Origin of the sequence: Trinickia fusca (assembly GCF_003628145.1) — a bacterium.
In the GTDB taxonomy this organism is placed as follows: Bacteria; Pseudomonadota; Gammaproteobacteria; order Burkholderiales; family Burkholderiaceae; genus Trinickia; species Trinickia fusca.
The window spans coordinates 1,230-111,132 of sequence record NZ_RBZV01000016.1 but is presented as its reverse complement, the minus strand read 5'-3'; the positions used below and the strand labels follow the sequence as shown (position 1 = coordinate 111,132).

Here is a 109,903-nt window from a genome sequence, read left to right as displayed (position 1 = left end):
CGGCCAAGCAGCAACAAGCCATTCTCGACGTCTCGCTGGACCAGGCCAAGCTCGAAGCCATGCCGGTGCACGAGTACGTCGATCTGTATGTGATTTAAGCGTACCGCTGCACGGTTGCGCGGCCGGTCAGGCGCCGCAGCCATAGCAACTGCCATCAGGAGGCCGTCGCACCCGAACCGGGGTCGACGGCCTCCGGCGCTTCCACCCTCGTCAACGGCAGCGTAATCAACAGGGCGAAGCCCTGCCCCGGCTCCGTCTCGACTTCGATCCTGCCGCCGAGCCGCGCCGCGCGCTCACGCATGCCAAGCAAACCGAACGAATTACGCCCAGGTCGCACGCCGTGCGGCACGCCGCGCCCATTGTCGGTAATCCTGATCACGCAATGCGGTGCCGAGCGCCGAATCTCGACGCTCGCTTCGGTGGCGCCCGAATGGCGGGCGATGTTGGTCAGCGCTTCCTGCACCATGCGGAAGACTTCGGTGCCGCTGTCACGGTTGAAGTCGACCTCGTTGATGTCGAGCTGCGCGCGCACCTGCACACGATGGCGCGTCGAGAATTGCTGCACGAGCCAGTCGATCGCGGGAATCGGGCCGAGGTCGTCGAGCATGACGGGCCGCAAATCGGCCGCGATGCGTCGCACCGAGGCGACGAGCTGATCGATCAGTCCGTACACGCGCGACAGCGTCGTCCCGTCGCCGTGGCGAGGCGCGCCGTCCAACGTGTCCTCGAATTGCCCCATCTCGATCTTCAACGCCGTCAGCAGCTGCCCCAAGTCGTCGTGCAGCTCGCGGGAGATGCGTATCTTCTCCTCTTCGCGGATGTGCTGAATGTTGGCCGACAGCCGTTGCAGCTCTTCGCGCGACGCGCGCAGCGCCTCCTCGTCACGCTTGCGGTCGGTGACGTCCATGATCCAGCCGACCATCCGATAAGGGATCCCCGCCTCATCCCACTGCGCCTGCCCACGCGACTGGATCCAGCGGAATTCGCCCGATTTGGCGCGCACGCGATATTCGACGTCATACGGCCTCTTGTGCTCGAGGTGAGCGTTGAGCCGCGCGGCCACCCTCTCGAAGTCGTCGGGATGAATGACGCCTTGCAGCGCCTGCTCCTCGTTCGGCAGCTCGGCGTCGTGGTATCCCATGATCTCCTTGAAGTGCGGCGACAGATACATTCGCCCTGTACGCGGATTCCAGTCCCATAGCCCCGCCGTCGCGCCGCTCACAGCCAATTGAAAGCGCTCTTCGCTGGCGGCGAGCGCTCCGGCGACACGGTGACGCTCGATGGCATAGCGTGTCGCGCGACTCAGAAGCCAGGGATGGATATCGCGCTTGAGCAGATAGTCCTGCGCGCCCTCCTGGATCGCGACCAGCCCGACCGAGATGTCGTCGAGCCCCGTCAGCACGAGCACCGGCAAGTCGGGCAAGCGCCGCCGAAAAGTACGAAATGTATCGATACCCTGCGCATCGGGCAGCCCGAGATCGAGCAGCACCACGTCGAAGCGCCTCTTCTGCGCGTGCCCGATGGCTTGCTCGAGCGTATCAGTGCACACGAGGCTGTGCTCGAACTCCGAGACGTCGGCCAGCGCTTCGCTGAGCAGCAGGGCGTCGGTCGGACTATCCTCGACGAGCAGGATGTGGATGACGGAAGGAGTGCTCAACGCGGGGCGACCGGTGGTAGCGTGACTACGCCGAACCAGAACTCGTTGATGCTGTGCACGACGTCGATGAACTTGTTGAAGTCCACCGGCTTCGTGACATAGCAATTGGCGTGGAGTCCGTACGATCTCGCGACGTCCTCCTCCGATTTCGACGTGGTCAGGATCACGACAGGAATGTTCATGAACTCGGGATCGCTCTTCAGGTCGCGCAGCACCTCTCGTCCGCTCTTGCGCGGCAGGTTCAGATCGAGAATGATGAGGCCCGGTCGGGACGCATCCGCGTACTTGCCTTCGCGCTTGAGGTATGTCATCGCCTCGACCCCGTCCTCGACGATGTCGAGCGGGTTCGCCACCTTGTACTGCTCCATCGCCTCAAGCGTCAGCATGACGTCGGTCGGGCTGTCTTCGACGAGAAGAATGTGGATCAGACTGCCGGATGCGTCGCGTAGCATGCGCGTCTCCTTGAGCGAAATCATGAGCCACCTTCATGTCGCGCTGTCACGCAGCGTGAAGAAGAACGTGGTGCCCTCGTTGGGGGTCGATTCGACCCAGATGCGGCCGCCATGGTGCTCGACGATGCGCTTGCAAAGCGCGAGCCCGAGCCCCGTGCCCGGATATTCGCGGCGCGTGTGCAGGCGCTGGAAGATCAGGAAGATTCGGTCGAAGTACTGGGCGTCGATGCCGATGCCGCTGTCCTTGATCGAGAATTGCCACTCGTCGGCGAGCGCCGTCACGCCGACATGAACCCGTAGCGGTCGGTCTTGGCTGCGAAACTTGATCGCATTGCCGAGCAGGTTCTGAAACAGCAGCGTCAGCTGCGTCGGTATCGCCCGGACGATCGGCATGGCGTCGTGCGTGATGTGGGCGTGCGATTCGTCGATCACGGCGGTCAGGTTCCTGAGCGCGAGCGTCAGCACCTCGCCGCTGTCGATGTTCTGCTGCGGATCTTCGAGCCGGCCCACCCGCGAATAGCTGAGCAGATCGTCGATGAGTGCCTGCATGCGCGTCGCCCCATCCACGGCGTGCCCGATGAATTCGTCGGCACGCGCATCGAGCTGGCCCTGATAGCGACGCTGCAGCAATTGCAGCGGGCCAGCCACGGCGCGTAGCGGCTCCTGCAAATCGTGCGAGGCGACGTAGGCGAATTGCTCGAGATCCTGATTGGAGCGTGCAAGCTCCTCGCTGCGTTGGCGCAGTTCGAGCTCGGCGCGCTTGCGCTCGGTGACGTCGGCAATCGCGCTGAGCACGAATACGCCCTCGGCGGTCTCGATCGGATTGAGCCCGATCTCGATCGGAAATTCGGTGCCGTCGCGCCGAATGCCGAACAGGTCGCGCCCCACGCCCATCGGCCGCGCGGCCGGCGCGTGCAGGAATGCGTCGCGATGGGCGACGTGCTTGGCACGAAAGCGAAGCGGAACCAGCATTTCAACGGGTTGACCGAGCAGCTCATCGCGCTTGTAGCCGAACAATCGTTCGGTCTGCGAATTGATGAGCTCGATCGTTCCGCGCGCATCCACCATCACCATCGCGTTCGGTGAGGCCTCGACTGCAAGCCTGAAACGCTCTTCGGCGCGCTCTCGCTCCAACACGTCGTGCAGCACGATGACCGCGCCTAGCAACGTACCCGCTACATCGAACGTCGGCGCACTGCTCGCATCGATGTGCGCCTCGCCGTCATCGCGCGCGATCAGAAGCGGCTCGCCAGGCGGCCCCGCAACGCGGCGCCGCTCGCGCATCGCCACGAGCGCGGGGTTCTCGACGACTTCCTTGTCGGGCCCGCGCCGGAACGTCAGCACGCTCTCGATGTGCTGCCCGATCACGGCGGCTTGGCGCCACCCCGTGAGCGCTTCGGCCACCCGGTTGAAGAACGTCACACGGCCGTCGACATCGACGGCAATCACGCCGTCGCCGATCCCCGAGAGCGTCACGTCGAGCATCTCCTTCTGCTCGGCCAGCTCGGCAACGGCCACGCCTTCGAGGCGCAGCAAACGGCTCGCCAGATAGACAAAGGACAGGCACACGAGCAACGTCAAGGCGCCCGACGCGAACCCCATCGTGATGGCCGTATCGCGGGTGTTGCTCGCGTGCGCCTGACGCAGGGTCGTCTGCTCGCGCACGGTCGCCTCCATGTCCTCGACGATCGCGCGCGCCCGGTCCATGAACTGCCTACCGGTGTCGTTCTGCACGATGGCCTGCGCGGCCTCGAAGCCCTGCGTCTGCCGTACGGCGATGACCGAAGCCAGTTCGACCTGCTTGCGATCTAGCAACCCATGCAGTTGCGTGAGACGCTGCTTCTGCACCGGGTCTTGCAGCAACGTGGCAAGGCTGTCGAATTGCTGACGAAGCTGCGGCAGCGCCTTGAGGTACGGCTCGAGATACTCGACGCGCCCGGTGATGACGTAACCGCGCTGGCCCGTCTCGGCATCGCGTGCTAGTTCCAAGAGCCGCTCGAGACCCAGATGGACCTCGTTCGCACGCTCGACCTCAGCTTCGCTCTCGTAAAGGCGGATCGTGCCCAATGCGCCGATAGCGACGGTCGCGAGTATCAATACGCCGCCGGCCAACAGGCCGACCATGATCCAGCGCGACGTTGTAGCCCCGAACCGCTTGACGGCACTCGCCATGAGCTCCCCTTTACGTCGTTTGTCGGGCCGCATGCGGTGACGCGGCCCCCGCCTTCGGCCTCGTCACTAGGGTCATATTCGATGCTAGGCGGACAATCCGGCAGGCAGTACTGACATATTTGACAGGGTATGAATCGCATTGCAAAGGCAATTATCGAGCATCGCCGAAAAACATCGAATTACGCATGCATTTAACTAGCTCATCCACCCTGTCATTTCAGCCAGGCGGTCATTTTAACGATTTTGGCTCACTCGGATAAAAAAATTCGAAATGCAGCACCAGACAAAATCAGACTGGTCTGTCCATATCATCGAGCAATTGACTTTGCAGAAATTAGATATAAATTCTTACTGCATCCAGCACCCTGACTTATGCAAAAGAAATTTCACGTTTTCGGATGCCCAGTTACAAGAGAGGAAGTCGATAAGGAGCGCATGCTTCGGCGGAGCCTGTTGCATTGAATATTTGCGATCGTGCAGCTCGTTGCCGGGTGTGACGCAGTCATGCAATTCCATTCAAGGAGAAAGTCATGGCGGAAGAAGTCCTCGTACCTAGCCACATCGGCCACTTCCATATCACCGGCGGCCAGATCAATTGGCCTCCCGCAGCCGGAATCGGCCCTGTGATGCCGAGTCGGACGCTCAACGTCACGCTTCACGTGCAACCCGGAAGCAGCAACGTAACCGGCAACGGCACCTTGAGCGTGACATACCCCGGTAAGCCCGTGCAATACATCCGCACGCATTTCCACGGGACGGTGCACGTGCTCGGCTACGGCGTCGGCAAGGCATTTCAAATCTTCTCATTGCAGGGCGCGCCCGTTCACCCGATGCCTGGGGCGCCGTTCGTGTCGCATCTCGTCATCGATCTCAAGAATATTTGGGGCAGAGAAGGCACGGCCACCTACACCTACGAGATCGGCGGTGTAGAGCCGATCAGCGGCGTCATCATCAAGGACGCTGATGTCTCGGCTCGCTGGTTGGTGAAGGAAGGGATCCCGGTCCTGGAAGACTGAGTACCGATGTCGAGTGATCGTGCCCCGGGGATCAGCCCCGGGGAGGGTTGCGTGTTGCCGTGACGCTATTTTGACCCGCCTGACATTCAGGCACGTATTGATCGACAACATCGGCTTCGGGGAAGCCGAATTACAACAACGACGAGACGATTCCACCTATCAGCGTGAATGGTTCAGATCGACCTTTATCTGACGCATGCTCTCGATACGCAAAATCAGGTGCCACACTTTTTTTGGGGGCAACCCCAGCAAAAGGAGGAGACGTCGACAACAAAATAATTCCATATCAAATACTTCAATCGCCGATGCATTACCTATGCTGACGACGCCGCCAAGCTAATTGACGCGCGCCGAAGCCACATGCCGTTTTCAACCCTTATTTCCAGAACGAGATCGAGGTGACAGCCATGGCAACTCCCAAGAATTTCCTTGACTTGCAGAACGGCTTTTATAACGCCCTCGCACAAGGGCTCGGCTACTCGAATCAAGATCCCTTCCAAGTGATTCAACCGTCGCCCCCGCTCGCCAGCGGGGCGGATGCGGACGCCCTGCTCTGGGCCTATCTGAACAATATTCCGGTTGCATCGCTGACGCAGAACACGGTGTTCTCGGGAGGCAATCAATTCCTCGCCAACTATCAAGGGGTCATGTCGGCATTGCAAGCCGCGCCAAACCAGTTCAAGTCGACGATCGGACAGAATTGCTACAACGATTACGTGGCCGCCCGAAAGGCCAAAGAAGTCGGGCCCACGCCAGCTGAATTCCGGGATTGGGCGATGCTCTGCGACCCGTGTTCGGCCGTTGCGACGTCGGGGGCTTCGGCGCTCGCACGCGCTATGCTTGATCCGGTCTTCGCGGCGCAAAACAACGTCTTGCCCTACAAGCCGGCCGGCACCGAGCCTGTCGACTTCATGCCCGGCTATCAGAAGATGCTCACCTTGCTGAAGGCTGCCCCGAGCCGCTCCTTCAGCGTCAGCGCAAACAGTTGGCAATCCGATGTCTCGCGGACCTGGACTCAAGGCTCGAACTCCGGCTTCTTCGGGCTCTGGGGGGGCAGCAGCTCCGAGTCTACGCTGAGCCAGAAATTCGCTTCCAGCGGCGTGGGGTTGCAAGCCTCGTTCGAGAACGTACTGCCGTTCAACGCGACACCTGGCAACTGGTACAGCTCGGCCGCGTTTGGCATGGCGTTCAACAATCCGAACAAGAAGCCGTGGGATCCCGAGGCCGCCATCAATTGGGAAACGACGTTCGGCAAGTCGGGCAACTTGCAACGGTTTGCGACGAGTCTTTTGATCGCGAACAAGATGGCGATCACCGTGCAGTCGGCGGCCACCTATAACGAGCAGGAGCAACAGGAGATCAGAAACAATTCGGGCGCCGGTATGTGGCCGTTCTATTCCACCAGCAGCTCGAGCGGTTCGAGCACCAGCGTGGCATTCAATACCTCTGGGAATATGGTCGTCCAGATCACGAGCAAGCCCGATGTGCCCGTCGTCATCGGGTGCATCGTCCTGTCGGCTGCTCAGTACCTCGGCCACGAAGCCGAGGTGTCGAAGTACTTCTTGACGCAGTTCTATGGTTAAGGCCAGCTGACTGACGCATTGCCTTCCGGCGCCGGATCGAACTCGATCCGGCGCTTTTTTTCAGCGCGATGAGGTGAACCATCATGACTTCGTTTGTCGAATTGCAGCAGCGCTTCATCACCACGGAATTCGGGGCACTGGGGATCGTCGCGAGCCACGCACAGGTGCTTCAGCCCGCCTCTGCCCTACCGACGGACGATGCGACGCTATGGTCGCTGTTCAATACCATTCCGTCCGACTCCACCCTCTTTTCGCCTGACGGCGACGAGACGTTTTTCGCCGCGTACTCCGCGCTGATCGACTCCCTGATCCCGGGAAGCGGTTTGCTCGATCCAATCGCCGTCGCCAAACGGAAACTCGAGGAGTGGGGACATGCGGACCCCGCCTGGAGTGTCGGCTACGCAGGCCTCATATCTCAATTGAACCTGGCACCGTCGAACGAGTTTCCGTTCAGCAATCCAGGTGGCCCAGCTTCGCCGTTCTGGGGCCTATGGGGTGGCAGCGCGCCCGCATCGGGGCAGAGCGTGGCGTTCGCCGCCGGCGACGTATCCGGGCAGTTCGCGTTCGCCAACGTGCTGCCATTCGCGCCGACGCCTTCGGACTGGTATGTGTCGTCCGCGCTTTCACTTGCGTATGCGAAGCACAGCGGTAAGCCGTGGAATCCGGATTCGCCAATCACGTGGGACAGCACATTTGGTCCCAGCGGCAACATGCAGCGGTTCGTGACAAGCCTGTATGTGGTTGCGGGCCTGAGCGCACAGTACGTCTCGAGCACGAAGTTCAGCAAGGCGGATCAGCAAGCGATTCAAGAGAACGCGGCCGACGGCATGTGGCCGTATTATCTGGGCCCGGGCGCCGCGGGGGCCACCACGAAGATTCAATTCGACGCGCAAGGAAAAATGAAGGTCGGCCTCACCACCGGCTCGGGACAGCCTGTCGTGATCGCAGCGTTGGTGCTGCCTGCCGCGCAGTATCTCGGCGGATAAGGCCGCTTTACGCTCCGATGAGTGGCACCGGCCGCGCCGCGAGGCCTACGGCCGGTAATCAGTCGGCCGCGCGCCCGTCCACTTTCTGAAAGCGCGGTGAAAGGCGCTCGGCTCGGCGAAGCCCACGGCCACGGCAATGTCGGCGATCGTGCGCTCGCCGGCCTGTAGTGCCGCGATGGCCATGTCACGCCGCAAGGCATCCTTGATCGACTGATACGTATAACCTTCGCGCTTGAGCCGCCTGCGCATCGTCGCCTCGGCGATGCGCAGCTCGGCCGCGAGGGCGTGGGCGCCGGGCCACTCGGCGATCGGGCGCGCGCGCAGCGCCCGCCGCACGCGAGCCGCCAGCGAGTCGGGATTCCGGTACTTGACGATGAAGCTGGCCGGCGCCTCGCGCAGGAATGCTTTCAGCGATTTGGCCGTCTGGATCACGGGCAGATCGAGAAACGCGGGGGCGAGATCGACGTACGACTCGCGTTCGCCGAAGCTCAGATCGTCGCAGAACATCAAGCGGTATTCATGGCCCGCGGCCGGTTCGGCGCACCGAAAGCGCGCCGACAGAATCGGAATGCGCCGTCCGACGAGCCAGCTGACGACGCCATACACGAGGATGAAATGCGTCGCATACGCGAACATGGCCTTTTCGCGCACACCCTCGCGCAAACCATAAGTCAGCCGCACGCGCTCGCCGGTCACGCTCGTGTCGACGATCATGTCGTCGAGCACGAGCCGCATGAAGCCCGTCGTGCGCGCGAGCGCCTGCGCCCCGTTGCGCGCCGTCAGCGCGGCTTGGCACATCGCGATGAAACTGCCGCTGCGCATCGGGTGCGAGTCCTGGCCGAAGAATTCGTCGTCCAGCCCGCGGCCAATCGCGTTCCATAGCGCGCCGTACTGCGCCGACGAGACGCGTGCGCTAGGCGAGGCGAGCAATTGCGGCGCAATGCCCGCTTGCTCGAGCATGGGCAGCGGATCAGCGCCACAGCGCTTCACGCAACGCACGGCCTCCTCGACGAGGCTGACGGCGATGGTCCCTTTTTCGCTATTCATCGATCACGGCATCGTTCGAACGCCAGCGCGCTTGCCTGCTCGCGCGGCGTACGGTGGTAAATACGCTCATGCAGATTGAGCGGCTTGAGCATCGAAAGCCGCCCTCGCCCTTCATACACTTCGACGCGTAAGGCGGCTGACGGCTTGCTGCCGCCCTGTGCCGCAGTGCAGCAAAGCTGCTGCCGTAGCAGAAGGCAGACGCACGCGCGCCGGGCAAAACGCGACAGTTTAAGGCGCGTGCCTGGCCGCCGCCAAGCGGGGACGTTTGCGCCGACGTCCCGCGCACCGCCCTCCTTCGAATGAGCCTGAAACGGAAAGGTCCCAAAGGTCCGCTGCAATGAACGAGTTCTACACCGACGAACAACGGATGATCCGCGATTGCGCCCGCGAGTTCGCCACCGAATGTCTCGCGCCGCATGCCGGCGAATGGGATCGCGAAGGCGCGCTGCCGCAGCACATCGTCGCGCAGATGGGCGAGCTCGGCCTGCTCGGCATGATCGTGCCGGCCGAGTTCGGCGGCACCTACACCGATTACATCGCCTACGCGTTGGCACTCGAAGAGATCGCTGCCGGTTGTGCCGCGTGCGCGACGATGATGAGCGTGCACAACTCGGTCGGCTGCGGGCCGATCCTCAACTACGGCACGCCCGAGCAACAGGCCCGTTGGCTGCACGATCTCGCGCTCGGCAAGACGATCGGTGCATTCTGTTTGACGGAACCGCAAGCGGGCTCGGAAGCGAACAATCTGAAGACACGCGCCGTGCTCGAAGATGGCCGCTGGATTCTGAACGGCAGCAAGCAATTCGTCACGAACGGCCGGCGTGCGGGCATGGCCATCGTCTTCGCGGTCACGGACCCCGAGCTCGGCAAGCGCGGCATCTCGGCCTTCATCGTGCCGACCGACACGCCGGGCTTCAACGTGGGCCGCCCCGAGAGCAAGCTCGGCATTCGCGCTTCCGATACGTGCCCGATCTCGCTCGAAAACTGCGCGATTCCTGAAGCGAACCTGCTCGGCGCGCGCGGCGAAGGACTCAAGATCGCACTGTCCAACCTCGAAGGCGGCCGCATCGGCATTGCCGCCCAGGCCGTGGGCATCGCGCGCGCCGCATTCGACGCCGCGCGCCGCTATGCCAGCGAACGCGTACAGTTCGGCAAGCCGATCAAGGAACACCAGGCCGTCTCGCACATGTTGGCCGACATGGCCACGCGCCTGAACGCCGCACGGCTGCTCGTGCACCACGCCGCACGCCTGCGCAGCGACGGCAAGCCTTGCCTGTCGGAAGCATCGCAGGCCAAGCTCTACGCGTCGGAGCTCGCCGAGGAAGTCTGCTCGAAGGCCATCCAGATTCACGGCGGCTACGGCTATCTCGAGGACTATCCGGTCGAGCGCCACTACCGCGACGCGCGCATTACGCAGATCTATGAAGGCACGAGCGAGGTTCAGCGGATGGTGATTGCGCGGCACCTCTAAGGCCGGCTATAAACGAGAAGCGCGCACCGAGCGCGCCGACCAGGAGACATTGATGACGGCATCACAACGCTTCGTCGATGCGCGCGACTTGCTGCTGCGCCACCGCACCGACTACGAACGTGCCTGTAGTGAGTTCGCCTGGCCCGAGCTCGACGCGTTCAACTGGGCGCTCGACTACTTCGACGTCATGGCGCGCGGCAACGACCAGCCCGCACTGTGGATCGTCGACGGGGCGAACGGCGGGCAGCTCAAGCTTTCGTTCGCGCAGATGTCCGAGCGTTCCTCGCGCATCGCCAACTTCCTGCGCAGCGTCGGCGTGTCGCGCGGCGACCGCGTGCTGCTGATGCTGCCCAATCGCGTCGAGCTGTGGGACACGATGCTGGCCGCGATCAAGCTCGGCGCCGTGCTGATGCCGGCCACGACGCAGCTGTCGGCGAACGATGTGCGCGAGCGCGTGCTGACGGCCCAGCCGAAGTTCGTCATCGTCGATGCGGCCGAGTGCGCCAAGTTCGACACGCTCGAGATGCCGCTCCAGAAAATCGCCGTCGGCCTCGAACCGGCCGCCCGCGACGATGCGCTCGCGCACGGCTGGCGCGACTTCGGGCAAGGCTATGCGGCGCCTGCGGACTTCGAACCGCTGGGCCAAACACTCGCGCACGATCCCTTGCTGCTGTATTTCACGTCGGGCACGACCTCGAAGCCGAAGCTCGTCGAGCACACGCACGTGAGCTACCCCGTCGGCAGCCTCTCGACGATGTACTGGGTCGGCCTGCAACCGGGCGACATCCACTGGAACATCAGCTCGCCGGGCTGGGCCAAGCACGCGTGGAGCTGCTTCTTCGCGCCGTGGAACGCGCAAGCCTGCATCTTCGTGCTCAACTACGCGCGCTTCGACGCGCGTCAGACGCTGGATACGCTGGTCCAATACGGCGTGACGACGCTATGCGCGCCGCCCACCGTCTGGCGCATGCTCGTCCAGGAGCCGCTCACCTCGTATGCCGTGAAGCTGCGGGAGATCGTCGGGGCGGGCGAGCCGCTCAATCCCGAGATCATCGAGCGCGTGAAAGCGGCTTGGGGCATTACGATCCGCGATGGCTACGGCCAGACCGAGACCACCTGCGTGATCGGCAATTCGCCGGGGCAGCCCGTCGTCGCCGGCTCGATGGGCCGGCCGATGCCCGGCTACCGCGTCACGCTCGTCGATCCCGACGGGCAGCCGGCCGAGGAAGGCGAGATCGCCCTGCCGCTCGATCCGGCGAGCCCTCGTCCGCTCGGCCTCATGACCGGCTACGCCAACAACGCCGACGCCACCGCGCAGGTGATGCGCGAGCGCCGCTATCACACCTCCGACATCGCGCTGCGCCGCGCCGACGGCTACTACGTCTACGTGGGCCGCGCCGACGACGTGTTCAAGTCTTCCGACTACCGCTTGAGCCCGTTCGAACTCGAAAGCGTGCTGATCGAACACGAAGCGATCGCCGAGGCGGCCGTCGTGCCCAGCCCCGATCCGCTTCGCCTGGCGGTGCCCAAGGCGTACGTGATGTTGCGCCACGGCTATACGTTCGGCCCCGAGCTCGCCGAAAGCGTGTTCCGCTTCTCGCGCGAGCGTCTTTCGCCGTACAAGCGCATTCGCCGACTCGAACTGTGCGACTTGCCCAAGACGATCTCGGGCAAGATTCGCCGCGTCGAGCTGCGCCGGCGCGAACTCGAGCGCGGCGACGCCAGCGAGCGCCTGCCCGGCGAGTTCTGGGAAGAAGATTTTCCCGCCCTTCGCTGAATACCGTTCCGTTCCCTTCCCTACGCATCCTTCAAGACACACCCCAGGAGACCTTGATGAGCGCATCTTCCTCTTCAGCCGCCGGCGTTCCGACCGTCAAGCTGCTGATCAACGGCGAATTCGTCGAATCCGCTACGCACGAATGGCGCGACATCGTCAATCCGGCGACGCAGGAAGTGCTGGCGCGCGTGCCGTTCTCCACGCCTGACGAAGTCAACGCAGCCGTGCGCGCCGCGCAGGACGCGTTCGCGCAATGGAAGTCGACGCCGATCGGCACGCGTGCGCGCATCATGTTGAAGTACCAGGCGCTGATTCGCGAGCACATGCCGAACATCGCGAAGATCCTGACGGCCGAGCAAGGCAAGACGCTGCCCGACGCCGAGGGCGACATCTTCCGCGGCCTCGAAGTGGTCGAGCATGCGGCCTCGATCGGCACACTGCAGCTTGGCGAATTCGCCGAGAACGTCGCGGGTGGCGTCGATACCTACACGCTGCGCCAGCCGATCGGCGTGTGCGCCGGCATCACGCCGTTCAACTTCCCCGCGATGATCCCGCTGTGGATGTTCCCGATGGCGCTCGTGTGCGGCAACACGTTCGTGCTGAAGCCCTCCGAGCAAGACCCGTTGTCGACGATGGCGCTCGTCCAGCTCGCGCTCGAAGCAGGCGTGCCGCGCGGTGTGCTCAACGTCGTACACGGCGGCAAGGACGTCGTCGATGCGCTGTGCACGCACGAGCTGATCAAAGCCGTGTCGTTCGTCGGCTCGACGGCCGTCGGCACGCACGTGTACAAGCTCGCAAGCGAGCACGGCAAGCGTGTGCAGTCGATGATGGGGGCCAAGAACCACGCGGTCGTGTTGCCCGATGCGAACCGCGAGCAGACGCTCAATGCGCTCGTCGGCGCCGGCTTCGGCGCGGCCGGCCAGCGCTGCATGGCGACCTCGGTCGTCGTGCTCGTCGGCAAATCGGCTGAGTGGCTGCCCGAACTCGTCGAGCGCGCCAAGCTGCTGAAGGTCAACGCCGGCACCGAGCCGAAGACGGACGTCGGCCCGGTCGTCTCGAAGGCTGCCAAGGAGCGCATCCTGTCGCTGATCGCCAAGGGCGTCGAAGAAGGCGCCAAGCTCGAGCTCGACGGGCGCGGTGTCCAGGTGCCCGGCTACGAGCAAGGCAACTTCATCGGCCCGACGATCTTCTCGGGTGTCACGACCGACATGACGGTCTATGGCACCGAGATCTTTGGGCCGGTGCTCGTCGTGGTCAACGTCGCCACGCTCGACGACGCGATCGCGCTCGTCAACCGCAATCCGTTCGGCAACGGCGTGGGCTTGTTCACGCAAAGCGGCGCACAAGCGCGCAAATTCCAGAGCGAGATCGACGTCGGCCAGGTCGGCATCAACATTCCGATCCCGGTACCCGTGCCGTTCTTCAGCTTCACGGGCTCGCGCGGCTCGAAGCTCGGCGATCTGGGCCCGTACGGCAAGCAGGTCGTGCAGTTCTATACGCAGACCAAGACGGTCACGGCGCGCTGGTTCGACGATGACGCGGCGAGCCACGGTGTGAACACCACGATCAGCCTGCGCTGACCGCCCCCCAGCCACGGAGATATTGCCTATGAAGATCGGATTCATCGGACTCGGCAACATGGGCGCGCCGATGGCGCGCAACCTGCTCAAGCATGGCCACACCGTGCAGGTGTTCGACCTCAATGAGGTCGCCGTCCGCGCACTCGTCGACGCGGGCGCCAGCGCATGCGCATCGCCGAAGCTGGCGGCCACCGACGTCGAGCTCGTCGTCACGATGCTGCCTGCCAGCGCGCACGTGCGCACCGTGCTGACCGACGAGAACGGCGTGTTGGCGGGCATCGCGCCGGGCGTGACGATCGTCGATTCGAGCACGATCGACCCGGCCAGCGCGCAGGCCTTCGCCAAGCTCGCGCAGGCGCACGGCAACCCGTTCGTCGACGCACCCGTCTCGGGCGGCACCGGTGGCGCCGCGGCCGGCACGCTGACGTTCATGGTGGGCGCGAGCGAGGCCGTCTACGCGCAGGTCAAGCCCGTGCTCGAAGCGATGGGCAAGAACATCGTCCATTGCGGCGAGACAGGCATGGGCCAGGTCGCCAAGATCTGCAACAACCTGCTGCTGGGCATCACGATGGCCGGCGTGGCCGAAGCGATGTCGCTCGGCACGGCACTCGGCATCGACTCGAAAGTGCTCGCCGGTATCATCAACACGTCGACTGGGCGCTGCTGGAGTTCGGACACCTACAATCCGTACCCCGGCATCGTCGAGACGGCGCCGTCCGCGCGGGGCTACACCGGTGGCTTCGGCACCGACCTGATGCTGAAGGATCTGGGCCTGGCCGCCGATGCGGCACGCAGCGCGAAGCAGCCGATCTTCCTCGGCGCACTCGCCCAGCAGCTGTATCAGGCCATGAGCAGCAGCGGCCGTGGCGGTCTCGATTTTTCGGCCATCATCAAGCTTTACGAACGGGGCGAGCACGCGTCGTAACCCGCTTGCCGAACAGGCCCGGCGCGCGTGCGCCGGCGCCTCCTTTGAACCGCGCGCCTCAGCGTTATGCCGAGGCGCATTCGTTTTATCTGGAACTGTTGGAGCCTTCTCATGAATGCACGTGTAGACACCCCACCGCCGACGCGCGAGGCCGGATCCGGCGCCATCGAGGTCAAGGAGGGGCGCGTGCTGTTTCACGTCGTCAACGGCGTGGCGATCCTTACGCTCGATCGACCGCACGCCCTGAATGCGCTGTCGCACAGCATGGTGCTCGAGCTCGCCAAACACGTCGAGCGCTGCCGTGACGACACCTCGATCGTCGCGCTCGTGCTGCGCGGCGCCGGCGAAAAGGGCTTTTGCGCAGGCGGCGACGTCCGTGCGCTGTATCACGCGGCGCAAGCCGGCAACGTCACGGGCGCAGGAGGCTGGCAGCAGTTCTTCATCGACGAATATCGCCTCGATTTTGCGCTGCATGCTTTCCCCAAGCCGATCGTCGCGCTCGCCGACGGCATCGCCATGGGCGGCGGCATGGGCCTCGCCCAGGCGGCCTCGCTGCGCGTGGCCACCGAGCGCAGCAAGATCGCGATGCCCGAGACGCGCATCGGTTTCGTACCCGACGTCGGCGCCACGCGCTTCTTGAGCATGATGCCGGTGGAGCTGTCGATGTACGTGGGGCTGACGGGCGCCATGCTGAGCGGCCCCGACGCCGTGCTCTGCGGACTGGCCGACGTCTGTGTGCCCAGCGAGTGGCTGCGTACGTTCGAGGAGCGGCTGACGCGCTTGCCGGCCGGCGAAGTGCAGGCCCGGCTCGCCGAGGTGTTCGTGCCGCCCGCCAATCTCATGCCGCACCCCACGCTCGAAGCGTTCCTGCCGGCCATCGACAAGCATTTCGATGCGCGGTTGAGCGTCGACGAAATGGCGGCCTCGCTGGGGGCGGCCTTGATCTCGAACCCGTCGCGCGAATTGCGCGCATGGCTGCAGGCGACGCTCGACGCGCTGCACGGCTACTCGCCGACCATGCTGCACGTGACGCGCGAAGCGCTGCTGCGTGGACGCACCCTGACGCTGGCTGAAGCGTTCCGGATGGAGCTCGGCATTGCCACGCGAGCGATCGACGAAGGCGATTTCCGCGAAGGCGTGCGCGCCCACCTCGTCGACAAGGACCGCACGCCGCGCTGGCAGCCGTCCGCCCTTGCCGACGTGCGGCCCGAACGCGTGCGCCACTTCCTGAGCTCGCCGTGGGGCAAGGAGCCCAATCCGCTGGCCGATCTGGGCGAGCTGCCGGCCAAGCGCTCGTCGAAACTACCCTCTTGACGACGTTCGCCTGAGCGCTGAGCCGCGCGGCGGGCTGATCGTCCGCTGCGACGGCACGGCAGCACCTCGCATCGCCGTCACAGCGATGCGACGAGCCCCATCGCGATCGCCTTGACGACGGCTTGCACCTTGTTCGTCGCGTTCAGCTTCGCCAAGACATTGTTGACGTGAAAGTTGACCGTGCGCTCGGAGATGTTGAGGATCTGGCCGATTTCGCAGGCCGTTTTGCCTTCGCCAGTCCAGCACAGCACCTCGCACTCGCGCGGCGTGAGCTCGACGCTTGCCTCAGGCGCCAGCTTCGGCACGAGAAACTCGCTCATCAGCGCATGCGACACATGGGCAAGCCAGCTCGTCTGCAAAGTCAGCGTGTCGAGCTCAGCCTTCGTGAGGGCATCGGCATGGCGTGCGAGCGTCAGCAGACCGAACACGCCGTGCGCGGCCCAGCTCGAATGCGCCACGCCGAAGCGCAGGCCGAAGTCGCTCGCCTCTTTCCACAGCCCCGGCAATTCGGTCGGCGTCTCGGGCCACACGATGAGGCCGGCGCTGTTCAGGCCCTGCCGCACTGCAGGATCGATATCGATGAAATGGCTTTCCTGGTAGCGCTTCATCCATCCCGTGGGGGAGTTATCGAAGATCGCCACGACCGGATGCGATATCGGCAGCGGCACACGAATGCCATAGCAGCAGTACTCGAAACCGAGCTGCTTGGCGAGGCCGGCGATTTTGTCGAACAGCTGGCGCTCATCGGTAGCGGCGCACAGCTCGAGATAACTCTCCTGCCAGCGCAACGACTCCATGTGTTCCCCGCGAGAGTCCATAGATCCAGACGGACAAGGCTGTCATAGTTAGCAGGTCCCACGGCGGCGGCGGACTGCTACAGTCCGACCATCGGACATCCATTCCCCGATGGAGCCCAGGACCGTCTCAGCGCCGTTCCGTCCCCGTCGGACGGGCACGGCATTCGTCTGGTGATTGGTCGACAGTGTTCATTTGTAGGCAAATTAGCGCCCGGTTTCAATGTCAATATTTCGCGGGTCAGATGCAGCGTGAGGGTGTGCCGATCCCCTCGTGCGGAACGCGTTCGCCCGCTCCCCCTGTAAAAGTTGACAGTTCACCGTCCTCCGGGCGCGCGCTGTAATGCGCTTATCAAAAGAAGCATATTGCGAGGGACTTATGCGCTCAGCGCGCACGAGTGCGCGACATCACGGGGCGGCAGGCGGCACCAGGCTCACGGACCATACGGCATCGAGCGGATCGGCAGCCGCAAGCGACGTTGCTCGGGCGCTTGATGCGCTGGCCACCGTCTGGCACGTCGACCTGCCGGTGCGCGCAGGCTTGACGGCCGCGCGACTGCTGGCACCAGCGCAGCACGACGCGCAGCAGCCGTTCGCGGTTTGGCTCGACCAGGTGTGCTCGCCGCAGACGCTCGCCATGCTGACGATGATCGCGCGCGACAACATCCGTGCGCAGTTTGCTGCGATGCGCGAGCGCGGCCGGATGCGTGTCGACTTGATCCAGGAAATCGTAACGCCGCTTTGGCCCGACACGCTGGCGTCGTGGGCCGGTCTGCCCGATCAGCAGCGTCGCCGTTTGCGCCATCTGGCTCGCATGCTCGATCTCCTGTCGGACCCTGCCCGGCTGTCTTCGCGGCGGCTCGTCGCGCTCATCGAATCGCTCGACGAACTGCGTCGCCTGTTTCGCGCCGCCTATCGGGCCCCACGCCACCTGCATGGCAAGCCCAATCCGAACTTGTTCTCCGCACTCGAACTTGCCTGGACACCGGCCATCGGCACGATCGAAGACGAAGCAGCGTTCGCCGCCACGCAGCTCCTGTTCACCGGGAGCGAAGCCGCGTGGCGGAGAACCGGCCCATTCATCGCCAAGCTGCTCGCGAAACCCGATGCGATGACACAGCTGAGTACGAGGCGTGATGACGGGAGGCTTGCCGCCGATCGGTGGGAGCGTGCCCAGCCTGCGCGGCGTACCGGGCACCGGCAGCCGGCACACGCGAAAGGCTCGGCATGGGCGCCGCTGGCGAGCGCATTGGCGCATACACAGACGCGCGCGGTGCTCGATGTCCTCGGCGACCCGCAAAGCCCAGTCGAACGTGGCGATGGCGCGCATTGGCGAGTGTGCAGCGATGGCACGCGGCGGCTCGAGCACTTGAGCGTCGTGCTGACGACATCGTCGGCACCGCGCGCCACGAAAACCGAATTCAAATAGAAGGCGTCGTCGAACGCCGTTACGAAGGAGAGTCACTGTGCACCACGCCCACGCCATCCACGCGGACGAATCGGGAGCCGGCTTCATGCCGTACACCCACTTGGCGCTCGAATACCCGGCAGCGGCGCAACGCATGTCGCTCGTGCGCATCGACCGTCGCGGGCTGACCGTGCGCGTGAGCGACGACGCGGGCCTGCCTCCACTCGGCTTGCCGAGACAAGCGCGTCTCTTGAGCATCGACGATGTGCTGTGCGAGCTACGCATGGTCGCTCGCGTGATCGCGCGCCCGCAGCAGGGCGCGCTGCAGGTGACGATGCAGCCGTCGCGCGCCGACGATCACGCGTCGCTATGGCTCGCGCTACGCGCGCATCAAATGCGTGGCGGCACGCTGTTCGAAGGCGCGGGGCTCGCCTTGCTTTCGACGATTGACCGCGCGCTTGCGGCCGAGGCTGAGCGGTTCGATGCAGGCGCCCACTGCGACGTGGCCTTCACATTGCCTGGCCTCGCCGATGCCCGTTTCTTCGCCGTATGGCTCGAATACCACTTCGCGGAGATCGTGGCGCGCGCCCACACAGCCTCGTCGCCAGCCGAGTTGTGCGAGATGCGCTTGCGGTCGATCGACTCGAACGTTCTCGAGGTGCGCTTCAGCTACGCATGGGCCAACTGTTCGGCTCCAGCCTGCTCGGAAGAGATCAGCGCATGGATCGCCGCGGAAGCTGACCGGCTATTCGGGCTCATGGTCGAACCTTCGTTACCGTATAAGGCACAGCCGGCGGCGCTTACTCGTCTTCCTCGAAATAATGTGTTCACCCACTCCGACGACGCGCCAGTATGAACCCTAGGCTTCGCGGCTATTCCCGGGGGCGCCGTCTAGTATTGTAGTTACCCGGCTGGACAAGTCTTTCGCCGATCCTCCTCGCCGGCCAGTCGCAGCACCGGTCGGTGCCGATGTAGATACCGCAGTTGGAGGTTCGCCATGTCCTCGAATCGATGCTTGAAACTGCTGCCGGTCTTGGGAATTCTCGCGGTCCTCGCCGCTTGCGTACAAACCGAAAGGCCCGCGGCACAAACGGGACAGACGGGACAGACGATGGTTGCTAAACCTGCTGGCTCTTGTCAGGGTGACGACGGCCCGATCGCCGATGGCACCATCGTAGCCAAGTGCGCCCTGCCGGGTCAGGGCATTGTCGACTGTCCGCAGTACCTCTGCCGGAAATGCAATGGCGGTAACTGGACCGGCGAATATGCCTGCCGGTTGCAATAACGATGCAGCCGGTCTGACGGATACCGCAGCTTAGCTTAATCGGCTCGGATGGGAGGTCTTCTACTTCGGCGTTTCCGGCGTTTCGTCTCTTAAGGCAGGCGCGTTCAAACTCTATCGACAAGGGAGGGAAGACATGTACCCGTGGATATGGTTTTGGGCTCCCAATATCTATCTTCCGTGGAGCGGTAGCGTTACGCAGACGATTGAACCAGACTTGTTCGACTCTATTGGTCCGCAGGCAGGTAACGCAACGATCGAGCGGAAAGCATGCGAGGTTGCCTCGTACGGGCGTCAACTTGGGCTGATCATCGAGGTACTGCTAGACACCGCCAGGAATCAAGAAACGATGTCGGCGGAGGCGAGAAAGGCAATGGAACGCCTCGAAGTCATACAGGCGGAGATTGAGCAACTCAAAGTGGAGGAGCTGCCTCGGTTGTCATGGGGATAGAGGCAGGGCTTTTGCAGCAGGAAACGGAAAATCGGAGGGAGTTTTCAGCGCAGTGTCGAGCGTGGCTGCGGTTCGGCATTCGGCTTGCAACGGCCATAAAAAAGCCAGCCTGAATGAAGGCTGGCAGATCTCGGTTGCCCGATTTCTTCGATATCACTCCGGCAGGAACGCCGGATTCAGAATCTGCTCGATGGACCACGGACAGCTCTCAGGGAACCCTTCAAGACCCGTTTCGTTGGCTGCGCTCAGTACCGCTTTGCTCCACACCAGATCGAGCCATGCCGCATCGTTGAACTTACCTCGAAGGCTCGGAGCTTCGTTCAGCACGTAGGCCACGTCCTTGCGCTGAACCGCAATCGTGCGGGTCCAACTCTTACCTTGCAAGGCAGGCTGATACTGCCATTTGAGCAGGTGGGCCAGCAGCACGGTCATACGGCTCGCCAATTCGCGTTGTTCGCTCTTACCCACGTCCTCGATTTCCTCCGCGATGTGTTCCACGTCGATGGCCGATAACTTACCCGCGCGCAACAACGCAACCTGTTCGTTGGCCCATGCCACCACGTCCTGTTCGTAGCGCGTTCCCATTCCCTGGCCCTCCAAGCTCAGTCATGCCCGCTATTTTAACCGTAAGGGTCCGACGAAGGCCCTCGCTAGGTGATCTATCGGATCGCGAGGCCGGCATCAACGGCGCTACGTTCCACGGCAGCAACTCATCGATACGGTTGCTCGGATGATCGGCGATCTGCTCGACCGATTACGACCCACACCAGTCTGTCAAAGGAACGATCGAAGAAGAAGCAATCGAAGCACGGGGCCGAAGCCAGATATCGCGCGTAAAGCGCTCACTCGTCTTTCTGAATGTGCGTGGCGAGGTGATCGATCAGCAATCGCACGGCCGGCAGCAGGCCTCTGCGTGAGGGAAAGACGGCATGAACCAGTCCACCCTTGGGCGTCCAGCCTGGCACCACATCAACCAGATTGCCTTTTTCGAGCTCGTTTTCGACGACCATGTACGGCATCTGCACGACGCCCACGCCTTTCAGGGCAGCCTGCCGAAGCGCGGTCATATCGTCGGTGATATAGCGCGGCGCGTGAGGCACGCGCGCCTCGGCTCCGTCAGGGCCTACCAAAGCCCAGGCGTGATCGCGCTGCGGTCCCCAATCGAGGCTGGGCATGCCGGCGAGATCCGCCGGATGCACAATCCTGGTGTGCTGTTTCAGGATCGCCGGTGCGGCAACGAGGCGCTGCGGACTTCCGGAGAGCACACGCATGACGAGCCCGCTGTCTTCGAGCGGGGGGAAACGCACGCGCAGCGCAAGATCGAACCCTTCGCCGAGGACATCGACCCGGCGATTGGTTGCGTCGAGAAGGATCCGCACCTTCGGGTATTGCACCATGAAGTCAGCCACGAGACCTCCGATGCGGTATTCGAGCAGCGTCGTAGGGCAACTCATGCGCACGACGCCTTGAGGCTCGGAGAGCCTACGCTCCATCACCTCGCGGGCGGCATCGGCCTCCACGAGCACCGCGACACAGCGCTCGTAGAACTCTCGTCCCGTCTCCGTCATCGAGAAATGCCGCGTGGACCGGTTGAGCAGGCGAACGCCATATCTCGCTTCGAGTTCGGCGATGCGCCGGCTCAGCTTGGACTTGGGCATGTTGAGCGCCCGCCCGGCCTGCGTGAAGCCGCGGTTGTCGACCACTTTCACGAAATAGTAGATGTCGTTCAGGTCGTCCATTACTGTTCCTTCGACAGAACAATCAGGACATCTTAAGGCAGCATCGCCAGCGATCGTCGTTGTTCCTCCCATAGAACACAGTCGGCATTTTTCGGGACTGGAAGCCGGTTCGTCGCATGCATAGGATTGACGTTGCACGCAGATCCGATGCATCACGCATTGATCCTCGGGATCCCTCTTTCACTTCCTGCACCGTTTCTGGAGGCAACCATGGCAAGCGAAACCATTCGCGACCCCGCGAACGATCACCTCCTCACCCCGCAGAATGCGGCATTCATCGTTATCGATTACCAGCCGGTCCAGGTGAATTCCATCGCGTCGATGGATCGACAGCTGCTGGTCAACAACATTGTGGGAGCCGCCAAGGCCGCAGTCGCCTATAAGCTGCCGATCGTCCATTCGACGGTCAACGTGAAGACTGGTCTGAACAAGCCGCCCATCCCGCAACTGCGCGCCGCGCTTGGCGACTATCCGACCTACGATCGCACGAGCATCAACTCGTGGGAAGACGTCGAGTTCCGCAAGGCCGTCGAAGCAACCGGTCGCAAGAAGCTGATCATGACTGCGCTCTGGACGGAAGCCTGCTTGACGTTCCCGGCGCTCGATGCGTTGAAGGCCGGCTACGAGGTCTATGTCGTCGTCGATGCGGTCGGCGGCACGTCCGTCGCAGCGCACGAAGCCGCGTTGCGCCGGATCGAACAGGCAGGCGGCAAGATGATCAGTGTCGCCCAACTGTTCTGCGAGCTGCAACGCGACTGGGCACGCAGCGAAACCGTCCCAGCATTCATTAACCTGTTCATTGAAACCGGCGGCACGGCCGGCATCCAGTTCTCGTACGACAAGAACTGACGTGTCACGCGCGCGGCGGGTTGCGGTACCCGTCCGCGCGCATGCGCGATGTACGACGAAGGTCGAGCAATCGTCGACGACGAGGTCAGTTCGTCACGCATCAACACGACCGGCAACTGGACCAAGCCCGCCCCCGCCCGTTGAGATCCTGCATTGAACGTCGCCCATTGTTTCATCAATGAGACACAGAGGACCGCTCCCACCGTCTACCGCCGTCATCATCGCGCGACTACCCTGTAGCCATACAACCACGGCCGCTGGCCGTTCAACAGGAACATACGACGATGAAAAAGATTCTCGGCGCATACAGCAACCCTGACGCGCATTGGGTCGGTGACGGTTTTCCCGTGCGCACGTTATTCTCGCATCACACCATGGGCGGCCATCTGAGCCCGTTCCTGATGCTCGACTACGCTGGACCGAAAAGCTTTGCGCCGACAGGCCGCCGACTGGGCGTTGGGCAGCATCCGCATCGTGGTTTCGAAACCGTGACCATCGTGTACGAGGGCGAACTGGAGCACCTCGACTCAACGGGTGGTGGTGGCCAGATCGGCCCCGGCGACGTGCAGTGGATGACGGCGGGCGCTGGCATTCTGCATGAGGAGTTCCACTCGCGCGCGTTTGCGAAAACAGGCGGGACGCTCGAGATGGTCCAGCTCTGGGTGAATCTTCCTGCGCAGCACAAGATGACGGCCCCCGGCTATCAGAGCATCGTGGCCAGCCAGATTCCGTCGGTCGACTTGCCGGCAGGCGCAGGACACGTGCGGGTGATCGCAGGCAGCTTCGCAGGCAAGGCGGGGCCAGCGCACACCTTCACGCCGATAGACGTCTGGGATGTGCGGCTCAACGCAGGACGCGGCGCAAGGTTGACGCTGCAGGCGGCCCGGACGCTCGCGCTCGTTGTGCTGCACGGTCAGGTTCGCGTCAACGGCGAGGAGCGAGTCATCAGTGATGCGCAACTGGTTCTGCTTGCGCAAGAGGGCACCGACGTTCAGCTTGACGCCATCAGCGATGCGATCGTCCTGGTGTTGAGTGGCGAGCCCATCGACGAACCCGTTGCGGCGTATGGCCCGTTTGTCATGAACACGTCCGAAGAAATTCGCGAGGCGGTAGAGGATTTCAACAGTGGGCGTTTTGGACAGATGGCAGCGACGGACCAGCGCGCTATGGCGCAGTAAGCGTCGTCAAAGCATCAGAAGTGCTCCCATTCCCGACGCCGAACGGCGCGTGAAGAAATTGGGCGGGCAGCGCAGTGTCGCACGTGAGCCTTCCTGTTTTGAAAAACACGCTTTTGCACGCGCCGAAACGTCAATTGTACTGATATCGCCCAGTTGGCCCCGCCAGATCGGCATTGACGGCCTTTTCGTACCTCGCGACAGGACATTCGAAAGACCGTTTATGGCTGGACACCACCCAATGCCGAACCGGCGAGCTGAGCCGTCATCCATTCGCTAATTGCACGCAATGCTCACAGTTGTCCTGCCCTGCCGTTAAGCTGCTGCGAGGGCAGATTGACAACTCCTCAAGGTCTATCGTCTCAACTATGCGACCGGGATGTGCGAGCTAAACACGGTAGCCGATTCAAGCTCGAGTTTCGTGGGGGCTTCGAATTCTGCTTCCCTAAAATCAAACATGGCAGGCGTAACCTCGAACGAAAACGTTTCGCCCTTTTCGGCGTTCCTCGTCATCACGCGACCGCGACGTATGTCATGCGGTGCGGTGACATAGTGAAGGCTGCTCGGAATACCAGCGTCTCTGGCTTGTTCGGCAAACGCCGACCGACTTCTCGCCTTCATGAAACCGAGATCCAGAATGACACTTCCGCCGTTTCTTGCGATCTGCTCAGCGGTGTGCCAGATTTGACGCTCGCAGCGCTGTACTCGCTCAACGATCCAGCTCAAATTAATCGGATCGGGAAGGTCCGGGCCGTACAACTGGGCCATCCATTCGTCGATCGAGAAACGCGTGCCACCGATTTCTGTCGCGAGTGCGCGCGCGTAAGAAGACTTGCCGGCTCCTTGCGGACCAAAAACTATGTGTATCGCTGCCGTCAACTTGACTTTCTCCATGTTGTTCGCCGATATAGCGTACAGGATCTTACGCCCCGAGTTACGGCACTAGGGGCATCTTATTGTCGATTTTTTCAATTTGGATGAATCGGTCGAATTTCACTTGTCCGCTAATTTCCGCCTTCCGGAATCGACCGTAACCGACCCGTTGCTGACTTTGCGGTCCCTCGACCGAACGTCGGCTCACCGCTCACCGTCGGACATCCAATTCGTACCTTGCCCTGTAATAGAATGCGACTCCTGACGTCGTACCGTGTCTCGCCCTACTCCATGTCTGATACGCCTACACTGCCCGAGTTGACTACAGCGCTAAGCGAACGCGGAATCGACCTTTCCCGAGCTAATGTTCGAATTGGTAGCTATGGCGACTCAGAACATTCCTCTGCCATGCTCATTTCGTTGATAAAGGCCAAGGTAAAGCGCGCCACGTGCAGCCTACTGTGGTCGTGGGAATTTGACGGCGAACGCCTACCGCAGGAAGGGGACATCGAAATCGTTCTGGACTTTTGCAATCGCCCCGTTCTCCTGCTACAGACAACGAAAGTAGAAATGGTCCCTTTCGCAAAAGTCTCTAGCGAGTTCGCAGCGGCCGAAGGAGAAGGTGACCTCTCGATCGAATACTGGCGCGCGGAGCACTGGAAGTTCTTTGGCAGGGAGTGTCAGCGCATAGGACGACAGCCCGTGGCCTCAATGGTGCTCGTTTGCGAGACGTTCGATCTGATGGCCGATTTGGATTAGCCACTCGAACGACCTTGACTTGGGCGGACAGCCTTCGACTGCTACCAGTCTACAAGCAGACGTTCCTTGAGGGACTTCCAGGATGCCTTGGTCCGGCGCATCGTGAGTGCCTTAGGCAGTGTCGTCAAGGCCAATTAACGCGATCCACCGATGAACCAGCCGGGCATATTGCCGTGTCGACAAGTGCGGCGAGTCGTGAATTCTGCTCGGGAACAGAAAGTCGGATGGCAAACCATGCTAATAGCATAAATCAAGAGGCGTTGAAATTTACCAGAAGCTTCCTAGTCAGTCATCAACCTGCGGGCCAATAGCGCGCTGCGCTATAGTTCGTGCTTTCCCCCTGTCCCAAAGCAATGCAGACCTTTTCAGCCGCGATCTTTGACATGGACGGCTTGCTGATCGATTCAGAACGCACAATCATGAATGCGTGGCTTACTGTCGGACGCGACCTTGGGGTTGACATCCTGCCTGCTGAATATTTGCGCATCGTTGGAAAGGCCGCACAGGAGTGTCATGCAATTCTGACGGACTTGCTCGGCGGAGAAGCCATCTTTCGAGAAGCACTGACGCGTGTACGACAAGATTTGGCGGCTCCAAGCGAACGCCCTTTGTTCCCCCTGAAATCGGGAGTGAGATCTCTTCTGAGCATGCTGACGCGCGCGGGAATCCCATGTGCTGTGGCTTCGTCATCAGCAAAGCACGAAATACAATCGCGCCTTGCACAGGTTGGCGTGCTGCATTTCTTCAACGCGATAGCGGGCGGTGACGAAGTCCCACGCGGCAAACCGGACCCAGCAGTTTACGATCTTGCTGCCAAACGCCTGAACAAATCTCCGGCCGAATGTCTTGCATTCGAGGACAGCGAGAACGGCGTACGAGCCGCAAATGCAGCTGGCATTGCAGTCGTAACGGTGCCGGACCTCAAAGCACCGACTGACGAAGTTGTTGAGCGTAGCTTCACGGTTCTCAGAAAGCTCGACGAAGCCATTGGGCAAGCTACCGACTGGTTCGGAATTCACGTGCTGTCGACTAGTTAGTAGCCGATCATCTGCGTCGCAGGTGCTTGGTTTTCGCGAACCGGTTTCCTAAGATGTTTTGGACAACAGCCCAAACGGCAACGAGACCAATCATTCCGGGGGAACACCATGTCCACATTCAAGATTCTGTCGCTTGACGGCGGGGGCACGTGGGCGCTGATCCAAGTGCGGGCGCTGCAAAAGATATACGGCGATGACGCGACGGGCCATGAAGTCTTGAGTCACTTCAATCTGGTCTCCGCCAATTCGGGCGGCTCACTGGTGCTCGGCGGATTGATCGAAAACTTGCCGCTAAGCGAAATCGGGGCGCTGTTTAGCGATGCAAACCAGCGCAGCAAAATCTTCGTGCCGCTCGGAATCATCCACCTGATTGACAAGGTGCTCGAGGCGACACTGCACCTCGGGCCAAAATATTCGACCTCCCGCAAGCTGCTCGGTATCCAGGCAGCGTTGCCGAAATACGGCGCCACCCCGCTCAACGAACTACCCGCCTCGCTAGCAAATGGGAGAGCGAGGCCCAGAATCCTGATCCCCACCTTCGATTACGACCTGCGCCGCGAGACGTTCTTTCGCTCCGATACGAATAGCCTCGCCAACGGCATGATCGACAAAACGGCCCCGACGGTCGCCGAAGCGATTCACGCGTCGACGAACGCGCCGATCAATTACTTCGATCAGCCGGCGCAGTTCCCGTCGAGCCCTACCGTGTTTGGGAGTCACCGTTACTGGGATGGCGCGGTAGCCGGCTACAACAATCCCGTGCTTGCGGCGGTGACGGAAACGCTCGCAAACCAGTCGAGGTACGACGTCGATCCGTCGCAACTACGTGTGCTGAGCATCGGGACCGGCAATACAAGTTTGCCGTTGGTCGAGCGGGGCTCGCCCGTCCCTTCGGCGACGGAACTGGTGGTTCACCCGCAGACACCCTGGCTCGCCGCCGACATCGCGGAAATGGCTACCAGCATCATGTCGGACCCGCCTGACGCGGCGACCTACATCGCGCACGTGATGCTCGGCGGCGCGGTCAGCTGCGACCCGCAGCAATGCAAATCCGGGCTCGTGGTGCGGATGAACCCGCTGATCCGTCCCATCTGCAAAGACAACGCATGGGTGTTGCCGAGCGGACTGTCGGATACGGATTTCGCGCGCCTCGTCAAACTCGATATGGATGCGACTAACCCTGAAGACGTTAAGCTCATCGACCACTTTTGCGCGCAGTGGATCCAAGACGCCGTACCGAATCAAGCGGTCCGCGCGAACGAGCGCTTCGAAACGCTGATTGGACAAGATCTGTTCAGCAGCGCACTCAAGGCATGGCGGGACTTCGGTGCGTAGGCCGATCGAGTTCATCCCAGCGGGCACTCGACCAAAATCTTCGCAAGCTGACATTTGCGATCGGCAATTGCACGCGATAAGAAACTACACGATCTGCTGTTGCGTCGCGCAATGTATCGTGCCGCCCCCGTTGGCAATCCCGTCAGTCGTGATTTGAATCAGATAGCGGTCTGGGTAGAGCGTTTGCAGGATCTGAAAGGCCAGTAGATCGGTCGTGCTATCGCCGAACTGCGCCATGACGATGCACCGGTTGGCCTCGTAATACCCGAGGTACCCGGCCGCAAAAGTGTTTTCAAAGTCGTTCCGGTAGGTCACGACCGCGTTGTTGATCCCCGTGGAGCGCGCATTGACGGTCGCTTTGACTTTGCCGAGATCCGGCGTCGGGAGAAGCACGACGTTGATCTGGTTCGGTGTTTGCAGCGCGGCGGCCAGATTGCCGATCGCGATCTGGTTGATGGTGATCGGCCCCAACGTCATCGTGGCCGCTGTGGCGGTGGCCGGCAGCGGTTGCCAGACTTTCACGGTTGGGTTGGCTACGCCGAAATAGCCGACGTTCTCGTCCGACGACGTGATCGGCGAACTCCCACCGGGCAGGGCCGCCAGCAAAGCGGCCAGGTTGAGTCCGTCTGTCGAGGTCGGTTGCGAATCGGCGGCGTTCAACGTGCCGCCGTCCCAGGTCGTGACGATCGTCGTGGTCGTGGAGCTGCCCTCCATGCTCGGAAAGCGCATGTAGAAATCGACATGCCCGTCCGTGATTTCGGCCGCCTTGATACCGGGAATCCAGTAGATCTTCTTGATTCCCAGCACTCGGTCCAGCTCGCGCGCCACGTCGTCTGTCGTCTTCCCGGGATTGCGGTTGGCGTTGATAACCGCGCTTTGCGCCATGACTGCCAGACCCTTGCCGTTGAACTCGACGCCGCCTCCTTCCATGGTCAGCCAGGTCGAGACTGGCCCTGCCCCTGTGAGCAAATTCACGGCGCCAGCGATGTTCATGTCCCCGTCGATCGGCTGGAACGTCACGCCACCGAGTCCCGTGGACGCGTTGTAGGGTCCCATCTTGACGGTGTCGTAACGATAGCCTGCGGCCAGCCCCGTGACGGAGCGCAGCCCGTTGGCATTGTTGGAAGAAGGCCCCAATCCGTCGTTGTTGCGGCCGAAGCCTTGCCCCCAGCCATTGAAGTTGAAGTTCACGCCGTACACGCTGCCATCCGATCCCTTGGCAAAGATCGGGGCGGTGTCGCGGGTCCACAAATCGTTGATCGGCAGCCGAGGAAAACTGACGCCTGCGGCGTTGACCGGGGGTAGCGGTTCGCCAGCATGGGGTCCCACGGATGGCAGCCCGACGAGGATGCGGCCGAGTGGCAGACCGTTCGCGTCCACCTCGTACGGCGGGACGATGGTCTTCGATGTCACCGCAGTCGGCACGGATTGATAGGTATTCTTGTTGCCGGTCGCGTTCGCCATCTTCGTCAGAAATGCGTTCGCGTCGGCCAGATCCTGATCGCCGAGATTCAGGTTCGTTGCTCTCGAGGTGTCCACGAGCATCGCCACGGATTCAAACCGCGACAGTTGCGCGGCGACACGAAGCAGGTCTTCACGGGCAATGTTTCTGGAAAGCGGCAGGTCCGTCGAACCGTCGGGCTTGGCGGCCGTCATGCCTGCGTCGTTGCCCCACGCCGACACCGTAGCGCCAAATGCCATCCAGGTCGCCGCGTGCGGTGCCCCCTCGCTCGGAGCAAGGTAGCTGAGCGCGGTAGGCGCTGCGTCGGCCCCGTGGCTGGGCGAGGAACCGCTGCCGCTCGTTCCCGCGCGGCCTGCGGTGGAGGCTGCGCCGGCACTGCCGCCCGAACATCCGAGCAAGGGCAAGGTCAGCAGATAGGTGCCGGCCGAGGTGGAGACTTGGAGGAAGCGCCGTCTTGTGTATGTCACATTCATGCCCTGGTTTCTGTTCTCATCAGGCTCGACTCGCTGAGCCGCCGAAACCCGAGCATGCCAACCCAACCTGATATTTAGCTGATGTCGGAAGACAAGGGCGTCAGCGCCAAGGTGACGCGAGCGCCAGAAGGACGACGGTTTTCCAGGCGGAGTCCCCCGCCATGCAGCAAGGCGATGCCTTGAACGATGGCGAGCCCGAGGCCCGTGCCGGAGCTGTCGTTGGCCTTTTGAAATGGCTCCGTCGCACGATCCAACAAGTCTCGGGAGAAGCCCGGGCCGTCGTCCTCGACAATCACCATCGCATTGCGCACGGTCACCCGCACCGGGTTTCCGGCTTTCTGTTTGGTACGAGAGCTGCCATGGCGCAAGGCATTCTCGAGGAGGTTTCGCACCGCGATTCGAACGAGCCGACTGTCTGCCTCGACCACCGATTCAACAGCCTCCAACGATACCGAACCGTCCTCGGGCAGCATGGCCTCAACGAGAAGGTCGAGACGCAAAGGCTTCATCTCCACCGTTTCGACGGTGGCGTCGAGACGCGCCATCAGCAGAAGCTTATCGACGAGCTCGGCGCTGTGCGCGGCGATCCGCTCCGCCTTCGCCAGACCTTCTTCCGGCGATACATCGCCGAGACGGGCTGATTCGCTCACCGCCATCAGGTTTGCAACCGGCGCGCGCAATTCATGGGCAGCCGCCGCGAGCAGGCGCTCCTGTGTCTGAAACGAGCGCTGGACCGGGCGCAGCAAATACCGCGAGAGCACGTTGCCTCCAGCCAAGCCGAGCACAGCGAGGATCGTCATCGCCAAGGCGAGACCGCGGGCGAAGCGGGTGCGGGACGCATCGCGCACGCTAGGATCGGCGATCACGAAAATCACGGCGACCGGTTTGTCGGCGTTGTCGTAAGTGACCTTCACTCGCAGGGCGTAGCGTCGCCCGCGACTGTCCGTCGCCTCGATGGCCGTGTCCTGCTCGTCCGCCAGCACGCGCGCGGCCAGCTCGGGCAGCGACGCGATGTCGAACACCGGGTGTGCCGGCCGCAACACCACCGGCTTGGAGCGTTGCGGCGCGATGACCCAAATGTCGACGCCGGGCACGAAGACGTCGGGCTCTTTGCGCAACAGCTCGTCATGAAACGCTCCCTTCGGATCGAACCATGTCAAACCGTAGACTGTGGCGGCGAGCAATCGCTGTTTGCTCGCGAACGCCTCATCGGCGAAGCGGGAATGCAGGATAAGCGCCACGGTGCCGATGGTGGCCACCCCCACGAACCATGCTGCGGCCCAGACCAGCGTCAGCTTCCAATGGAGACGGCGAAGCAGGCGATCACGGCCTCGCTGCTGCATCGACGGCCTCGAGCAGATAACCGGCGCCGCGTACCGTGTGCAGCATCGTGGGCTGTCCCAGCTTGCGGCGCAAGGCGCCGATGATGACCTCCTCGGCGTTCGACGTCGGTTCGTCGCCTTCTCCCCAGCACCGAGCGATGATCGTGCGGTGCGAAACGACAGTGCCCCCGCACTCGGCCAACAGCTGCAACACGGCAAACTCCTTGGGCCGCAAGGTCAGGAGAATCCCGGCCCGCCGCACCTCTCGACGCCCCGCGTCGATTTCCAGATCACCTACACGCAGGATGCTCGGCACGGTCGCGGGTCCTCGCCGGCCTATTGCCGCGACGCGAGCCATGAGTTCTTCCATCGCAAAAGGCTTGACGAGGTAATCGTCGGCTCCGGAGGCAAGGCCGTTCACACGGTCAGGGACTTGATCGCATGCCGTGAGGAACAATGTGGGCGTGGCGATGCCGCGCCGGCGCCACTGTTGCAGCATGGGCAGCGCGTCGCCATCTGGCAGCAGGCGATCGAGAATCACGACGTCGTAGCGATAGGAGGCAATGAACGCCTCGGCGCTACCGCAATCGGGCGCTTCGTCGGCCGCGTAGCCGAGCGCGCGCAAGCGCCTCACAATGGAATCGCGAAGCGGAGATTGATCTTCAACGACTAGGACACGCATACAGAAAAATTGGCACAACTCAACAAAAGGGTTGAAGTGTTGCTTGGAACCGGCACGGCGCCTGTGTGTCGGGAAGCTGCTGCCATTGCCCAAGCACACCCGCGGTGCTCTTCCATCGTCGGTCAGCCGTGGGGTCGGACATCGACATTCAACGACTGCAAGTAACCATGCAACGCCTGCAATCCGGGCCGGGACAAAGCCTGCGCGGCATAGCACAGCCCCACTCGCCGCATCAGTGACGGGCCTGTCGTTTCGTGCACCCGTACGCCGGCATCGCCTTGCGCCAGTGAAACCGGCAGCCACGCCCGTCCCAACCCGGCCGCCACCATATGCCGAGCCAGCATCAAAGATCCCGCCCGCGCAGCGCATTCCACGCGGCCGCCATACAAGGGCAACAGACGCTGATGGGAGGGGTGGTCCGGGCAAATCACCCAATCATCCGTTGGCGCGCCGGCAGGCGACACCAGTACAAACGGCTCCTCCCACAGCGGCAGAAACAGTTCGTCCTCGCAACGTGAATCCTCCGCCGCCAGGCGCGCATCGCCCGCACAGCCCTGCACCACGCTCAGCAACAGTAACGGCGAAGCCTGCTGCGCCCATTTCAACAATTGCTCGATGTGCTTCGGCCCCAGGTCGGCCTCGATGCCTAGCGTCAGCAACAGACAGCGTCCGTCCTGCCGAAACAGTCGCTTCAGCGAGTCGGCCTGTTCCACCAGTTGCCGCGCCTGCGGATACAACAAGCGCGCAGCCTCGCTCACCCGTACCCCGCGCGCCTCGCGGTTGAACAGGGCCACACCCATTTCTTCTTCCAGCTGGCGGATGGTAACCGACAGGGTGGGCTGAGCCAGAAACAAGCGTTGTGCCGCCGCCGTGATGCTGCGCTCTTCGAACACGGCAATGAAGGCTTTGAGCTGGCGGATATCCATAGAAAATTTCGATAGATGAAAGAGAAATTTCTCATTTTTCAACGATATATCCAGCCAAATATACTGCACGTCGCCAAAATTATTCAAATTTTCTATAGGACACCCGTATGACCAAGCCGCTCATCGTTATCACCGGAGCCAGTTCCGGCATCGGTGCCGCCACCGCCCGCCTGCTTTCGGCCAAGGGTCACCCGCTGCTGCTGCTGGCGCGTCGCATTGACCGTATGGAAGCCCTTGAGCTGCCCAATACCCTGTGCCGCGCCGTCGACGTCACCCGGCGCGAGGCCATGATGGCCGCTATTGCCGAAGCCGAATCCCGCTTTGGCCCAGTGGACGCCATCGTCAACAACGCCGGTGTGATGCTGCTGGGCGAGATGGCCCGCCAGTCTCCAGACGAATGGGAGCGCATGCTGGACGTCAACGTCAAAGGGCTGCTCAACGGCATTCATGCGGTACTGGAAGGCATGGTCGCGCGAAAGCACGGCACCATCATCAACATCAGCTCGATTGCCGGCCGGAAAACCTTTCCCAGTCACGTGGCGTACTGCGGCACCAAATTCGCCGTGCATGCGATCTCTGAAAATCTTCGTGAAGAGGTGTCCGGCCAGAACGTGCGCGTCATCACCATTGCCCCCGGCGCAGTGGAAACCGAACTGCTCGGCCATACCACCGATCAGGCGATCAAGGACGGGTATGAAAGCTGGAAACAGGACATGGGCGGTGTTCTGAAAGCGCAAGACATTGCCAGCGCCATCGACTATGCCTACGCCCAGCCGCAAAACGTGTGCATCCGCGAAATCGTGCTGGCCGCCACGCGGCAGCCGGCTTAGGTGCGCGGATAAGCGAGCAGCTTGTTGCCAGATGAGACGCTAACATCGGCGATGGCAATTGCGTGCGGTGACACGCTGCACGATCTGCCTTAGCGTCGCGCGCGAGAGCACGCCTTGCGCGGCTCAAGCGAGCACGGGATACTGCATCGCCGCGGCGTCCCGCGAGAACTGCTCGATCAGTGCATAGTCATCGTGACCCAACCTCGCGAACCCGCGTAACCGCAACGCACGCGCGCGCTCGACATCGGCTGTGCGCGCAACCTCGAGCGAGTCATACAGCGAAGCGGCCAATGCCTCGCCGAGCGAACGCGACGCGATCAGAGGCAGGCCCGGCGCACTGGCGGTCATGCCGATCACCCGCACTTCGCGCAGCAATTCGGGCAACGCATCGCGCACATAGGCGAGCGTTACGCAATCGATCGCCGCGCAATCGGCAGTGCCCTCGCCCAGCGCACGCAACACATTCAGATGGGAGCCGTATCGCTTCGACGCCGAGAAAAACCGTCCGTCGCGCGCATACGGCGCCACCGCACGTCGGAACGCGTTCATTCCGCTGTGAGAATCCTCGTCGTTGTACGCGGCACGCAGGCCGCGACATGCAGCGAGCGTCGTCGCGCCGTTTGCGAATGCGCGGGCCGACACGACGAGCACGCTACGGTAGGCCGCGCCATCGCAGCCGTCAGCGTCGAAGACGGGCGTCGCGATCAGTTGCACGTTGCCGGCAAGCCCAAGCATTCGATACGGATAACCGCAAGTCTGCGACAGCAACAAATCCTCGCGGCACCACAACGCCAGTAAGTCGCCGACGGGCTCGTCCAACAGCGCGACATCGGCCGGACCGCCTGCACGCGCGAACGCTTCGAGCGTGTCGCGCAGCAACGCCCGCCACCATGCGGCGTGGCATGGGGTCACGTTGTACATCGGCAGCGTGGCGATCCATTGACTCATGCAGGCATTCTACGGAAGCGGGCAAAGGAATAACGATCTGTCGAGAAGCGCGATAAGTAAATGCGAATCCATTGATTGGCCGCCTCGAATCCGGTGTCTAGAGTTGGGCATCCCCCTGCACGCATCGCGTGCCCGTCGCGGCGCCCCTCCCTCTGAAACATGGCTGAATACTTCGATCTCGACCACGCGCGCGCGATCGCCGCGCTTGGCGCACGATTTGTTGCGCGTACCGAATGGCCGACCTGGCTGTTGATCGTCGTCATCTACGGCGGCTGGGTAGGCATCTTGCTGCTCGTGCGCGCAGCACATCTATCGCTCGCTGCCGCGACACCGCCGTTGATCGTGTTGTGCGCTTGGCACATGTCGCTCCAGCACGAATTGCTCCATGGTCATCCGACGCGCTCGACACGCCTGAACAAGCTGCTCGGCTATCCACCGCTCGCGGTCTGGTATCCATACACGCTGTACCGCGACACCCACCTCGAGCATCACCGCGACGAAGACCTGACGGTGCCGGGCATCGATCCAGAGACCAACTATGTACCGGGCAAGCGCTGGATGGCGATGCCGGCGTGGCGACGCGCGCTGTGGATCGCGCGCAAGTGCTTCGTGGGAAGGCTCATCGTCGGGCCGCCGACGAACGTCGTCGCGACGTTCGTCGACGCATGCAGAGCATTTCGACAAGGTGACCTGCGTTACTTGCCGATGTGGGTCATGCACGGCGTGTGCGTCACCGCCCTGCTCGCGTGGTTGCAGTTGTCGATCGGCGTGCCGTGGTGGTATTACGTGCTCGCCATCACGTGGCCCGCACAGTCGCTCGCGATGATCCGCTCGCTATATGAGCATCGCGCCGCCCGGCATCCGAAGGCGCGCGTCACGATCAACGAGGCAGGGCTCGTCATGCGGCTCCTGTATCTGAACAACAACTATCACCTGGTCCACCACGACTTGCCGAAACTGCCGTGGTACGACTTGCCGCACGCATACCGATTGCGACGCGATGCCTACGCGGAAAAGTGCGGCGGCTTCGTCATCCGCGGCGGCTATTGGGAATTGCTGAAACGCTATGCGTGGCGGCCGACCGACGCGCCCACGCATCCGTTCATGGATGAAGCCTGAGCGCAGGCCGAGCGCCGCGGTCCCGCGCCTGCCGACAATGAGACGCAGGCCAGGGAACCCATCAAATGTCACCCACTGGCCGCTGGCAAGCTTGCTAGCGGCTCTCGCGGTGAGCGCATTTCGTACTACTCATTCTCTTCGAAGTAATGCCCGAACTTGACCTGCTTGGTACGAATATACCGTTCGTTCTCATCACGCACGGGAATCGCCAGCGCCACGCGTTCGCAAACAGGAATGCCATGCTGCGACAGCGTGTCGAACTTCTTCGGATTGTTGCTCATCAGCCGCACCGACGTAACCTTCAGCTCACGCAGGATCGCGGCCGCTGAATCGTACTCGCGCGCATCGTCAGGCAACCCAAGTTCGAGATTGGCCTCGACGGTATCAAGCCCCTGCTCTTGCAATGCGTATGCACGGATCTTGTTCGACAAGCCAATACCGCGCCCCTCGTGTCCACGCAGATAAAGCAACACCCCACGCCCTTCCGCGGCGATATAGCGCAACGCCAGATCGAGCTGCTCGCCGCAATCACAGCGATACGAGCCCAGCACGTCGCCGGTCAGACACTCCGAATGCAAGCGCGTCAGCACCGACGATTGATTGCTCACGTCGCCCATCACCAGCGCCAGATGCTCGGAATCGCCATCCGCGACACGGAAGGCGTACGACGTGAACGTGCCGTATCGAGTGGGAAGCGTCGCGGTGGCGGCGAGCGTGACGCATTGTTCTGCGCGGTCGCCGCTCGGCTGCGACGATGAGGAAGGCGTGGGCATGACTCTTTTGTTCTAAATAAGAATAGATTCGCCACGCACCGACTGCCGGTGCGTAAAACGGCAGTGTACCGCTAATCGCCAAGCCAGGCCGGCCAAGGCCATCACCGGCGAGCGTCACCGCCTATACTGCAATGAGCCGCCCCGCACCGCGGGCCCCGCCCGTAGTCGGAGACTGGCCCCCGCCATCGAAAACAATGAGACGGAGACAGCTCATGCCGAACGTCGCGCAAATACTCAAATCGAAGTCGGATACCAAACTCGACCAGGGACAGCCCGTCGTGACGATCGACGCGCAGCAGTCGGTCTTCGAAGCCGTCAAGATGATGGCGCAGTTTCAGATCGGCGCGCTAGTCGTCACCGAAGGCGACGGCGATGGCAAAAAGCTCGTCGGAATCGTCACCGAGCGCGACTACGCTAGAAAGATCGTCCTGATGGACCGCTCGTCGAAGACGACACCCGTGTGCGACATCATGACTCGCCAGGTGCGCTACGTGCGCCCGAGCGATTCAACTGAAGAATGCATGGCGCTGATGACGGCGCATCGCATGCGGCACTTGCCCGTCATCGACGATGAACGTCTCGTCGGCATGGTGTCGATCGGCGATCTGGTGAAGGCGATCATCTCCGACCAGCAATTCACGATCCAGCAGCTCGAGCACTACATTACGGGCGCACATACCTGACTGGCTACGTACGCCCCGGTGGACCGGCGCGCGTGTCGTCGCGCGCCGGTGTTCATCACGCACCGAAGTAGATCGACGCGGGCCCACGCAGGTCACGCGCGCCCGATTGGCTCGCGCCACCGGCTTGCGAACCGTAGCCGGTCGTATTGCCCTGCGCGTTTTGCGCCTGTACACGCTGTTGCGCGGCCTGGATATCGGCCGGGTAGACCGTATCGTTGCCGCTCGGGCGATAACCGGCGTCTTCGAGCTGCTTGAGCTCCGTGCCTACCTGGGCACGCGTCACGGGTTGATTGGCTTCGGCGAACGAGACGGCCGGCGCGGCAAGTGCGCAGCTGAGGAGGACAGCGGACAAAATCGTTTTCATGATGGCTTCTCTCAATAATTTGCGGTTAGGGTCGTCGGCTGTTTCAGTCCCGAGCGATTGAAGCGAAGTCTACGCCCCGCCCTCGGACTGAAAAATCCGCGTTTCGAAGAATCACTGTTGCACCACGTGCAAATATCAACCCACCCACCTTTCCACCAGTCCGACTTTAATATCGGCAAAAAATCTTGCGATTCAATTCAAGGCAAGGTGGGATCGGTTTTTTCGGACACAGGAAAATCATCTATACGAATCAATAATTTCGAAAATTGAAAACCACTGATACGGGCGTGGAATCGATCTCAAGCGCCACCACCTCGAACACCCACTCAAAAACCCCAGCTTTGCCATGCCTTTAGCCATTGGCATGATGAAAAACCACGCGATGAACATGCACTGGTCTGATATGATTTTAAGAATACACCCTACCGGAAATAGAAATTGATAGAAATTATCGAATTATTTGATTCCGGCAAGTAACATTTTCGACTCGCGAGGATATATGCCCCGGCAATTCATCGAACCGATGTCGCCGCTTTGGCGTGCGGCTGACGAGAAATCCTGGTTTCAAGCGCTTGCGGTTCTTGGAAGAAAATATGGTTTCGAGCACACGTTATTTGCTGTCGTACCGCGGCCCGGAATGCGCTTCACCGACGCGTATCTACACAGCAACTATGCGTCGTCATGGCGTCAAACATATGACGAACGCGCGCTGTTTCGTATCGACCCGACCGTAGCGCATTGCCTCACGCAAACGTCGCCGTTCGTCTGGTCCGCGTCCTCGTTCGCCGACCATTCACAACAGGAAATGTACGAGGAAGCGCGCCACCATGGCCTCTGTACGGGTATTGCGCTGCCGATCCACGGGCCCAAGCAGGAAGTCGGCATGCTGAGCTTCGTGTGCGGAGACCAGAGCTCGCGCTCGCTGACGAGTCAGGTCCAGAGTTATTTACCGATGCTCTCGCTGCTGCGCGACGTGGCATTCGATACGGCGCAGCGATTCGTCGAGGGCCATACCGAATCGCTGATGCCGAAACTGACGCCGCGCGAGTACGAGTGCCTCAAATGGACTGCGCAAGGCAAATCGACCTGGGAAATCGCGAAGATTTTCGGTTGCTCGGAAGCAACCGTGAATTTCCACATGACGAATATCCGTACCAAGTTCGGCGTCAGTTCCCGAAGTGCCGCAGCGGTCAAGGCGACCCGAATGGGCTTGATAGATCCTGATTGAGCGCGGCCGACCGATGCGCCGGCGTGCGTTTCTGCGTCACGCTGGAAATATCGTCATCGGTAATGCGCTCCTCGAAATACAGCCTCAGAAGAATCATGACCGGCTTAGGGATATTCGCACCGAGCTCGAAACGGCTGCCCCGGGACTGCGTCACTCCGAATCGGGACCAGAAAGTCTTTTGACTTTCTTTCACTTGCTTTCGATAAGCTTGAATAAAAGCATTGTCGATTTCAGCCCGCAGCGGACGGGCGGTGTCATGAGATTGGATTTGATAAAGATCAGATATGGACATAGGTCTCACCTTGTTGGCGTACACGGTAAGCGAATCATCCCAAGTGTCGGCGTCCATTTGTACCTATCTTGCTTGACAGTTACCGGTAGCACGCAATATGCATATGGTTTATGCGGTTTGGATAGGCGGTACCACCCACGGGAGGACGAGATGAACGCGAGGATCACGATCGGCACGCAGAAAAACATCGATCTCGACGAACTGGCCGACATGTACCGCTTTCGCGCGAAGGTGTTCGGCGAGCGCATGGGATGGGAAGTCGCCGTGTTGTCCGGCATGGAAATCGACGACTACGATGCGCTCGCGCCGCACTACATGTTGATTCACGACGACGCAAACCGGCTCTGCGGCTGCTGGCGCCTGCTGCCGACGCAAGGCCCTTACATGCTGCGCAATACGTTTTCTCAACTGCTGCACGGCGAGCCCGCGCCCGTTGCGCCCGATGTGTGGGAGCTCAGCCGCTTCGCGATCGTGTCGCACGACCGGCCCGGCTACGGTTTCGCGGACCTCGCCCTCGACGCGATGCGGGAAAGCATCCGCTTCGCGAGCCGCATGGGCATCAGACGCTACGTCACCGTCACGACGACGGCCGTCGAGCGCCTGATGAAAAGGACCGGCATCGAAATGCGCCGCTTCGGCCCGCCGTTGCGCGTGGGCATCGAAACTGCCGTCGCGTTGACGATCGACCTCGGCGAGCGCACCCAGCAAGCGCTGTTCGCCCCCCTCGCCGAAGCTGCCTGAACCTCGATGCGTGGCCTACTCACGCTATCGGGCCCGCGCGATCGGCTCGAGCAAACGTTTAGGTCCGCTGACGAACGGGCTGCCCGAAGCGTAAAAACGCAGCGGCACATGCATTTCGCGCGTCAGACCAATGCGCTTGGTTGCCGCGACACGTACCGCCGGCTGTTCGCCATCGTCGTCCGTGCGACCGATCCATAACGCGCCTGCCCCGCACAAGTCCGCGCCGTCCCACTGCGGGCCGATGCCGAACGCCGTGCACAGGCGCCCTGGCCCGCGCGCGAGGTCGACGAGCTTCGCGCCGGGTCGGAGCAACTGCATCAACGCGATGCCATCGCATGGCTCGACGGCGCGAAGCAGCACGGCGGCCCCGATGCCTTCTCGTTCGCTCGACACATGGATCATGTAGGACGCGCCATAGACGAGCCTCACGTACGCATGCCCCGGCGCGAGAAACATCGCGCCGTTGTACGGCCGCAGACCGCGGTAAGCATGGCTGGTCGAATCGCCGACCGGATAAGCCTCCGTCTCGACGAGCCGGCCGCTCACGCGCCCTTGCGGCAGGTCGTGCACGAGATACTTGCCGACCATGAAGCGCGCGAGCTCGACCGTGTCGACGGGAAGTTCGTGACGGGCGAGCGGCACGACGCGAATACGTTCGTCGTTCACGTTCCGGAATCTCAAGAAAATTTGGACGCCGATGCAATGGCAAACCGGCTGCCGAAATAAGGAAATGTGAGGAAATGGCGCAAAAAGGAAGAGAATCGCATCTTACTTCAGGTATAAACACACGATTGCCGGCGCCGGCTGATGCATGCGTCGTCCCACGCCCCATCTAAAGAGGAACGACGAACATGCCCCGACTGCCCGACGCCCTACCCGCCTGGACGCTCTGGGTGCCGCCCGCCGCCTGGCTCGTGCTCGCCGCATCGCGCTATGCAGGCGAGCATGCGCTGATGACTTCGCTGATCGCGCTGGCACTCGCCGGTGCGGTATTCGCGGCGGTGCACCACGCCGAAGTCGTTGCACACCGTGTCGGCGAACCGCTCGGCACGCTCGTGCTCGCCGTGGCGGTGACGATCATCGAAGTCGCGCTGATCGTGTCGGTCATGCTCACGGGTGGCCCGGAGAAGGCAGGCCTCGCGCGCGACACTGTGTTCGCCGCCGTCATGATCGTCTGCAACGGCATCGTCGGGCTGTGTCTGCTGTTGGGCGGGCTGCGCCACGGCGAACAGGACTTCAGCGTGCGCGGCGCGAACGCTGCGTTGTCGGTGCTGGCTGCGTTGTCGGTGCTGACGCTCGTGATGCCGAACTATCTGACCGCCGTGCCCGGGCCAGCGTTTTCGACGTCGCAGCTCGCCTTTGCAGGCATCTCCTCGCTCGTGCTGTACGGCGTATTCGTCTTCATTCAGACGGTGCGCCATCGCGACTATTTCCTCGCCGACGGTGCCGGTGGCGACGAGTCGGCGCATGCGACGCCGCCTTCAGCGCCCACGACGCTCGTCAGCGGCTTTGCGCTGCTCGTGTGCCTGATCGCCGTCGTGTTGCTCGCCAAGCACCTGTCGCCAGCCGTCGAGCGGGCCGTGCATGCCGCCGGCGCGCCCGAGGCGGCCGTCGGCATCGTGATCGCGGCGCTCGTGCTGTTGCCCGAAGGGATGGCCGCCGCGCGCGCGGCAAGCGCAAACCGGCTGCAAACGAGCCTCAATCTCGCGCTCGGCTCGGCGCTCGCGAGTATCGGACTCACGATTCCGACCGTGGCGGCCGTCTTCATCTGGGTCGCCAAGCCCTTGACGCTCGGTATCGGCGCGATGGAAACGGTGCTGCTCGTGCTCACGCTGCTCGTCGGCACGCTCACGCTCGCCACGGGCCGCACGACCATCCTGCAAGGCACCGTCCACCTCGCGATCTTCGCCGCTTATCTGTTTCTGTCAGTCACGCACTGAGCGCCGCGCGCGCGACGCGGCACGCCGCGAGATCCCATGCCGCGCAGCCGACGCTCTTGACGACCACAGGCATCGCCGGCGGCCACGCCACGGCATGCTCGGCGCGACGGCCAGCTTCACGCGCTTCGATTGCCCCAGCCAGCGGCGTCACCCTGGCCCAGTCGACTCCGGCCTGAATGAAGTCGCCCGCCTCGTGACGCGCGCCCTCGAAGTCGTCGACGTATAGCCAGCTGCCTGCGATCGTGCGCGCGCCGATTTCCACCATCTCGGGCGTGAACGCCCCGACGCCGACCACGAGCCGGTCCCGCCGCGCCGGTTCGTCGTACACGGCGGCACGGCTCGTCGTCAGCGTGACGACCACGTCGATCGAGGCCGTCGCCATCTCGCCGACGAAGGGCTCGACATGCGCGATCGACGCTTGCGCCGCGCAAAATTCGGCCGCGCGCCGAGGCGAGCTGCCCTGCACGAGGATGCGCGCATCGGGATACACGGCGGCCAGCGCCTCGACATGATGCGCAGCCTGCGTGCCGGTGCCCACGAGCAGCACATGACGCGGCGCGGCCGGCGCAAACGTCCGGATCGCAAGCAGCGTCACGGCTGCCGTGCGACGCCCCGTCACCGTCGGACCGTCGAGCGCGAACAGCAGTTGCCCCGTGTCCGGATCGCTGACGTTGACCAGGCCATGAATCGTCGGCAGCGCGCGCTCGCGGTTCTTGGGACACACCGTCACCAGCTTGTGGATCGCCAGATCGTGTGCGGCCGCCGGCATCGATAGCATGACGGCGCCGTCGTTGAGCGGCACGACGAGGCGCGCCGGACTCGCAATCGCCCCTTGCACCGATTCGATGCACGCACGCTCCAATGCGTCCACCAGCGGCGGATAAGGTGTCAAGCGCGCAGTAGCTTGGGCGTCGAAGAGCTGTACCGTCGTCATTAGATAGGTCTCCTCTATTAGGACGCTTCGGAGGCTGTGCGAGGCTGGCGCGTAATCGTCATGCCACGCTCGCCGAAAAAGCGTGCGAACGTCTCGAACGGCAGATAGACATCGGCCTGGTGCGGCTCGACGCCCGATGGATTGTGAAACCAGGTGCCCTCGGCGTCGCGGCCGACGAGCAGCACGAGATGGCCGCCACGCGTCGTCACCGGCTCGTGCGCGCGGCGAATGTGCGGATTGACCGAGGCGATCGCGAGTGTGTCGTGATCGAGCCGTCCGGCCAGCGCTTCGATCGGGATGCTCGGCAACACCTCGACCTGCAAGCCGAATTGCGCGCCGACCCACTCGGCAAACGGCCGGTAGATGAGCCCGTCGACGCCGCCGTCCTCGCGCAGCCGGTACGCGCCGTGTTGCAGCGCCTGATCGAGCAACACGGCGCGCGACGGCCGCGCAACGCCCCAGAAATCGAGAATCGACTCTAAACACGTGAGCCCGCACAGACGCTTGGCCCAGAAGCGGTAATGCTCGGGATCGGTGAAGCCGCTGCGTTGCCAGTGCGGGTCCGCGCACGGGTCGGCGTCGTCGTAGACGATCGAACGGACCCACTCGGGGCTGCCCCACTGGGTGTAATACGGCACGCCGTGATGGCGGATCGTGTGTCGGGTCATCGGTAATGGATGGGATCGAATGTCCAAATGGCGATTCGTGACGTTCCGGTAACGGTTCGAGCTAGTCGTGCTCAAGCGCAAAGTGCCGGGCGCTCGCTCACACGCAAAGTAAGGCAATTGCCGATTGCGGATCGGGCAGCTTTCGGGCCAAGGTGACGCGCGTAACCAGTGGAAACATATTCGCAGGAAAATGGGGCCCATTGCCCGGTTAGAATACAGCCCGCTTCTTCGAATCTTCCGTCGCCGCGGCGCTGCTTCGCGCCCGGCGCTTGTCTCGTTACCGCCATTGACCGACGAAGCGCCTTTAGCAGCATGACCAACGAAGCAACATCAATGGATTCGCTCGCCGTCGCCGAACGCGTACGCTCGCTGATGAGCCGCCACGGTATCGGCAAGCGCCAGCAAACGACCGAGCTTTGCCGCATTCTCGATCTCAGTTTCTCGCAGGGACACCGCAAATTGCGCGGCAGCAGCCCATGGACGCTCGCGCAAATTAGGAAGGTGGCCGAAGCATTTGGCGAGCCGCCGATGCAATTGATCGGCGCTGAGCTAGACGATGCGGGCGTCGCTGGTGCGCAAGCGCATGAAGCGCAATTGTGCGTCGGTGCCTTCGAATGGCCGTGCATCGCCTGGATCGGCGCGCCGCTCGATGCGCGCAGTTCCGCCGAGTTCGCGGCCTATGCGCACGGCGACCACTGGCGTATCGTACGCTGCGACGGGATGCCCGAGGCGAATGCGCGCGAAGTCGTAAAGATCGAGATTCATCCTAAGCGATGCGAGCCGCGGCGGATGGCAGTGGCCGTCGTCGACAGTGACGGCACGGCAGCCGACGCATTGCGCACTTACCTCGAGCAACACGGATTCGCCACCACGGTGCTCGACAGCCTGCCCGCGTTCGTCGATGCCCTGCGCACGCAAACGTTTGACGCTATCGTCACCGACTGGTCGTTCGGCGAAGAGACGGCCGCCGCGGCCATCGAAGCGGTCCGACGTTCGGGCAAGGCCGATGCGCCGGTCTTTCTTCTGACGGGGGATCTGCTGACAGGCAAGGCCAGCGAAGCGGAGATCAGCGAGGTGATCCGGCGCTTCGATGTTGCCTGTTACGAGAAGCCGGCGCGGCTCGCGATCCTCGTGGCCGATCTGTCGAAACGGCTTGGGCGCGGTTGATGCTCGACACTTGACGCTCGAGAAAGCGCTGCGTCACCCGATGGGTGGGTTATCTACGCAGCCGCTTCGGCGTCGCTGTTCTGGCGGGCACGGGACCGAGCCGAACGAGCAGAACACGCAGCAATCGCCGGGCTCAGGACGTAGCACTGCCCCGCAGCCGCCGCACTCGTAAAAGAACTGACAGGCATCCGCCGGCATGGTCTCCCGCCGGGCAAACCCGCAGTGCGGGCAAGTCAGCACGGATTCGAACACGACTTCGTTCATCGCTAGTGCCTCATCAGAAAGGGGATCAGACCAGTTACGCGCAGCTGCTGCGCGTCGACTTCGCCCGCTCGACAAGCTCGAAGACGACCATGCCCGCCACCATCGCCGCCGTAAAGCCGACGGCCTTCGAATAGCCTGCGCCGAGCGCGACCAGCGCGGGACCCGGGCAGAAACCGGCCAGCCCCCACCCGATACCAAACGCGGCGCTGCCTAGAACCAACCTCGGCGTGATGGTCTTGCTGGCCGGCAGTTGCGTGGGTAATCCGAGGTATGAACGGTTGCGGCGCCTGGCCACGAAAAACGCAGCCGAGCCGACGGCAATGGCGCCGGCCATCACAAAAGCCAGTGATGGATCCCACCGACCCGTGAGGTCAAGGAAACCCAGCACTTTGGCCGGGTTGGCCATGCCTGAAATAATCAGACCAATGCCGAAAAGCAGTCCGGCGAGCAGTGCGGTAACGGGTGCTATGAGGGCTGCCACGTCAGCCTCCAATCAGATGTCGTTTAACCAAGACCGTCAGGAATCCCGCCGCCATGAAGGTCGCCGTGGCGACGAGCGAGCGGATGGACCCGCGCGAGAGGCCGCACACGCCATGGCCGCTGGTACAGCCCGCCGCGTAGCGAGTGCCGAGGCCCACGAGGAAACCGGCGATCAGAATCTCGCCCCACCCCGCCTGGATCTCCGAATGTGCCGGCTTGCCCAGCAGGTTGGCCACGACAGGCGCACCAATGAGTCCGGCGAGAAAGGCGAGACGCCAGCCGAGGTCGTTGCGTGGCCAACTCAGCAAGCCGCCGAAGATGCCACTGATGCCGGCGATGCGGCCATTGAACAGCACCAGCACTGCGGCTGCGAGACCGATGAGGAGCCCTCCCGTCAGCGACAGGCCGGGCGTGAAATGGTTGAGGTCAATCAGCATGATTCGCCCCTTGCTCGGGTCGCGCACAATTTACACAATTACATTATATTGAAAAATATAATGTTGTGCCGGCAGTGCGGCATAGATCCCCGGTGCACTGCAGCGTTAAAACGGGGCGCAATCACTGAAACTGGTCCCCAATAGACCACATGGGCATTCCCCTTGGAAAGCTCCTTGCTACTGCACCACCCATGAAATACATTGGTTTTCTCTAAAACCAATTATGCGAGGCCAACCATGCGTCACCTCATCACCGCTCTGGCCGCCGCGTCGGCTTTTGGCGTTGTCGCAGCGCACGCGCAGGAAGTCGTCGTTATCGGCCACTCCGCACCGCTTACCGGGCCGCAGGCGGCCAACGGCAAGGACAATGAGAATGGCGCGCGCATGGCCATCGAAGAGTTGAACAAGCAGCACATCACCATCGCCGGGAAAGCGGTGACGTTCAAACTGGATTCGCAAGATGACCAGGCGGACCCCAAGGTCGGGGTGCAGGTTGCCCAGAACCTGGTCGACCAGGGCGTAATCGCTGTGGTGGGTCCGTATAACTCCGGCGTAGCGATTCCCTCGTCCCGTGTTTACAGCAACGCAAACATCCCGATGTTGCCGGTTGCTTCGAACCCGGCGCTGACGCAACAGGGCTTCAAGAACATTTTCCGCATCGGGGCGAGTGACGAGCAACTCGGCGGAACGATGGCCGAGTTCGCGGCAAAGACGCTCAAGGCGAAGACCGCGGCCATCATCGATGACCGGACGGCTTACGGTCAGGGCGTTGCCCAGCAGTTCGAGCAAGTCGCGAAGGCCAACGGCCTGAAGATCATCGACCATCAATTCACGAACTCCCAGGCCACCGACTTCCTCGGCATCCTCACGGCAATCAAGGGCGAGGACCCGGACGTGATCTTTTTCGGGGGCTACGCGTCTCAGGGCGCACCGATGGCGAAGCAGATGCGTCAGCGCGGCGTGCGTGCCAAGCTGCTCGGCGGCGATGGCATCTGTTCCGCAGATATGGGCAAGGTCGCCGGCGACGCGGCTTCTATCGTCTACTGCGCGCAAGGCGGCATTGCATTGGACAAGACACCTGAAGGACGCGACTTCCTGAAGAAGTATCACGATACGTATCACACCGACCCGCAGGTCTACGGCGTGAACTACTACGATGGCGTAAAGCTGCTTGCCGACGCGATGACCAAGGCCGGCACGACCACGGATAGAGCGAAGCTCATCGCGCAACTTTCGAAGGAGCAGTACAAGGGGATCGCCGGCACTTATTCGTTTGACGCCAAAGGTGACCTGAAGGGCGCGCCGACCTCGGTGTACGTCATTCGAAACGGGTTGCCCGTACCGTACGTCCAGTAACGTCTTTCGCGCACGGAGCGACCCCCTACCCATGAAACCGACTCGAACCATTTCGACCGTCGAGGTACATACCGGCGGCGAGGCCTTCCGCATCGTCACGAGCGGTTTGCCGCGCCTGCCGGGTGACACGATCGTGCAACGGCGTGCCTGGCTCAAGGAAAATGCCGACGATATCCGTCGCGCGCTGATGTTCGAGCCGCGCGGCCACGCAGACATGTACGGCGGCTACCTGACCGATCCGGTTTCGCCTGATGCCGACTTCGGCGTGATCTTTCTGCACAACGAAGGCTACAGCGACCACTGCGGCCACGGCGTGATTGCGCTATCGACGGCGGCCGTTGAACTCGGATGGGTTCAACGAACGGTTCCCGAGACGCGAGTCGGCATCGACGCGCCGTGCGGTTTCATCGAAGCCTTTGTCAAATGGGACGGGCAGCACGCAGGCACGGTGCGCTTCGTGAATGTGCCGTCGTTCCTCTGGAAGCGCGATGTGACGGTAGAAACGCCGACGTTCGGCAAAGTCACGGGCGACATCGCATACGGCGGGGCCTTCTACTTCTATGTCGATGGGGAGCCGTTCGACTTACCGGTGCGCGAGTGGGCCGTCGAAAAACTCATCCGCTTCGGCGCGGAGGTGAAGGAAGCGGCAAACAAGGCATTTCCGGTACAGCACCCTGAGATACCGGAGATCAATCACATTTACGGCACGATCATCGCCAACAAACCGCGGCATCCGGGTTCCACGCAGGCTAACTGTTGCGTGTTCGCGGATCGCGAAGTCGACCGCTCTCCGACGGGTTCGGGAACTGGCGGTCGCGTCGCGCAGCTGTACCAGCGCGGCGAACTCAAGGCCGACGAAACGCTCGTCAATGAGTCGATCGTCGGCACGATTTTCAAGGGTAGAGTTCTGCGGGAGACCTCGGTAAAGGGCATTCCCGCTGTGATTCCGGAGGTCACAGGCGAGGCGTACATCTGCGGCTTCGCACAGTGGATCATCGACGAGCGTGACCCGCTCGCCTACGGCTTCCTCGTGCGTTAAAGGTACGCGCCTCCCATACCATGGGCTGGGAGCCCGGCGCGCGGCCGGTTGTTTGGGGTGCGTGCTATTTTTGCGCGAGGCCTGAATTGCCAGTCGCGATTTTCAAATACCGCCCTTGAACGTTCACTGAAGATCTCGTCGACATTGCGGAAGGCGACGATGTTGCGCAAGTTGTCCGAAAAACTCTGACTGTGCCTGCGGGGCCAGCCCCACTGGGCCGGCCGCAGGCACACACGCGGCACTTAGGCCGCGTGCGCCCTTCCTTAAACGTCGAACCGCACGCCCTGAGCCAGCGGCAGCTCACGGCTGTAGTTGATCGTGTTCGTCGCGCGGCGCATGTAGCTCTTCCACGAATCGGAACCCGACTCGCGGCCACCGCCCGTTTCCTTCTCGCCGCCGAACGCGCCGCCGATCTCGGCACCGCTCGTGCCGATGTTCACGTTGACGATGCCGCAATCGCTGCCGGCCGCCGACATGAACCATTCGGCCTCACGCACATCGTTCGTGAAGATCGACGAGGACAGCCCCTGCGGCACGCCGTTGTGCAGCGCGAGCGCTTCGTCGAGCGTGTCATAGACGAGCACGTAGAGGATCGGCGCGAACGTCTCGCGCTCGACGACGGCCGTCTGCGCCGGCATGCGCACGATCGCGGGGCGCACGTAGTAAGCCTCGTCATGGCCGACATCGACGCGCTCCCCGCCGACGACCTTGCCGCCATCCGTACGCGCATCGGCAAGCGCCTTCTGCATGCCGTCGTAGGAAGCGCGGTCGATCAGCGGACCAACCAGCGTCTCGGCTTCGAGCGGATCACCGACCTTGACCGACGCGAACGCCTTTTCCAGACGCGGCAGCAGCGTATCGACCACGCTGCGGTGAACGATCAGGCGACGCAGCGTCGTGCAGCGCTGACCAGCCGTGCCGACGGCGGAGAACGTGACCGCGCGCACGACGAGGTCCAGATCGGCGCTCGGCGCGACGATCATGCCGTTGTTGCCACCCAGCTCGAGGATGCTGCGTGCGAGGCGCTTGCTGAGCGTCTGCGCCACTTCGATGCCCATGCGCACGCTGCCCGTCGCACTCACGAGCGGCACTTTGTGCGAACGCGCGAGCGCTTCACCGACGTCCCGCCCGCCGATCGACACTTGCATCAGCCCTGCGGGCACGATGCCGGGGTGCGTCTTCTCGAACTCGGCAACGGCCCGCTCGAACAGCACCTGGCATGCGATCGCGGTCAGAGGCGTTTTCTCCGACGGCTTCCAGACGACCGGATCACCGCACACGAACGCGAGCGCCGCGTTCCAGGCCCACACGGCCACGGGGAAGTTGAACGCCGAGATGACGCCGCACACGCCGAGCGGATGCCACGTTTCCATCATGCGATGGCCGGGACGCTCCGACGCGATCGTCAGACCGTACAGCTGCCGCGAGAGGCCGACCGCGAAATCGCAGATGTCGATCATTTCCTGCACTTCGCCGAGCCCTTCCGAGCGGATCTTGCCGGCTTCGAGCGTGACGAGCCGGCCCAGTGCGTCCTTGTGCTCGCGCAGCACATTGCCGAACACGCGCACGAGTTCGCCGCGCACGGGCGCCGGCACGGTGCGCCACTTCAGGAACGCGGCGTGCGCGCTATCGATCTTGCACTCGACATCGGCCACCGTATCGACGGCAAGCGTCGCGAGCGTCGCGCCGTCGCGCGGCGAGCGGGCCGTCAGGGCGTTGCCCTTCCAAGCGGAAAGATCGACGTTGAGCGCTGCAAGAATGTCGTTGACTACCATCACGTCCTCTATGGGTGGGTGAGTGCGTGTCCATAGGCCGCCGCTAACCGCCGGGTCGGCGGGCGCGGCGCCGTCGGCACACGCGATTGCACGGCAGCGGACTGCCATGCGCGATTGGTTCATTGTTCCACTGCTTTCGTCTACCTGGCGATTGAAACGCGTTCGCACGTCATGTGCAACCCGCGCCTCGCTCGCGGCAACGTCCTGAATCCTGAATCCTGAATGCCGTTCAGCCGCTGGCGAGCGCCTGTGCCAGCCGCCGCGCGCCTTCGAACGCTTCCGCCTCGCTCGGCGCCGCGAACGACAGCCGCAGGCTGCTTGCATCGGCATCGCGCACGTAAAACGCCTGACCCGGCACATACATGACATTCTGCTCGAGTGCCCGCTTGAGCGTCTCGCTCGCATCGCGTCCGCCGGTAAAGCGCGCCCACACGAACATGCCGCCCGATGGCGCCGCCAACTCGATTTGCCCTGGCGCGAAATGCGCGAGCGCGCTGACCAGCGCGTCGCAACGTTTGCGATAAGCGTCCACGATTGTCTGCAGATGCGTATCGAGCCGGCCGCTGTCCAAATAGTGCCGCACAAGCTCCTGCGACAACGGCGCCGTGCACAGATCACCCGTCTGCTTCGCGACGATCATGCGCCGAGCGATCGGTGCCGGCGCGATGGCCCAGCCTACGCGCAAACCCGGCGCCACGATCTTCGACAAGCTGCCCAGGTAGACGATCCAGTCCTTCGCGCCGTCGACGTTTCCGGCCAACGCGATGATGGGCGGCACGGGCTCGCCCGAGAAACGCAGCTCTCCATACGGATCGTCCTCGACGAGTACGAAGCGATGCGCCACCGCCAGCCGCACGAGCGCTTCGCGGCGCGCGCGCGGCAACGTGGCGCCGGTCGGATTCGCGAACGTCGGCACCGTGTAGAGCAGCTTCGGGCGCGGACCATCGCGCATCGCCTCGAGCTGCGCTGCGAGCGCGTCGACGTCGATGCCGTCGTGATCGGTCCGCACCGTCACGATCTGTGCGCCCGCGAGCCGCAGTGCCTGGATCGCGGCCGGATAGGCAGGCTCCTCGATCAGCACCGTATCGCCCGGCGCCACGAGCGTGCGGATCAACAAATCGAAGCCTTGCTGCGATCCGGTGGTGACCACCAGGTCATCAAGCGTGCAGGTCACGCCGCGCGTCGCCATGAGCCGCGTCAGCGAGCGACGCAGCGCCGGCGCGCCGGCCGTGTCACCGTATTGCAGACACGCGATCGGATCGCTGCGATAGGCGACATCGAGCGCAGCCGCAATGCCTTCGCGATCGAACAGATCCTTCGACGGGTAACCGCCCGCAAACGAAATCATCCCCGGGCGGCCGACGTACTTGAACAGCTCACGAATCGGCGAACCTTGCGGTGCACGAAACGGCTCGGTAAAGCCGTATGCGTCGTCGCTCGCGTTCGCCGGGGTCGGGGTATTCAGCGTCAATCGGGTTGCCTCCATGTAGTGGCGCGGCGCCATGGGTGCGCCGCGCGTTGGCTGCATCAGGCCGCGGCCGTCATCTTGAAGATGCCCGTCGCGTTGCCGGCATCGAAGCCCAGATCGAGCATCTCGCGGCCCGTCTCTTCATCGACGTAGGTATCGCGCGTGATGAACTCGTAGAACGAGCCCGGCACCTCGCGTTCGACCGAATCGCCCGCTTCGTCGATGAACCTGCGCACCACGGGGTCGGCCTGATAGGCCGTCTGCTTCACACGGCCCGATTTCGAGACTTCGACGCGCTCCTTGATGCGCCGGCCCAACGCGCGCTGCAGATCGGCGACGGCGAATACGTCGTCCACGCGATCCGTCACGTGATTGAATGCGTTGCCTTCGGTCGCGATCCATGCCATCTCGGCCGACTCCGCCAGCAGCGTCTGGTAGTCGGCGAGGCGCGGAATCGTATGCTGACGGTCGAAGCAGCGCACGAGCACCGGCAGCAGCGCGCAGGCATCGGCCAGCGGCAACGCGGCGTCGCGTTCGAGCTCGGCGAGCCATGTGACGGCCTGCGGCGTCAGCGGATCGGCCGACGAGCCGAGTACGTCGGTCACGGCCTGCTGGAATGCCGGCGAAAAGCGCTCGGGGTGCAGTTCGCTGACGAAGAACTGGGCGATTTGCTCAGGTGCATCGAGGTGCGCATACGAGCGCCCCGTCATCTTGATGCGATCGAGCGGATAGGTGCCATTCAGCCGATAGCCGAGCGGCTTCAGAATTCGCGTAAAAGCGGCTTCGCCGGGCGGCAATGCGCCACAATGCGGCCAGCGCACGGTGCGCAGCGCCCCGTGATCGAACTGCACGCGCCCGCCCTCGCGAATCACGTCATCGGTATAGGCACGGCCCGTCGGCACGCGCGCCAGGAGCCCGGAGAACAGAGCCATGTTCAGCGCCTGGGCGAGTTCGACGCGCGTCACAACGCCCTCCTCCCACCGCTCCACGCAAGGCGGAAGGTTCATCAATTGCACCAACTGCGCGCAGGCGCCGGGGCCGCATGTGGCGTCGAGCAAGGCGTCGAGATTGCGATTCATCGAATAATTCTCCGTGTGGCATGGGGTGGCGCTTGTTTTCTACGCGATATCGGCGGCATGCGACGACGTCCGGCGCCTCGGTGCATGCGATTCTCGTCTCGTGGAGACGGAGCGGCAATTGATTTAAACTCACCACTTCATTCCAAAAACGCACTAAGTCGATAGAAAACGACTACCCACCGAATCGCCACACACGATGAGAAAGGGCATTCCGAACCTCGCCGCGCTCCAGGTCTTCGAAGCCGCCGCACGGCACGAGAGCTTCACGCGCGCAGCCGACGAGCTCGCGCTGACGCAGAGCGCCGTGTGCCGCCAGGTGGCGTCGCTCGAGAACCGGCTCGGCGTCGCGTTGTTCCTGCGCATCAAGAAGCGCGTCGTGCTGACGCCGCATGGGCGGCACTACGCGGCGCAGATCCGCAAGAGCCTCGAGCGCATCGAACGCGACACGCTCGAGCTCATGGCCCAGCGCGGCATCGGCCGCGTGCTCGAGCTGGCCGTCGTGCCGACCTTCGCGAGCCAATGGCTGATTCCGCGGCTGCCGCAATTCCGTGCGCTACGGCCCGACATCACGATCAATCTGTCGATCCGTACCGAACCTTTCTTGTTCAGTGATTCGCCGTTCGATGCGGCTATCTACTTCGGCCACGCGGTGTGGCCGGGCACGCAGGGCAAGCTGCTGTTTCGCGAGGGTTCTGCCGTGCCCGTGTGCAGCCCCGCGCTCGTCTCGCGCGCGGCACCGCTGACGCCAGCCACGCTGGCCGACATGCCGCTGCTGCATCTGTCGACGCGCCCCGACGCCTGGCGCGACTGGTTCCGTGCGCACGGACTCGGCGACGACGCCCGCGCGGTGCGCGGGCCACGCTACGAGCTGTTCACGATGCTGTCGAGCGCGGCGCTCTCGGGTATGGGGGTCGCGCTGATGCCGGAAATCCTCATTGCCGATGAGCTGGCGTCTCAACGCCTGGCCGTGGCGCTCGATCTGCCGCTCGCGAGCGATGCCGGCTACTACCTCGTGGCCCCCGATGCCGGCGCGCAGGATGAGCCGTTCGTTGCGCTGTCGGAATGGCTGACCTCGTGTGTGCCGGGCTTGCCCGAAGCAAGCGTGGTGTCGGGCTAGTGTTTCGGCCCGGTCGGCATTCACCAAGGTATCAGACGGACTGACGGCGAGTTTCAAACCGCCGGCGCGCGGGGCCGCCATCGACGGCCCCGCGCTTGACATTCACCGCTTCGGCACCTTTACAGCCTGTGCTGATGCGAAGCGTAGTGCCCCTGGGCCAATACTGCTGTGTCGGCCGTCGTCGGACTCGTCGGCGAACTCCAATCCGCGCTCGAGTGCCTTGCCGAAAACGCCGCCATTGCGTGGATCAACTGGCTGACCTGCACATCGGTCGAGTGCTTGCCCGGCGTTCCAACCGGAGGCGGCGTCACACTTGGCGTACCTGCCGCATGCGCCATCGACAGCATCTGCGCACGCGTCCACACCGTGCCGTCGGCAAACTTCAGTTGCGTCGCACCCTGATTGCCTACCGCCAGCATTCCGTCGAATGCGATCCTTTGATTACCCGTCGCGCTATCGGTCAACAGCAAGTCCTTTCCGCTAGCGGAAGCGCTCACCTTCAACGACGCTGCGGTGATCGTGGGATCGGACAGGACGATCGTCTCGCCGGCCCCTTGGACCGTGAGATTCGTCGTGTCGGCACCGAGCGTCAGCACATCGCTATCGCCGGCGATCGTGTTGTCCGGGCCGTTGAGCGTGACACTGACGCCGTTCGCCGTCAGCGTGCTGCCGTACGTCGTCACGCTGTCGCCGCTACCGTTCAGCGTGAGGCTGCCGCGACCGGAGGTGATGGATTCGTTATTGCCGAAGACAACGTTATTGCTCCCATAGACGGACAAGCTCAGTTTGTCGGCCGCGTGAAGCACGTCGTTGCTGCCAGTGACGCCCGTACCGCTCCCAACCAAGGTAATGGTGTCGCCGTCGGCCGCGATGTGGTATGCGCCTTGCGCGGTGATGCTGTCGCCCGTTCCGTAAATATCGGCCTGCGCGCCTTGGTTCACCACGATACCGGTCGTGTCGTTGCTCGCGTAGACGATGGTGCGCGAAGGCCGGAAACCGTCCGTCGATGCATTGATCGTCACCGCATTGCCCGCACCGGCATACACCGCATCCTGGGCACCGTTCACCGTGACGCTGGCGCCGGCACCGAGCTTGACGGTGGTCATCGACGCGGCTATCACGTCGCCCGTGCCTTCCAGCGTCAGCGTTCCGCCATCGCCAAGAATCGTATCGTTGTTGCCGGACAGCGTATCGTTATTGCCGTTGAAGACGTACAAGCTCGTGCCCGATGCCGCGATCGTGTTGTTATCGCCCTAAATCGAGCTGCCGGCGCCGGTCAATGTGATTTTGTTCCCGCTCCCGGTGATGCCGTCGTTGCCCGCAGCGGTAATGGCGTTTCCGCTACCGTTAATGGTCAAGTTGATGTTTTGACCGAGCACGACACTGTCGGAGCCGGAGGCACGAAGCAGGTAGTTGGTCAGCGGAATCCTAGCAGGCGCGGAAGCAATCGTGATCGAATCACCTCCGCTGGAGACGATTGTATTGTCGCCACCGCTCATCGTCAGACTGGATCCTGCGTTTGCGAGCGTGACCGTGTTGCTGGAGGCGGTGACGATGTCGCCGGTGCCCTGTAGCGTCAAGGAACCTTGGCCGAGCGAAGTGATTGTTTCGCCGTTGCCGGCGATAGTTTCGTCGAATGGAGTATTTGCGCCGGACAAGGTAACGGCAGCGTTGTCGATTGCGGTGATGTGATTTCCTGTGCCCGTTACGGTTACGCCCGTGCCGTTCAGGGTGATGTCGTCGTGGCTCGCCGTTATTTGGTTGTTTCCGACAGCCATCACCGCGTTGCCGCCACCAACGATGGTCGCATTGTCGTTGCTGCCCAGCACAATGCCCGTTGCTCGGCCGTCGGCTGTCTTACTGCCAGCCGCATCGCCGTTTGCATTGACAGTCACGTTGCTCGCGGCACCCCCGACAATGATCGCCTCGCCAGCGCCGGCATTGATCGTGGCATTGCCGTTGACAGTCACACTTGCATTGCCGGTGAGGGTTAGCGTGCACGCGCCGGAACTCGTCGTGACAGTATCGCCGGTCCCTTTCAACGTCAGGCTGCCGCTGGTGAGGCTGATCGCTTCGTTGTTACCGGAGATCGTGTCGTTCGTTTCCCCGTTGATATTCACGCTGGTGCCGTCGGCGGCGGCAATTCGATTGCCGCTGCCTGATTCCACATATACTCCGTTGCCGTTCAATATGATGTCGTCGCCGGTTGCCTTCATGATGAATGCTCCCGCAGCCGCCCTTATCGTGTTGCCGCTCCCGGCGAAAATACCTTCGGCACCTTGCGTCAACGTAATGCCTGCGGCTTGGCCATCCGCTGCGACACGGTTCGCGGAGTCACCGCTCACGTTGACCGTATCGCCCGAGCTCGTCAACGTAATGGCTTCGCCGACGCCGCCGTTGATCGTATTGCCTCCCATGTCGACGATATTTACACTGTCGCCTGCCATTAAATTGAAAACAGAGTCGTAGGCGCGGTAGGGCTCGTTGGGCCGCATTGCCACCACCGTATCGCCGGTGCCGACCAGCGTCAGGTTCGCGCCGGGCGCATTGGCTAGATTGATCGGGACATTGTTCGCAGTGATCGAGCCTGTTCCCGACGCATTGATGCTGCTTAATTTGCCGTTCTCGTCGTATAGATAATCAACCTGCCCGACTAGAGCGCCACCGGAGTAACTACTGACCTCGACTAGCTTTCCAGACTGATAAGAATATTGACGAGTCAGAGCCCCTGATGGGTCGTATTCGGACTGGGTCGACAGCACGCCGTTGACGTATGTGCTGGTCTGTTTGTAGAGCAATTTTCCCGAACCGTCGGTGACGGTCGTGTCATAGGTGTTCGGGCTGCTGTCGGCAACGGTAGTGGCGATTTGGGTGACTTTGCCGTTGGCATCTGTGCGGGTAACGGTGGTGAGATGCGAGTCGGCGAGGCTCTTGTAGGCGGTTGTGACGCTGGAGTTATCCGCGTTTGTCACAGTGGTCGACAGTAATGTGCCGTTGGCGTTGTAGATACTTTCGGTGACCGTCGCGATCGTTCCCGCTCCGTCATGAGTGTATGTATAACTGTCCGTCTGAACTACGTTACCGGCCTTGTCGTAGGAAACGATCTTGCTCACTGTGTCGTCGTCGTTGAAGACCGCCGCGACGGTTGCACCTCCGCTGTTCTTGCCGTTATGGTCCGCAATGAAGCTTTGAAGCGTCGCTCCATCAGGAGAATTGGCGGGGACAGATCCATTTTTGACGATATCGCCGTAGACCGATTTAAATGCATCCCCCATTGATTGACGATCGAGATAAAGACCGCCAACATTCAACAAATCACCTATAACAAGAGCCGTCAGGCCAACAATTTGCCCGCCAGGTACATAGAAGGCGACGACCGCCCCAGCGGTTGCAAAAATATTGCCAACCACCGAAAGAACGTCCCCCATCTGCACCGGCTTTCCGGCTTGAATATCGACGGTTATTTTCAATACCGTGACCACAGCGGCGGCCGGATTGGTTGCAATCGTTCCGGCCGGGGTCGCTGAACCGATCGTTGCCACGACCTGGCCACTTGCAGAAACAAACGCAGCCCCTTCCTTCAGCCCAGAATTCGTAGCGGAAATGGTATTATCACCAACAACAAGTATGTTAATTGTAGACGAAACGGGATCCATATTAGAGCGCCACCTTCATAACGAAAGATATAAATTCCATAATGCAAATAAAAGTCACCGCACCGACAGCAGTTACAAGCAAGCGGCGATTCGGCTCACCATCAGCCATCCAACGGCAAAATTTATAGAAGCAAGTGTTCGACCGGTCTTTTCTCAGCATCCTAAAAAGCAACCACAAACCACCAGTCGCCACCGGCAATATCATAAATAATTGAACGAACGAAATCTGCCTATCATACCTCCACATCGGAAAAGCCATGCGGTAACAAATAGACAGAAAAAAACAAACAACGACCAATATCACTGCAGCATCTAAAACAAACAAAAATCGCTTCTTCATATCGCTCTCGCACGCAATCCACGTATCATCAAAGCCAAAACGCGCGACTTTGTCGCAGCCTCACCGATAACACCCCTTCCATACCAAACGCAGTCGACACAAACCATACAATTTCGTCTACTTTCGCCAAAATTTACGCCCCACAAGCTTATGTCACGACCGGAAATAAAATTAACCACCCAAAAAATCGACATAATGCCGGAATTTTTAAAGACCCGTGTAGGAGCAATATCCTAATGTCGCGTTCCAGCAAGATAAAGATGTTGTGTTTTTCGGCTGATGGCCAGCCGCTGCCCTATCGCGAGTACGACAAGCTTGCCAAAGTGGATGCCGGTGCGATCGTCGAGCACAAGCGTCGGAGTCACGCCTTGCAGGTGGCACAGGCCCCGCAAGCGCAGCGCGATGATCGGCGCAGGGGCTTTCCTGCGCGCACGAATAAGCGAACGCTGCATCAAGGCGCAGATCGGCAGAGAAATCTAGCAGTCACTTGACGTATCCGCGGCGCGCCGAGTTAAACGCCAGCCGTCTCCGCACCGATCCAGTTCATGAACGACTGCATGGCCGGCGTCACGTGCTTGGACTTGAGCCACGTGAGCCAGTAGCTACCCGTATCGACTTCGACGTCGAACGCACGCACGAGCCGGCCCGAACGCAGTTCGCGCTCGAACATGCGCACGGGCGCGAGCGCGACGCCCGCCCCTTGCACGGCCGCTTCGACCATCAACTGCGACGAATCGAACACGGGCCCGCGGATGGCTGGCGGCACCACGCCGGCCGCCTCGAACCATAGCGCCCACTCGTCGGCACGATACGAGCGCAGCAACGTCTCGTTCGCCAACTCGCGCGGATGCTTCAGCCTGCGCGCGAGCTCCGGCGTGCACATTGCGCCCAGCGGTGCATTGAGCAGCGGCGTGGCTTGCGTGCCCGGCCAGTTGCCGTCGCCGAAGCGAATGGCAAAGTCGAAGCCCTCCGCCGCCACGTCGACGAGGTTGTTGTGCGTCAGCAATCGCAGCTCGATGAACGGATGAGCCACGCGAAACCGCTGCAAGCGCGGCATCAGCCAACCCACCGCGAACGTACCCACCACGCCCACCGTCAGCACCTCATGAAAGTGGCCGCCCTCGAAACGGCGCAGCACTGCATCGATGCGATCGAATGCATCGGTCAGCACGGGCAACAGCGCGAGTCCTTCGTCGGTCAAGCCGAGCCCGCGCGGCAAGCGTTTGAACAGTGCGACACCAAGCCGCTCCTCGAGCGCGCGCACCTGCTGACTCACGGCAGCCTGCGTCACGCTCAATTCGCGCGCGGCGCGTGTGAAGCTCGCATGCCGCGCCGACGCCTCGAAAGCGCGCAGCGCGTTCAACGGAAGATGTCGGGCCATGCGCGTCGATCCATAAGAAATAGTTTTGTCAGCGGAAAGTATTCGTCGATTGTCGACTTCCCGAATTACCGCGATATTCTCCGCTTTCTCAAGGAGCCGCAACGATGGAGCGCAGACATTTTCTCGGTACGCTGATGGGCGGTGTCATAGCAGGGCTTTCGGATCCCATCTTGGCCCGCGCATCGAAGCACAGTGCGTCAGCCAGTGATGCACGCAGGATGAAGGCCCTGCCGGACCAGATTGAAGCGCGGCTCGCGCAGATCGAGCGCGAGGTCGACGGCCGGCTCGGCGTCGCAATCTACGATTCGGCCTCGGGCTTGACGGCAGGCCATCGCATGCACGAGCTGTTTCCCATGTGCAGCACGTTCAAGTTCCTCGCGGCCGCTGCGGTCCTGGCGCGTGTCGACCGTCGCGAAGAGGATCTCGCGCGCCGCATCATGTACGCGCGTAGCGATGTCGTCATCGCCTCGCCTGCGACAGAAAAGCATACGGACACCGGCATGACGATGGGCGAGCTGTGCGAAGCGGCCATCACGCTCAGCGACGACACGGCTGGCAATCTCTTGCTCGCCAGCTTCGGCGGCCCCGCGCAGCTCACTGCATTCGTCCGGCAATTGGGGGATACTGTCACGCGGCTCGACCGCAACGAGCCCACGGTGAACGAAGCCATTCCCGGCGATCCGCGCGACACGACCACACCCATCGCCATGCTCGCCGATATGCGCAACGTGTTGCTCGGCGACGTGCTGACCGCGCAATCGCGCGCGCAGATGATCGCGTGGCTCGTGGGATGCCAGACCGGCGGCGCGAAGCTGCGCGCGAAGCTGCCGAAGGATTGGCGCGTTGGCGACAAAACGGGCGGGGGCGAGCACGGTACGCACAACGATATCGCGATCATGTGGCCGCCCGAGCGCGCGCCGATCTTCGTGGCGGCCTATCTGACGCAAACGGATGCCCCCTTCGCTCGGTGCGATGCCGCGCTTGCCGATGTCGGCGAAGCGGTAGCGTCGAGCCTCGGCTAGCCCGGGTTCCGCCAAACCGCGGTTCCCGTGCCGGTCAACCGGTGGTGCGCAGTCAATGCGCGCCGCCTCAAACGAATCGAGAACGGAGAAAACGCGATGGAATATCGGAATCTGGGTCAGTCCGGCCTCAAAGTGCCCGTCTTGAGCTTTGGCGCTGGCACGTTCGGCGGGACGGGTCCGCTCTTCAGCAACTGGGGGACGACGAACGCCGACGAAGCGCGCCGCATCGTCGACATCTGCCTCGACGCGGGCCTCACGCTGTTCGACACGGCCGATGTCTATTCGGACGGCGCTTCCGAGCAAGTGCTCGGCGAAGCGATCAAGGGCCGGCGCAACAGCGTGCTGATTTCGACGAAAGCGTCGCTGCCGACCGGCGACGGTCCCAACGATGCGGGCTCGTCACGCTCGCGCCTGATCCGCGCAGTCGACGCCGCGCTCCAGCGCATGAGCATCGATCACATCGACATCTTTCAGCTGCACGCCTTCGATGCGAGTACGCCCGTGGAAGAAGTGGTCGCCACACTTGACGAGCTCGTGCGCGCCGGCAAGATCCGCTACATCGGCGTGTCGAATTTCTCGGGCTGGCAGCTCATGAAGTCGCTCGCCGTGGCAGAAAAGTACGGCTATCAGCGTTATGTCGCGCACCAGGCGTACTACTCGCTGGTCGGCCGCGACTACGAATGGGATCTGATGCCGCTCGGTATCGATCAGGGCGTCGGCGCGCTCGTGTGGAGCCCGCTCGGCTGGGGCCGGCTGACCGGCAAAGTGCGACGCGGGCAACCCCTGCCGCAACAAAGCCGTCTGCATGAGACGACCATCTGGGCGCCGCCTGTGGCCGACGAGCTGCTCTACAGCGTGGTTGATGTGCTCGATGCGATCGCCGAGGAAACCGGCAAGAGCGTGCCGCAAATCGCACTGAACTGGCTGTTGCAGCGGCCTACGGTGTCGTCGGTCATCATCGGCGCGCGCAACGAAGAGCAGTTGCGTCAGAACCTCGGTGCCGTCGGCTGGCAACTCGAGAAGGAGCAGATCGCACGGCTCGACGCAGTCAGCGCGGTCACACCGGCCTATCCTCATACGCCCTACTACCGGCAGGCGGGCTTCACGCGGCTCAATCCGCCGGTGGTCTAAGCCAAGCCCGCCAGCCTCCCCGACGACGGCATGCCCCCGCCCACGCCGCTCCCCGCCAGCTATTACGAAGCGAGCGTCGAGCGCCCGGCATGGCCGGCACTCGCCACGCCGCACGACGAGACCGAAGTCTGTATCGTCGGCGGCGGCCTCGCCGGGCTTTGTACGGCGCTCGGGCTCGTCGAACGCGGCGTATCCAATATCGCCGTGCTCGAGGCCGAGCGCGTCGGCTTCGGCGCGTCGGGACGCAACGGCGGGTTCGTGTTCGGCGGGTACAGCCTCGACTGCGCCGAGTTGTTACGCGTGCTGGGCTCGCATGACGCGCGAGCGCTCTATGCGCTGACGCTCGATGCCGTCGAGCTGATTCGCTCGCGCATCGCGCGCTACGCCATCGCGTGCGACGCGGTGCATGCGGGCGCGATCCTCGCCGACTGGTTCGGCAGGCCCACCGCGCTCGAAGCGCAGCGCAAGCTCATGCTCGAAGCGTTCGGCGTCGAGTGGCAACCGCTTTCCGTCGACAACATGCGCAGCCGCTTGAAAACCGAGCGCTATCACGCGGGCCTGTTCGAGCCCAACGGGTTTCATCTTCATCCGCTCAAGTACGTGCTCGGTCTTGCCACCACGCTCACCAAAGCTGGCGTGCGCGTGTATGAACACAGCCCGGTCGTGAAGCTCGATCGGACGCGCGAAGGTTATCTGGTACAGACATCTGGCGGATCGATCGCTGCCCGGCATGTCGTCATGGCTGGCGGTGGCTATGCGCGCAACGTCTATCGCCGTGTCGAGCGCGCCGTGTTGCCGATCGCCACGTACATCGTCACGACCGAGCCGCTCGGCGCGCGACTCAAGGAGGCGATCGATTGCGCCTCGGCCGTCTATGATTCGCGCTTTGCCTTCGACTATTACCGGCCGCTAAGCGACACGCGCATCCTATGGGGCGGGCGCATTTCCATCTTCGAGCGTGAACCACAACGGATCGAGCGGTTGCTCACGCGCGATCTGTTGCATGTGTATCCGCAATTGCGCGGCGTCAAGATCGAATACGCGTGGGGCGGCCTCATGAGCTATGCGCGCCACCAGATGCCGCAGATCGGCCGCTCGGTCGACGGCGTCTGGCATGCCGTCGGCTTCGGCGGGCACGGCCTCGCACCGACGACGGTTGCCGGCGAGCTGATCGCCTCCGCGATCGCCGAAGGCCGCTCTATCCCGCCTGCGTTCGCGCGATTCGGGCTCACACGCACATTCGGGCCATTGGGGCTCGTGGCCGCTGAGCTCACGTATCTGCGCAAGATCGCCGCCGATGCACTAGCCAGCCGCGGCCATTGACCTTCCCCGCCTAGCGTAGGCCTCACTTCAAGCGAACGCTTATTATTTAGTTTTACTGATTTTATTTACTGAACTTCAGGGAAGCCCGGCAGATCGGGATCAGGCCCAGGGCCTGCCGGCCGAGTGGCTTCGCCCGAGTCGACGATCGAGCGCTCGATGAGCGCCTTCGCTTCGGCGTTGCTCGAATCGATCGACAACGCGTTGCCCGCGTTGTGCCATGCGCATTTCCAGCGCTCCTGCGCCATACAGCCGCGCGCCGCGTTCAATGCAGCGTCGCGAGCGCGTTCACGTGAGGCCAAATCCTGCCGCAGCATGAACGCCTCGCTGTTGTCGGGCTCGGTAGCCTGAACGCTCGCCAACGCTGCACGTGCCGCGCTGAGGTCGTTTTTCTCGAGGCTCGCTTGCGCACTTGCCACGGCGCGCGAGACCGAGGTGGGCGCGGGCATTTCACGGCGATCACTGCGCATAGCGTAGTCTTGTCGCGGCGCAGTCCAGGACGGTACACGTGCGCCAGGCGGGCGCGGCACTGGCTTGGCGCTTGCCGCGTGCGACGGTGTCTGCGAGGGAACGAACACTTGCGCCACTGCCGTGCGCGAACGATGCGGATGGCGAGCGTCGGTAGCGACGGCGTTCGGCGTCTGCATCGGTGTTTGTGCCTGCGTCGGTGCGGGCTTCGGCGCCGGCTCAGGCAGCATGGCCGGCACATTCGCGGGGGGCGCCTGTGCGATGGCTCGAGACGCCGAAGGTGCAGCCGACACGATGGGCGGGAGCGGCATGATCGAGGCGGGTGCGGGTGCCGCTGCGATCGCATCGGGCTTCGCTTGAGCCGATGGGTTCGATGTCGCTGACGGCTGTGACGGCGTGTGCGCGACGCTGCCCACGGTCACACTACCCTCGGCAGTACTCGAGGACGACTCCTGCTCGCTCGAAACATCCCGGTTGTGGCTATGCAGCAGCACCACGCCGCCATACAGCACGACGAAGGCGCACAACACGAGGCCGGTTCCGCTTTTCAATCCCCAATGACGTGACGGCGCCTTGGACGAACCGCGCGCATCACCATACGGATCTGGGTCGCCTGTTGCGAACAACGGCTTAGGCCGCAATTCCGGCCACAACGCATCGCCGAGCGCGGAAGCCGTACGCTCGGTACGCGCCGTACGCTCGCTCGTCGACGCTACGCCTGCACCTGCACTTGCCCGCTTGACTGATTCCGTCGGCGTAGCACGAGAAGCGGGCTGCGACGCATCACGGCGAAACGCTAGTCTCGCGTGGGCGCCGCAATGCGGACAGAACGATACGGGCTCGGACACGCGGGCACCGCAGCGTCCGCATGTCGCCGGAAAAGTGATATCGCTCGCACGGGGGTCTGACGTCGTAGGCATGTCGTAGGAATCGAATCGGACCACCAGGCCACTATCGAACAGCCCTTGCCGAGCGTCAAGGCGAATGGCGAATTAGCATCAGTGCCATTCCGCCATTACCTAGGCATTCTGCGAAAAACAGTTTGCGATCCTAATCGACTCAGACCACCATCCAAATCTTGTGGCGCGCAATTTGCACGTCACGTCAGCGCGAATGCCCCCCGAGCAGCATCCGGTACTCCGTGGGCGTCACGCCGACCGTCGCCTTGAATTGCCGTGTGAACGCGCTGTGATCGGTGTAACCGCACAATGCCGCCACGTCGGTCACCTTTTCTTGCGTCACGAGCAGGGCCGTGGCCGCATCGAGCCGTGTCTTCAGCAGCACTTGTCGTGGCGTCAGATGAAATACCTTATGGAAATAGCGCTCGAGCTGCGCGACCGACATGCCGGCCATCTCTGCCAGCTGCGTGAGATTCAGCGGCTGGACGTAATTGTCCTGGATGTATTGGACGACTTCGGCAAGACGCATATAGGCCGGATGCGTCTTGGCATTGGCCTTCAAGTCGCGTGAAATGCCGGCTACGCCGACGATGCTTCCCGCGGCATTGCGCAACGGCACCTTCGAGGTCAGGCACCAGCCCTGCTCGCGGCCTGGATAGAGGTGCAGCTCGAGCTCATCGATCATCGATGTGCCCGATTCGATGATCGCCCGATCCTGCTCCAGATACGCACGGCCGAAGCGGCTCGGGAACACTTGCTCGGCGGTCTTGCCGAGCAGCATGCGCTTGTCCTTGCAGCCGCAACGCGAGGCCAGCGTGCGATTGATCATCGCGTAACGAGCCTCGCCGTCCTTCACGAAGAAGACCACGTCGGGCAGCGTGTCGAGCACCGGCTCGAGTTGCGCGAAGTACGGCAGCATCTGCGCGAGCGTTTCCGCGGCAGGCATCTCTGGCAAAGGAATCGTCGGCGTCATCGTACGAGAAGTAGCTGAACGTCGGCGCATGGTGGCGCGCGTCTCTAGACGGTCGATTATAGGGGGCAGTCGAGATGCTGTTCGTGCGCGCAGGCAGCGAGCAGCGTCTCGATGCGCGTGGGGGCGAGCGGCGGACGCGGCGCGGCCATGTCCCACCCCAACAGCGTTTGGGCAGCAGTCCCGCAGATGCGCCCTTGACACGCGCCCATGCCGCAGCGTGTGTGCAGCTTCGCGTCGCGCCAGCTGCCGTGCGCGGCGACTTCGCCGAACGGCACGTCTTCGCAGCGGCACAGCAACGTATCCGGAGTGGGCCATGCGCGTGCGGCCTCACCGAGCGCGAAACCGCGCTCGACGCGCGCCGCGAAGCGCCGCCAACGCGTGCGTTCATGCACGAGCTGTGCCGGAACGCTCACCTTGCCCGCGATGCAACCAGCAATCGCCCCCTCCGCTGTGGCAAGCTCGACTCCGCCGATGCCTGTGCATTCACCCGCCGCCAGCACATCGTCGACCGACGTGCGTTGCAAGTCGTCGACGACGATCCCCTCCGCCTCGACCGCGCAACCGAGCGCTTGAGCGAGCGTCAGGTTCGGCACGAGGCCGTAGCCGAGCGCCACGCGATCGCACGCTAGCGTCATCTCGCGCGTCCCGCGAGCGATCGTCACGGCTTCGACGCGACCGTTGCCGCGCACCTCGCGCACGACGCTATCGGTCCAATAGGGCACGCCCCCAAAGCCCCTTGTGAGCCGAGCCGCCTGCCACAGCTTCGACGGCGTAGCAGCCAGCGACAACCCGAAACGCGCCACGGCCGCGCGCGGCGCGTGCTCGACGACGGCGAGCACGCGCGCACCGGCTTCACGCGCGGTGGCCAGCGCCGCGATCAGCAGCGGACCGCTGCCACCGATCACGATGCGCTGACCGCCGACGGGCACACCGCCTTTGATCAGCGCTTGTAAGCCGCCCGCGCCGGTCACGCCGGGCAGCGTCCAGCCACGGCACGGCAACAGCCGTTCACGCGCCCCGGTACAGACGATCAGGCGCTCGTACGACAGATGCACACCGCCCTGATCGGACGATTCGAGCAGCAACGTCTTGGCGGGCGCGGCGGCAATGACGCGTGTCGAAGAAAAGATTGTGAGGCCAGCTTGGGCATCGAGCGCCGTCAGCATGTCCTGCAATGGCTTGGCCGCGCCGCGTCCGGGACCTTGCCGCCAGACTTGACCACCTGCGCGCGGGTTGTCGTCGACCAGTGCAATGCGAGCACCGCTCGAGGCCGCTGCCTGCACCGCGGCCAAGCCGGCCGGCCCCGCGCCGATCACGACGACATCGAAGTGCTGCATCGTCATCGGGCACGCTCCGTGTCAGTGTCGATCGTCATGCCGTCGCGGCAAATCGTCTGGCAAGCAAGCACATGCATGCGGCCGTCGATGCACACTCTGCACTCCTGACAAATTCCCATGCCGCACAGTGCCGTACGCGGCTCACCCGACACCGACGTCCGTGTTCCGCACAAACCGTTCGCCACGACGAGTGCCGCGGTCACCGTCGTATACGCAGGTAGATCGAGTGTCTTGCCGTCGACCGTCACGCTCACGCGCTCGGTTCGGTCGGGCTCATGTTCAAGCGCCATCGTTCAGTCCTGTGGAAAGCGGGCGGGCAAATAAGGTTCGCAGGCAATCGGCGGTGTTTCGCCGACGATCTGCGCAGCCAGCAATTGCGCGGTCGCCAGCGAAGTCGTCACGCCGAGACCTTCGTGCCCCGTTGCCGCCCATATTCTGTTCGCGGTATCGCCGATGGGTCCGATCAGCGGCAAGCCGTCGGGCGTCGCAGCGCGAAAGCCGGTCCATGAGCGCAATCCATTCATCTGAGCGAGCGCCGGCAAATACTGGACGGCGCGCTCGAGCATCCTCGCCAGCACGGGCAGCTCGACGTCCGCGTCAAGCGCATCGAACTGGCGCGAGGAGCCGATCAGCAGTTGTCCCGTCGGCCGCGGCTGCGCATTGAAAGCCACCGACGTCCCGGTCGCATGGTGAGCGCTCTTGATGTAGCCGAGTTCGAGCAATTGATGCGAGATGAAGCCAGGATAGCGGTCTGTAATGAGCAGATGCCCCTTCTTTGCCTGCATCGGCAAGGTCGGCAACAAACGCGTTGCAGCCAGTCCGTTTGCGACGACGATGTGTTGACCCGACACCCGCTCGCCGCTCGCGAGTGTCACCGCGCCACGCTCGACGGCCACCACCTCGACGGCCGTGCGCACACGAATACGACGCGCACCGAGCGATTCGGCAAGCAGCCATTGAGCAGCTCGCGGCGCATAAACGATGCTGTCGTCCTCGACCAGTAAGCCCCCCGCCATCGACGGCGCAAGCGCCGGCTCGCACTCGCGCAATGTCCTGGCATCGAGCAGTTGCGAAGCGACACACCGCGCCGCAAACGACTGATGCATCGCACGCGCGGCCGCACACTCCTCATCGTCGGCGGCCACCCACAACGAGCCGCAGCGTACGAACGCATCGGCGGCGCGCAATTGCGGCGCGAACGCAAGCCACAGTTCGCGCGAATAGCGAGTCAATGCGAATTCGGCCGGGGAGTCGTTCATGACCACGAGATGGCCCATTCCTGCCGCGGTTGCACCACCGCCAATCCCGCCGGCTTCCAGCACCTGAACGGTCATGCCGCGCTCGGCGAGCGCTTGCGCGCAGGCCGCGCCGACGATGCCGGCACCGACGACGACGACGTCGGCATTCATACGCTGTGTGCAGTCGGGATGCCGGTCGCGAACGGGTCGTCGGCTTCGAAGCGCAAGCGGCCTTCGGCCATCACGTAGGCGCGGCCCGTAATCGTCGGCACGATGACGGGGCCGTCGGCGATGTCGACCTGCTGCGCTCCGCTGGCCGCGTCGAATGGCACGTAACTGCCTTCGAACATGCTGCCAATGATGCTCTGCTGCCGCCAAACCTCACCGGGCGCAAGCTTGCCATCGGCTGCCAGGCAAGCGAGCTTCGCGCTCGTGCCGGTGCCACACGGCGAACGATCGTAGGCACCGCCGGGGCACAGCACGAAGTTGCGGCTATCGACATCACTGCTCGCACCGGGTGCGAACAGTTCGATGTGATCGATGAGCGCCCCATTCGCGCCGGTAATGCCCTGCGCGATCAACGCTTCACGCACGGCGTGCGTGAACGCCGCGAGCTCGCCGATGTGCTCGGGCTCGAGCGTGCGACCATGATCGGCGACGAGGAAGAACCAGTTGCCGCCCCACGCAATGTCGCCCGTGAGCTTACCGTGACCCGGCACGTCGACAGCCACCGCGTGACGGTATCGATAGGCAGGAACATTGCGCACCGACACGCTGCCGTCGCCGTTCAGTGTGGCTTCGACGACGCCCACCGGCGTCTCGATGCGATGCCGCCCTGGCGCGAGCCGCCCCATGTCCGCCAGCGACGCGATCAGGCCGATCGTGCCGTGGCCGCACATGCCGAGATAGCCGACGTTGTTGAAGAAGATGACGCCGGCCGCACAGGTCAGGTCGTGCGGCGCGCACAACAGCGCACCGACGATGACGTCCGAACCGCGCGGTTCGAGCACGATGCCCGCACGCCAATCGTCGAAGTGTTCGCGCAATCTGGCGAGCCGCACGTCGAGCGGTCCGCTACCGAGATCCGGCCCGCCCTCCACGATCAAACGCGTGGGCTCCCCGCCGGTATGGGAATCGATGAAGTGGGTCGTGTTCATGCCGCACATGGTAGGAACGCGACCCGCATGCGTCTTGGCGACGATGCGCGCATCACATGCCGATTTCAGCACAGCATGCGATTCGTCGACACTGTGCCGAAATCGGCATCCTTGACGCGCGAACGACGCAAGACGCCGGCCGACGCGCTGCATACACTGCCCCTGCATCCCGCCTATCAGTTACGTTCAGGAGACAAGTAATGGCACCAGTCTGGAAGGGCGTCATGCCCGCCGTCACGACCAAGTTCCACGAGGATTTCAGCATAGATCGGGCATGGACGGCGAAGAACATCGACGCGCAAATCGACGCAGGCGTCGACGGCATCATCGTCTGCGGGTCGCTCGGCGAAGCATCGACGCTATCGCTCGATGAAAAGCTCGAGGTGCTCGACGTGGCTGTCGAAGCCGCGCATGGCCGCGTGCCCGTGCTGCTGACGATCGCCGAGAACGCCACGCTCGACGGGTGCCGTCAGGTCGAGCGCGCGGCCAAGCATGGCGCCGCTGGCTACATGGTGCTGCCCGGACTGCGTTACCTGTCCGATCGACGCGAGACGCTGCATCACTTCCGCACGATCGCCAAAGCAAGCCCATTACCGCTGATGATCTACAACAACCCGCTCGCGTACGGCGTCGACATGACGCCCGATATGTTTGCGGAGATCGCGGACGAGCCGAAGGTCGTCGCGATCAAGGAATCGTGTGGCGACGTGCGGCGCGTGACCGATCTCATCAATGCAGTGGGCGAACGCTATGCGATTTTCTGCGGCGTCGACAACCTCGCAATGGAATCGATGCTGATGGGCGCACATGGCTGGGTCGCCGGCCTCGTTTGCGCGTTTCCGCGCGAAACAGTCGCGATCTACAAGCATCTTCAACAAGGCCGCATCGTCGAAGCACGCGAGATCTATCGCTGGTTCGCGCCGCTGCTCGCGCTCGATGTCTCGTCCAAACTCGTGCAGAACATCAAGCTCGCCGAAGCCATCGTAGGCCTCGGAACCGAGCATGTTCGTCCGCCTCGTTTGCCACTTGCCGGCGATGAACGACGCGCTGTCGAAGCCTTGATTCGTAGCGCGATCGAGCGTCGTCCAACGCTTTGATTCGCGCAGCGAAGCCGCTGCAAACTCGCTGCGAACTTCGGCGAAACACACCATGTTTCGCCCATCTGGCGATAACGCATCATGCCGTTATCGTCAGATAATTATGTTTTATTTTCGGTTAACATCGCCCTTCCTCCAACACCAATCATCAGGAAGAACGTGGCGAATCAACTTACGAAATCATGGACGCGCGTAGCTGCCGCTACGCTCGCCACATGTGCAATATCGATGTCGCTGAGCCAACCGGCGCAAGCGCAAGTCGAACCTCTAAAAAATCCTACTTATGGCGTGACGCTCGATGATCTGAGCAATCTCAACGCTATCATCGCTTCCCTTCAAAACCTGCCGTATCGTCCGACCGTTCGCGTCGTGTTCGATCCGGGTACGACCGCGGCCGAGTATTACCCCGCGCTCGTGAAGCTGCACCAGTACGCGTACATCATGGGCGAAATCTATGATTCGTACTACTTCCCGACCACCCTCGCGACCTACACGGCACGTACGCAAGAACTCGTGTCGACGCTGAAGAATACGGTCGACGTCTGGGAAATCGCGAACGAGATCAACGGCGAATGGCTGCGCCCCGACATGGACGGCCCCAACTCGCTGATCAATGGTGAGGAGACACAAATCGGACAGATGGTCGCGGCAGCGAACACCATCGTCAAATCGAACGGCGGCAAGACCGCCGTCACGCTGTACTACAACGACGACAGCAAGGGCAACAACTGCTGGGAATTGCCGCAGGACTACTGGAAAACCTGGCCGACGCAGTTCCTGTCGTCGACCGTGCGCCAGCAGGCCGACTACGCGCTGTTCAGCTACTACCCGTACCAGGACTGCCCGGGTCTGAATCCGTCGTGGAACAACGATTTCTCGGCACTTGAGCAGATCTTCCCGAACGCGAAGGTCGGCTTCGGCGAAATCGGCACGTCCGACACAGGCGCTCCCGCGACCGTGCAGGACAACCTGATCAAGACGTACTACCCGATGGTCAACACCATGAACGATCCGCGCTTCATCGGCGGCTTCTTCTGGTGGTATTACGCCGAAGAAATGGTCCCCTACACGACCAGCTCGTACTTCAAGCTGCTGCGCCAAACGATTCTGCCGCTGAAGGCACCGCAGTAAGCCTCTTGCCTTACCGGCTCGCCCCTTGCCGCTCGGCGGCTTGGGGCGCGAGGGCCCGCACGAGTGGATCTGACACGTAGTGCGGGCCGTCGAACAGGTAAACCGAATACCCGTTGTAAGTCGCCAGCTGTTCCTTCAGCTCCTCCGCCGTCGCCGCACGAAAACCACCGTGCTCGCTGGGCCGGAATGCCTCCGCGATCACCCGCACGCGACGCCGTCCCAACCGCGACGACAACGCGTCGAGATACACGCGCGCCACCGACGGCACACGCGCATAGACCCCGCATCCATCCTGGAAGAACACCCCGACGTCTGCCGGCAGCCATGTGGCGAGCCAATCGGCCAGCGTCCCACCGCCAATGTTCTTGCGGTCGTACACCGTGACCCATAGCGGCCGCGGCAACTTGTTCAACACCGCCGCAAGCTTCGACGCGTCGGTCCAGCTCGGATCGATCTCGACCGGGAAGTAGTAGCCCTTCACATGCAGCGGTGTCGCGAGATGCGCCACGGACGCCGACATATCGGCCAGTTTGGCGATGTTGTCTCTCGCCCGCTTCTCGTCCGAATAGCCGGCGAGCCCCAGAATCACATTCGACGCCCACGGTTCGCGACTGATGCGATCCCAATCGGGCAACTGCGATGCCATGTGCACGCCTTGCAGCGCTGGCAATCCTGAAGCGCCTTGCGTATCGACCGGCACGAACGCCGTATCGTCGACGACGACCCACTGAATCAGCAGATCGCGCACGCCGAGCCACTGCCAGTGTCCGGTGGGACGCGTGGTGGTCGCATCGGTCTGCCAGACGATGCCGTCGGCATGCGTCTCACCGAGATTGCTACAGCCGCTCGCGAACAACGCCGCGCTGCACATGGCGGCAAGCGTGACTCTGGCTCGCCTCACGCGTCGCCATAATACGAAGTACACCGAACTAAATTCTAGAACCATAGCGTCGCCTGCACGACGAGCCCTTTCGCACGCGAGGCATGCGTGAGCGGGGCGCGATATTGCACTGTCACGTCGGCCCAACTGGCCGGCGCACTGTAGTGGCTCTCGCGAAACCAGAAGCGAAACTGCACGCCGGGCCCGATGCCCATCGCCGTCTCGTCGACCTCGCGACTGTCGTGATCGAACACGAACGCCACGTGGGGGTAGACGGTCAAGTGATCACTGATCTGCGGTAGCGCCCAGGTGTGACCGTAGCGCAGCTCAGAATACAGCACGTAACGGCCTTGATGAAAAAAGTAGTCCGCTTCGCCATAGACCTGCCAACTGCGCCAACTCGGCTCCGTCACCCGCAGGTCGCTGCCCGCCTCCGACGAGTACCCGAGGCGCGCAAGCCAATCGTTCTGCGAGAAACGCCCGATACGCACCAGGCGTTCAGCCGACACCACGAGGTTCTGGTCGATGATCGGCTTGTAGCGCGCACCGACGGAACCTTGCACCGTCGGCGCGCCCGTCACGTTGCCCGAGCCATCGTAAGCCGTGCCGTAGCCGCGCACGAAGAACTGCAGGATGCGGCCGTTCCGATAGCCGATCTTCGGCGGCTGCCAGTACGCTTCGATACCCGGTTGCAGCACGTTGACGGTGCCTGTGGGCGAGAATGCGGACACCTGATAAGGCAGGCTCAGCACGAATCCCCATGTGCGCTCGAGCTGCTGTACCTCGCGCCGATAACCGAAGCGCCGCTGCTCGTCGAACGTGTGCTCGCTGTCGTCGGCATCGAGGCTGCGCTTGAACAGCGCGACCGCCTCGTCGTTTTGCGACAGACGCTTGGCTGCATAGCCCGCATCGGCAAAGTTCCCGGCCGTGCCCGCGCCGCCGGCAAAACCCTGCTGGAATGAGGCCAACGCCTCACTATCCTTGTTCTGACGCAGCAGGTCGTAAGCCGTTTGCAGCGTCTTTCTGGCCGTGTCGTCGATCGGCTCGGGCTCCTTTGCAAATTCGATCAGCTCAGCCGCGCTCTTTTTGTCCTCTTCGCTCGTCGCATGGCTCTGCGCAAGTTGCGCCGCACGCCGGGCGCCGGCCCGGTCGCCGTTGCGCAAGCGCAGTTGCGCAATGCGCAGTTGCACACGCGGGTCCGGGTCGTCTTGCAGCGGTGCCAGCGCCTTGCTCGCCTCGTCGGGCTCATGCGCTTCGAGCGCGCTGTCGGCCCACGCGAGGCGCAGGTTGCGTTGCTGCTCGTCCGACCAGGTGTCCTTGCCGTTGGTCAGGGCTGCCGAAAAATCGCGTGCCGCGACGTCGTACCGTTGCTGGCGCTGTTGTAGAAAGCCATGCTGCGCCAACACCTGCGCGTTGTCGGGATAGCGGCTCAACAACGTCTCGGCGAGCTGATCAGCCTCGGCGATCTTGCCTTCGCGCGACAGTACATCGAGCAGCAGCAGCCCCAATTGCTGACTGCCGGGCTGCACCTTGAAAGCGCGCGAAGCGAAATCTTCGGCGCGCGGCAGATCGCCGGCCGCGATCGCCTTGTATGCCGAATCGGCCAGCCGGTAGGCGCGCGGCGAAAGCGTCTCGGCCCCCTGAGCATGCAACGCCAACGTGGCGACCGCGACGAGCCCCCCCATCCGCGCGAGCGCGCCGAAGCGCCGCACGCGCGTTGATCTTATGCGTTTCATCGTTATTCCCCCGGGCCTTGCGGCGGCGCGTTGCGGACCGCGAACGTCTTGGCCCGCGCCTCGCCGCGCTCGAGCTCGACGAAGTGCGCATGCCGAGCCAGCTCGGCCGCGATCTCCGCATCGCTCGCAATGAAGTACGCCACGTTGCCGCCAGCCCCGCGCTTGACGATGTGCCGCTCGTCGTCGGACAGCGGGCTGCCCACTGCAACGTTGAGCGTGCCGTCATCGGAAGTAGAAAACGGCACGATCCGGTAGCTGTGCCGAAGCTCGTGCGCCAGCGACGCCGCGAAGTGGCCGACCGCCACGTTCGCCAGGCTCACGCGCGGCAACCCCGCCTGCTCGGCCAGCGCATCGGCCAGCGATTCGGCGCTGATCTCGGCCTCTTCGAGCAGCAGCTCGCCAAGCCGCTTGCCGCAAGCCGCCTGACGCTCCAGACACGCTTCGAGTTTCTCTTGTGTCAGCACGCCCCACTCCACGAGAATTTCGCCGAGTTTGCGACGCGTCTTGCCGAGTTCCTCGTCGGACAGATAGGTATGGCTCGTCTTGTCCCACGCGATCGGCTTGCCGGTGATGAGGTACTCACCAAAGATGCGCCACGCTCGACAGACTGCAAGGAAATTAATCAGATTGTTGACAAGGAGTCTAGGCAAGGAAAGCAAGCCTTGCATTGCTCCGTTGAGCTTGGCAACGAAGTAGTAGCGCTCGGCCAGGCGAATGACCATCATGGCGCAGTTGATCGACAGCAGCGGCGAGAGCCAGCTGCTCATGAGCGAGCCCGGACCGACATGCGACGGCGCGAGGCCCGCCGCCTGCACGGCCGCCACCGACAGATAGTTGATGAGCACCGCATAAGCCACGATCGAGAAGATCGACGTCACCATGCCCTTACGGTCACGAAAGAACATATAGCGATCGCGCAGGCTGCCCCTCCATCCGAGCTGCTGCCATCCTTGAAACGCGATGCCGAGAATCCATCGCGCACGCTGACGATAGGCGCTACGCAAGGTGCTCGGGAAGTACTCCTTCGTCGCGAGCAGATTACGGGCGCGTGCGAAGCCGCCTCGGGCACGCTCGCGCACTGCCTCGGCAAGCGGAAAACGCGCGAAGGTTTCCTTCATGCCGAGTTCGCGTAGACGGAAGCTGAAGTCGTAATCCTCGGTCAGCGAATCGGTGTTGAACGGTCTGCCCTCGCGCTCGGCCATGGTCGCCTTGATCGCGCGGCGGCTGTAGCACGACGCCACACCAGCGCCCGGCACGATGCCGGTCAGCAGTTGGCGCGTCGGGATGTCCTTTTGATGTGTCTCGCTGAAGTCGTCCATATAGGTGCCCGCGACGAACTCGTTCCACTTGCGCGGCAAGGACAGTACCGGCAACTGCACGAGGTCGCTGTCGAGCACGGCATGGTTGAAGTACTTGAGCTCGATCGGGTGGATCACGTCTTCGCAGTCGTGCATGACGACACCGGCAAACTCGATGTGATGCGACTGTTCGTAACGCAGGATCGCTGCAACGATCCAGTTCAGACAGTCGGCTTTGCAAGTCGGCCCATCGTTGAGTACCGTCGCGCGCACGACGCGCCCAGGGTGCCGCCTCACCATGCGTTCGACCTCGGCCGTGGTTTCCGCATCGTTGTGGTAGGCCCCGGCGAAAATCACGTATCGCTCGTACTCGAGCGTTTCGAGCGTGTTCTCGATCATCTTGGCGATTACGTCGTACTCCTTCCACGCGGGCACCATGATCGCCAAATAACGCTCATCCTCGCTTCTCAATTCCTGGGCGTCGATCGCTTGCGTCTTTTCCCCGCGCAATATCCGTCTGAGCTCGGTTAGCCAGTAAAAACCATCAAGGAATAGGTCGTCTATTGTGCTGACGAATATGATGACCGCCGTGAATAGCGCGACACCATTCAGGACATAGATATAGTCAAGCCAAATCGAGGTCGTGTGCATTTTTATCTACCACACAGATATGAGCACCGAATGGGGCGGCCCGGCAGCCGCCCCGCACGAACGCACGAATCCCCTGGATTCGCTCCCGAGCGGGCCTTCTATAGGAGCGTGACGTCCCCCCCGGTTTCGTCACGCCGCAATGCGCCGCCAGGTTCGCATATCGTGTAATGAATAAAGCAATATCACCGTACGTCGTCGCACACTGCTTTTAATTTAATTATTAAATTTGTTATCCACCCAACAGTAAATTCCCATAAAATTAGACATTGATTTTTATACTTACTAAGGCAAAACCCCAACAAAAAAAACACAATGTGCGCATTCGCACAAATTAAAAATATCGGAGGATAAGCACTACCCGCATCGTCAATCGGTGCACAAGCGCACAAACGCGCGCACCCCGTCAGCCGGCGGGCGCCGGCGCACGGAGTGCGTTATTGAAGATATGATGGTTGGTTGAAAAGCGACTCGCTACGCCGAGCGTAACGCCTGCAGCCCGGTGGCCACGGCGTTGAGCAGCAATGCCGGCTGAGCGATGGCATGGTGGTTCACCGACGCGAACGTCACCGGCACGTTCAGTAGCGCATCGACAATGCGTTCGCTGGCGTGACCGTCACCATAGGGATTGTTCGCGCGCGCCATCGCGTCGTATTGCGCGCGATCGTTCAGCAGGCAGTTGACCTCCGACACGATGCGCTCGGTATGCGTGCCGACGAGCCGCGCCGTCCCGGCGCGTACGGCTTCGGGGCGCTCCGTCGTCTCGCGCGTCACGAGTACGGGCTTGCCCAGAGCGGGCCCTTCTTCCTGAATGCCGCCCGAGTCCGTGATGATCAGATACGCACGCGACATCAGGAACACGAACGGCAGATAGTCCTGCGGCTCGATCAAATGCACGTTCGCCTCTTCGCCGAGAATCGCATGCACGGGTTCGCGCACGTTCGGATTCAGATGCACGGGATAAACGAGCTGAATGTCATCGTGCGTCGTCGCCAGCTGCCGCAACGCTTCGCAGAAGTTGCGGAACGGCTCCCCGAAGCTCTCGCGGCGATGGCCCGTCACGAGAATCATGCGCCGCGCCGGATCGAGAAACGGATAACGCGCGGCAATGCGCTCGCTCAATACCTGATCGCCGTCGAGCCGGCACTTGACCTGCTGCAAGGCGTCGATGACGGTATTGCCCGTCAAGATCACTTGCGAGGCCGGCGCACCTTCGCTGAACAAGTTGTGCTTGGCCTGTTCGGTCGGTGCGAACAGCCACGACGACACGGCATCGGTCACGCGGCGATTCAACTCTTCGGGCCAGGGTGACCATACATTGCCGGTACGCAAACCGGCCTCGACATGACCAAGCGGAATGTAGCGATAAAAGGCTGCGAGGCTCGCCGCCAGCGTCGTCGTCGTATCGCCGTGCACGAGCACGACGTCGGGCTGCCATTCATCGTAGATGGTGCCGATCGACTGCAGGATGCCGGAGGTCAGATCGCCCAGCGTTTGTCCCTCGCGCATCAAATTCAGATCGTAATCGGGTGTGATGCCGAAAAGCTCCAAGACCTGATCGAGCATTTCGCGATGCTGCGCCGTCACGCACACTTTTGCGTCGATGTTCCGCTGTCCCGCCAGCACATGGACTAGCGGCGCCATCTTGATCGCTTCGGGCCGCGTACCGAACACCGTCAATACCTTTTTCATGGGTTCCCCCGCACCTCGTCGATTTGCTTCGTTAACGTTCTCTCGACTGTCACGTCACTGTAGAAGATCGCCGCACCTAGTGAGTGTGGCCTTAGCCTCACTGCCGGCAGCGGCATCGCCCGGGTAAGGTGTGCGACCCACCCTTTGCGGGGGCGAGTCGCAACATTGAAACAACCAGGATGTCACGTCACTTCGCCGTCGTACCGTCGACCCATGTAAAGCCCAGATTCGTAATCCCGGAAACGAGACTTTCGAAATCCTGCAGCGCAGGCAATTTGAGATTGGGCTCGAGCCAGTACGGGTGAAAGAAGAACGACGCGAACCCGTCACGAACGACCAGCGCATACTGCGCGTTGGTCAGCATCTGCTGCCACGTATAGGCGATGCACGAGAACGGATCGATATTGCAGATGTTGTACTGGATGCTCCCCATGTTTTCCGGAATGATTCGTTCTCCGTAATAATCACTGTTGATGATGTATGGAAAGAACTGTCCGGCCGAGAAATCCTGATTGGCTGCACCTGTACCGATTTGCGGGTTCGTCGCCGTGTAGTAGACGGCCCGCTGGAACGACGTCGGGAATTCCGCGGCCGCAGCCTGTGACGCGAGCGGCGACATCTGATACTGTGGCGACGCCCAGCCGGCAACCTTATAGCCGTTACTCGTGAACTCGGCCAGACCGTCCTGCATGCGTCCCTCGGCCCATTGCTCCGAATCCTCGTCCACGGGGCGGTCCTGCACTGCGTACCAGAACTCATAGTCGTTGCCGCTGACCGCGTTTTGCAGGTTCGGCGTCGAATCGTACTGGTGCGTATAACCGTGCATGACGATCGAGCCGCCGTGCAGCAACGCATAGTTCAGCGCCGACTTGAGCCCGGTCGCTTGCGCCAGGTGGATCGTCTCCGGCACGCCGCCGTTGTAATAGCCGTTCGGGTCCGTGTAGAGCGGAATCGTCGCCATCGTGAACGGGATGTGCTTGCTATACAGATAGTTCGTCAGCTGCCTCATCGAGCTCGTCGTGGTGTACGCGTCGAGATCTTCCAGACGGACCAGCGCGCGATGGTTGACCGGTGCGCCCGTATTGAGGATGTCGTGCAGCACGTCGCAGATCACGAGGTAGCGGTCGGTCGTCCCGATGTACGAGAACGGATTGTCCGCGAAGTACCAGAAGTTGCCGGAACGCATGATGTACGGTGCCGTCGCTTTGGTCGTGCTGTTCGTGATCGTCACTAGCGACTGGGCCTTCGTCGAATCGAGCACCTGCGTGAGACCGATATCGGGGTCGGCCTCCACCACGCCGGTCGTGGCGTTGTACGCGTAGTACTTGACCATCGGCAGATTCTTGTAAGTGACCGTGTCGTAGAAGCCTGGGGTCGGATTGCTCGACGACGGCGTCGCGTTGAGGCCTGCTAGACCGAGGAAGCTGAAGCCGAACGTCTGATTGAACGTGTACGCCGTATTCCAAGCAATTTCCCAGAGGTTGTATTTAAACCATACGACCGTCTTGGTAGCCGACATCACGTCGCTCATGAACGCCGCAGGCAACGGATTGTTGTAATAGTCGCCGATGTAGAACGTCGCATCATGGGCGCCGATTTGTCCAGTTGTATAGTTTTGCACGGGCACCAGATCGACCGTCGTATTGAAATGTCCGAGCAAATTGCGCAACATGATCGCGTACATAAGCCCGAGCTTTGAATACGGATCATTGGCGGGATTGTCGTACAAAATCATCGTATGCAGCGTCGTCGTTTGCGCTTGAGCCGTGCTTGGCAACCCCTGCCAAAATCCGGCCATCAGTGCAATGATCAGAATGATTTTCTTCATGATGGCGTCCCCTTAGTCGCGCTCGACGTTGCCGCCTTCGCGTTTGACCGAATTCGTCGGGAATTTCGGGCGCCCCGATTCCTTGTATCCTTCCTCCCAGCCCTTCTTCGACATGCCCGCTTGCACGACGGCGTGCGCGGAGCCATTGGGCAACGCCGGCACCTTGTAGCTGTGGGTCGGATCGGCGGCTTGTGCATTGGCCACTCCTCCCGCTCCCTGCGCATGATCCGAGTAGAAGCTGAATGCGCCGACCAATGCAACCACCACTGAACCGACAATTAACGAGGAAATCAATTGGCGTTGGAGCGACTGAGTGTGTCGATAACGCATGGCCTTCTCCCTATTAGTCTACAAATAGACAATCACAACAATTCATACCAAAACACCCGGCAGGGGTAGTACTTATCCCCAACCCCGCCTCATTAGCATGGATCGCCGGCAGCCTTTACGCCTCAATCAAATGAATAAAAATGTCGGTCGACGCACATTTTTCGAAAGCAAAGCAAATGTCTTTTGGTATTTTCTTATTTTCGTATCCCGAATCAAGTCAGCGCCAAATTATTTAAATATGATTTCATAAGATCATCATTCATTACATCAATCAAGAACATCCATGCATTGATATCACCAATGCCGCGGGCGGCAGGCCAATGCATTGCATGGTTCACGAGAGAGCAAAACGTTCCGTGCGGTGGGTTGGTAGCATGCCCCCCATGAACTCACCTACCCAGACCTCCGCCCCCGTCTTCACGCCGGCCATCGCCCGCGTGCTCGCGACCGTCAGCGTCGCATTCGTCGTCACACAGCTCGACGTGACGATCGTCAACATCGCGCTGCCGAGCATCAGCGCGCAATTGCACGCGCCCGTCTCCGGCCTGCAATGGATCGTCGATGCCTACACACTCGCGTTTGCCGTACTGATGCTGTCGGCCGGCGTGCTCGGCGACCGTTTCGGCCCGCGGCGCCTGTTCGCCGCCGGCATCGCGCTCTTTGCCTTTGCCTCGCTCGCATGCGGCCTTGCGCCAAACACGGCCGCCCTGGTCGCCGCCCGCGCACTGCAAGGCGTCAGCGCCGCCGCCATGCTGCCGAATTCGCTCGCGCTCCTTAATCGCGCATGTAGCCATGATCCGCGCCTACGTGCGCGCGCCGTGGGCCTATGGACCGCGTCGGGTGCCATATCGATCGCGGCGGGCCCTGTCGTCGGTGGCATGCTGATCGCGGCATTCGGCTGGCGTAGCATCTTCCTCGTGAACCTGCCGATTTGTCTCGCCGGCCTTGCCGCGACCTTCGCCTGGGTGCCGGACGGCCACGACCGCAGCGCGCCCAAGCAACCCGGCTCCCCTATGGGCATCGATTTGCCCGGTCAGTGCATCGCGATCGTCGCGTTGACTGCCTTCACGGGGGCGGTGATCGAGCTGCACCCTGCCGGCATCGGCAATCCGTTCGTTGTCGGCAGCTTCGTGCTCGCCGGGCTCGCCACGCTCGCGTTCGTTGCCGTCGAAGCGAAGAGTGCCGCGCCAATGCTGCCGTTGAGCCTGCTGCGCGACACGACGTTCAGCGCCGCCGTGTTGTTCGGCGTGTGCATGAACCTGGCCTACTACGGCACCGTATTCGTGCTGAGCCTCTATCTGCAACGCGTGCGCGGCGATACGGCGCTGCAGGCCGGTCTTGCGTTCCTGCCGCTTACGGGTGGCTTCCTGCTGTCGAACATCGCGAGCGGCTGGGTCGTCGCACGATATGGCCCCCGTGTGCCGATGATGGTGGGTGCGGCAGTCGGTGCGCTTGGCTATGGGCTCTTGCACGCCACGCAGGCCACCACGCCGATTGCGCTGTTGATCGTCCCGTTTCTGCTGATCCCCTCCGGCATGGGGCTGGCGGTCCCGGCCATGACGACGGCCATCCTCGCCTCCGTCGAGCCCAAGCGCGCCGGTACCGCATCGGCACTGCTCAATACGGCACGACAAGCGGGGGGCGCTGTCGGTGTGGCGGCGTTCGGTGCGCTGGCAAGCGGTGCGGGTGCAGCCGCTGTCGTAGGCGGCTTGAGAACATCGGCGGCCATTGCGACCGCGCTGCTGGTAGTGGGCGTGCTGCTGGGCAGCCTCATTCATCCGCGTTCACACGCGCGGCAAGGGGCGCGCGGCACCGCACCAGCGGGCTCGGCTGGAAGCAGATAGGCAGATAAGCCGTACGGTGATGGACGCATGCGTACCTGAGCAACGCTTGCACGCAGCCAAGGGCCTGTCCACACTAACAAGAGACCCTACGTGTGTGCTTATAACGTAGCGTTCTGAATCGCACCTGTATCAAGCGCGCGCTCGATCAGGCCCTCATCCACCGCTTTACGAATGGCGTCGGCAATCAGCTGATCGGGCGGCGCCATATCCGCTTTCAATGCGCCGAGCAGACCTGCGGCATCGAAGACGACGAGCGTTTCCGCCGAGTCCATGCGGCTGATGATGACGCGGTGCTTCGTTTCTCCTTCGCCAAGGCTCGCGCAGAAGCGCAGGGGTTGGCCGTCGATCGTCTGTTCGAAGGTTTGGATCATCGCACCGCCCTCCGTCGCTGGGCCGCAGCGTTCGTCTCCACATAGACCAGCAAGCAAACTTCATGCGCATCCATGGCTGATAGGCTGGTACGTAGGTGCGCAGACGTATTGCCCACGTCGATCAGCGCAAATGCCGCCTGGGGGTGCGCGCGGCGTCGATGCTGATACGGCCTGCACCCGTTACAAATAGCAACAAAAAACCACCCGCAATGCCGACGTTTTTCCAGAAATGAATCACCATGTCGTGCTGCGCGGCAGCGTTCGTGACGTTCCAGAAGTCATGTCCGTAGATGGCCGTGGCAATCGTATAGACAGCCATCACGAGTGCGAGCGGCCGGATCAGGAAGCCGACGACGAGGAGTAACCCGCCGATCGCTTCGATCGCCGTCGCCACCGGCGCGCCGATCTGCGCGAACGGGACGCCCTGTGCCTGCAGATAGCTGACGAAGCCTGCATAGCCGAGCAGCTTCATGACGCCGCCCCACAGGAACAGCACGGCCAGCGCGAGACGCGCGATGAGAATGACGCCGGAATCGACGGGACGCGTCATGAGCAAAGTCCTCCAGGGAAGCCAACGAAGGCAATGCCCGGCGCGGATACGCGGACATCGTTGCTCAGGATATGCGCTGTGTCTCCGTTTTCCAAGCGTGGCGGCTTGCGGCGCGCGTGCACGCACACGCACACCGTACGACGAAGAGACCCACCCGGTGAAGCCTCAGGGCGAGACGCGGTGCTCGGCTTCGGGACGCGGCGCTGCGCAAGGCACCTCTGGCGGCGTGTTCTCCGCGTCCATCATGCGCAGATGCCGCATCATCGGCGCCTCCGTCCGCAAGCCGATCGAATTGAGCAGGCGGTAAAGCGTGGCGCGCGAGATACCCAGCTCCTGTGCGGCACTCGAGAGACTGTACGCATGACGCGCCAGCGCCTCTCGCACGGCCGCACGCTCGGCGTCGCATCGGATCTCTGCCAACGTGCGGCCGACGCGATGGCCGGCGTCGGGCAACCCGAGATCGGCCGACGTGATGAAGCGCCCTTCCGCCATCACGACCGCGCGGCGCACACAGTTGATCAACTCTCGAACGTTGCCGGGCCAGCCGTAGTTGAACATCGACGCAATCGCATCGCTCGAAAAGCCGCGTAGCTTGCGAGCACCGTCGCGTTTGTGCAGCGCGAGCGCGTGTTGCGCTAGCAGCTTGATGTCATTGCCGCGCGCGCGCAGCGGCGGCTCGTCGAGACGCAACACGCAAAGACGATGGTAAAGGTCCGAGCGGAAACGCCCTGCTTCGATCGCACTCATCAAATCGACGTGCGTAGCGGATACGATGCGCGCGTCGACCTTGATCGGGCCATTGCCGCCGAGCCGCTCGATCGTGCCTTCCTGCAAGAAGCGCAGCAGCACGGCCTGGCATTCATGAGGCATGTCGCCGATTTCGTCGAGAAAGAGCGTACCTCCGGCGGCAGCCTCGATACGGCCGATCTTCTTTTGCAACGCACCCGTGAACGCGCCACGCTCATGACCGAAGAGCTCGGACTGCAGGAGCGACGGCGGAATGGCCGCGCAGTTGATCGCGACGAAGGGGCGGCCCGAGCGGGTCGAGCGTTCATGAATCGCACAAGCGGTAAGCTCTTTGCCCGTGCCCGATTCTCCGGCGATGAATACGGGCGCATTGGTGCGCGCGCATTTGTCGACGCCGCGATAGAGTTGCTGCATCGCTTCGCACTCGCCGATCATCGTGCTGCAATGCGCCGCGGGCGGCTCTTGAACGACCTTCTCGCGCAACACCGAGAGCCCCCGGGCATGGCCGAGCACCATCGCGAGCCGCTCATCCATGCACGGCAAGGTCACGAAATCGAAGCAGTAATCGAGGATGAAACGGCGTATCGGCTCCTCGTCGGCCTGGCCTGGACACACTTGCGCGATCCAGGTCGCGTCAGTGCGCGAGATGCAGGATTCGATTTCGGCCAGTTGCTGAGCGTCGCACGCTTTCGGCAGATCGACCACGCCGACGCGAATCGCGCCTCGCTCGAGCAAGCGCTCCACCTGCTGTGATGGTTTCGCATGGACGACGTGCCATCCGGCCGCGATCAGCGCATCGATGCTTTCCGTGTCTGGCTTGAGCGAAACAAAAAGGACGGTCCGCTCAGCATGCGACGGATTGAAAGCGATAGTCATATTGCCCCCCGGCTCGACACGCCGAACGTGCCGTGAGGCACGTTACATCGCGCGCATCGATGCTTTGTTGATCTCGATCAAAGCCGGGTGGCGCCATTCACGCGTTCGTTCGGTCTCGTTCGAAATCGTCCAGGCGAGCCATCTTGTCGCGACTCTGCCGTCTTATCCTGCCGCGTGATGCGGCAAGCCCCATCGACTCGCACCGCGCGAGGCTTCGTCCCCTCCCGGGCCGAACCTCGCGCGCATGCTTGCCCCCCCTGGGAATGATTGCTTGATCGAAGCGCTTTGCCGGGCGCGGCCGATTCGTTCGAGCCGCCGCGCGCGTCGCGCATTTCGTTTTCGCATGGGTAGAAAAATAGGCTTCGGCGATACGAATATCCATAGGAATAAACGCCATCCGGCCGAATACCAATTCGGCCGGCGCATTGCATGCTGGATGCGGTGCCCATGCAGAAGTCAACCCACCAAGCAAAACTTGTTTCCTCCTACTGATAGTTCATAGTCGTCGCGCCGGAGAGCTCCACCGTTTCACCCAGCATGTTCATTACCCGTCCGATGGCGAGCCCGTTGTACGCGTAGCTCACGGTCACCTTGAGTGGATTGCCGGAAGACGTGCCCGACGACTGGTTCACGTCGACGACGATCGAGGGCGGATCGCCGAACGTAATCAACTTATCCGAAGCGTAATTACGCGCAATGCTCGTCAGCTGCAACGGCGTCAACCTTGGCACCGCGACGCCTTCGAGCACCGCCTCACGGCTCGCTTCGACCACCATCGCCTTGTTGTACATGCCGAAGCTGAACTCGGTGATACCCAGCAGAAGCAGGCACAGGAGAGGCAAGAGAACCGTAAATTCGAGGCTGGCCCGACCCAACTGGCAAAGGCGCCCGACACGCCACCGGAATCGAGGCAAATTCCGGTTGACTGAATACCGCGACCGTAGAATCGCCGTTGACCGCCTGATTACCGTGTTCATTCTTTTTCTCCAACTCGCACCGATCGACCCGTACAGGTCCCCCCCATCCGGGTTCGGTGACTCGCCAACGCGAAAAAGCAAGTTACGAACCACTGTGGCGGCAAGCGCCAACGACATAGCGAGCGCAAAACGGCGCAAATCGCCCTCAACCCACAGCGCTAAAAAACGTATCGACGATGAAACGACGCGCTATGTGATCCGCCGCACGTGCAAATCGATGCGACTGCACTTATCGTCTGCCTAGATAAGCACTGCCACATAGAGGCCATGACGCCTATCCATGAAAACGAAAAAATGAAGGCACGAGTCCGGCAGGTATGCCTGCCGTCGCTCAGGGGGAACGTAATTGGATAAAAGCATTGCGACGCCGCGGGGAATCGACGGCGCCTGGGGCATGCCTCCCCTGTTGATCGTCGCTGCATTGATCGGCTACGGCATTGTGCTGCTCGCGCCGCCCGTCTTGAACGATCCTGATACCTACTGGCATATCGCGACAGGCATGTGGATGCTTCGGCATCATGCGATCCCACATGCCGATCCTTTCTCCTATACGCTCTCGGGCGCACCCTGGGTAGCGCACGAATGGCTATCCGAAGTGCTCATGGCGATCGCCTATCGCGCCGGCGCATGGAGCGGCATTCAAATTCTTTTCGGCATCGCTGCCGCGACGACATTCGGTGTGCTCGCGCGCTACCTTGCGCGTTGCCTGAATCAACCGGCCGCCTCTGTCGTCTTCTTGCTCGGCATTGCATGCGTCAGCTCCAGCCTGCTTGCGCGCCCGCATTTGCTTGCCCTCGTCGCCCTCACTCAATGGACCGTCAGTTTGGTGACGGCCAGGGAGCGAGGTAGCGCGCCATCCCCGCTCCTGCTGCCGCTGATGGTGATCTGGGCCAACCTTCACGCCAGCTTCATTCTGGGCCTTGCGCTCACCGTGCCGATCGCACTCGAGGCCATCGTCGAAGCGAAGTCGGAGCGCAGGCAGGCAGTGCGACGTTGGGGCCTGTTTCTTGGCGCGGCCATCGCGGCGTCTCTATTGACCCCGAATGGTTGGCAAGGTTTGACGTTCCCCTTCCAGCTCATGCACTTGGCGAGCGCGGCAAGCATCAGCGAATGGAGCCCGACGAACTTTCAAACGCTTCAGCCGCTGGAAGGCGCCTTGGTGGCGTTGATTTATGTCGCCTTTTCGCGAGACGTGCGCGTGCCGTTCTGGCGATTGATTATCTTGCTTGGGCTGCTTCATCTCGCGCTGGCCCACTCTCGCCATCAGATGCTGGCAGGCGTCGTCGGCGCGATCCTACTCGCCAGGCCACTCGCGCATGCGCTTTCCGATGGCGCCAGCGAAGCGTCGAGCCGCCAGTCCTCATTGCGGTGGGCTTTAGGCGGTCTTGCCTGCGTCACGTTATTGACCGCGATCCGCTTGGCGCACCCGTTTCAGCGCACCGACGATCCGGCATCGCCGATCATGGCGCTCGATCATGTGCCCGTCGACATTCAACGCGAGCCGGTATTCAACAGCTATGAATTCGGTGGCTATCTGATCTTCAAAGGTGTCAAACCATTCATAGACGGCCGCGCCGACATGTATGGCGACGACTTCATATCCGCTTATCTCGATGCCTCGAGGCCAAACCGAGTGGCGTTCGAGCGGATCGTGAAGCGCTATGACATCCACTGGGTGATCCTGGCTGCTCGCAGCCCCGTAGTGGATATGATCGACGCACTGCCTCAATGGCGGCGTCTGTATGCGGATAGGATTGCGGTGGTCTACGTGTATCGATCCGATGCTACCGCGGCCGCCGACGCTGCCGGCGCCGGAAAGGCAAAGCATCGCGATCCTACATAAGCGAGCACCGTGTAGGTGATCATTCCGCCAACCTGAACCAGCAAGCTGCGCTGCCCCAAAAATTCGCTCAGCCATACCACGATCGCCAGATTCGCCAAGTAGGCGACGAGGCAAACGAGTGCATAGCGAAGCAAGCCCTTGCCTATCGCGCCGCGATGGCGAAACGTCCACTTGCGATTGAGCGCAAAGCTCCACAGAAAAGCGATCGCATAGCCTGTCACATTCGCGGCGACATTGCCGAATCCCAACCCGCTCAACGCGATCCAGATCACCGCGAATCCAATCGCGGTGTTCGACACCCCCACCAGCAGATACCGCACGGACGAATGATCGGCGAGCTTCACTCGTCCACCGTCAGCACGGCGAGCAACGACATGCCGAAGGGAAACGTGCCATACGCGAGCCATCGGGACTCCGCCTTGAAAATGCTGTAGAGCAGCGCATTCAATCGCTCCGTTGGAACGGCATCGCCGCTCGATTTATTGCGGCGAAGCAGCCGGTCGGTCAATCGCGCGGCAGCCGCAAGCGGGAAGAGCAACGTGTTGAAATACGTTACATTTTCGATACGGTACCCCGCCGCTCGCGCGCACGCAATCAACGATTCGCGGCTATAACGCCGGTGGTGGTGGAGAAACACGTCATGCGCGCTCCATAGCCATTGATAGGCCGGCACGGTCACGACGATCGCACCGCCCGGCGCCATCAAATCACGCATGCGCGCAAGCGATTCGGTATCGTCGACGATATGCTCCAGGCAGTCGAAAAAGCAAATCAGATCGAAACGGTGGCCGTCGAAAGGCACGTCGTCCGGGCAGTGCCCCGCGCGGATGTCGAAACGGCCATCGGTGCGCCTTGCCGTCAACGCGAGCGCCGTCTCGTCCATTTCAAGTCCGCTCACGCTGCCGAATTCGGCAAGCATCTCCAGATTGCCGCCTGTGCCGGAACCGACCTCGAGCACATGCGCTCGACGCGGTAACGTGATCCCGTGCAAAACGGAACGAAGAACATCGCGACGGCCGCGAAACCACCAATGCTCGGTTTCGGTTGCAGCCATCTCCAGATAGGCTTCCGGTGACATGATTCGCCCTCCTTTCCCGTTCAATGATTGGCCGCCCGCACGCGCGATGCCGCTCGCCTGCGCGAAGCGTCAACCCGGGATGCGCTCGGCAAGCGCGATTCGCGACGCGCCACGGGCAGCGTGCTGACCTTGCTCTTCGCTTGGTAGCGGCGACGTATCAGATAGATGGGGCGCTCTTTGGTCTCGTCGTAAATGCGCCCGACGTATTCGCCGATCACCCCGATGCCGACCAGTTCGATCCCTCCTATGAAGAGCAGGACCGAAAGCAGCGAGGCATATCCCGGTACGGGGTTGCCGAACAACAGCGTGCGGCCGACGATCAACCCGCCGTAACAGAAAGCGAGCGCGGCAATCGCGAGGCCGATATAGGTCCAGCTTCGCAGTGGCACCGTGCTGAAGCTCGTGATGCCTTCGAGCGCGAAATTCCAAAGCCGCCACCCCGAGAATTTCGACTTTCCCGCGCAGCGCGCCTCGCGCTGATACTCGACGATCACGGTCCGATAGCCGACCCACGCGAACAGCCCCTTCATGAAGCGGCGCCGCTCGGGCAAGCTGCGCAACGCATTGACGACCGCGCGGTCCATCAGTCGAAAATCGCCCACGTTTTCCGGCAGCTTGACGTCAGAAAGCGCGTTGTGAATGCGGTAATAGAGCCCGGCCGCCGTGCGTTTCGCGAACGTGTCGCACGCGCGGTTGGCCCGCTTCGCGGCGACCACTTCGGCGCCTGCGCGCCAGTGTTCGATCATCACGGGAATCAAGCCGGGCGGATCTTGCAAGTCGGCATCGATCGGAATGACGGCATCGCCCGATGCCTCGTCGAGTCCCGCGGTCAGCGCGGCTTCCTTGCCGAAGTTGCGCGTGAGATCGATGACGCGCACGCGCGCATCCCGCTTGCTCTGCTCGATCAATTTGTCGAGCGTGCCATCGCGGCTGCCATCGTTGACACAGACGATTTCGAAACGTATCGAGGTGATCGCCTCGAGTACCGGAACGATCTTGGCGAAGAAGGTATCGACGGCGTCGCGCTCGTTATAGAACGGCACGACCAGCGATATCAGTGGATATGCGGTCCCCGAAAACATGATGCCCCCCGTTTTTTGATCCTTGATGCTTGCTGCTTGTTCTCATTCGCCTGAATGCCGTCCGAGGACAACGGGCTCGCGTCTTTGCTGCGCGATGCGCCGCACCAGCATCCAAAGCGTGATTGCCGAAATGAGCGGCATGAACTGGACCTTCACGTGACTGACGATGAGAATGCCTGCCAGTGGTGTCAGCCAAAGCAAGATGAGCCACTCGCGCTCGCCGCGCTTCCATCCGCTTTCAAGGGCGTATTTTCCGTACCAGGCGATGAGCACGCCGTACCAGGTGAGGTCGTAATCGAACAGGTACGGACAAACCATGAGGCTCGCGCAAACCAGCGTCGCCGCGCGCAACGCATGAGAGGTTTCGCGCCCCCAGGCATAGCACACTGCCGCTGCGGCCAAGATGGCCGACAGGCCCTGCGCCGCATAGGCAAGCGCCGATGGCACGTGCGCCAGCTTCGCGAGCGCAAACATCGTCGGGACCCGCGCCAAGGCAGCGCGGCCAGATTCGACGTAGCCGGCCGCCATGCTGGCGTTATGGAGAAATGCAGCAAGGGTTCCCCCACCGAACACTAGCACCGAGATGGCCAGCATCGACATCGCGGTCAACGCGAGCGATGCCAGTGCGCGCCACGAACGGGAGCACAGCAACGCGAGGGGAAAGAGCACCGCCAGATGCGGTTTCATGCATAGGATGCCGAAGCAAATTCCCGCTGCCACAGGACGGCGACGAAGCAACACGAGCCCCAGCGCGGCAAGCGAGGCGGTCAGGAGGCCGTTTTGTCCGGATACCGCAACCAGCGCGGCACCGGGAAAAGCCATGGCAATGAGCAGCGCCTCGCGGCGAGGAACGATCGCGCGAATTGCTCTAACGAAGAGCGCATAGGTGCCGCCGAGAAACGTCGCTGCGGCGATCTTCCACGGCAAGAGCGCCAACGGATAGACGAACAGCAAGAACGTTGGCGGGTAGAGCCAAGGCAGAAGGCCGACCGTATGCGCGAGTGCATTTTGCTCGACATTGCCCAACACACCGAGGTTGTATGCGTCCGCGGCGTGTCCATGCAACGCAAGGTACGACGAGCTCCAAAACGGCAGAAAGTCGATAGCGAGCGGGCTGATGTATTCGTGTGGATGCCACACGGCCTTGTACAGATAGATCAAGACCCATACGAGATAACAAATCAGCACCACGGCCGGATAAAGCCGCAAGCGCTCGCTGTCGAGCCAGTGCGGGCGGCGCGTGGGAGAAGCCGCTGGCAATATGGCCTCTCGTCGCGCAGGTCTGCTCGACAAGAGGCTTGCCCCGGCCTCGGACACGGCTACCCACCATTCATGCTCGTGCGCGCGGCTCTGTGCGCCGCGCGGCCCCCGTTGTAACAGATGCATATTGCCGCCTTATATGGCGTGGCCACAGGGCTTCGATCCTGGAGCCATCCGTTCATGTTTTCTTTTGATTGGATTGCGCGATTGAGTGCGAGACGTTGCGCCTATCCGTGGGCTCATTGTTTGGAGAAAACAATGCGACTTTCAACCCTGTCTTTTCCTTAATGAGCAGTGCAATTGCCCATTACGTGCGCCTGCGCACATAGCCAATGTCGGGGCGCGCGCGTTCTCGATGGCGCTCGTTTCAACATCGAAACGTTTTGTGCCGATGCGCCACTCGAAACACTGTGTTCTTCGAGGAAATCCACGTTCGGCCGAGTCGAGGGTATATCCCTAGCAATCTCGTCAGACCTAACAGGCACAAGGCGTTCAACTGTATCAAGAGGTAACAGGCCTGCCCCCAACGTTGTCGCAGAGTTGAGACAGCTTGTGCGGCAACGCTCGATCCCCTCTGGCGAGCGAGCCGCGCGAACCCTTGAATTTCCGAGCTTTCGCGACAACTGGCCCATCACTTGCGAGGTGGTCGGCGCGGAAGTCGGCGACGTAACAACTGGAAACCATTCGAACCGCTCGGCAAAGATCGAACTGGAATGGCAACCGGTGTTACCCGCGGGGATGTTCCTTCTCTTTTCCTGCCGCCCTCGAGGGCGACATGAGCTCGGATAGGACAACGGACAATCGCCGACCGCGCAGCGTGCACCGGTCTTGACCGGATGCCGGGAGCAAGCACTGAAAGTCGGGGGGCCGAAGCATGAAAAACAGTGCATCAACGCGACACGTCGGATGTCGCAACCGCGACCTGAATTGTTCGCGTCCAGTCGATCATCGATCGACCAGCCGCGTCAATCACGGCCGTTCCTTCTCCACGGGTTCCACACTCCGCGCCAAGCATTTCGCGTCGCGTGGACGGACCCGCTGTGTCCGCTGTGTCGGATCTTCTACTTGTCTCTACGCATCCAGTCATCTCGATGGACGTAGACATCTCCGGTAGACGGGTATCTCCGGCTTTCCTGCAGCACCCGTAGTTCAACCCTAAAGCCATTCCTGGCCTGGGCCCTGTAGTTCGTCATCCTAATGGAGTTAAAGATGCAAAATTTCATTGCTCAAGCAAAGCGCTTCGTCCGCGACGAAGAAGGCGCAACGATGGTCGAGTACGGCCTGATGGTCGCCCTCATCGCGATCGTTTGTATCGGCGCTATCACGACGATCGGCACCACGTTGAATGCCGTTTTCAGCGATATCGCGGCGAAGCTGTGATGGGGTCTGGCGAGCGGACGTATCAATCGTTTCGCTCGCCTTTTTTCCCAGCCACGCAAAAAGTTCCATTCCGACGCGTCACCAAGGAGTTGATCGTGAGCCAAGTTATTTTCATGGGACACCCAAGCCCAAAGGCGGTTGCCATGTCGAAGGCGCTTCTTCGCGATGAAGAAGGCGCAACGATGGTCGAGTACGGACTGATGGTCGCACTCATTGCGATCGTTTGTATCGGCGCCGTCACGACGATCGGCACGACGTTGAATGCCGTGTTCAGCGACATTGCGGCCCTGCTGTGACCGGATGGTGTGGAAGCGTTCGCTTCCTCGTCAATCCGTCGTCGACTGCTTTGGCCCTTAGGGCATCGCGTTACACGATGCCCGGTTCATTTCGATGTGGAGGCTGTGATGCGTGCATGGTTCGTGATTGTCCGGAGGTTGCTGCAAGAGGATCGAGGTGCCACCGCGATCGAGTACGCGTTGATGGCTTCGCTCATCGCCATCGCAGCCTTGTCCGGGGTCGGACTGTTCGGCAACGCGGTGTACGCCCTCTATCAAACCATCATTAACGAATTGGCCGCAGCGCTCCCTTGAACTCAATGACCAAACCGAGGCTCATGATGTCGCTTCTCTCTTTACCTCCGCAACCGATCCCGCTCTGCGTGATCGGACTGGTAGTTGTCGCGGCAAGCACGGACATCGTATGCCGCCGCATCCCGAACCTGCTCATCTGGGTCGGCTTGGTTGCATCGCTTCTCGTTCAAGCATGGGCGCGTGGTCCGCTGCTGGGCAGCGGCGACTGGTTCGCGGGTGGTATGGCTGGATTTGCGCTGCTGGTACCGATATACGTGCTCGAAGGCATGGGAGGCGGCGACGTCAAGCTGCTGCTGATGATCGGCTCATGGGTCGGGCCGCTCATGATTCTTTATATCGCCCTGGTGACCTTCGTCATCGGCGGCGCCTGGTCGATCGCCTTTTCCGCATGCCGCGGCCGCCTGGGTCAGATGCTCACGAACATCGTGCACCTCGCCTACGGCGGGTGGCGCGCCGGAACCCGGGAAGGATCCGGCACGGGCGCGCGGATCAAATCGGTCGGATCGCTTCCGTATGGCGTGGCGATCGCGGCGGGAACCGTAGGTGTCCTTATTTTTTCGGCAGCGGCATGACGCGCGCGAAAACAGGGAGACAAACCATGAACGAACAGAATACCGAACACGGCGGCTCCGCACAGATCACGCGCCTGCACCGCGGACGTCCCGCGGATCAGACAAGTGCGTGGTTACGTGCGCCCCGCTCTCTCGCGGAAACAGGTTTGCCGCCCGTGTTCGTCGGCCGCCTCGCGCTCAAGTCCACGCTGCTGAACGGCAAGTCGCACTTCTCCGAACTCTCGGAGCGGCACAAGCTGCCGATTGCCGTGCTCGAAGACGTCCTGGCATTTCTCGTGCGCGAGCGCCTGGCCGAGATTACCCATCGGGGGGCCACCGACATCGATGTTCATTTCAGGCTCACCGAAGCGGGCCGAACCATGGCCGTCGATGAAATCTCGCGCTGCAGCTACTGCGGACCGGCGCCCGTGTCCTATGAGAGCTATATCGAGACCGTGCGCGAGCATTCGGTGCGGCGCCAGCGCATCACTCAAGCCGACGTGCGCACGGCCTTTCGCGACGTGCGCATCGAACGGGCCTTGCTCGACTCGGCAGCGGCCTCGCTGAATGCCGGCCGGCCGCTGATGCTCTACGGCCCGGCCGGCAGCGGCAAGACGTTCCTCGCCGAGCGGCTCGGGTTGCTGCTGCAAGGCGACGTACCGATTCCGTATGCCCTCTACGTGGGCGGTGAGATCGTGCAGATGTACGACCCTCTGCTGCACCACGACGCCCCTGCCGCGGATGGCGCGGCGGTGGGCGACAAGCGGTGGCGCCTGTGCCGTCGGCCCATGGTGCTCTCGGGCGGGGAGCTCACGCTCGAAGGTCTCGACTTGCGCTATGACAGCGCGTCCGGGTTCTATCAGGCACCGCCTCATATGAAGGCGAACATGGGTCTCTATATCGTCGACGATCTGGGACGCCAGCGAATCGCTGCGCAAGATCTGCTCAATCGCTGGATCATGCCGCTCGATCGGGGCATCGACTTATTCACGCTGCAGTCCGGCGCCCGCTTCACCGCGCCGTTCGACGTGTGGCCGGTGTTCTCGACCAACCTCGATCCGGCCGCGATCGGCGACGACGCGTTTCTGCGCCGCCTCGGCTCGAAGCTGCATATGGGTCCGCTCTCGCTCGAGAGCTACCAGTTCGTATTCGAAGCGTGCTGCGCCACGCTCGGACTGGCGACGACGCAAGCCGCATTCGACTACCTGCTGCACGAGCTGCACATGCCGACCGGCAAGCCGTTTCTCGCCTGCTATCCGCGTGACCTGTTGAGCCTGATCAGCGCGTCCGTCGACTACCGGGGGACAGCCCGCGAAGTGACAGGAGACGGCTTGCGCGAAGCCTGGAACAGCTACTTCGCTACCACCTCGACGGAGAGCAACAGCCGCTACCCGCCAACCGACACACGTCCCGACAAAAAGTACGCCGCGAGCTGAAATGCCCGCACCCATGATCCACCAGGAGTCTTGTCATGAAAAACAGTCGCGCTCTCATCATGCTGGTGATGGCCATGCTAGCCGGCCTGGCCGCCGTCGTCTTCGCATCCCGATGGCTGATGAATACCTCGTCGCACTCTACCACCACGGTTGCAGTCGTGACGGAGGACGTCAATCTGGGCCAGCCCCTCAACACGAACATGGTTCGTACCGTCAGCTGGCCGACGGCCAGCGTCCCTCCAGGCGCCTTCACCGATGCGAAGGCGCTTGACGGACGCGTCGTGCGCACGACCCTCAGTCGCGGCGAACCGGTGCTCGAATCGAAGCTCGCGCCGCTCGGCACGAAAGGCGGCTTGTCCGCGGTCATCAACCCTGGCGATCGGGCGATCACGGTCCGCGTCAATGACGTGATCGGCGTGGCGGGCTTCGCCTTGCCGGGCAACTACGTCGACGTCATCGTGAACACGCAGGAGCCCCAAGCCAAGAACGACCAGCAGCAGAGCATTTCGAAGATCGTGCTCGAAAAGATCCTCGTGCTCGCCGTAGCCCAGCAGGTCAGCCGCGACGATACGCAACCGAAGGTAGTCAACGCGGTCACGCTCGAAGTCACGCCCGACCAAGCCGAAAAACTCGATCTCGCGCGCAGCGTCGGCACGCTGTCGCTGGTGCTGCGCAATCAGGTCGACAAGGACACGCTCGATACGAACGGCGCAACGAAGTTCACGCTGCTCGGCACGCCCGCTGCTCCGGCCTCGGCACCTGTTGCGGCGAAACCGGTGACGCGCGTTGTCCGCTATGCCGCTCGCCCCGCCGCTCCCGTGAAGCGCGACTGCGTTGGCGTGCTGTCGGGCGTGATGGGAAGCGTCGAATGTTTCTAGCAGGCACCGAAATCAAGCGCGCGATGAGACCAACGCGCGCGAATCAATGAAAGCAAAACACGACATGTCATGAAGTTCTGAAGTTGACAACCGGGGGCAACACGAAATGGAAACGAAACTGAAGTGCGTAATGGACCGGGCTCCACGGCGCCGCATATTGAGCGCCGCAGTATTGGCCGCTCTGCTCGGAGCGGGCCTGGCGACTCCACAGGCTGCGCAGGCGCAGGTAGCGGCCGAGAGCGGCCCGCTCATGGCGAAGGGTGGTAGGCCCATGCCGATGAAGATCAGCATGGCGGCCGTGCCTGCCGGCGCAACGGCCGCGGCAGCTGCGGCGGCCGCCGCGCCGCTGCGTGGCCCGAATTGCACCGGCGCCATCAGCGAAGAATCCAGCGTCACCTTGGCGGTCGGCAAGTCGACGCTCGTGCCGCTCGCCGAACCGGTGCGCAATCGCACGCTCGGCAATCCGACGATCGTCCAGGGCACGCTCGTGTCGCCCCGGACGCTCTACCTCGTCGGCATGAACGTCGGGACGACCAACATGATCGTCCAGGGACAAAGCGGTGCTTGCCAGATCATCGACGTGATGGTCAACGTCGACGCCGTCGGGCTGCAGAAAACGCTCGCTCAGCTGTTGCCTGAAGAGCACGGCATTCGCGTGTCGACTGCAGCGGGCAACCTGGTGCTCGGTGGGCACGTGTCGAGCGCGCCCGTCGCCGTGCAAGCCATGGAGATCGCGAAAGCCTACGCAGGCGCGCAGCCCACGCAGCAATCGCAATCGGCCTCCTCCAGCTCCGGCAACGGCTCGACGAGCATGAGCCAGCAGACGACGAGCTCCAACAAGGACCCCGAAGTCATCAACATGATGAACCTCGATTCGCCTCAGCAAGTCATGCTCGAGGTGAAGGTCGCCGAGGTCTCGAAGACGTTGATCGATCAGCTCGGCTCGTCGCTGAATCTTCAAGGCGGCTTCGGTTCGTGGCAGGGTGCCCTCGTCAGCAATCTGCTCACGGGCGCTTCGACGCTCCTTTCCGGCAGCAAGGCCAACAAGCTGCCGCTCCAGATGTCGATCGACGCCCAGAAGACGGACAACCTCACCAAGATCCTCGCGGAGCCGAACCTCGTCGCCGTGAGCGGTCAGGAAGCCTCGTTCCTCGCCGGCGGCAAAGTGTTCATCCCCGTGCCGCAAAGCAATTCCAACGGCGGCACGACGATCGTGCTTCAAGAGGAGGAGTTCGGCGTCGGGCTCAAATTCACGCCGACCGTACTCGCCAACGGCCATATCAACCTGAGAGTCGCGCCGGAAGTGTCGGAGCTGTCGCCGACCGGCGTCACTGTCAGCGCCCTCGGTACGAGCAGCACGGCCATTCTGCCGCTCATCACGACGCGCCGCGCATCGACGACGGTCCAGATGAATGACGGTGAGTCGTTTGCCATCGGCGGACTGATCGGCAACAACATCACGGGGGCGCTCAAGGCACTGCCTGGACTCGGCGAACTGCCGGTCATCGGTGCGCTCATGCGGAGCACGTCGTTCCAGCAGGATCGGACAGAGCTCGTGTTCGTCATCACGCCGCACTTGGTCAAGCCGCTGACGAACCCGAACTATCCGTTGCCGACCGACAGCTTCACGCAGCCGAAAGACATCGATGTCTATGCCACCGGCGACATGGAAGGACGAAATGCCTCGCACGTGAAGACGGCCGCTCCTGCTGTAAGCCCGCAAAGCAAAGCGCCGACACAGCCGACTACGCCTTCGAACACGCAACCGAGTGCCGCGTTGCCGGCACCGGTGCCGCGCGCACCGGAGGCTCCGGCCGATTCGGCACTGGTGCCGCGTGACAAGCCTGCAACCGAGCCGGCACCTGCTTCGACGCATTCGGCTTCCTCCGAGGCTACGGCACCGCAAACGACAAAGGCGGTGGAAAGCGCGCCATCGGCGGCTATACCGGCACCGGTGCTGACGCCCGTAGCAGCGAGCTCGGCTTTGCCGGAAACCACGATGACGCCAACCAACGTGGTGGAAAGCGTGCCGGCAGCAGCCACACCTGCGCCCGCTGCTACGAGTTCGGCTGCGCCGGAAACCACGGCGCCGCAAACGACCAACGTCGTGGAAAGCGTGCCGTCCGCGAGCACACCCGCACCCGCGCCTGCGGCTGAATCTGCGCCCGCTGCGACGAGTTCGGCTTCGCCAGACACCATTACGCAGCCGACCCATGCAGAGGAAAGCGCGCCGTCGGCGAGCACACCGGCGCCAGCAGCAGCCGCGCCTTCAGATGACGCTGCACCCGTGCCTGCCCCCGCTACCGCGGACGAAACGCAAGCCATGCCCACCGAACATCTCGATGAGGCGAACGCCCAAAGCGCCGAACCAGCAGCGCCACAGCCTGCCACGGTATCGAGCGTATCGGACGAACCGGCCAAGCAATGAAGTGATACCCAGGGGAACATCATGAAACTCGATCTCATTGTCTTCGCGCGCCGGGCCCTCGCCATCGTGCCGGCCTGCGCACTGCTCGGCGGCTGCATGTCCAGCTCGCCCATCTGGGACGCGCATTTCGGCGAGGCCGTCACCGCCATCCGTCAGGCGCAAGTCATCGACGCCAACGCGGGCGTGAACAAGCCCTCGGCGGACGGCATCGACGGCAAGACCGCCGTGTCCACGATGGCGGCGTACGACAAGTCGTACACGACGCCCGCACCGCCTTCGTATCCGTTCGTAATCGGCATCGGCAGCGGTACGTCCGCCGCTCAATGACGTCATCAATAGGCACGGGAGATCATCATGCGTCGCGAATCCCCAAGAAGCATGCGCGGCAGTCCTCGCCGAACCGAGGGCGGTGCCGTGGCGGTCCTCGTCGCGCTCGCGCTCGCGACGCTGATCGCATTCGTCGGGCTCGCGCTCGATCTCGGCAAGATGTATGTCGTGAAGAGCGAACTGCAAAACAGCGCGGATTCGTGCGCGCTTGCAGCCGCTCGCGATCTGACCGGCGCCACGATCAATCTGTCCGTGTCGGAGGCGGCCGGCATCACCGCCGGCCACCTCAACTATGCGTTCTTCCAGAGCAATCCGGTTCAGCTCGCGGTCAACACCAACGTGCTCTTCACCTCTTCGCTGAGCTCGCCGTTTCAGCCGAAGAACGTGGTCGCCTCGCCTTCGACCATCCAATACGTGCAATGCACGACGTCGCTTACGAACATCCAGAACTGGTTCATCCAGCTCCTCGATTTCATACCCGGCGTCAACGTTGCCAATGCAGCGGTATCGGCCGCCGCAGTCGCCACGATCGGCCCCGCGCAAACGACATGCGCCATCCCGGTGTTCGTCTGCCAGGCCGGCACGCAAGTCAGTCCACCGATAGCCGGCCAGTCCTACTCGGTAGGCCAGTGGATCTCATCCAAGACCGGATCGCCGCCGAGCTACGGGGCCGGCAATTTCGGCTGGTCCGCCCTTGACGGCAGCAACAGCGCGGTATCGGTCAGAAACGAGCTGACAGGCAACTACTGCAGCTTGCCGGCTACGGGTTCGAGCATCGGCTCGCCGGGCAACAAGCTCACGGATTCAGGCGCCTGGAACACGCGTTTCGGCATCTATGCCAATCCGTACTCGCAATCGGGCGCTACCCCCGATTTCACCGGATATGCCTATACGCCTACGAGTTGGGCGGCGCAAAGCAACGCGTATTCCGATTTCGTCAGCAAGCGGACGACGTTCACCGCGTATCAGGGCGACACAGGTTCAGGCGTCAGCACAAGCGGATCGGATTCGGGCACGAACTACACGGCCGGCGCCGATCGACGGCTCGCGCTGGCGCCGGAAGTCGATTGCGGGCAACTCTTGGCCGGCCATAAGGCAAACATCCTCTGGTGGGACTGCGTGCTCATGCTCGATCCGATGGCCAAGGGCGGCAATGCCGGCCCAGTCCATCTGGAGTACGAAGGAAAGTCGACCGACGCGAGCGTGCCGTGCGCGACGCATGGCGTTCCCGGCGACAGCAGTGCGGTCGGTCCGCTGGTTCCGGTATTGGTGCAATGAACGAGGCCATCATGAAAACACGCCCTTGCACGCTCAAACGCATGCGCGGCGCAGCCGCCGTGGAGTTCGCCATCGTGTTGATCCCGCTCCTGGTGCTCGTGACCGGTGTCGCCGAGTTCGGCCATGCGATCGCTCAATACGAGGCGCTCACCAAGTCGACGCGCGACGCGGCTCGGTATCTGTCGACGTACCTTCCGTCCGACCCTTCCTACCCGCTCGCTCAAGCGCAGTGTCTCGCGACGTACGGCAATACGGCTTGCACGGGCAGCGCGCTCGTCACCGGTCTCAAGACGTCGATGGTGGTGGTCTGCGACGCCGTGAACACGACGAATTGCCAGGACTCCACCGACCCGGCCGCGTTCAGCAACGTCCCGACTTACGACACGAACAACGCCGCGTCTGGAGGTGCCCAGTCGGGCAGCATCAACCTCGTCGAAGTGAAGATCAAAGGCTACCCGTATTCGCCGATCGAGCCGTTCCTCAATCTGCCGATCACCTTCGACGACATCTTCACCGTGATGAGGCAAGTGTCATGAACGCGCACGCACACCCTCTCCCATCGCGTGGGCGTAAGCAACGCGGTGCTGCCATGGTGGAGTTCGCCGTCGTCGCCGCAGTGTTCTGTACCTTGCTGATCGGCATCTGCGAGTTCGGCCGCGTGCTGTTCTACTGGAATACCGCAAGCGAAGCCACGCGCCTTGGCGCGCGCACCGCCTCGGTCTGCGATGCCGATGCCTCGTTCATCAAGACCAAGATGACTGCACTGCTGCCCCTGCTCGCCACCTCGAACGTGAGTTTGAGCTACTTGCCGTCCGGCTGTGACTCGGACCCATCGACGGCGCGCAGCACCTGCACGTTCGTTACGGTCAGTATCACCGGTGTCACCGTGCAAACAATGATTCCGTTCGTCCCACTCACGCTCACGATGCCCCCGCTCGCGACCACGCTGCCGCGCGAGAGCCTCACGACGTCCACCGGTGGCACGGTCTGTCAATAAACTTTCAATAGCGACGCAGGCAAGATCATGATCGATATTCTCTGCATTTCGAAAGACACCGCCCGGCTTGGCCAGGTCGCACATCTGGTTACCGAATGCGGCAATTGCCGCACCACGCGAGCCGCAGACAGCCTTTCGCAGCTGGTGGAACGGGCAGACAGCCTCGGTGCGTTCGATGTTCTCATCGTCGACGCGCTGTCGCTCGAGGACGCCGAGCTGCAGGCCGTGTCCGAGCTGTGCCATCGGCACAGTCGCCTCACGTGCATTCTGGTCACGCCCGATGCGTCACCGGAAACGCTGATCGCCGCGATGCGAGCGGGCTTTCGCGACGTGCTCGGCTGGCCGCTCGATCAGCGCGCGCTAGCCGACGCACTCGTTCGCGCCGACGCCAAGCGTGTTCAGAACGGCGCGCCCGTCACGCGGGTCTTGTCGTTCATGTCGTGCAAGGGCGGTGCCGGCACCAGCTTCATCGCGTGCAACGTCGCGCATGCGCTCTCGACGGTTCGGCAAAATCGCGTGCTGTTGATCGACCTCAATCAGCTCTACGGCGATGCGGCGTTTCTCGTCACCAACGAAACGCCCTCTTCCACGCTGCCACGCATTTGCGAGCAGATCGATCGCATGGACTCGGCCTTCTTCGAAGCGAGCGTCACGCATGTCAGCGAGACGCTGCATGTGCTGGCCGGCGCAGGCGACCCTGTCAAAGCCGCCGACATCAAGCAGGAACGGCTCGAATGGATCCTCGGCGTCGCGATCCCCCGCTATGACTTCGTGATCTTCGACCTCGGGCAGTCCCTCAATCAGCTCTCGATGCTGGCTCTCGATCGCAGCGACGAAATCTACCTGGTGCTGCAGGCCAGCATGCCCCATGTTCGCGCCGGGCGGCGCCTGCAAGAGATCCTCGCGTCGCTTGGCTACCCCGCCGAACGCATCAGGTTCTTGCTGAACCGTTACACCCGTCACGCCGAACGTGCACGAGACGCGCTCGAGGAGGTTTTGGACATGCAGCCTTATCAGGTGCTGCCGGATGACCCCGACATCGTGGCCGATGCGTTGAACGAAGGTGTGCCCCTCGTCACGCTGAGCCGCAGCTGCGGCGTGTCGCGCTGTGTGCGGGAGCTCGCTGAGAAGATCGCGGGCCGCGCGCCGGCGCCCATGCGCGGCCGCATGCGTAGCGAAGCGCCGCGATCCAGGTTCTTCAGCCGCAGCGCAGCGCCCAAGCTCAAGACCATGTGAGAAACGGCAGCTTTGTATCGGATCGGGGTAGGCGCGCTTCGTGGGGCAGGCGTAAGTGATAAAGCGCTGACTCTTGCCGACAGCTGAAGCGCTAACCCCAGGAAAACCTCAGCCTGGGACAGGAGACCATGATGTCTTTGCGTGAACAAATATCGAATCAGTTCGTGCCATCGTTCGGCGAGCGCAATAGTGCGGCAGCCTCGCCGAACGGCATGGCGCACGACGTGTATCAGCAACTCAAGCGCTCGGTTCATCTGTCGGTGCTCGAGCGTGTCGAACTGGAACGCCTGTCACGGCTGCCGGTCGATCAAGTCCGCCAGGAGATCGCTGCGCTCATCGGCCGCATTCTCGAAGAAGAGCGGGCCCCCGCCAGCGATGCCGAACGCAAGCAGCTCATCGTCGACGTGTACGACGAAATGTTCGGCTTCGGGCCGCTCGAGGTGCTGCTGCGCGATCCGACCGTATCGGACATCCTCGTCAACACGTTCAAGCAGACCTACGTCGAACGCAAAGGCCGGCTCGAGTTGACCGACGTGACGTTCTACGACGACGCGCACTTGATGAAAGTGATCGAAAAGATCGTGTCGCGCATGGGGCGGCGCATCGACGAATCGAATCCGATGGTCGATGCGCGCTTGCCGGACGGCTCACGGGTCAATGCGATCATTCCGCCTTCGGCGATCGATGGGCCGCTCGTCTCGATCCGGCGCTTCGCCGTCACTCCCCTGCAGGTCTCCGACCTGCTCCAACTGCAAACCCTTACGCCGCCGATGGCGGAATTACTCGATGCCTTGGCGCGGGCCAAAGTCAACATCCTCATATCGGGCGGTACCGGCAGCGGCAAAACCACGCTGCTGAACATCCTGTCCGGGTTCATCCCGAGCGACGAGCGCATCGTGACGATCGAAGACGCCGCGGAACTGCAGTTGCGGCAGCCTCATGTGCTGAGGCTCGAGACGCGCCCGCCGAACATCGAAGGCCGCGGCGAGATCACGCAGCGCACGCTCGTGCGCAACTCGCTGCGCATGCGTCCCGATCGCATCATCCTCGGCGAAGTGCGCGGCGCGGAAGCGCTCGACATGCTTGCCGCAATGAATACCGGCCATGAAGGCTCGCTCGCGACAATCCACGCGAACACGCCGCGTGACGCGCTCACCCGCCTCGAGAACATGATCAGCCTGGCCGGCATGGGGCTGCCGCCGAAGACGATGCGTCAGCAGATCGCATCCGCGATCTCGGTCGTCATTCAGGCGTCGCGGTTGACCGACGGCCGGCGCAAGATCGTCAGTATCCAGGAGCTGACCGGCATGGAAGGCGAGGTCGTCAACATGCAGGAAATCTTCACTTTCAAGCGAACCGGCGTCGACCAGTCGGGTGCCGTGCGCGGCTACTTCTGCGCGACCGGCGTGCGGCCGAAATTCGTCGAACGCTTGCAGGCATTCGGCATCAACTTGCCGGATGCCATCTACGATCCTGCACGACGCTTCGAAACCACCTGAGCCGATAGGTAACCAGAATGGACCCGATCTACTACGCGTTTATCGTCTTGGTGTTCGTCGCCGTCGTGCTCGCGCTCGAAGGCCTGTATCTGTGGTGGAACAGCAAGCATGGGGCCGCCGCCAAGCGCATCGAGTCGCGCATTCGCGCGCTGTCCGCAGGCGGACAGGTGCAGAAGGAGCGGCTGACGATCCTCAAGGATCGCATGCTGAAGGAATCGAGCCAGTTCGAGAAACTGATCATGCAGTTGCCGCGCGTGAAGACGCTCGACCTGCTGATTCAGCAATCAGGACTGAACTGGACCGTCTCGCGGCTGTGCCTCATGAGCTTGACGATACCGCTCGTCCTGCTTGCAGTGGCCACGTTCCTGCCGATACCGATGGCATTTGCCGCACTGGCCGCGCTCGCCTCCGGTGCCCTGCCGTTCCTTTATGTCTCTCGCCATCGCACCAAGCGGCTGCGCAAGCTCGAACGGCAGCTGCCCGAAGTCGCCGACACGATCAGCCGCGCGCTGCGCGCAGGCCACTCGTTCCCGAGCGCGATCGGCATGGTCAGCACCGAGTTCGCCGAACCGATGCGCGGCGAATTCCGCATCACGTTCGACGAAATCAACTATGGCGTGCCGCTCAACGAAGCCTTGATGAACCTTGCGACACGCGTGCCGATTCGCGATTTGCGCTACTTCGTGATCGCCGTGCTGATTCAGCGCGAAACGGGCGGCAACCTCGCGGAAGTGCTCGACAGCATTGCATTCCTGCTGCGCGAACGGTTCAAGCTGTTCGACAAGGTTCGCGTGCTGTCCGCGGAAGGCAAGTTGTCAGCGTGGGTGCTTGGCCTGCTCCCTTTCATCACGGCAGGTGCCATGATGGTATTGAACCGGTCGTTCCTCGAAGTGCTTTGGACGGACCCCGCCGGCCTGAACGTGCTGTACGCCATGGCCGTGATGATGGTAAGCGGCGTCCTTTGGATGCGAAAAATCATCAGGATTCGCGTGTAGTCCTGCGCGCCAGAGAAGCACGCTACGGTTCAAGATAGGGAGAAGATGTCATGCAATCATCCAATGCCATGAACGTTTTGCTGCTCGTCGGCCTGTTCGCCTTCGTGTTCGCGGGCGCGCTCGGTGCCATGCTGCTCTTCGTGCCGCGCGACATCCGGCAACGCATCGAGCAGGCGGGCGGGGCTCGTGCCACGCCATCGGCCGGCTCTGTTGGCACCGGCATCGGTACCGGCACAGAGTGGCTCGAAAAAATCGCGAACATTTCGCAACCCATTGCGAAGCTGTCGATCCCCAAGGACAACTGGGAAACCTCGGCACTGCGCATCCGCCTCATGAATGCGGGTTGGCGATCCTCGGGCGCCTCGGCGGTCTATTTCGCGGCTAAAACGGTGCTTGCGCTGGCCTTCCCGCTCGTTGCGCTCGTGGGTCTGCTAGGCACGTCGATCACCGCCAAGCCATTCGGGTTCTGCGCGATCCTGATCGGGCTCGGCGGATTCGGCTACTACTTGCCGACCTTCGTGCTGAACCGCCGCGTGGATCGCCGCAAGCGCACGATCTTCGAGGACTTTCCAGACGCGCTCGATTTGCTGACCGTTTGCATCGAGGCCGGCCTGAGTCTCGACGCGGGACTCATGAAGGTGGCCGAGGAAATCAAGATCCGCAGCACGGTGGTGTCCAGCGAACTCGAATTGATGCTGCTCGAGCTCCGCTCAGGGTTCACCAAGGAGAAAGCGTTGCGCAATCTGTCGCTGCGCACGGGTGTCGAAGATATCGACTCGTTCTGCACCATGCTGATTCAAGCCGAACGATTCGGTACGAGCATCGGCGATTCGCTGCGCGTGCTTTCCGACACATTGCGCACACGCCGTCGCATGCGCGCCGAAGAGCAGGCTGCGAAGATCGCCTTGAAACTGCTCCTACCGCTCGCGTTTTGCATCTTCCCCGCCCTGCTCACGGTGTTGCTCGGACCCGCGTTCATTCACGTCTACCGGATCCTCTTGCCGACCATGACCGGTTCGGCCTTATAACCCTCACGACGGCGACGTTGCGTTCGCGGATGCCATAACGGCGCGTCCGCAACGCGTGCGGTGCCCCTGTCCGTACGCCCCCGCGCGTGCGGACCCTTCGATGGGCTCGGTCACCCCGCGCCCATCTTTTTCGTTTACGTGCGAAGGGCATTCACTGCGGTTGTCGGGCCAGTTCCTTATCATGCTCAACAACTTGCTCGTCATGGTCGAGTCGATGATTCCGCATCAATGCTAGCGGCTGCCCTCGCAGCAATCTCAATTCAGCAACACTCTCGACTAGCTCCCGCCCACCACAATTACCCGTCAAAGGTTGATATCAGCCTGAGCACGCCGATCAGCCATGGAAAACACGAGAGACGGTAACGCCAAACTACCGTCTCAAGAATGACACAGTCGCGCCATCCTCTTGGCGCCTACCCGCGCAAAGCCCCCTATTCACCAGCACGAGCGGGCCGAGTGCTTGAATGGCCCGCTATTTGCATAGACAGTCGCGTGGTCATACAAAAGCACGCCAACGGCGGCCGTGGTGTAAGGAGCGCGCGATTCGCGTCGCTGCAAACACCGCATCAAGAGCGACATACAAATTACTCGTACGGGGGCATCACCATATGGACGAGTGCAGATAGCCGAAGACGGTGATCTGGTCGTGCAGTGGGAATACTCGCATCTTCTTTTGGTGAAGAAGCTACAGGGATACCACCTGGTATTCCGATGTTCTGATGTACAGACGAGATAATTATTCGCACTACGAAATATATCTGAAATCGCTTTCGGCGAACTGACGGAAAAAACCGGGGGAAGTCGTGAACAAAGTCTATAAGTGCATTTTTAGCCGTAGGCTGAATCAGATTGTCGTTGTCGCGGAAGGTGTGGCGGGACAGGGCAAGTCGGGCGGGAGAACCCGGGCGGTGCGGCGAACGCACGCAGTGGCTGCGGCGCTGGCGGCCACCACCTATATGCTCTCGCCGAATTGGGCATTGGCATCGAGCGGCGATCATACTTGCGGCGGGACTAACTCTGTTTGCGGCGTCAGTTCCGGGTACACCGCGAGCACGGGAAATAACGATACGTTCTACGGTGGCGGGAGCGGCACAAGCGCCACGGGCGACAACAATACGGATAACGGAGCCAACGCGGGCCAAAACGCCACCGGCAGCAGCAACACGGCAATCGGATCGAGCGCCGGGCAGTACGTGAACGGAAGCGGGAATGTGGCGGTGGGCGCATCTGCGGGATCGGGAACAAGCGCGAGTCCGTTGAACATCACGAACACCACGGCCATTGGTTCCAGTGCGATAGCCACGGGATCAAACTCCGTTGCACTGGGTGCCGGGAGCACGGACGGGGGTGCTGCCAACGTGGTGAGCGTGGGCAGCAGTACGCAGCAGCGCAAGATCATCAATGTGTCGAACGGGAACGTGACATCGGGGTCCACCGATGCGGTCAATGGTGGTCAGTTGTATTCGGTGAGCACGAGCCTCAGCACAAGCCTCAGTACGACGAACAGCAACGTCGGTTCGCTCTCCACGGGCTTGTCAACGACCAATAGCAACGTGACGAGTCTCTCGACCTCGACCTCGACCGGGATCAATGCGGCGCAAAGTGGCGTGAACTCTTTGAGCACGGGACTCAACGCCACGAACAACAACGTCAGCTCGCTCTCCACTGGACTGAGTACCACCAATAGCAATGTGACGAGCCTGTCGACCTCCGCCTCGACGGGTCTCAGCACCGCGGTTAGCAGCGTCAGCTCGCTCTCCACCGGTTTGAGTACCACCAACAGCAATGTCACGAGCCTGTCGACCTCCGCCTCGACCGGGATCAACGCGGCGCAAAGTGGCGTGAACTCATTGAGCACCGGCCTCAGCACGACCAACGGCAACGTCAGCTCGATCTCCACTGGACTGAGTACCGCCAATAGCAACGTCACGAGCCTCTCGACCTCCGCCTCGACCGGGATCAGCACCGCCGTGAGCGGCGTCAGCTCGCTCTCCACCGGTTTGAGTACCACCAACAGCAATGTCACGAGCCTGTCGACCTCCGCCTCGACTGGAATCAGCGCGGCGCAAAGTGGCGTGAACTCATTGAGCACCGGCCTCAGCACGACCAACGGCAACGTCAGCTCGCTCTCCACTGGCTTGAGCACCACAAATGCCAACGTGACAACCCTCTCGACCTCAGCCTCGACGGGGATCAGCACGGCGCAAAGCGGTGTGAACTCGTTGAGCACAGGGCTCAGCACCACGAACGGCAAGGTCGGTTCGCTTTCCACAGGCCTCAGCACCACTAACAGCAATCTCGGTGCGCTGGCGACGCAGGAATCAACAGACGTGAGCTCTCTCTCCACTGGACTGAGCACCGCCAACAGCAACGTCACGAGCCTGTCGACCTCAGCCTCGACCGGCCTGAGCACCGCAGTGAGCGGCGTGAGTTCGCTCTCCACCGGCTTGAGCACCACGAACAGCAACGTGACGACCCTGTCGACCTCCGCCTCGACCGGCCTCAGCACGGCAGTGAGCGGCGTCAGCTCGCTCTCCACTGGACTGAGCACCACCAACAGCAATGTCACGAGCCTGTCGACCTCGACCTCGACCGGCCTGAGCACCGCAGTAAGCGGCGTGAGTTCGCTCTCGACAGGCCTGATCGCGACCAATAGCAGCGTCACGAGCCTGTCGATCTCCGCCTCGACTGGAATCAGCACGGCGGTGAGCGGCGTCAGTTCGCTTTCCACCGGCCTGAGCACCACCAACAGCAACGTCACGAGCCTGTCGACCTCCGCCTCGACCGGCCTCAGCACCGCAGTGAGCGGTGTGAGCTCACTCTCCACCGGCTTGAGTACCACCAACAGCACTCTCGGTGCGCTGGCAACACAGGAGTCGACGGACGTCGGTTCGCTCTCGACGGGCCTGAGCACGACCAACAGCGGCGTCACGAGCCTCTCGACCTCGGCCTCGACTGGAATCAGCACAGCGGTGAGCGGCGTCAGCTCGCTTTCCACCGGCTTGAGTACCACCAACAGCACTCTCGGGGCACTGGCGACGCAGGAGTCGACGGACGTCGGTTCGCTCTCCACGGGCTTAAGCACGACCAACAGCAATGTCACGAGCCTGTCGACTTCCACCTCGACTGGCCTGAGCACCGCAGTGAGCGGCGTGAGTTCGCTTTCCACCGGCTTGAGCACCACCAACAGTAATCTCGGTGCGCTGGCGACGCAGGAATCGACGGACGTCGGCTCACTGTCGACGGGCCTGAGCACGACCAACAGCAATGTCACGAGCCTGTCGACCTCCGCCTCGACGGGCCTCGCCACCGCCGTGAGCGGTGTCAGCTCCCTCTCCACCGGCTTGAGCACCACCAACAGCAATCTCGGTACGTTGGCGACGCAGGAGTCGACGGATGTCGGTTCACTGTCGACGGGCTTGAGCACAACCAACAGCAACGTCACGAGCCTGTCGACCTCAGCCTCGACGGGCCTCAGTACCGCGGTGAGCGGTGTCAGCTCACTCTCCACCGGGCTGAGCACTACCAACAGCAATCTTGGTGCGCTGGCGACGCAGGAGTCGACGGACGTCGGTTCGCTCTCGACGGGCCTGAGCACGACCAATAGCAACGTCACGAGCCTCTCGACTTCCGCCTCGACTGGAATCAGCGCGGCGCAAAGTGGTGTGAGCTCATTGAGCACCGGCCTCGGCACGACGAACAGCAACGTCAGTTCACTCTCCACCGGCTTAAGCACCACCAACAGCACTCTCGGTGCGTTGGCGACACAAGAATCGACAGACGTCGGTTCGCTCTCGACGGGCCTGAGCACGACCAACAGCAGCGTCACAAGCCTGTCGACCTCCGCCTCGACCGGCCTTGCCACCGCAGTGAGCGGTGTCAGCTCGCTCTCCACCGGCCTGAGCACCACCAACAGCAATCTCGGTGCGCTGGCGACTCAGGAATCGACGAACGTCGGTTCACTGTCGACGGGACTGAGCACGACCAACAGCAACGTCACAAGACTCTCGACCTCAGCCTCCACCGGCCTCAGTACCGCAGTTAGCGGTGTCAGCTCGCTCTCCACCGGCTTGAGTACCACCAACAGCAATCTCGGTACGCTCGCGACGCAGGAGTCGACGGATGTCGGTTCACTGTCGACGGGGCTGAGCACGACCAACAGCAACGTCACGAGCCTGTCGACCTCCGCCTCGACGGGCCTCAGTACCGCGGTGAGCGGTGTCAGCTCACTCTCCACCGGCTTGAGTACCACCAACAGCACTCTCGGTGCGCTGGCGACGCAGGAATCGACGGACGTCGGTTCGCTCTCGACTGGCCTGAGCGCGACCAACAGCAACGTCACGAGCCTCTCGACCTCCACCTCGACCGGCCTCAGTACCGCCGTAAGCGGCGTTAGCTCACTCTCCACCGGCTTGAGCACCACCAATAGCAATCTCGGTGCACTGGCAACACAGGAATCGACGGACGTCGGCTCGCTCTCGACGGGACTGAGCACGACCAACAGCAACGTCACGAGCCTCTCGACCTCCACCTCGACCGGCCTCAGTACCGCCGTAAGCGGCGTTAGCTCACTCTCCACCGGCTTGAGCACCACCAATAGCAATCTCGGTGCACTGGCAACACAGGAATCGACGGACGTCGGTTCACTCTCCACGGGACTGAGCACGACCAACAGCAGCGTCACAAGCCTCTCGACCTCGGCTTCGACTGGCCTCAGCACGCTCTCCACCGGCTTGAGCACCACCAACAGCAATCTCGGTGCGCTGGCAACACAGGAGTCGACGGATGTCGGTTCACTCTCGACGGGGCTGAGCACGACCAACAGCAGCGTCACAAGCCTCTCGACCTCCGCCTCGACCGGCCTCAGTACCGCAGTGAGCGGTGTCAGCTCACTCTCCACAGGCTTAAGCACCACCAATAGCAATCTCGGTGCACTAGCAACACAGGAATCGACAGACGTCGGTTCGCTCTCGACGGGCCTGAGCACGACCAATAGCAACGCCACGAGCCTCTCGACCTCGGCTTCGACTGGCCTCAGCACGCTCTCCACCGGCTTGAGCACCACCAACAGCAATCTCGGTGCGCTGGCGACTCAGGAGTCGACGGATGTCGGTTCACTCTCGACGGGGCTGAGCACGACCAACAGCAGCGTCACAAGCCTCTCGACCTCCGCCTCGACCGGCCTCAGCACCACCGTAAGCGGCGTGAGTTCGCTTTCCACCGGCCTGAGCACCACCAACAGCAATCTTGGTGCGTTGGCGACGCAGGAATCGACGGACGTCGGTTCACTGTCGACAGGCCTGAGCACGACCAACAGCAGCGTCACAAGCCTGTCGACCTCTGCCTCGACTGGAATCAGCGCAGCACAAAGTGGCGTGAGCTCATTGAGCACCGGCCTCAGCACGACGAACAGCAACGTCAGTTCACTCTCCACCGGATTAAGCTCCACCAACAGCAATCTCGGTGCGCTGGCGACGCAGGAATCGACTGACGTCGGTTCACTCTCGACGGGACTGAGCACCACCAATAGCAACGTCACGAGCATCTCGACCTCGGCTTCGACTGGTCTGAGCACGGCCATGAGCGGCGTGAGTTCACTTTCCACCGGCCTGAGCACCACTAACAGCAATCTCGGTGCGTTGACGACGCAGGAGTCGACGGACGTCGGTTCGCTCTCCACGGGCCTGAGCACGACCAACAGCAACATCACGAGCCTCTCGACCTCAGCCTCGGCTGGCCTTAGCTCGCTCTCCACCGGCTTGAGTACCACCAACAGCAATCTCGGTGCGCTGGCAACACAGGAATCGACGGACGTCGGTTCACTCTCCACGGGCCTGAGCG

101 protein-coding genes and 2 pseudogenes are annotated in these 109,903 nt (G+C 62.3%); 52 read left to right on the top strand and 51 right to left on the bottom strand.

What is annotated here, in order from left to right; all coding sequences use genetic code 11:
• Positions 1-154: 154 nt before the first annotated feature.
• The 3 genes from D7S89_RS24740 to D7S89_RS24730 are packed head-to-tail and all read right to left on the bottom strand — an operon-like array spanning position 155 to position 4,281.
• Entirely contained in the window at positions 155-1,657 is a 1,503-nt protein-coding gene (locus D7S89_RS24740; protein ID WP_121281507.1) for a PAS domain-containing protein, read from the bottom strand.
• Positions 1,654-2,109 carry a response regulator gene (locus D7S89_RS24735; protein WP_121281520.1) on the bottom strand — a complete coding sequence of 152 codons (456 nt, stop codon included), beginning with the start codon at positions 2,107-2,109 and terminating at the stop codon, positions 1,654-1,656. The genes D7S89_RS24740 and D7S89_RS24735 overlap by 4 nt, the downstream gene beginning before the upstream one ends.
• A gap of 33 nt (positions 2,110-2,142) precedes the next feature.
• A complete protein-coding gene (locus D7S89_RS24730; protein ID WP_121281506.1) occupies positions 2,143-4,281 on the bottom strand; it encodes a sensor histidine kinase in 2,139 nt (712 codons plus the stop codon).
• Positions 4,282-4,811: 530 nt separating this feature from the next.
• Here D7S89_RS24730 and D7S89_RS24725 point away from each other — a divergent pair.
• From D7S89_RS24725 to D7S89_RS24715, 3 genes are all read left to right on the top strand, one after another.
• Positions 4,812-5,297, top strand: a complete 486-nt coding sequence (locus D7S89_RS24725) for a hypothetical protein (RefSeq protein ID WP_121281505.1) — start codon at positions 4,812-4,814, stop codon at positions 5,295-5,297.
• Positions 5,298-5,704: 407 nt separating this feature from the next.
• Complete coding sequence (locus tag D7S89_RS24720; protein ID WP_121281504.1) at positions 5,705-6,880, top strand: hypothetical protein; 1,176 nt, start codon at positions 5,705-5,707, stop codon at positions 6,878-6,880.
• Positions 6,881-6,963: 83 nt separating this feature from the next.
• Positions 6,964-7,866 (top strand): hypothetical protein, encoded by a 903-nt coding sequence (locus D7S89_RS24715; protein ID WP_121281503.1) that lies wholly within the window; start codon positions 6,964-6,966, stop codon positions 7,864-7,866.
• A 45-nt stretch (positions 7,867-7,911) separates the two neighbouring features.
• Here D7S89_RS24715 and D7S89_RS24710 read toward each other — a convergent pair whose 3' ends face one another.
• Positions 7,912-8,913 (bottom strand): AraC family transcriptional regulator, encoded by a 1,002-nt coding sequence (locus D7S89_RS24710; protein ID WP_121281502.1) that lies wholly within the window; start codon positions 8,911-8,913, stop codon positions 7,912-7,914.
• 337 nt (positions 8,914-9,250) lie between these two features.
• On the opposite strand from D7S89_RS24710, the gene D7S89_RS24705 reads away from it, so the two are divergent.
• From D7S89_RS24705 to D7S89_RS24685, 5 genes are all read left to right on the top strand, one after another.
• Positions 9,251-10,384: an acyl-CoA dehydrogenase family protein gene (locus D7S89_RS24705; RefSeq protein ID WP_121281501.1), complete on the top strand. Its 1,134-nt coding sequence runs from the start codon at positions 9,251-9,253 to the stop codon at positions 10,382-10,384.
• Positions 10,385-10,436: 52 nt separating this feature from the next.
• Positions 10,437-12,161, top strand: coding sequence for an AMP-binding protein (locus tag D7S89_RS24700; protein ID WP_121281519.1), 1,725 nt, complete (start codon positions 10,437-10,439; stop codon positions 12,159-12,161).
• Between the two features lie 56 nt (positions 12,162-12,217).
• A complete protein-coding gene (locus D7S89_RS24695) occupies positions 12,218-13,741 on the top strand; it encodes a CoA-acylating methylmalonate-semialdehyde dehydrogenase (RefSeq protein ID WP_121281500.1) in 1,524 nt (507 codons plus the stop codon).
• Between the two features lie 28 nt (positions 13,742-13,769).
• A complete protein-coding gene (gene mmsB / locus D7S89_RS24690) occupies positions 13,770-14,666 on the top strand; it encodes a 3-hydroxyisobutyrate dehydrogenase (RefSeq protein ID WP_121281499.1) in 897 nt (298 codons plus the stop codon).
• Positions 14,667-14,777: 111 nt separating this feature from the next.
• Positions 14,778-15,980, top strand: coding sequence for an enoyl-CoA hydratase/isomerase family protein (locus tag D7S89_RS24685; protein ID WP_121281498.1), 1,203 nt, complete (start codon positions 14,778-14,780; stop codon positions 15,978-15,980).
• A 77-nt stretch (positions 15,981-16,057) separates the two neighbouring features.
• Here the strand turns inward: D7S89_RS24685 and D7S89_RS24680 are convergent, their stop codons facing one another.
• Entirely contained in the window at positions 16,058-16,777 is a 720-nt protein-coding gene (locus tag D7S89_RS24680; protein ID WP_121281497.1) for an autoinducer binding domain-containing protein, read from the bottom strand.
• A 376-nt stretch (positions 16,778-17,153) separates the two neighbouring features.
• On the opposite strand from D7S89_RS24680, the gene D7S89_RS24675 reads away from it, so the two are divergent.
• From D7S89_RS24675 to D7S89_RS24665, 4 genes are all read left to right on the top strand, one after another.
• Positions 17,154-18,203, top strand: coding sequence for a hypothetical protein (locus D7S89_RS24675; protein ID WP_121281496.1), 1,050 nt, complete (start codon positions 17,154-17,156; stop codon positions 18,201-18,203).
• Between the two features lie 37 nt (positions 18,204-18,240).
• Positions 18,241-19,038: a hypothetical protein gene (locus tag D7S89_RS24670; protein WP_147426761.1), complete on the top strand. Its 798-nt coding sequence runs from the start codon at positions 18,241-18,243 to the stop codon at positions 19,036-19,038.
• 141 nt (positions 19,039-19,179) lie between these two features.
• On the top strand, positions 19,180-19,467 hold the full coding sequence (locus D7S89_RS27280) for a hypothetical protein (RefSeq protein WP_147426760.1): 288 nt from the start codon (positions 19,180-19,182) through the stop codon (positions 19,465-19,467).
• 133 nt (positions 19,468-19,600) lie between these two features.
• Entirely contained in the window at positions 19,601-19,915 is a 315-nt protein-coding gene (locus D7S89_RS24665) for a hypothetical protein (protein ID WP_245983249.1), read from the top strand.
• Between the two features lie 153 nt (positions 19,916-20,068).
• Here D7S89_RS24665 and D7S89_RS24660 read toward each other — a convergent pair whose 3' ends face one another.
• Positions 20,069-20,500, bottom strand: coding sequence for a DUF29 domain-containing protein (locus tag D7S89_RS24660; protein WP_121281494.1), 432 nt, complete (start codon positions 20,498-20,500; stop codon positions 20,069-20,071).
• A gap of 257 nt (positions 20,501-20,757) precedes the next feature.
• On the bottom strand, positions 20,758-21,654 hold the full coding sequence (locus D7S89_RS24650) for a LysR substrate-binding domain-containing protein (RefSeq protein ID WP_121281492.1): 897 nt from the start codon (positions 21,652-21,654) through the stop codon (positions 20,758-20,760).
• A gap of 210 nt (positions 21,655-21,864) precedes the next feature.
• Between D7S89_RS24650 and D7S89_RS24645 the strand changes: the two genes are divergently transcribed.
• Entirely contained in the window at positions 21,865-22,503 is a 639-nt protein-coding gene (locus tag D7S89_RS24645) for a hydrolase (RefSeq protein WP_121281491.1), read from the top strand.
• 284 nt (positions 22,504-22,787) lie between these two features.
• A complete protein-coding gene (locus tag D7S89_RS24640) occupies positions 22,788-23,681 on the top strand; it encodes a pirin family protein (protein WP_121281490.1) in 894 nt (297 codons plus the stop codon).
• A 363-nt stretch (positions 23,682-24,044) separates the two neighbouring features.
• Here the strand turns inward: D7S89_RS24640 and D7S89_RS24635 are convergent, their stop codons facing one another.
• A complete protein-coding gene (locus D7S89_RS24635; RefSeq protein WP_121281489.1) occupies positions 24,045-24,572 on the bottom strand; it encodes a P-loop nucleotide/nucleoside kinase family protein in 528 nt (175 codons plus the stop codon).
• A gap of 270 nt (positions 24,573-24,842) precedes the next feature.
• Between D7S89_RS24635 and D7S89_RS24630 the strand changes: the two genes are divergently transcribed.
• Positions 24,843-25,310: an ASCH domain-containing protein gene (locus D7S89_RS24630; protein ID WP_121281518.1), complete on the top strand. Its 468-nt coding sequence runs from the start codon at positions 24,843-24,845 to the stop codon at positions 25,308-25,310.
• Between the two features lie 80 nt (positions 25,311-25,390).
• Here D7S89_RS24630 and D7S89_RS28050 read toward each other — a convergent pair.
• A pseudogene (locus D7S89_RS28050) lies at positions 25,391-25,535 on the bottom strand (integrase); the annotation flags it as partial.
• Between the two features lie 128 nt (positions 25,536-25,663).
• On the opposite strand from D7S89_RS28050, the gene D7S89_RS24620 reads away from it, so the two are divergent.
• Both D7S89_RS24620 and D7S89_RS24615 read left to right on the top strand, forming a co-directional pair.
• Positions 25,664-26,347 carry an HAD family hydrolase gene (locus D7S89_RS24620; RefSeq protein WP_121281488.1) on the top strand — a complete coding sequence of 228 codons (684 nt, stop codon included), beginning with the start codon at positions 25,664-25,666 and terminating at the stop codon, positions 26,345-26,347.
• A gap of 108 nt (positions 26,348-26,455) precedes the next feature.
• A complete protein-coding gene (locus tag D7S89_RS24615) occupies positions 26,456-27,682 on the top strand; it encodes a patatin-like phospholipase family protein (protein WP_121281487.1) in 1,227 nt (408 codons plus the stop codon).
• 84 nt (positions 27,683-27,766) lie between these two features.
• Here the strand turns inward: D7S89_RS24615 and D7S89_RS24610 are convergent, their stop codons facing one another.
• From D7S89_RS24610 to D7S89_RS24595, 4 genes are all read right to left on the bottom strand, one after another.
• Positions 27,767-29,338: an agmatine deiminase family protein gene (locus D7S89_RS24610; protein WP_342766937.1), complete on the bottom strand. Its 1,572-nt coding sequence runs from the start codon at positions 29,336-29,338 to the stop codon at positions 27,767-27,769.
• Between the two features lie 353 nt (positions 29,339-29,691).
• The gene (locus D7S89_RS24605) at positions 29,692-30,960 is read right to left on the bottom strand and encodes a sensor histidine kinase (protein ID WP_121281485.1); all 1,269 of its coding nucleotides are present in this window, start codon (positions 30,958-30,960) and stop codon (positions 29,692-29,694) included.
• A complete protein-coding gene (locus tag D7S89_RS24600; RefSeq protein ID WP_121281484.1) occupies positions 30,941-31,621 on the bottom strand; it encodes a response regulator in 681 nt (226 codons plus the stop codon). The genes D7S89_RS24605 and D7S89_RS24600 overlap by 20 nt, the downstream gene beginning before the upstream one ends.
• 122 nt (positions 31,622-31,743) lie before the next feature.
• A complete protein-coding gene (locus D7S89_RS24595) occupies positions 31,744-32,589 on the bottom strand; it encodes a LysR family transcriptional regulator (protein WP_245983245.1) in 846 nt (281 codons plus the stop codon).
• 65 nt (positions 32,590-32,654) lie between these two features.
• Here D7S89_RS24595 and D7S89_RS24590 point away from each other — a divergent pair, with 65 nt between their 5' ends.
• Positions 32,655-33,377: an SDR family oxidoreductase gene (locus tag D7S89_RS24590; RefSeq protein ID WP_121281482.1), complete on the top strand. Its 723-nt coding sequence runs from the start codon at positions 32,655-32,657 to the stop codon at positions 33,375-33,377.
• 123 nt (positions 33,378-33,500) lie between these two features.
• Here D7S89_RS24590 and D7S89_RS24585 read toward each other — a convergent pair whose 3' ends face one another.
• A complete protein-coding gene (locus tag D7S89_RS24585; protein WP_121281481.1) occupies positions 33,501-34,325 on the bottom strand; it encodes a phosphate/phosphite/phosphonate ABC transporter substrate-binding protein in 825 nt (274 codons plus the stop codon).
• A gap of 159 nt (positions 34,326-34,484) precedes the next feature.
• On the opposite strand from D7S89_RS24585, the gene D7S89_RS24580 reads away from it, so the two are divergent.
• On the top strand, positions 34,485-35,444 hold the full coding sequence (locus D7S89_RS24580) for a fatty acid desaturase (protein WP_121281480.1): 960 nt from the start codon (positions 34,485-34,487) through the stop codon (positions 35,442-35,444).
• 125 nt (positions 35,445-35,569) lie between these two features.
• Here the strand turns inward: D7S89_RS24580 and ribA are convergent, their stop codons facing one another.
• Positions 35,570-36,217, bottom strand: coding sequence for a GTP cyclohydrolase II (gene ribA / locus D7S89_RS24575; protein ID WP_121281479.1), 648 nt, complete (start codon positions 36,215-36,217; stop codon positions 35,570-35,572).
• 212 nt (positions 36,218-36,429) lie between these two features.
• On the opposite strand from ribA, the gene D7S89_RS24570 reads away from it, so the two are divergent.
• The gene (locus tag D7S89_RS24570) at positions 36,430-36,900 is read left to right on the top strand and encodes a CBS domain-containing protein (protein WP_121281478.1); all 471 of its coding nucleotides are present in this window, start codon (positions 36,430-36,432) and stop codon (positions 36,898-36,900) included.
• Between the two features lie 55 nt (positions 36,901-36,955).
• On the opposite strand, the gene D7S89_RS24565 is transcribed toward D7S89_RS24570, so the two are convergent.
• Positions 36,956-37,264: a DUF4148 domain-containing protein gene (locus D7S89_RS24565; RefSeq protein WP_121281477.1), complete on the bottom strand. Its 309-nt coding sequence runs from the start codon at positions 37,262-37,264 to the stop codon at positions 36,956-36,958.
• Between the two features lie 523 nt (positions 37,265-37,787).
• On the opposite strand from D7S89_RS24565, the gene D7S89_RS24560 reads away from it, so the two are divergent.
• Entirely contained in the window at positions 37,788-38,492 is a 705-nt protein-coding gene (locus D7S89_RS24560; RefSeq protein WP_121281517.1) for a helix-turn-helix transcriptional regulator, read from the top strand.
• Here D7S89_RS24560 and D7S89_RS28045 read toward each other — a convergent pair.
• Entirely contained in the window at positions 38,455-38,841 is a 387-nt protein-coding gene (locus tag D7S89_RS28045; RefSeq protein ID WP_245983243.1) for a helix-turn-helix domain-containing protein, read from the bottom strand. The two genes, D7S89_RS24560 and D7S89_RS28045, sit on opposite strands and share 38 nt — an antisense overlap.
• Positions 38,842-38,934: 93 nt before the next feature.
• Here D7S89_RS28045 and D7S89_RS24550 point away from each other — a divergent pair, with 93 nt between their 5' ends.
• Positions 38,935-39,525: an acyl-homoserine-lactone synthase gene (locus tag D7S89_RS24550; RefSeq protein WP_121281476.1), complete on the top strand. Its 591-nt coding sequence runs from the start codon at positions 38,935-38,937 to the stop codon at positions 39,523-39,525.
• Positions 39,526-39,549: 24 nt separating this feature from the next.
• Here D7S89_RS24550 and D7S89_RS24545 read toward each other — a convergent pair whose 3' ends face one another.
• Positions 39,550-40,191, bottom strand: a complete 642-nt coding sequence (locus D7S89_RS24545) for a DNA-3-methyladenine glycosylase (protein WP_121281475.1) — start codon at positions 40,189-40,191, stop codon at positions 39,550-39,552.
• A gap of 185 nt (positions 40,192-40,376) precedes the next feature.
• Between D7S89_RS24545 and D7S89_RS24540 the strand changes: the two genes are divergently transcribed.
• Positions 40,377-41,465 carry a calcium:cation antiporter gene (locus D7S89_RS24540; RefSeq protein WP_121281474.1) on the top strand — a complete coding sequence of 363 codons (1,089 nt, stop codon included), beginning with the start codon at positions 40,377-40,379 and terminating at the stop codon, positions 41,463-41,465.
• Here the strand turns inward: D7S89_RS24540 and lhpI are convergent.
• Both lhpI and D7S89_RS24530 read right to left on the bottom strand, forming a co-directional pair.
• The gene (gene lhpI / locus D7S89_RS24535) at positions 41,455-42,399 is read right to left on the bottom strand and encodes a bifunctional Delta(1)-pyrroline-2-carboxylate/Delta(1)-piperideine-2-carboxylate reductase (RefSeq protein ID WP_121281473.1); all 945 of its coding nucleotides are present in this window, start codon (positions 42,397-42,399) and stop codon (positions 41,455-41,457) included. The genes D7S89_RS24540 and lhpI overlap by 11 nt on opposite strands.
• 17 nt (positions 42,400-42,416) lie before the next feature.
• Positions 42,417-43,067, bottom strand: a complete 651-nt coding sequence (locus D7S89_RS24530; protein ID WP_121281472.1) for a C39 family peptidase — start codon at positions 43,065-43,067, stop codon at positions 42,417-42,419.
• Positions 43,068-43,379: 312 nt separating this feature from the next.
• Between D7S89_RS24530 and D7S89_RS24525 the strand changes: the two genes are divergently transcribed.
• The gene (locus D7S89_RS24525) at positions 43,380-44,234 is read left to right on the top strand and encodes a helix-turn-helix domain-containing protein (protein ID WP_121281471.1); all 855 of its coding nucleotides are present in this window, start codon (positions 43,380-43,382) and stop codon (positions 44,232-44,234) included.
• 33 nt (positions 44,235-44,267) lie between these two features.
• Here the strand turns inward: D7S89_RS24525 and D7S89_RS28040 are convergent, their stop codons facing one another.
• Genes D7S89_RS28040 through D7S89_RS24510 form a run of 3 tightly spaced genes read right to left on the bottom strand, consistent with a single transcriptional unit; the run spans position 44,268 to position 45,415 of the window.
• The gene (locus D7S89_RS28040; protein ID WP_121281470.1) at positions 44,268-44,498 is read right to left on the bottom strand and encodes a GDCCVxC domain-containing (seleno)protein; all 231 of its coding nucleotides are present in this window, start codon (positions 44,496-44,498) and stop codon (positions 44,268-44,270) included.
• A 34-nt stretch (positions 44,499-44,532) separates the two neighbouring features.
• Positions 44,533-44,967 (bottom strand): YeeE/YedE family protein, encoded by a 435-nt coding sequence (locus D7S89_RS24515; RefSeq protein ID WP_121281516.1) that lies wholly within the window; start codon positions 44,965-44,967, stop codon positions 44,533-44,535.
• A gap of 13 nt (positions 44,968-44,980) precedes the next feature.
• On the bottom strand, positions 44,981-45,415 hold the full coding sequence (locus D7S89_RS24510; RefSeq protein ID WP_121281469.1) for a YeeE/YedE family protein: 435 nt from the start codon (positions 45,413-45,415) through the stop codon (positions 44,981-44,983).
• 237 nt (positions 45,416-45,652) lie between these two features.
• On the opposite strand from D7S89_RS24510, the gene D7S89_RS24505 reads away from it, so the two are divergent.
• Complete coding sequence (locus tag D7S89_RS24505) at positions 45,653-46,771, top strand: branched-chain amino acid ABC transporter substrate-binding protein (RefSeq protein WP_121281468.1); 1,119 nt, start codon at positions 45,653-45,655, stop codon at positions 46,769-46,771.
• Positions 46,772-46,802: 31 nt separating this feature from the next.
• A complete protein-coding gene (lhpH, locus tag D7S89_RS24500; RefSeq protein WP_121281467.1) occupies positions 46,803-47,810 on the top strand; it encodes a trans-3-hydroxy-L-proline dehydratase in 1,008 nt (335 codons plus the stop codon).
• A gap of 263 nt (positions 47,811-48,073) precedes the next feature.
• On the opposite strand, the gene amaB is transcribed toward lhpH, so the two are convergent.
• The 3 genes from amaB to D7S89_RS24485 all read right to left on the bottom strand — a co-directional run bounded on the left by amaB (position 48,074) and on the right by D7S89_RS24485 (position 52,132).
• The gene (gene amaB, locus D7S89_RS24495; protein WP_121281466.1) at positions 48,074-49,585 is read right to left on the bottom strand and encodes an L-piperidine-6-carboxylate dehydrogenase; all 1,512 of its coding nucleotides are present in this window, start codon (positions 49,583-49,585) and stop codon (positions 48,074-48,076) included.
• A 229-nt stretch (positions 49,586-49,814) separates the two neighbouring features.
• The gene (locus D7S89_RS24490; RefSeq protein ID WP_245983254.1) at positions 49,815-51,050 is read right to left on the bottom strand and encodes an aminotransferase-like domain-containing protein; all 1,236 of its coding nucleotides are present in this window, start codon (positions 51,048-51,050) and stop codon (positions 49,815-49,817) included.
• Between the two features lie 62 nt (positions 51,051-51,112).
• Positions 51,113-52,132 carry a DUF1338 domain-containing protein gene (locus D7S89_RS24485; RefSeq protein ID WP_183085340.1) on the bottom strand — a complete coding sequence of 340 codons (1,020 nt, stop codon included), beginning with the start codon at positions 52,130-52,132 and terminating at the stop codon, positions 51,113-51,115.
• A gap of 196 nt (positions 52,133-52,328) precedes the next feature.
• Between D7S89_RS24485 and D7S89_RS24480 the strand changes: the two genes are divergently transcribed.
• Positions 52,329-53,249, top strand: coding sequence for a LysR substrate-binding domain-containing protein (locus tag D7S89_RS24480; RefSeq protein ID WP_121281465.1), 921 nt, complete (start codon positions 52,329-52,331; stop codon positions 53,247-53,249).
• A gap of 119 nt (positions 53,250-53,368) precedes the next feature.
• Here D7S89_RS24480 and D7S89_RS24475 read toward each other — a convergent pair whose 3' ends face one another.
• From D7S89_RS24475 to D7S89_RS24465, 3 genes are read right to left on the bottom strand one after another with little or no spacing between them, the layout of a single operon-like run.
• Positions 53,369-54,466, bottom strand: a complete 1,098-nt coding sequence (locus D7S89_RS24475; protein WP_121281464.1) for a hypothetical protein — start codon at positions 54,464-54,466, stop codon at positions 53,369-53,371.
• A gap of 36 nt (positions 54,467-54,502) precedes the next feature.
• Positions 54,503-56,905 (bottom strand): beta strand repeat-containing protein, encoded by a 2,403-nt coding sequence (locus D7S89_RS24470; RefSeq protein WP_147426759.1) that lies wholly within the window; start codon positions 56,903-56,905, stop codon positions 54,503-54,505.
• Position 56,906: 1 nt separating this feature from the next.
• The gene (locus tag D7S89_RS24465) at positions 56,907-57,245 is read right to left on the bottom strand and encodes a hypothetical protein (protein WP_121281462.1); all 339 of its coding nucleotides are present in this window, start codon (positions 57,243-57,245) and stop codon (positions 56,907-56,909) included.
• 236 nt (positions 57,246-57,481) lie between these two features.
• Between D7S89_RS24465 and D7S89_RS24460 the strand changes: the two genes are divergently transcribed.
• Positions 57,482-57,736 carry a hypothetical protein gene (locus D7S89_RS24460; RefSeq protein WP_121281461.1) on the top strand — a complete coding sequence of 85 codons (255 nt, stop codon included), beginning with the start codon at positions 57,482-57,484 and terminating at the stop codon, positions 57,734-57,736.
• Between the two features lie 20 nt (positions 57,737-57,756).
• Here the strand turns inward: D7S89_RS24460 and gcvA are convergent, their stop codons facing one another.
• A complete protein-coding gene (gcvA, locus tag D7S89_RS24455) occupies positions 57,757-58,626 on the bottom strand; it encodes a LysR family transcriptional regulator (RefSeq protein WP_121281460.1) in 870 nt (289 codons plus the stop codon).
• 104 nt (positions 58,627-58,730) lie between these two features.
• Between gcvA and bla the strand changes: the two genes are divergently transcribed.
• The 3 genes from bla (at position 58,731) to D7S89_RS24440 (ending at position 62,102) form a co-directional block, all read left to right on the top strand.
• Positions 58,731-59,648 (top strand): class A beta-lactamase, encoded by a 918-nt coding sequence (gene bla / locus D7S89_RS24450; RefSeq protein ID WP_121281459.1) that lies wholly within the window; start codon positions 58,731-58,733, stop codon positions 59,646-59,648.
• A 96-nt stretch (positions 59,649-59,744) separates the two neighbouring features.
• Positions 59,745-60,779, top strand: coding sequence for an aldo/keto reductase (locus D7S89_RS24445; protein ID WP_121281458.1), 1,035 nt, complete (start codon positions 59,745-59,747; stop codon positions 60,777-60,779).
• A gap of 30 nt (positions 60,780-60,809) precedes the next feature.
• Positions 60,810-62,102, top strand: a complete 1,293-nt coding sequence (locus D7S89_RS24440) for an NAD(P)/FAD-dependent oxidoreductase (protein ID WP_121281457.1) — start codon at positions 60,810-60,812, stop codon at positions 62,100-62,102.
• A gap of 65 nt (positions 62,103-62,167) precedes the next feature.
• Here the strand turns inward: D7S89_RS24440 and D7S89_RS24435 are convergent, their stop codons facing one another.
• The 6 genes from D7S89_RS24435 to D7S89_RS24410 form a co-directional block, all read right to left on the bottom strand.
• A complete protein-coding gene (locus D7S89_RS24435; RefSeq protein WP_121281456.1) occupies positions 62,168-63,118 on the bottom strand; it encodes a hypothetical protein in 951 nt (316 codons plus the stop codon).
• Positions 63,119-63,671: 553 nt separating this feature from the next.
• Positions 63,672-64,439, bottom strand: a complete 768-nt coding sequence (locus tag D7S89_RS24430; RefSeq protein WP_121281455.1) for an AraC family transcriptional regulator — start codon at positions 64,437-64,439, stop codon at positions 63,672-63,674.
• A 56-nt stretch (positions 64,440-64,495) separates the two neighbouring features.
• Positions 64,496-65,782 carry an NAD(P)/FAD-dependent oxidoreductase gene (locus tag D7S89_RS24425; protein WP_121281454.1) on the bottom strand — a complete coding sequence of 429 codons (1,287 nt, stop codon included), beginning with the start codon at positions 65,780-65,782 and terminating at the stop codon, positions 64,496-64,498.
• Positions 65,779-66,066 carry a 2Fe-2S iron-sulfur cluster-binding protein gene (locus tag D7S89_RS24420; RefSeq protein ID WP_121281453.1) on the bottom strand — a complete coding sequence of 96 codons (288 nt, stop codon included), beginning with the start codon at positions 66,064-66,066 and terminating at the stop codon, positions 65,779-65,781. The genes D7S89_RS24425 and D7S89_RS24420 overlap by 4 nt, the downstream gene beginning before the upstream one ends.
• 3 nt (positions 66,067-66,069) lie before the next feature.
• On the bottom strand, positions 66,070-67,185 hold the full coding sequence (locus D7S89_RS24415; RefSeq protein ID WP_121281452.1) for an NAD(P)/FAD-dependent oxidoreductase: 1,116 nt from the start codon (positions 67,183-67,185) through the stop codon (positions 66,070-66,072).
• Positions 67,182-68,180, bottom strand: coding sequence for a proline racemase family protein (locus tag D7S89_RS24410; RefSeq protein ID WP_121281513.1), 999 nt, complete (start codon positions 68,178-68,180; stop codon positions 67,182-67,184). Before D7S89_RS24410 ends, D7S89_RS24415 begins: the two co-directional genes overlap by 4 nt.
• 191 nt (positions 68,181-68,371) lie before the next feature.
• On the opposite strand from D7S89_RS24410, the gene D7S89_RS24405 reads away from it, so the two are divergent.
• A complete protein-coding gene (locus tag D7S89_RS24405; RefSeq protein WP_121281451.1) occupies positions 68,372-69,268 on the top strand; it encodes a dihydrodipicolinate synthase family protein in 897 nt (298 codons plus the stop codon).
• A gap of 228 nt (positions 69,269-69,496) precedes the next feature.
• Positions 69,497-70,399: a hypothetical protein gene (locus tag D7S89_RS24400; protein ID WP_245983241.1), complete on the top strand. Its 903-nt coding sequence runs from the start codon at positions 69,497-69,499 to the stop codon at positions 70,397-70,399.
• A gap of 10 nt (positions 70,400-70,409) precedes the next feature.
• On the opposite strand, the gene D7S89_RS24395 is transcribed toward D7S89_RS24400, so the two are convergent.
• The 6 genes from D7S89_RS24395 to D7S89_RS24370 form a co-directional block, all read right to left on the bottom strand.
• Positions 70,410-71,300 (bottom strand): alpha-amylase family protein, encoded by an 891-nt coding sequence (locus D7S89_RS24395; RefSeq protein ID WP_342766936.1) that lies wholly within the window; start codon positions 71,298-71,300, stop codon positions 70,410-70,412.
• Positions 71,301-71,335: 35 nt separating this feature from the next.
• On the bottom strand, positions 71,336-73,015 hold the full coding sequence (locus D7S89_RS24390; RefSeq protein ID WP_121281448.1) for a bacteriophage N4 adsorption protein A: 1,680 nt from the start codon (positions 73,013-73,015) through the stop codon (positions 71,336-71,338).
• A 2-nt stretch (positions 73,016-73,017) separates the two neighbouring features.
• Positions 73,018-74,964, bottom strand: coding sequence for a glycosyl transferase family protein (locus D7S89_RS24385; protein WP_121281447.1), 1,947 nt, complete (start codon positions 74,962-74,964; stop codon positions 73,018-73,020).
• A gap of 471 nt (positions 74,965-75,435) precedes the next feature.
• Entirely contained in the window at positions 75,436-76,653 is a 1,218-nt protein-coding gene (wecB, locus tag D7S89_RS24380) for a non-hydrolyzing UDP-N-acetylglucosamine 2-epimerase (protein WP_121281446.1), read from the bottom strand.
• Positions 76,654-76,840: 187 nt separating this feature from the next.
• Positions 76,841-78,481, bottom strand: coding sequence for a DUF2334 domain-containing protein (locus D7S89_RS24375; RefSeq protein WP_121281445.1), 1,641 nt, complete (start codon positions 78,479-78,481; stop codon positions 76,841-76,843).
• A gap of 12 nt (positions 78,482-78,493) precedes the next feature.
• The gene (locus D7S89_RS24370) at positions 78,494-78,811 is read right to left on the bottom strand and encodes a hypothetical protein (RefSeq protein WP_147426758.1); all 318 of its coding nucleotides are present in this window, start codon (positions 78,809-78,811) and stop codon (positions 78,494-78,496) included.
• A 383-nt stretch (positions 78,812-79,194) separates the two neighbouring features.
• On the opposite strand from D7S89_RS24370, the gene D7S89_RS24365 reads away from it, so the two are divergent.
• Positions 79,195-80,655 (top strand): MFS transporter, encoded by a 1,461-nt coding sequence (locus D7S89_RS24365; RefSeq protein WP_121281443.1) that lies wholly within the window; start codon positions 79,195-79,197, stop codon positions 80,653-80,655.
• Positions 80,656-80,753: 98 nt separating this feature from the next.
• On the opposite strand, the gene D7S89_RS24360 is transcribed toward D7S89_RS24365, so the two are convergent.
• The 4 genes from D7S89_RS24360 to D7S89_RS24345 form a co-directional block, all read right to left on the bottom strand.
• Complete coding sequence (locus tag D7S89_RS24360; protein ID WP_121281442.1) at positions 80,754-81,026, bottom strand: hypothetical protein; 273 nt, start codon at positions 81,024-81,026, stop codon at positions 80,754-80,756.
• A gap of 121 nt (positions 81,027-81,147) precedes the next feature.
• A complete protein-coding gene (locus tag D7S89_RS24355; protein ID WP_121281441.1) occupies positions 81,148-81,576 on the bottom strand; it encodes a DoxX family protein in 429 nt (142 codons plus the stop codon).
• 165 nt (positions 81,577-81,741) lie between these two features.
• A complete protein-coding gene (locus D7S89_RS24350) occupies positions 81,742-83,199 on the bottom strand; it encodes a sigma-54 dependent transcriptional regulator (protein WP_121281440.1) in 1,458 nt (485 codons plus the stop codon).
• A gap of 485 nt (positions 83,200-83,684) precedes the next feature.
• A complete protein-coding gene (locus D7S89_RS24345) occupies positions 83,685-84,176 on the bottom strand; it encodes a TadE/TadG family type IV pilus assembly protein (protein WP_183085339.1) in 492 nt (163 codons plus the stop codon).
• Positions 84,177-84,777: 601 nt separating this feature from the next.
• Between D7S89_RS24345 and D7S89_RS24340 the strand changes: the two genes are divergently transcribed.
• Complete coding sequence (locus D7S89_RS24340; RefSeq protein WP_147426757.1) at positions 84,778-86,019, top strand: hypothetical protein; 1,242 nt, start codon at positions 84,778-84,780, stop codon at positions 86,017-86,019.
• Here the strand turns inward: D7S89_RS24340 and D7S89_RS24335 are convergent.
• The 4 genes from D7S89_RS24335 to D7S89_RS24320 are packed head-to-tail and all read right to left on the bottom strand — an operon-like array spanning position 85,941 to position 89,439.
• The gene (locus D7S89_RS24335) at positions 85,941-86,363 is read right to left on the bottom strand and encodes a GtrA family protein (RefSeq protein ID WP_183085338.1); all 423 of its coding nucleotides are present in this window, start codon (positions 86,361-86,363) and stop codon (positions 85,941-85,943) included. The genes D7S89_RS24340 and D7S89_RS24335 overlap by 79 nt on opposite strands.
• Positions 86,360-87,097, bottom strand: a complete 738-nt coding sequence (locus D7S89_RS24330; RefSeq protein WP_121281437.1) for a class I SAM-dependent methyltransferase — start codon at positions 87,095-87,097, stop codon at positions 86,360-86,362. Before D7S89_RS24330 ends, D7S89_RS24335 begins: the two co-directional genes overlap by 4 nt.
• Positions 87,098-87,117: 20 nt before the next feature.
• Entirely contained in the window at positions 87,118-88,179 is a 1,062-nt protein-coding gene (locus D7S89_RS24325) for a glycosyltransferase (protein WP_121281436.1), read from the bottom strand.
• A 42-nt stretch (positions 88,180-88,221) separates the two neighbouring features.
• Positions 88,222-89,439, bottom strand: a complete 1,218-nt coding sequence (locus D7S89_RS24320; protein ID WP_245983239.1) for a glycosyltransferase family 87 protein — start codon at positions 89,437-89,439, stop codon at positions 88,222-88,224.
• Positions 89,440-90,648: 1,209 nt separating this feature from the next.
• On the opposite strand from D7S89_RS24320, the gene D7S89_RS24315 reads away from it, so the two are divergent.
• From D7S89_RS24315 to D7S89_RS28195, 16 genes and pseudogenes are all read left to right on the top strand, one after another.
• Positions 90,649-90,819 (top strand): Flp family type IVb pilin, encoded by a 171-nt coding sequence (locus D7S89_RS24315; protein WP_121281434.1) that lies wholly within the window; start codon positions 90,649-90,651, stop codon positions 90,817-90,819.
• Between the two features lie 143 nt (positions 90,820-90,962).
• Positions 90,963-91,115, top strand: coding sequence for a Flp family type IVb pilin (locus D7S89_RS24310; RefSeq protein WP_121281433.1), 153 nt, complete (start codon positions 90,963-90,965; stop codon positions 91,113-91,115).
• Positions 91,116-91,223: 108 nt separating this feature from the next.
• Positions 91,224-91,409 carry a Flp family type IVb pilin gene (locus D7S89_RS24305; RefSeq protein ID WP_121281432.1) on the top strand — a complete coding sequence of 62 codons (186 nt, stop codon included), beginning with the start codon at positions 91,224-91,226 and terminating at the stop codon, positions 91,407-91,409.
• Between the two features lie 26 nt (positions 91,410-91,435).
• Entirely contained in the window at positions 91,436-91,981 is a 546-nt protein-coding gene (locus tag D7S89_RS24300) for an A24 family peptidase (RefSeq protein ID WP_121281511.1), read from the top strand.
• Between the two features lie 26 nt (positions 91,982-92,007).
• The gene (locus D7S89_RS24295; protein WP_121281510.1) at positions 92,008-93,396 is read left to right on the top strand and encodes a P-loop NTPase family protein; all 1,389 of its coding nucleotides are present in this window, start codon (positions 92,008-92,010) and stop codon (positions 93,394-93,396) included.
• A gap of 35 nt (positions 93,397-93,431) precedes the next feature.
• Positions 93,432-94,274 carry a Flp pilus assembly protein CpaB gene (gene cpaB / locus D7S89_RS24290; RefSeq protein ID WP_121281431.1) on the top strand — a complete coding sequence of 281 codons (843 nt, stop codon included), beginning with the start codon at positions 93,432-93,434 and terminating at the stop codon, positions 94,272-94,274.
• Positions 94,275-94,380: 106 nt separating this feature from the next.
• Positions 94,381-96,702: a type II and III secretion system protein family protein gene (locus D7S89_RS24285; RefSeq protein WP_121281430.1), complete on the top strand. Its 2,322-nt coding sequence runs from the start codon at positions 94,381-94,383 to the stop codon at positions 96,700-96,702.
• A gap of 21 nt (positions 96,703-96,723) precedes the next feature.
• Complete coding sequence (locus D7S89_RS24280) at positions 96,724-97,029, top strand: hypothetical protein (protein WP_121281429.1); 306 nt, start codon at positions 96,724-96,726, stop codon at positions 97,027-97,029.
• A gap of 27 nt (positions 97,030-97,056) precedes the next feature.
• The gene (locus tag D7S89_RS24275; protein ID WP_121281428.1) at positions 97,057-98,307 is read left to right on the top strand and encodes a TadE/TadG family type IV pilus assembly protein; all 1,251 of its coding nucleotides are present in this window, start codon (positions 97,057-97,059) and stop codon (positions 98,305-98,307) included.
• 41 nt (positions 98,308-98,348) lie between these two features.
• Positions 98,349-98,843 carry a TadE/TadG family type IV pilus assembly protein gene (locus tag D7S89_RS24270; protein WP_121281509.1) on the top strand — a complete coding sequence of 165 codons (495 nt, stop codon included), beginning with the start codon at positions 98,349-98,351 and terminating at the stop codon, positions 98,841-98,843.
• Complete coding sequence (locus tag D7S89_RS24265) at positions 98,840-99,304, top strand: TadE/TadG family type IV pilus assembly protein (RefSeq protein ID WP_121281427.1); 465 nt, start codon at positions 98,840-98,842, stop codon at positions 99,302-99,304. The genes D7S89_RS24270 and D7S89_RS24265 overlap by 4 nt, the downstream gene beginning before the upstream one ends.
• A 27-nt stretch (positions 99,305-99,331) precedes the next feature.
• Positions 99,332-100,540: a CpaE/TadZ family protein gene (locus D7S89_RS24260; protein ID WP_121281426.1), complete on the top strand. Its 1,209-nt coding sequence runs from the start codon at positions 99,332-99,334 to the stop codon at positions 100,538-100,540.
• Positions 100,541-100,671: 131 nt separating this feature from the next.
• Positions 100,672-102,039, top strand: coding sequence for a TadA family conjugal transfer-associated ATPase (locus D7S89_RS24255; RefSeq protein ID WP_121281508.1), 1,368 nt, complete (start codon positions 100,672-100,674; stop codon positions 102,037-102,039).
• Between the two features lie 17 nt (positions 102,040-102,056).
• The gene (locus D7S89_RS24250; protein WP_121281425.1) at positions 102,057-103,034 is read left to right on the top strand and encodes a type II secretion system F family protein; all 978 of its coding nucleotides are present in this window, start codon (positions 102,057-102,059) and stop codon (positions 103,032-103,034) included.
• Positions 103,035-103,084: 50 nt separating this feature from the next.
• A complete protein-coding gene (locus tag D7S89_RS24245; protein ID WP_121281424.1) occupies positions 103,085-104,062 on the top strand; it encodes a type II secretion system F family protein in 978 nt (325 codons plus the stop codon).
• Between the two features lie 803 nt (positions 104,063-104,865).
• A pseudogene (locus D7S89_RS28195) lies at positions 104,866-104,994 on the top strand (ESPR-type extended signal peptide-containing protein); the annotation flags it as partial.
• A gap of 140 nt (positions 104,995-105,134) precedes the next feature.
• On the opposite strand, the gene D7S89_RS28030 reads toward D7S89_RS28195, so the two are convergent.
• On the bottom strand, positions 105,135-105,365 hold the full coding sequence (locus D7S89_RS28030) for a hypothetical protein (protein WP_245983236.1): 231 nt from the start codon (positions 105,363-105,365) through the stop codon (positions 105,135-105,137).
• On the opposite strand from D7S89_RS28030, the gene D7S89_RS28345 reads away from it, so the two are divergent.
• A partial coding sequence (locus D7S89_RS28345; protein WP_425470906.1) for a beta strand repeat-containing protein occupies positions 105,280-109,903 on the top strand: 4,624 nt, incomplete at its 3' end. The genes D7S89_RS28030 and D7S89_RS28345 overlap by 86 nt on opposite strands.

Bases quoted from the DNA above. Each gene is read 5' to 3' on its own strand.
- D7S89_RS24735 (WP_121281520.1), bottom strand. From the start codon at position 2,109: ATGCTACGCGACGCATCCGGCAGTCTGATCCACATTCTTCTCGTCGAA.
- D7S89_RS24730 (WP_121281506.1), bottom strand. From the start codon at position 4,281: ATGGCGAGTGCCGTCAAGCGGTTCGGGGCTACAACGTCGCGCTGGATC.
- D7S89_RS24725 (WP_121281505.1), top strand. From the start codon at position 4,812: ATGGCGGAAGAAGTCCTCGTACCTAGCCACATCGGCCACTTCCATATC.
- D7S89_RS24720 (WP_121281504.1), top strand. From the start codon at position 5,705: ATGGCAACTCCCAAGAATTTCCTTGACTTGCAGAACGGCTTTTATAAC.
- D7S89_RS24715 (WP_121281503.1), top strand. From the start codon at position 6,964: ATGACTTCGTTTGTCGAATTGCAGCAGCGCTTCATCACCACGGAATTC.
- D7S89_RS24710 (WP_121281502.1), bottom strand. From the start codon at position 8,913: ATGAATAGCGAAAAAGGGACCATCGCCGTCAGCCTCGTCGAGGAGGCC.
- D7S89_RS24705 (WP_121281501.1), top strand. From the start codon at position 9,251: ATGAACGAGTTCTACACCGACGAACAACGGATGATCCGCGATTGCGCC.
- D7S89_RS24700 (WP_121281519.1), top strand. From the start codon at position 10,437: ATGACGGCATCACAACGCTTCGTCGATGCGCGCGACTTGCTGCTGCGC.
- D7S89_RS24695 (WP_121281500.1), top strand. From the start codon at position 12,218: ATGAGCGCATCTTCCTCTTCAGCCGCCGGCGTTCCGACCGTCAAGCTG.
- mmsB (WP_121281499.1), top strand. From the start codon at position 13,770: ATGAAGATCGGATTCATCGGACTCGGCAACATGGGCGCGCCGATGGCG.
- D7S89_RS24685 (WP_121281498.1), top strand. From the start codon at position 14,778: ATGAATGCACGTGTAGACACCCCACCGCCGACGCGCGAGGCCGGATCC.
- D7S89_RS24680 (WP_121281497.1), bottom strand. From the start codon at position 16,777: ATGGAGTCGTTGCGCTGGCAGGAGAGTTATCTCGAGCTGTGCGCCGCT.
- D7S89_RS24675 (WP_121281496.1), top strand. From the start codon at position 17,154: ATGCGCTCAGCGCGCACGAGTGCGCGACATCACGGGGCGGCAGGCGGC.
- D7S89_RS27280 (WP_147426760.1), top strand. From the start codon at position 19,180: ATGTCCTCGAATCGATGCTTGAAACTGCTGCCGGTCTTGGGAATTCTC.
- D7S89_RS24665 (WP_245983249.1), top strand. From the start codon at position 19,601: ATGTACCCGTGGATATGGTTTTGGGCTCCCAATATCTATCTTCCGTGG.
- D7S89_RS24660 (WP_121281494.1), bottom strand. From the start codon at position 20,500: ATGGGAACGCGCTACGAACAGGACGTGGTGGCATGGGCCAACGAACAG.
- D7S89_RS24650 (WP_121281492.1), bottom strand. From the start codon at position 21,654: ATGGACGACCTGAACGACATCTACTATTTCGTGAAAGTGGTCGACAAC.
- D7S89_RS24645 (WP_121281491.1), top strand. From the start codon at position 21,865: ATGGCAAGCGAAACCATTCGCGACCCCGCGAACGATCACCTCCTCACC.
- D7S89_RS24640 (WP_121281490.1), top strand. From the start codon at position 22,788: ATGAAAAAGATTCTCGGCGCATACAGCAACCCTGACGCGCATTGGGTC.
- D7S89_RS24635 (WP_121281489.1), bottom strand. From the start codon at position 24,572: ATGGAGAAAGTCAAGTTGACGGCAGCGATACACATAGTTTTTGGTCCG.
- D7S89_RS24630 (WP_121281518.1), top strand. From the start codon at position 24,843: ATGTCTGATACGCCTACACTGCCCGAGTTGACTACAGCGCTAAGCGAA.
- D7S89_RS24620 (WP_121281488.1), top strand. From the start codon at position 25,664: ATGCAGACCTTTTCAGCCGCGATCTTTGACATGGACGGCTTGCTGATC.
- D7S89_RS24615 (WP_121281487.1), top strand. From the start codon at position 26,456: ATGTCCACATTCAAGATTCTGTCGCTTGACGGCGGGGGCACGTGGGCG.
- D7S89_RS24610 (WP_342766937.1), bottom strand. From the start codon at position 29,338: ATGACGGCCGCCAAGCCCGACGGTTCGACGGACCTGCCGCTTTCCAGA.
- D7S89_RS24605 (WP_121281485.1), bottom strand. From the start codon at position 30,960: ATGCAGCAGCGAGGCCGTGATCGCCTGCTTCGCCGTCTCCATTGGAAG.
- D7S89_RS24600 (WP_121281484.1), bottom strand. From the start codon at position 31,621: ATGCGTGTCCTAGTCGTTGAAGATCAATCTCCGCTTCGCGATTCCATT.
- D7S89_RS24590 (WP_121281482.1), top strand. From the start codon at position 32,655: ATGACCAAGCCGCTCATCGTTATCACCGGAGCCAGTTCCGGCATCGGT.
- D7S89_RS24585 (WP_121281481.1), bottom strand. From the start codon at position 34,325: ATGAGTCAATGGATCGCCACGCTGCCGATGTACAACGTGACCCCATGC.
- D7S89_RS24580 (WP_121281480.1), top strand. From the start codon at position 34,485: ATGGCTGAATACTTCGATCTCGACCACGCGCGCGCGATCGCCGCGCTT.
- ribA (WP_121281479.1), bottom strand. From the start codon at position 36,217: ATGCCCACGCCTTCCTCATCGTCGCAGCCGAGCGGCGACCGCGCAGAA.
- D7S89_RS24570 (WP_121281478.1), top strand. From the start codon at position 36,430: ATGCCGAACGTCGCGCAAATACTCAAATCGAAGTCGGATACCAAACTC.
- D7S89_RS24565 (WP_121281477.1), bottom strand. From the start codon at position 37,264: ATGAAAACGATTTTGTCCGCTGTCCTCCTCAGCTGCGCACTTGCCGCG.
- D7S89_RS24560 (WP_121281517.1), top strand. From the start codon at position 37,788: ATGTCGCCGCTTTGGCGTGCGGCTGACGAGAAATCCTGGTTTCAAGCG.
- D7S89_RS28045 (WP_245983243.1), bottom strand. From the start codon at position 38,841: ATGGACGCCGACACTTGGGATGATTCGCTTACCGTGTACGCCAACAAG.
- D7S89_RS24550 (WP_121281476.1), top strand. From the start codon at position 38,935: ATGAACGCGAGGATCACGATCGGCACGCAGAAAAACATCGATCTCGAC.
- D7S89_RS24540 (WP_121281474.1), top strand. From the start codon at position 40,377: ATGCCCCGACTGCCCGACGCCCTACCCGCCTGGACGCTCTGGGTGCCG.
- lhpI (WP_121281473.1), bottom strand. From the start codon at position 42,399: ATGACGACGGTACAGCTCTTCGACGCCCAAGCTACTGCGCGCTTGACA.
- D7S89_RS24530 (WP_121281472.1), bottom strand. From the start codon at position 43,067: ATGACCCGACACACGATCCGCCATCACGGCGTGCCGTATTACACCCAG.
- D7S89_RS24525 (WP_121281471.1), top strand. From the start codon at position 43,380: ATGACCAACGAAGCAACATCAATGGATTCGCTCGCCGTCGCCGAACGC.
- D7S89_RS28040 (WP_121281470.1), bottom strand. From the start codon at position 44,498: ATGAACGAAGTCGTGTTCGAATCCGTGCTGACTTGCCCGCACTGCGGG.
- D7S89_RS24510 (WP_121281469.1), bottom strand. From the start codon at position 45,415: ATGCTGATTGACCTCAACCATTTCACGCCCGGCCTGTCGCTGACGGGA.
- D7S89_RS24505 (WP_121281468.1), top strand. From the start codon at position 45,653: ATGCGTCACCTCATCACCGCTCTGGCCGCCGCGTCGGCTTTTGGCGTT.
- lhpH (WP_121281467.1), top strand. From the start codon at position 46,803: ATGAAACCGACTCGAACCATTTCGACCGTCGAGGTACATACCGGCGGC.
- amaB (WP_121281466.1), bottom strand. From the start codon at position 49,585: ATGGTAGTCAACGACATTCTTGCAGCGCTCAACGTCGATCTTTCCGCT.
- D7S89_RS24485 (WP_183085340.1), bottom strand. From the start codon at position 52,132: ATGAATCGCAATCTCGACGCCTTGCTCGACGCCACATGCGGCCCCGGC.
- D7S89_RS24480 (WP_121281465.1), top strand. From the start codon at position 52,329: ATGAGAAAGGGCATTCCGAACCTCGCCGCGCTCCAGGTCTTCGAAGCC.
- D7S89_RS24470 (WP_147426759.1), bottom strand. From the start codon at position 56,905: ATGGATCCCGTTTCGTCTACAATTAACATACTTGTTGTTGGTGATAAT.
- D7S89_RS24465 (WP_121281462.1), bottom strand. From the start codon at position 57,245: ATGAAGAAGCGATTTTTGTTTGTTTTAGATGCTGCAGTGATATTGGTC.
- D7S89_RS24460 (WP_121281461.1), top strand. From the start codon at position 57,482: ATGTCGCGTTCCAGCAAGATAAAGATGTTGTGTTTTTCGGCTGATGGC.
- gcvA (WP_121281460.1), bottom strand. From the start codon at position 58,626: ATGGCCCGACATCTTCCGTTGAACGCGCTGCGCGCTTTCGAGGCGTCG.
- bla (WP_121281459.1), top strand. From the start codon at position 58,731: ATGGAGCGCAGACATTTTCTCGGTACGCTGATGGGCGGTGTCATAGCA.
- D7S89_RS24445 (WP_121281458.1), top strand. From the start codon at position 59,745: ATGGAATATCGGAATCTGGGTCAGTCCGGCCTCAAAGTGCCCGTCTTG.
- D7S89_RS24440 (WP_121281457.1), top strand. From the start codon at position 60,810: ATGCCCCCGCCCACGCCGCTCCCCGCCAGCTATTACGAAGCGAGCGTC.
- D7S89_RS24430 (WP_121281455.1), bottom strand. From the start codon at position 64,439: ATGACGCCGACGATTCCTTTGCCAGAGATGCCTGCCGCGGAAACGCTC.
- D7S89_RS24425 (WP_121281454.1), bottom strand. From the start codon at position 65,782: ATGACGATGCAGCACTTCGATGTCGTCGTGATCGGCGCGGGGCCGGCC.
- D7S89_RS24420 (WP_121281453.1), bottom strand. From the start codon at position 66,066: ATGGCGCTTGAACATGAGCCCGACCGAACCGAGCGCGTGAGCGTGACG.
- D7S89_RS24415 (WP_121281452.1), bottom strand. From the start codon at position 67,185: ATGAATGCCGACGTCGTCGTCGTCGGTGCCGGCATCGTCGGCGCGGCC.
- D7S89_RS24410 (WP_121281513.1), bottom strand. From the start codon at position 68,180: ATGTGCGGCATGAACACGACCCACTTCATCGATTCCCATACCGGCGGG.
- D7S89_RS24405 (WP_121281451.1), top strand. From the start codon at position 68,372: ATGGCACCAGTCTGGAAGGGCGTCATGCCCGCCGTCACGACCAAGTTC.
- D7S89_RS24400 (WP_245983241.1), top strand. From the start codon at position 69,497: ATGTCGCTGAGCCAACCGGCGCAAGCGCAAGTCGAACCTCTAAAAAAT.
- D7S89_RS24390 (WP_121281448.1), bottom strand. From the start codon at position 73,015: ATGAAACGCATAAGATCAACGCGCGTGCGGCGCTTCGGCGCGCTCGCG.
- D7S89_RS24385 (WP_121281447.1), bottom strand. From the start codon at position 74,964: ATGCACACGACCTCGATTTGGCTTGACTATATCTATGTCCTGAATGGT.
- wecB (WP_121281446.1), bottom strand. From the start codon at position 76,653: ATGAAAAAGGTATTGACGGTGTTCGGTACGCGGCCCGAAGCGATCAAG.
- D7S89_RS24375 (WP_121281445.1), bottom strand. From the start codon at position 78,481: ATGAAGAAAATCATTCTGATCATTGCACTGATGGCCGGATTTTGGCAG.
- D7S89_RS24370 (WP_147426758.1), bottom strand. From the start codon at position 78,811: ATGCGTTATCGACACACTCAGTCGCTCCAACGCCAATTGATTTCCTCG.
- D7S89_RS24365 (WP_121281443.1), top strand. From the start codon at position 79,195: ATGAACTCACCTACCCAGACCTCCGCCCCCGTCTTCACGCCGGCCATC.
- D7S89_RS24360 (WP_121281442.1), bottom strand. From the start codon at position 81,026: ATGATCCAAACCTTCGAACAGACGATCGACGGCCAACCCCTGCGCTTC.
- D7S89_RS24355 (WP_121281441.1), bottom strand. From the start codon at position 81,576: ATGACGCGTCCCGTCGATTCCGGCGTCATTCTCATCGCGCGTCTCGCG.
- D7S89_RS24350 (WP_121281440.1), bottom strand. From the start codon at position 83,199: ATGACTATCGCTTTCAATCCGTCGCATGCTGAGCGGACCGTCCTTTTT.
- D7S89_RS24345 (WP_183085339.1), bottom strand. From the start codon at position 84,176: ATGAACACGGTAATCAGGCGGTCAACGGCGATTCTACGGTCGCGGTAT.
- D7S89_RS24340 (WP_147426757.1), top strand. From the start codon at position 84,778: ATGGCGATCGCCTATCGCGCCGGCGCATGGAGCGGCATTCAAATTCTT.
- D7S89_RS24330 (WP_121281437.1), bottom strand. From the start codon at position 87,097: ATGTCACCGGAAGCCTATCTGGAGATGGCTGCAACCGAAACCGAGCAT.
- D7S89_RS24325 (WP_121281436.1), bottom strand. From the start codon at position 88,179: ATGTTTTCGGGGACCGCATATCCACTGATATCGCTGGTCGTGCCGTTC.
- D7S89_RS24315 (WP_121281434.1), top strand. From the start codon at position 90,649: ATGCAAAATTTCATTGCTCAAGCAAAGCGCTTCGTCCGCGACGAAGAA.
- D7S89_RS24310 (WP_121281433.1), top strand. From the start codon at position 90,963: ATGTCGAAGGCGCTTCTTCGCGATGAAGAAGGCGCAACGATGGTCGAG.
- D7S89_RS24305 (WP_121281432.1), top strand. From the start codon at position 91,224: ATGCGTGCATGGTTCGTGATTGTCCGGAGGTTGCTGCAAGAGGATCGA.
- D7S89_RS24300 (WP_121281511.1), top strand. From the start codon at position 91,436: ATGTCGCTTCTCTCTTTACCTCCGCAACCGATCCCGCTCTGCGTGATC.
- D7S89_RS24295 (WP_121281510.1), top strand. From the start codon at position 92,008: ATGAACGAACAGAATACCGAACACGGCGGCTCCGCACAGATCACGCGC.
- cpaB (WP_121281431.1), top strand. From the start codon at position 93,432: ATGAAAAACAGTCGCGCTCTCATCATGCTGGTGATGGCCATGCTAGCC.
- D7S89_RS24285 (WP_121281430.1), top strand. From the start codon at position 94,381: ATGGAAACGAAACTGAAGTGCGTAATGGACCGGGCTCCACGGCGCCGC.
- D7S89_RS24280 (WP_121281429.1), top strand. From the start codon at position 96,724: ATGAAACTCGATCTCATTGTCTTCGCGCGCCGGGCCCTCGCCATCGTG.
- D7S89_RS24275 (WP_121281428.1), top strand. From the start codon at position 97,057: ATGCGTCGCGAATCCCCAAGAAGCATGCGCGGCAGTCCTCGCCGAACC.
- D7S89_RS24270 (WP_121281509.1), top strand. From the start codon at position 98,349: ATGCGCGGCGCAGCCGCCGTGGAGTTCGCCATCGTGTTGATCCCGCTC.
- D7S89_RS24265 (WP_121281427.1), top strand. From the start codon at position 98,840: ATGAACGCGCACGCACACCCTCTCCCATCGCGTGGGCGTAAGCAACGC.
- D7S89_RS24260 (WP_121281426.1), top strand. From the start codon at position 99,332: ATGATCGATATTCTCTGCATTTCGAAAGACACCGCCCGGCTTGGCCAG.
- D7S89_RS24255 (WP_121281508.1), top strand. From the start codon at position 100,672: ATGTCTTTGCGTGAACAAATATCGAATCAGTTCGTGCCATCGTTCGGC.
- D7S89_RS24250 (WP_121281425.1), top strand. From the start codon at position 102,057: ATGGACCCGATCTACTACGCGTTTATCGTCTTGGTGTTCGTCGCCGTC.
- D7S89_RS24245 (WP_121281424.1), top strand. From the start codon at position 103,085: ATGCAATCATCCAATGCCATGAACGTTTTGCTGCTCGTCGGCCTGTTC.